The 115,343-nt window shown below is 32.5% G+C and carries 101 protein-coding genes (2 of these 101 running past the window's edge); 57 read left to right on the top strand and 44 right to left on the bottom strand.

The annotated features are described in order from the left end of the window. A protein-coding gene (locus tag Ollyesu_RS08740) for a calcium/sodium antiporter (protein ID WP_279300840.1) crosses the window boundary here: on the top strand, positions 1-342 show its end. It extends 600 nt beyond the left edge of the window; the window shows 342 of its 942 coding nt (coding positions 601-942); its start codon lies beyond the left edge, outside the window; the stop codon is at positions 340-342. 45 nt (positions 343-387) lie between these two features. Further along, entirely contained in the window at positions 388-762 is a 375-nt protein-coding gene (locus Ollyesu_RS08745; protein WP_279300841.1) for a hypothetical protein, read from the top strand. A gap of 99 nt (positions 763-861) precedes the next feature. Here the strand turns inward: Ollyesu_RS08745 and Ollyesu_RS08750 are convergent, their stop codons facing one another. Continuing rightward, positions 862-1,881, bottom strand: a complete 1,020-nt coding sequence (locus tag Ollyesu_RS08750) for a glutamine synthetase beta-grasp domain-containing protein (RefSeq protein WP_279300842.1) — start codon at positions 1,879-1,881, stop codon at positions 862-864. Positions 1,882-2,069: 188 nt separating this feature from the next. On the opposite strand from Ollyesu_RS08750, the gene Ollyesu_RS08755 reads away from it, so the two are divergent. The 10 genes from Ollyesu_RS08755 (at position 2,070) to Ollyesu_RS08800 (ending at position 16,152) form a co-directional block, all read left to right on the top strand. Further along, positions 2,070-4,256: a glutamine synthetase III gene (locus Ollyesu_RS08755; RefSeq protein ID WP_279300843.1), complete on the top strand. Its 2,187-nt coding sequence runs from the start codon at positions 2,070-2,072 to the stop codon at positions 4,254-4,256. 194 nt (positions 4,257-4,450) lie between these two features. Beyond that, the gene (locus tag Ollyesu_RS08760; RefSeq protein ID WP_279300844.1) at positions 4,451-5,386 is read left to right on the top strand and encodes a hypothetical protein; all 936 of its coding nucleotides are present in this window, start codon (positions 4,451-4,453) and stop codon (positions 5,384-5,386) included. Between the two features lie 358 nt (positions 5,387-5,744). Then, positions 5,745-7,244, top strand: coding sequence for a hypothetical protein (locus Ollyesu_RS08765; RefSeq protein ID WP_279300845.1), 1,500 nt, complete (start codon positions 5,745-5,747; stop codon positions 7,242-7,244). 409 nt (positions 7,245-7,653) lie between these two features. Then, positions 7,654-9,585, top strand: coding sequence for a hypothetical protein (locus Ollyesu_RS08770; RefSeq protein ID WP_279300846.1), 1,932 nt, complete (start codon positions 7,654-7,656; stop codon positions 9,583-9,585). Positions 9,586-9,717: 132 nt separating this feature from the next. Beyond that, positions 9,718-10,233, top strand: a complete 516-nt coding sequence (locus tag Ollyesu_RS08775) for a hypothetical protein (protein WP_279300847.1) — start codon at positions 9,718-9,720, stop codon at positions 10,231-10,233. Positions 10,234-10,243: 10 nt separating this feature from the next. Continuing rightward, the gene (locus tag Ollyesu_RS08780; protein WP_279300848.1) at positions 10,244-11,440 is read left to right on the top strand and encodes a CsgE family curli-type amyloid fiber assembly protein; all 1,197 of its coding nucleotides are present in this window, start codon (positions 10,244-10,246) and stop codon (positions 11,438-11,440) included. A gap of 10 nt (positions 11,441-11,450) precedes the next feature. After that, the gene (locus Ollyesu_RS08785; protein ID WP_279300849.1) at positions 11,451-11,849 is read left to right on the top strand and encodes a curli assembly protein CsgF; all 399 of its coding nucleotides are present in this window, start codon (positions 11,451-11,453) and stop codon (positions 11,847-11,849) included. 17 nt (positions 11,850-11,866) lie between these two features. Beyond that, complete coding sequence (locus Ollyesu_RS08790) at positions 11,867-13,354, top strand: CsgG/HfaB family protein (RefSeq protein WP_279300850.1); 1,488 nt, start codon at positions 11,867-11,869, stop codon at positions 13,352-13,354. A 40-nt stretch (positions 13,355-13,394) separates the two neighbouring features. Next, on the top strand, positions 13,395-14,882 hold the full coding sequence (locus Ollyesu_RS08795) for a carboxypeptidase-like regulatory domain-containing protein (RefSeq protein WP_279300851.1): 1,488 nt from the start codon (positions 13,395-13,397) through the stop codon (positions 14,880-14,882). 91 nt (positions 14,883-14,973) lie between these two features. Continuing rightward, entirely contained in the window at positions 14,974-16,152 is a 1,179-nt protein-coding gene (locus Ollyesu_RS08800; protein ID WP_279300852.1) for an AIR synthase related protein, read from the top strand. On the opposite strand, the gene Ollyesu_RS08805 is transcribed toward Ollyesu_RS08800, so the two are convergent. Both Ollyesu_RS08805 and Ollyesu_RS08810 read right to left on the bottom strand, forming a co-directional pair. Beyond that, the gene (locus Ollyesu_RS08805) at positions 16,149-16,811 is read right to left on the bottom strand and encodes an ABC transporter ATP-binding protein (protein WP_279300853.1); all 663 of its coding nucleotides are present in this window, start codon (positions 16,809-16,811) and stop codon (positions 16,149-16,151) included. The genes Ollyesu_RS08800 and Ollyesu_RS08805 overlap by 4 nt on opposite strands. Before the next feature lie 7 nt (positions 16,812-16,818). Further along, positions 16,819-17,112: a hypothetical protein gene (locus Ollyesu_RS08810; protein WP_279300854.1), complete on the bottom strand. Its 294-nt coding sequence runs from the start codon at positions 17,110-17,112 to the stop codon at positions 16,819-16,821. A gap of 208 nt (positions 17,113-17,320) precedes the next feature. Between Ollyesu_RS08810 and prfA the strand changes: the two genes are divergently transcribed. From prfA to Ollyesu_RS08825, 3 genes are read left to right on the top strand one after another with little or no spacing between them, the layout of a single operon-like run. After that, the gene (gene prfA, locus Ollyesu_RS08815) at positions 17,321-18,397 is read left to right on the top strand and encodes a peptide chain release factor 1 (protein WP_279300855.1); all 1,077 of its coding nucleotides are present in this window, start codon (positions 17,321-17,323) and stop codon (positions 18,395-18,397) included. Positions 18,398-18,431: 34 nt separating this feature from the next. Continuing rightward, positions 18,432-19,247, top strand: coding sequence for an orotidine-5'-phosphate decarboxylase (pyrF, locus tag Ollyesu_RS08820; protein ID WP_279300856.1), 816 nt, complete (start codon positions 18,432-18,434; stop codon positions 19,245-19,247). 32 nt (positions 19,248-19,279) lie between these two features. Continuing rightward, positions 19,280-20,071, top strand: coding sequence for a helical backbone metal receptor (locus Ollyesu_RS08825; protein ID WP_279300857.1), 792 nt, complete (start codon positions 19,280-19,282; stop codon positions 20,069-20,071). On the opposite strand, the gene Ollyesu_RS08830 is transcribed toward Ollyesu_RS08825, so the two are convergent. After that, positions 20,054-20,251 (bottom strand): Lacal_2735 family protein, encoded by a 198-nt coding sequence (locus tag Ollyesu_RS08830; protein ID WP_279300858.1) that lies wholly within the window; start codon positions 20,249-20,251, stop codon positions 20,054-20,056. The genes Ollyesu_RS08825 and Ollyesu_RS08830 overlap by 18 nt on opposite strands. 269 nt (positions 20,252-20,520) lie before the next feature. Here Ollyesu_RS08830 and Ollyesu_RS08835 point away from each other — a divergent pair, with 269 nt between their 5' ends. After that, positions 20,521-21,021 carry a hypothetical protein gene (locus tag Ollyesu_RS08835; protein WP_279300859.1) on the top strand — a complete coding sequence of 167 codons (501 nt, stop codon included), beginning with the start codon at positions 20,521-20,523 and terminating at the stop codon, positions 21,019-21,021. Here the strand turns inward: Ollyesu_RS08835 and Ollyesu_RS08840 are convergent, their stop codons facing one another. Both Ollyesu_RS08840 and purU read right to left on the bottom strand, forming a co-directional pair. Then, the gene (locus Ollyesu_RS08840) at positions 21,022-21,723 is read right to left on the bottom strand and encodes a DUF4197 domain-containing protein (RefSeq protein ID WP_279300860.1); all 702 of its coding nucleotides are present in this window, start codon (positions 21,721-21,723) and stop codon (positions 21,022-21,024) included. A 34-nt stretch (positions 21,724-21,757) separates the two neighbouring features. Continuing rightward, the gene (gene purU / locus Ollyesu_RS08845) at positions 21,758-22,612 is read right to left on the bottom strand and encodes a formyltetrahydrofolate deformylase (protein ID WP_279300861.1); all 855 of its coding nucleotides are present in this window, start codon (positions 22,610-22,612) and stop codon (positions 21,758-21,760) included. A 163-nt stretch (positions 22,613-22,775) separates the two neighbouring features. On the opposite strand from purU, the gene Ollyesu_RS08850 reads away from it, so the two are divergent. Both Ollyesu_RS08850 and Ollyesu_RS08855 read left to right on the top strand, forming a co-directional pair. After that, the gene (locus tag Ollyesu_RS08850; protein WP_279300862.1) at positions 22,776-26,213 is read left to right on the top strand and encodes a methylmalonyl-CoA mutase family protein; all 3,438 of its coding nucleotides are present in this window, start codon (positions 22,776-22,778) and stop codon (positions 26,211-26,213) included. A 226-nt stretch (positions 26,214-26,439) separates the two neighbouring features. Then, positions 26,440-27,054, top strand: a complete 615-nt coding sequence (locus Ollyesu_RS08855; RefSeq protein WP_279300863.1) for a DEAD/DEAH box helicase — start codon at positions 26,440-26,442, stop codon at positions 27,052-27,054. A gap of 4 nt (positions 27,055-27,058) precedes the next feature. Here Ollyesu_RS08855 and Ollyesu_RS08860 read toward each other — a convergent pair whose 3' ends face one another. From Ollyesu_RS08860 to Ollyesu_RS08870, 3 genes are read right to left on the bottom strand one after another with little or no spacing between them, the layout of a single operon-like run. Continuing rightward, positions 27,059-27,778 (bottom strand): DJ-1/PfpI family protein, encoded by a 720-nt coding sequence (locus Ollyesu_RS08860; RefSeq protein WP_279300864.1) that lies wholly within the window; start codon positions 27,776-27,778, stop codon positions 27,059-27,061. A 5-nt stretch (positions 27,779-27,783) separates the two neighbouring features. Then, positions 27,784-28,161 carry a VOC family protein gene (locus Ollyesu_RS08865; RefSeq protein WP_279300865.1) on the bottom strand — a complete coding sequence of 126 codons (378 nt, stop codon included), beginning with the start codon at positions 28,159-28,161 and terminating at the stop codon, positions 27,784-27,786. Next, complete coding sequence (locus Ollyesu_RS08870; RefSeq protein WP_279300866.1) at positions 28,158-29,363, bottom strand: MFS transporter; 1,206 nt, start codon at positions 29,361-29,363, stop codon at positions 28,158-28,160. Before Ollyesu_RS08870 ends, Ollyesu_RS08865 begins: the two co-directional genes overlap by 4 nt. 312 nt (positions 29,364-29,675) lie before the next feature. Here Ollyesu_RS08870 and Ollyesu_RS08875 point away from each other — a divergent pair, with 312 nt between their 5' ends. Continuing rightward, complete coding sequence (locus tag Ollyesu_RS08875) at positions 29,676-30,278, top strand: DUF1684 domain-containing protein (protein ID WP_279300867.1); 603 nt, start codon at positions 29,676-29,678, stop codon at positions 30,276-30,278. Here Ollyesu_RS08875 and crcB read toward each other — a convergent pair. Next, positions 30,275-30,646, bottom strand: coding sequence for a fluoride efflux transporter CrcB (gene crcB / locus Ollyesu_RS08880; RefSeq protein ID WP_279300868.1), 372 nt, complete (start codon positions 30,644-30,646; stop codon positions 30,275-30,277). The genes Ollyesu_RS08875 and crcB overlap by 4 nt on opposite strands. 242 nt (positions 30,647-30,888) lie before the next feature. On the opposite strand from crcB, the gene Ollyesu_RS08885 reads away from it, so the two are divergent. Next, positions 30,889-32,967, top strand: a complete 2,079-nt coding sequence (locus tag Ollyesu_RS08885; protein ID WP_279300869.1) for a hypothetical protein — start codon at positions 30,889-30,891, stop codon at positions 32,965-32,967. A gap of 55 nt (positions 32,968-33,022) precedes the next feature. On the opposite strand, the gene Ollyesu_RS08890 is transcribed toward Ollyesu_RS08885, so the two are convergent. Next, positions 33,023-34,042 (bottom strand): GyrI-like domain-containing protein, encoded by a 1,020-nt coding sequence (locus tag Ollyesu_RS08890; protein ID WP_279300870.1) that lies wholly within the window; start codon positions 34,040-34,042, stop codon positions 33,023-33,025. A gap of 93 nt (positions 34,043-34,135) precedes the next feature. On the opposite strand from Ollyesu_RS08890, the gene Ollyesu_RS08895 reads away from it, so the two are divergent. Continuing rightward, on the top strand, positions 34,136-36,175 hold the full coding sequence (locus Ollyesu_RS08895; protein WP_279300871.1) for a dihydrofolate reductase: 2,040 nt from the start codon (positions 34,136-34,138) through the stop codon (positions 36,173-36,175). Positions 36,176-36,509: 334 nt separating this feature from the next. Then, positions 36,510-36,896 carry a nucleoside triphosphate pyrophosphohydrolase family protein gene (locus tag Ollyesu_RS08905; protein WP_279300872.1) on the top strand — a complete coding sequence of 129 codons (387 nt, stop codon included), beginning with the start codon at positions 36,510-36,512 and terminating at the stop codon, positions 36,894-36,896. 109 nt (positions 36,897-37,005) lie between these two features. On the opposite strand, the gene Ollyesu_RS08910 is transcribed toward Ollyesu_RS08905, so the two are convergent. Then, positions 37,006-38,073, bottom strand: coding sequence for a branched-chain amino acid aminotransferase (locus Ollyesu_RS08910; protein WP_279300873.1), 1,068 nt, complete (start codon positions 38,071-38,073; stop codon positions 37,006-37,008). Between the two features lie 107 nt (positions 38,074-38,180). On the opposite strand from Ollyesu_RS08910, the gene Ollyesu_RS08915 reads away from it, so the two are divergent. The 3 genes from Ollyesu_RS08915 to Ollyesu_RS08925 all read left to right on the top strand — a co-directional run bounded on the left by Ollyesu_RS08915 (position 38,181) and on the right by Ollyesu_RS08925 (position 40,404). Next, positions 38,181-38,702 (top strand): DUF4920 domain-containing protein, encoded by a 522-nt coding sequence (locus Ollyesu_RS08915; protein ID WP_279300874.1) that lies wholly within the window; start codon positions 38,181-38,183, stop codon positions 38,700-38,702. Then, the gene (mnmD, locus tag Ollyesu_RS08920) at positions 38,702-39,388 is read left to right on the top strand and encodes a tRNA (5-methylaminomethyl-2-thiouridine)(34)-methyltransferase MnmD (RefSeq protein WP_279300875.1); all 687 of its coding nucleotides are present in this window, start codon (positions 38,702-38,704) and stop codon (positions 39,386-39,388) included. Before Ollyesu_RS08915 ends, mnmD begins: the two co-directional genes overlap by 1 nt. A gap of 113 nt (positions 39,389-39,501) precedes the next feature. Beyond that, on the top strand, positions 39,502-40,404 hold the full coding sequence (locus tag Ollyesu_RS08925) for a TIGR01777 family oxidoreductase (RefSeq protein ID WP_279300876.1): 903 nt from the start codon (positions 39,502-39,504) through the stop codon (positions 40,402-40,404). An 83-nt stretch (positions 40,405-40,487) separates the two neighbouring features. Here the strand turns inward: Ollyesu_RS08925 and Ollyesu_RS08930 are convergent, their stop codons facing one another. Further along, positions 40,488-41,720, bottom strand: coding sequence for a M48 family metallopeptidase (locus Ollyesu_RS08930; RefSeq protein WP_279300877.1), 1,233 nt, complete (start codon positions 41,718-41,720; stop codon positions 40,488-40,490). A 4-nt stretch (positions 41,721-41,724) separates the two neighbouring features. Beyond that, positions 41,725-42,522 carry an RNA methyltransferase gene (locus tag Ollyesu_RS08935; protein WP_279300878.1) on the bottom strand — a complete coding sequence of 266 codons (798 nt, stop codon included), beginning with the start codon at positions 42,520-42,522 and terminating at the stop codon, positions 41,725-41,727. Between the two features lie 156 nt (positions 42,523-42,678). On the opposite strand from Ollyesu_RS08935, the gene Ollyesu_RS08940 reads away from it, so the two are divergent. Both Ollyesu_RS08940 and Ollyesu_RS08945 read left to right on the top strand, forming a co-directional pair. Continuing rightward, on the top strand, positions 42,679-46,728 hold the full coding sequence (locus Ollyesu_RS08940; protein WP_279300879.1) for a T9SS type A sorting domain-containing protein: 4,050 nt from the start codon (positions 42,679-42,681) through the stop codon (positions 46,726-46,728). 132 nt (positions 46,729-46,860) lie between these two features. Further along, positions 46,861-47,664: a DUF6503 family protein gene (locus Ollyesu_RS08945; protein ID WP_279300880.1), complete on the top strand. Its 804-nt coding sequence runs from the start codon at positions 46,861-46,863 to the stop codon at positions 47,662-47,664. A gap of 26 nt (positions 47,665-47,690) precedes the next feature. Here Ollyesu_RS08945 and Ollyesu_RS08950 read toward each other — a convergent pair whose 3' ends face one another. The 4 genes from Ollyesu_RS08950 to Ollyesu_RS08965 all read right to left on the bottom strand — a co-directional run bounded on the left by Ollyesu_RS08950 (position 47,691) and on the right by Ollyesu_RS08965 (position 53,566). Further along, a complete protein-coding gene (locus tag Ollyesu_RS08950) occupies positions 47,691-48,056 on the bottom strand; it encodes a hypothetical protein (protein WP_279300881.1) in 366 nt (121 codons plus the stop codon). Between the two features lie 15 nt (positions 48,057-48,071). Then, positions 48,072-49,364, bottom strand: coding sequence for an amidohydrolase family protein (locus Ollyesu_RS08955; protein WP_279300882.1), 1,293 nt, complete (start codon positions 49,362-49,364; stop codon positions 48,072-48,074). Positions 49,365-49,451: 87 nt separating this feature from the next. After that, positions 49,452-52,442 carry an amidohydrolase family protein gene (locus tag Ollyesu_RS08960; RefSeq protein WP_279300883.1) on the bottom strand — a complete coding sequence of 997 codons (2,991 nt, stop codon included), beginning with the start codon at positions 52,440-52,442 and terminating at the stop codon, positions 49,452-49,454. A gap of 86 nt (positions 52,443-52,528) precedes the next feature. After that, complete coding sequence (locus tag Ollyesu_RS08965) at positions 52,529-53,566, bottom strand: DUF3810 domain-containing protein (protein WP_347567251.1); 1,038 nt, start codon at positions 53,564-53,566, stop codon at positions 52,529-52,531. Positions 53,567-53,838: 272 nt separating this feature from the next. Here Ollyesu_RS08965 and Ollyesu_RS08970 point away from each other — a divergent pair, with 272 nt between their 5' ends. Continuing rightward, the gene (locus tag Ollyesu_RS08970; protein WP_279300885.1) at positions 53,839-55,299 is read left to right on the top strand and encodes an aminoacyl-histidine dipeptidase; all 1,461 of its coding nucleotides are present in this window, start codon (positions 53,839-53,841) and stop codon (positions 55,297-55,299) included. A gap of 214 nt (positions 55,300-55,513) precedes the next feature. Here Ollyesu_RS08970 and Ollyesu_RS08975 read toward each other — a convergent pair whose 3' ends face one another. Both Ollyesu_RS08975 and Ollyesu_RS08980 read right to left on the bottom strand, forming a co-directional pair. Beyond that, the gene (locus Ollyesu_RS08975; RefSeq protein WP_279300886.1) at positions 55,514-56,323 is read right to left on the bottom strand and encodes a hypothetical protein; all 810 of its coding nucleotides are present in this window, start codon (positions 56,321-56,323) and stop codon (positions 55,514-55,516) included. A gap of 165 nt (positions 56,324-56,488) precedes the next feature. Then, entirely contained in the window at positions 56,489-57,139 is a 651-nt protein-coding gene (locus tag Ollyesu_RS08980; protein WP_279300887.1) for a YceI family protein, read from the bottom strand. A gap of 165 nt (positions 57,140-57,304) precedes the next feature. On the opposite strand from Ollyesu_RS08980, the gene Ollyesu_RS08985 reads away from it, so the two are divergent. The 7 genes from Ollyesu_RS08985 to Ollyesu_RS09015 all read left to right on the top strand — a co-directional run bounded on the left by Ollyesu_RS08985 (position 57,305) and on the right by Ollyesu_RS09015 (position 64,657). Continuing rightward, positions 57,305-57,862: a nucleotide exchange factor GrpE gene (locus Ollyesu_RS08985; RefSeq protein WP_279300888.1), complete on the top strand. Its 558-nt coding sequence runs from the start codon at positions 57,305-57,307 to the stop codon at positions 57,860-57,862. 7 nt (positions 57,863-57,869) lie between these two features. Next, the gene (dnaJ, locus tag Ollyesu_RS08990) at positions 57,870-58,985 is read left to right on the top strand and encodes a molecular chaperone DnaJ (protein ID WP_279300889.1); all 1,116 of its coding nucleotides are present in this window, start codon (positions 57,870-57,872) and stop codon (positions 58,983-58,985) included. A gap of 397 nt (positions 58,986-59,382) precedes the next feature. Next, entirely contained in the window at positions 59,383-60,306 is a 924-nt protein-coding gene (locus Ollyesu_RS08995; protein WP_279300890.1) for an ABC transporter ATP-binding protein, read from the top strand. Between the two features lie 2 nt (positions 60,307-60,308). After that, entirely contained in the window at positions 60,309-61,628 is a 1,320-nt protein-coding gene (locus tag Ollyesu_RS09000) for an ABC transporter permease (RefSeq protein ID WP_279300891.1), read from the top strand. Positions 61,629-61,640: 12 nt separating this feature from the next. Then, positions 61,641-62,597 (top strand): mechanosensitive ion channel domain-containing protein, encoded by a 957-nt coding sequence (locus Ollyesu_RS09005; protein WP_279300892.1) that lies wholly within the window; start codon positions 61,641-61,643, stop codon positions 62,595-62,597. Positions 62,598-62,603: 6 nt separating this feature from the next. Further along, complete coding sequence (locus Ollyesu_RS09010) at positions 62,604-63,494, top strand: DUF6268 family outer membrane beta-barrel protein (RefSeq protein ID WP_279300893.1); 891 nt, start codon at positions 62,604-62,606, stop codon at positions 63,492-63,494. Next, positions 63,494-64,657 (top strand): sigma-54 dependent transcriptional regulator, encoded by a 1,164-nt coding sequence (locus Ollyesu_RS09015; protein WP_279300894.1) that lies wholly within the window; start codon positions 63,494-63,496, stop codon positions 64,655-64,657. The genes Ollyesu_RS09010 and Ollyesu_RS09015 overlap by 1 nt, the downstream gene beginning before the upstream one ends. Before the next feature lie 31 nt (positions 64,658-64,688). Here Ollyesu_RS09015 and Ollyesu_RS09020 read toward each other — a convergent pair whose 3' ends face one another. After that, positions 64,689-65,897, bottom strand: a complete 1,209-nt coding sequence (locus Ollyesu_RS09020; RefSeq protein WP_279300895.1) for a hypothetical protein — start codon at positions 65,895-65,897, stop codon at positions 64,689-64,691. Between the two features lie 68 nt (positions 65,898-65,965). Between Ollyesu_RS09020 and Ollyesu_RS09025 the strand changes: the two genes are divergently transcribed. The 4 genes from Ollyesu_RS09025 (at position 65,966) to Ollyesu_RS09040 (ending at position 69,528) form a co-directional block, all read left to right on the top strand. After that, the gene (locus tag Ollyesu_RS09025; protein WP_279300896.1) at positions 65,966-66,844 is read left to right on the top strand and encodes a PPK2 family polyphosphate kinase; all 879 of its coding nucleotides are present in this window, start codon (positions 65,966-65,968) and stop codon (positions 66,842-66,844) included. Between the two features lie 130 nt (positions 66,845-66,974). Continuing rightward, the gene (locus Ollyesu_RS09030; RefSeq protein WP_279300897.1) at positions 66,975-68,372 is read left to right on the top strand and encodes a M20/M25/M40 family metallo-hydrolase; all 1,398 of its coding nucleotides are present in this window, start codon (positions 66,975-66,977) and stop codon (positions 68,370-68,372) included. A gap of 72 nt (positions 68,373-68,444) precedes the next feature. Further along, positions 68,445-68,963 carry a M23 family metallopeptidase gene (locus tag Ollyesu_RS09035; protein ID WP_279300898.1) on the top strand — a complete coding sequence of 173 codons (519 nt, stop codon included), beginning with the start codon at positions 68,445-68,447 and terminating at the stop codon, positions 68,961-68,963. A gap of 1 nt (position 68,964) precedes the next feature. Then, a complete protein-coding gene (locus Ollyesu_RS09040) occupies positions 68,965-69,528 on the top strand; it encodes a hypothetical protein (RefSeq protein ID WP_279300899.1) in 564 nt (187 codons plus the stop codon). On the opposite strand, the gene Ollyesu_RS09045 is transcribed toward Ollyesu_RS09040, so the two are convergent. Next, positions 69,529-69,672 carry a hypothetical protein gene (locus tag Ollyesu_RS09045; RefSeq protein WP_279300900.1) on the bottom strand — a complete coding sequence of 48 codons (144 nt, stop codon included), beginning with the start codon at positions 69,670-69,672 and terminating at the stop codon, positions 69,529-69,531. It lies immediately after the preceding gene. Between the two features lie 104 nt (positions 69,673-69,776). On the opposite strand from Ollyesu_RS09045, the gene Ollyesu_RS09050 reads away from it, so the two are divergent. Continuing rightward, a complete protein-coding gene (locus tag Ollyesu_RS09050) occupies positions 69,777-70,151 on the top strand; it encodes a VOC family protein (protein ID WP_279300901.1) in 375 nt (124 codons plus the stop codon). Between the two features lie 47 nt (positions 70,152-70,198). Here the strand turns inward: Ollyesu_RS09050 and lysA are convergent, their stop codons facing one another. Then, positions 70,199-71,425: a diaminopimelate decarboxylase gene (lysA, locus tag Ollyesu_RS09055; protein ID WP_279300902.1), complete on the bottom strand. Its 1,227-nt coding sequence runs from the start codon at positions 71,423-71,425 to the stop codon at positions 70,199-70,201. 236 nt (positions 71,426-71,661) lie between these two features. Here lysA and sucC point away from each other — a divergent pair, with 236 nt between their 5' ends. Continuing rightward, positions 71,662-72,855 (top strand): ADP-forming succinate--CoA ligase subunit beta, encoded by a 1,194-nt coding sequence (sucC, locus tag Ollyesu_RS09060; protein WP_279300903.1) that lies wholly within the window; start codon positions 71,662-71,664, stop codon positions 72,853-72,855. A 60-nt stretch (positions 72,856-72,915) separates the two neighbouring features. Here the strand turns inward: sucC and Ollyesu_RS09065 are convergent, their stop codons facing one another. Beyond that, a complete protein-coding gene (locus Ollyesu_RS09065) occupies positions 72,916-73,242 on the bottom strand; it encodes a DUF1456 family protein (RefSeq protein ID WP_347567271.1) in 327 nt (108 codons plus the stop codon). A gap of 175 nt (positions 73,243-73,417) precedes the next feature. On the opposite strand from Ollyesu_RS09065, the gene Ollyesu_RS09070 reads away from it, so the two are divergent. Then, on the top strand, positions 73,418-73,819 hold the full coding sequence (locus tag Ollyesu_RS09070) for a TerB family tellurite resistance protein (protein ID WP_279300905.1): 402 nt from the start codon (positions 73,418-73,420) through the stop codon (positions 73,817-73,819). 71 nt (positions 73,820-73,890) lie between these two features. On the opposite strand, the gene Ollyesu_RS09075 is transcribed toward Ollyesu_RS09070, so the two are convergent. The 5 genes from Ollyesu_RS09075 to Ollyesu_RS09095 all read right to left on the bottom strand — a co-directional run bounded on the left by Ollyesu_RS09075 (position 73,891) and on the right by Ollyesu_RS09095 (position 78,422). Next, the gene (locus Ollyesu_RS09075) at positions 73,891-74,178 is read right to left on the bottom strand and encodes a GIY-YIG nuclease family protein (RefSeq protein ID WP_279300906.1); all 288 of its coding nucleotides are present in this window, start codon (positions 74,176-74,178) and stop codon (positions 73,891-73,893) included. 102 nt (positions 74,179-74,280) lie between these two features. Further along, positions 74,281-76,284, bottom strand: a complete 2,004-nt coding sequence (gene uvrB, locus Ollyesu_RS09080) for an excinuclease ABC subunit UvrB (RefSeq protein WP_279300907.1) — start codon at positions 76,282-76,284, stop codon at positions 74,281-74,283. Positions 76,285-76,325: 41 nt separating this feature from the next. Then, the gene (locus Ollyesu_RS09085) at positions 76,326-76,853 is read right to left on the bottom strand and encodes a hypothetical protein (RefSeq protein WP_279300908.1); all 528 of its coding nucleotides are present in this window, start codon (positions 76,851-76,853) and stop codon (positions 76,326-76,328) included. A gap of 201 nt (positions 76,854-77,054) precedes the next feature. After that, positions 77,055-77,894 (bottom strand): DUF4886 domain-containing protein, encoded by an 840-nt coding sequence (locus Ollyesu_RS09090; protein WP_279300909.1) that lies wholly within the window; start codon positions 77,892-77,894, stop codon positions 77,055-77,057. 174 nt (positions 77,895-78,068) lie between these two features. Next, positions 78,069-78,422, bottom strand: a complete 354-nt coding sequence (locus Ollyesu_RS09095) for a hypothetical protein (protein WP_279300910.1) — start codon at positions 78,420-78,422, stop codon at positions 78,069-78,071. Between the two features lie 317 nt (positions 78,423-78,739). On the opposite strand from Ollyesu_RS09095, the gene Ollyesu_RS09100 reads away from it, so the two are divergent. From Ollyesu_RS09100 to Ollyesu_RS09170, 15 genes are all read left to right on the top strand, one after another. Continuing rightward, positions 78,740-79,957 (top strand): site-specific integrase, encoded by a 1,218-nt coding sequence (locus tag Ollyesu_RS09100; protein ID WP_279300911.1) that lies wholly within the window; start codon positions 78,740-78,742, stop codon positions 79,955-79,957. Positions 79,958-79,968: 11 nt separating this feature from the next. Continuing rightward, positions 79,969-80,772, top strand: a complete 804-nt coding sequence (locus tag Ollyesu_RS09105) for a hypothetical protein (RefSeq protein WP_279300912.1) — start codon at positions 79,969-79,971, stop codon at positions 80,770-80,772. A gap of 91 nt (positions 80,773-80,863) precedes the next feature. Beyond that, positions 80,864-81,148: a helix-turn-helix domain-containing protein gene (locus Ollyesu_RS09110; RefSeq protein WP_279300913.1), complete on the top strand. Its 285-nt coding sequence runs from the start codon at positions 80,864-80,866 to the stop codon at positions 81,146-81,148. Positions 81,149-81,153: 5 nt separating this feature from the next. Beyond that, positions 81,154-82,053 (top strand): hypothetical protein, encoded by a 900-nt coding sequence (locus Ollyesu_RS09115; RefSeq protein WP_279300914.1) that lies wholly within the window; start codon positions 81,154-81,156, stop codon positions 82,051-82,053. A gap of 139 nt (positions 82,054-82,192) precedes the next feature. After that, a complete protein-coding gene (locus Ollyesu_RS09120; protein ID WP_279300915.1) occupies positions 82,193-82,762 on the top strand; it encodes a hypothetical protein in 570 nt (189 codons plus the stop codon). Further along, a complete protein-coding gene (locus Ollyesu_RS09125; protein WP_279300916.1) occupies positions 82,763-83,590 on the top strand; it encodes a hypothetical protein in 828 nt (275 codons plus the stop codon). It begins immediately after the preceding gene. A gap of 75 nt (positions 83,591-83,665) precedes the next feature. Continuing rightward, complete coding sequence (locus Ollyesu_RS09130; protein ID WP_279300917.1) at positions 83,666-83,851, top strand: helix-turn-helix transcriptional regulator; 186 nt, start codon at positions 83,666-83,668, stop codon at positions 83,849-83,851. 11 nt (positions 83,852-83,862) lie between these two features. Beyond that, the gene (locus tag Ollyesu_RS09135) at positions 83,863-86,610 is read left to right on the top strand and encodes a DNA methyltransferase (protein ID WP_279300918.1); all 2,748 of its coding nucleotides are present in this window, start codon (positions 83,863-83,865) and stop codon (positions 86,608-86,610) included. Positions 86,611-86,615: 5 nt separating this feature from the next. After that, entirely contained in the window at positions 86,616-88,676 is a 2,061-nt protein-coding gene (locus tag Ollyesu_RS09140; RefSeq protein WP_279300919.1) for a DEAD/DEAH box helicase, read from the top strand. Then, positions 88,669-89,877 carry a GIY-YIG nuclease family protein gene (locus tag Ollyesu_RS09145; protein ID WP_279300920.1) on the top strand — a complete coding sequence of 403 codons (1,209 nt, stop codon included), beginning with the start codon at positions 88,669-88,671 and terminating at the stop codon, positions 89,875-89,877. The genes Ollyesu_RS09140 and Ollyesu_RS09145 overlap by 8 nt, the downstream gene beginning before the upstream one ends. Before the next feature lie 158 nt (positions 89,878-90,035). Then, positions 90,036-90,911 (top strand): serine dehydrogenasease, encoded by an 876-nt coding sequence (locus Ollyesu_RS09150; protein ID WP_279300921.1) that lies wholly within the window; start codon positions 90,036-90,038, stop codon positions 90,909-90,911. A 2-nt stretch (positions 90,912-90,913) separates the two neighbouring features. Next, positions 90,914-91,111: a hypothetical protein gene (locus tag Ollyesu_RS09155; RefSeq protein ID WP_279300922.1), complete on the top strand. Its 198-nt coding sequence runs from the start codon at positions 90,914-90,916 to the stop codon at positions 91,109-91,111. 773 nt (positions 91,112-91,884) lie between these two features. Further along, positions 91,885-92,052 carry a hypothetical protein gene (locus Ollyesu_RS09160; RefSeq protein WP_279300923.1) on the top strand — a complete coding sequence of 56 codons (168 nt, stop codon included), beginning with the start codon at positions 91,885-91,887 and terminating at the stop codon, positions 92,050-92,052. Positions 92,053-92,333: 281 nt separating this feature from the next. Beyond that, positions 92,334-92,774: a hypothetical protein gene (locus Ollyesu_RS09165; protein WP_279300924.1), complete on the top strand. Its 441-nt coding sequence runs from the start codon at positions 92,334-92,336 to the stop codon at positions 92,772-92,774. A gap of 137 nt (positions 92,775-92,911) precedes the next feature. After that, positions 92,912-93,553 (top strand): DUF6266 family protein, encoded by a 642-nt coding sequence (locus Ollyesu_RS09170; RefSeq protein WP_116497031.1) that lies wholly within the window; start codon positions 92,912-92,914, stop codon positions 93,551-93,553. 167 nt (positions 93,554-93,720) lie between these two features. Here the strand turns inward: Ollyesu_RS09170 and Ollyesu_RS09175 are convergent, their stop codons facing one another. The 15 genes from Ollyesu_RS09175 to Ollyesu_RS09245 all read right to left on the bottom strand — a co-directional run. After that, positions 93,721-94,209, bottom strand: a complete 489-nt coding sequence (locus tag Ollyesu_RS09175; protein ID WP_279300925.1) for a hypothetical protein — start codon at positions 94,207-94,209, stop codon at positions 93,721-93,723. Positions 94,210-94,359: 150 nt separating this feature from the next. Then, positions 94,360-95,160, bottom strand: a complete 801-nt coding sequence (locus tag Ollyesu_RS09180; protein WP_279300926.1) for a hypothetical protein — start codon at positions 95,158-95,160, stop codon at positions 94,360-94,362. Positions 95,161-95,298: 138 nt separating this feature from the next. Next, complete coding sequence (locus Ollyesu_RS09185) at positions 95,299-97,629, bottom strand: choice-of-anchor L domain-containing protein (RefSeq protein ID WP_279300927.1); 2,331 nt, start codon at positions 97,627-97,629, stop codon at positions 95,299-95,301. 60 nt (positions 97,630-97,689) lie between these two features. After that, positions 97,690-102,507 (bottom strand): choice-of-anchor L domain-containing protein, encoded by a 4,818-nt coding sequence (locus tag Ollyesu_RS09190; protein ID WP_279300928.1) that lies wholly within the window; start codon positions 102,505-102,507, stop codon positions 97,690-97,692. Between the two features lie 124 nt (positions 102,508-102,631). Then, positions 102,632-104,470, bottom strand: coding sequence for a gliding motility-associated C-terminal domain-containing protein (locus Ollyesu_RS09195; protein WP_279300929.1), 1,839 nt, complete (start codon positions 104,468-104,470; stop codon positions 102,632-102,634). A gap of 32 nt (positions 104,471-104,502) precedes the next feature. Then, positions 104,503-107,838 carry a T9SS type B sorting domain-containing protein gene (locus Ollyesu_RS09200; protein ID WP_279300930.1) on the bottom strand — a complete coding sequence of 1,112 codons (3,336 nt, stop codon included), beginning with the start codon at positions 107,836-107,838 and terminating at the stop codon, positions 104,503-104,505. Positions 107,839-107,917: 79 nt separating this feature from the next. Then, entirely contained in the window at positions 107,918-108,754 is an 837-nt protein-coding gene (locus tag Ollyesu_RS09205) for an ABC transporter permease (protein WP_279300931.1), read from the bottom strand. Between the two features lie 21 nt (positions 108,755-108,775). Beyond that, positions 108,776-109,684 carry an ATP-binding cassette domain-containing protein gene (locus Ollyesu_RS09210; protein ID WP_279300932.1) on the bottom strand — a complete coding sequence of 303 codons (909 nt, stop codon included), beginning with the start codon at positions 109,682-109,684 and terminating at the stop codon, positions 108,776-108,778. 118 nt (positions 109,685-109,802) lie between these two features. Continuing rightward, positions 109,803-110,318 (bottom strand): hypothetical protein, encoded by a 516-nt coding sequence (locus Ollyesu_RS09215; protein ID WP_279300933.1) that lies wholly within the window; start codon positions 110,316-110,318, stop codon positions 109,803-109,805. A 39-nt stretch (positions 110,319-110,357) separates the two neighbouring features. Further along, entirely contained in the window at positions 110,358-111,374 is a 1,017-nt protein-coding gene (locus tag Ollyesu_RS09220) for a COX15/CtaA family protein (RefSeq protein WP_279300934.1), read from the bottom strand. Positions 111,375-111,387: 13 nt separating this feature from the next. Continuing rightward, on the bottom strand, positions 111,388-111,837 hold the full coding sequence (locus Ollyesu_RS09225) for a GNAT family N-acetyltransferase (RefSeq protein WP_279300935.1): 450 nt from the start codon (positions 111,835-111,837) through the stop codon (positions 111,388-111,390). A 5-nt stretch (positions 111,838-111,842) separates the two neighbouring features. Beyond that, positions 111,843-113,258 (bottom strand): HD domain-containing protein, encoded by a 1,416-nt coding sequence (locus Ollyesu_RS09230; protein ID WP_279300936.1) that lies wholly within the window; start codon positions 113,256-113,258, stop codon positions 111,843-111,845. 8 nt (positions 113,259-113,266) lie between these two features. Then, positions 113,267-113,827: an L-threonylcarbamoyladenylate synthase gene (locus Ollyesu_RS09235; protein ID WP_279300937.1), complete on the bottom strand. Its 561-nt coding sequence runs from the start codon at positions 113,825-113,827 to the stop codon at positions 113,267-113,269. Between the two features lie 8 nt (positions 113,828-113,835). After that, a complete protein-coding gene (locus Ollyesu_RS09240; protein WP_279300938.1) occupies positions 113,836-114,597 on the bottom strand; it encodes an FkbM family methyltransferase in 762 nt (253 codons plus the stop codon). A 3-nt stretch (positions 114,598-114,600) separates the two neighbouring features. After that, a protein-coding gene (locus Ollyesu_RS09245) for a glycosyltransferase family 2 protein (RefSeq protein WP_279300939.1) crosses the window boundary here: on the bottom strand, positions 114,601-115,343 show its 3' portion. Its footprint extends 166 nt past the window's final position; only the last 743 of its 909 coding nucleotides appear in the window; its start codon lies off the right edge, out of view; it ends in the stop codon at positions 114,601-114,603.

Raw genomic sequence — 115,343 nt, forward strand, 5'->3', positions numbered from 1 at the left:
GCTGTTATTGGTGTAACCATGATTGCTATTGGTACTAGTGTGCCAGAACTTGCAGCATCTGTGATTGCTGCTGCTAAAAAAGAAAAAGCAATTTCATTGGGTAACTTAATAGGTTCTAATATTTTTAATATTGGGTCTGTTTTAGGATTAACGTCAATGGTAAAAATAATACCTGTGACAGAGCCTTTAATTCTATCTCGTGATATATTTTGGATGCTCATTTTTGCAGTATCAGTTTTAATTTTAGGGCTTTTGCCAAAGCAACACGAAATAGGAAAAGTAAAAGGCTTTGGGTTAGTTTTAATCTATGGTGTATTTATATTTTTAGCTTTTAAAGGGTAAAGGCGTCATGTGTCACAATAACAGTCTAAAAAAAATAGAAAAATAATGAAGAGTATTTTTTCCATAATAATCTTTCTAATAACTTTAATTGGCTATGCGCAGGAAAAAGAATGCATAGATTTTAAAGTTGGAAAATTTACCTATTCAAATCCAGATTATTCAGATTTAATCACAATACGTAAAGACACATTACAAATAGATTATTATCCTAATTTAGGTTGGGAATTAACTAGTAAAGTTAATTGGTTAAATGATTGTAAATATGAAATTATTTATACAGAAGTTAATGACTCAAAACTAGACCTTTTAATAGGAGTAAGGTTTGTTATTGAAATAATTGAAATTAATAGTAATAAGATATTGTGCAGAACAGTTTCAGAAGGTTTAACGGTTGAACAAGAAATGATTAAAATAGAATAGCAATATTTATATTACATATTTATTTAATGAGCTATAAAACAAAAAAACGCTTTCTAATTTTAGAAAGCGTTTTTTATTGGATTTAACTATTAATCAAAATTATGTAATATTTGCTGATTTCACAGTCTTAATAATACGACCTGCAATTTTATAAGGATCTCCATTAGAAGCTGGACGACGGTCTTCTAGCCAGCCTTTCCAACCTTTTTCAACAGTGATTATTGGAATACGTATTGAAGCACCTCTATCTGATACACCATAACTAAAGTCATTGATAGATGCAGTTTCATGGTCTCCAGTTAAACGTTGGTCATTAAACTCTCCATAAACTGCAATATGCTCTTTTACAACTGGTCTAAAAGCTTCACAGATTTTTTCATAAGTTTCTTGAGAACCACAAGTTCTTAATACAGTATTAGAGAAGTTAGCATGCATACCAGAACCATTCCAATCCATATCTTTACCTAAAGGCTTCGGGTGGTATTCTATATAGTAACCATATTGTTCTGTTAATCTATCAAGAAGGTATCTTGCTATCCATATTTCGTCACCAGCCTTTTTTGCACCTTTTGCAAATAATTGAAACTCCCATTGTCCAGAAGCTACTTCTTGGTTGATACCTTCAAAGTTTAAACCAGCATCAATACAAAGATCAGCATGTTCTTCAACTAAATCTCTACCATGTGTATTCTTTCCACCAACAGAGCAATAATACATCCCTTGAGGCGCAGGATAACCACCAATAGGAAACCCTAATGGTAATTGTGTTTTGGTATCCATAATAAAATATTCTTGCTCAAAACCAAACCAGAAATCATTGTCTTCATCTTCAATAGTTGCTCTTCCATTAGAGATGTGAGGAGTTCCATCTGCATTTAAAACTTCAGTCATCACTAAATAACCATCTCTTCTAGCTGGATCTGGATAAATAGCTACTGGTTTTAAAAGACAATCTGAAGATCCACCTGACGCTTGCTTGGTTGAGCTTCCGTCAAAAGACCAAATGGGACAATCTTCTAATTTTCCACTAAAGTCATTTTCAACTTTAGTTTTACTTCTCATGTTTTGTGTTGGAAAGTAACCATCCAGCCAGATGTACTCTAATTTTGATTTACTCATGATAAAAATTCGTTTTTGGTATTAATTTTAGCAAATATAGAATAATTTTAAAATCACCCATTAAAAAATAAGGGTCAAAATATAATTTTTATTAAAAGACTGTTGATAACCCTATTTTTTTTAGGGTATATCATTTTAGGTGTATAAAAATTTGTAATTTCGTAAAATAATTAATTTAAAAAGAAGATATGTCAACACTAAGATTTCATGCCATAAAAGAATCTTTAAAACATAAACCTATAGTTATTAAGGAAAAACAGCGTCGCTCTGAGATTTTCGGTGCTAATGTATTTGGTGAGGCTACTATGCGTCAATATTTAACCAAAGAGGCATTGTCCAGTGTTATGGATGCCATTCAATTTGGAAAAAAAATAGATCGTGTTATAGCGGATCACATTTCTACAGGAATGAAAGAATGGGCAATTTCTAAAGGAGCTACACATTACACACATTGGTTTCAACCTTTAACAGGTGCTACTGCAGAAAAACATGATGCATTTTTTGAAACTATTGGTAATGGGTTAGCAATAGAAAAATTTGGTGGTGGGCAGTTAGTGCAACAAGAACCAGATGCCTCAAGTTTTCCAAATGGTGGTATTAGAAACACCTTTGAAGCAAGAGGATATACTGCTTGGGATCCTACCTCTCCAGCTTTTATTTATGGTACAACTTTGTGTATTCCTACTGTATTTGTGGCTTACACAGGAGAGGCTTTAGACTATAAAACACCTTTATTAAGAGCATTACAAGCTGTAGATAGCGCAGCAGTCGCAGTCTGCAAATATTTTGATAAAAATGTAAAAAAAGTTAATGCGTCTTTAGGTTGGGAACAAGAATATTTTTTGATAGATCGTGATTTGGCAATGTCAAGACCAGACATTGTGCAAACAGGTCGTACTTTGTTAGGACATTCTCCTGCTAAAGGTCAGCAATTAGATGACCATTATTTTGGAACCATACCTAATCGTGCCATGTCTTTTATGCGCGATTTAGAAACCGAATGTATGTTATTAGGTATTCCGGTTAAAACTAGACATAATGAGGTGGCTCCAAATCAATTTGAATTAGCGCCAATTTATGACGAAGCTAATTTAGCAGTAGACCATAATTCCTTATTAATGGATGTTATGGATAAAATTGCAGACCGACATAATTTTAAAGTCTTATTTCATGAAAAACCTTTTGCAGGTGTTAATGGATCAGGAAAGCATAACAATTGGAGTTTAAGTACAGATACAGGTGTTAATTTATTAAGTCCAGGAAAAACACCTATGAGTAATCTTCAGTTTTTAACCTTCTTTATTAATACTATAAAAGCAGTGCATGAAAACGAAGAATTGCTACGTGCTTCAATAGCATCAGCAAGTAATGACCATCGATTAGGTGCTAACGAAGCGCCTCCTGCAATAATATCTGTATTTATAGGAGCGCAATTAACAAAAACGTTAAATGAGTTAGAAAATGTAACCGATGGTAAGTTGTCTCCAGAAGAAAAAACTGACCTTAAATTAAATGTAGTCGGTAAAATACCAGATGTGTTATTAGATAATACAGACAGAAACCGTACGTCTCCTTTTGCCTTTACAGGAAATAAATTTGAGTTTAGAGCAGTAGGTTCTACTGCCAATTGTGCCAATCCAATGACGGTTTTAAATGCTATTGTAGCTAAGCAACTTATAGATTTTAAAAGAGAAGCTGATGCATTGATAGATAAAAAAGGAATGAAAAAAGATGATGCGGTCTTCAATGTATTAAGAGAATACATAAAACAATCTAAAGCTATTTTATTTGAAGGAAATGGATATGGAGAAGCGTGGGAGAAAGAAGCAAAAAAACGAGGATTAAGTAATAATAAAACAACTCCAGACGCTTTAAAAGCCAGAATATCTAAAAAAACGTTGCAATTGTTTGATGAATTAGGTGTCATGAATACTATTGAAGCTGAAGCGCGTTATGAAATAGAAATAGAAGAATACACAATGCGTATACAGATTGAAGGACGTGTTTTAGGTGACATTGCTCGTAACCATATTGTGCCAACAGCTGTAAAATATCAAAACTTACTAATAGACAATGTTAAAGGATTGAAAGAAATTTATGGTAACGACTATAAAAAACTTGCCCAAGAGCAGCTAAATTTAATTGAAGAAATTTCAAGTCATATTGCCAATATTAACTCTAATGTTACAAAGATGACTGAAGCGCGTAGAAAAGCTAATTCTATTACAAACGAAACTAAAAAAGCATTAGAGTATTGTAAAACAGTTAAACCCTTGTTTGATGATATTAGGTACCATTGCGACAAGTTAGAGTTGTTAGTGGATGACGAGTTATGGCCACTTACAAAATATAGAGAGTTATTATTTACAAAATAGAATTTTCAAACTTTACTTTTAAAGCCTTTCTATCTAGAAAGGCTTTTTTTTTGTAACAGGAATTACTAGTAAGTTTTACATTACAACGATTAAATTGTAAGCTTATCGAAAAAAAAGTCTCATTCTTCAAAAGCGCTTTTATGCTGCGAATATTTGACTTAGATTTATGATGCTATTAATCAATATATTTAAACATGAAAAAAATTTTTCTCAGCGCAGCTGCGCTCATGTGTGGGACAATAATGTTCGCACAATCTAACGTCAGTGATGTAGATCAAACAGGTACTTCCAATGATGCTGACGTTTTCCAACAAGGTGCTGGTAACGATTCTGATGTCGATCAGTATGGTGCTGTACCAACAAATCCCAACAGTGGAGAACTTAATGATGCAGATGTGTATCAATTAGGAGACTTAAACGAAGCTACAGTCAAGCAGGCTGGAGACCGTAATCTTGGAGATACTTACCAAGAGGGTAATCGTAACAGAGCTAGAATTGATCAAGGAGTCAATTTTGCAGAAGATAACATAGCTTATGCAAATCAGCTTGGTAATCGAAACAGATCTAATCAAATCCAACGATTTGATAATAATTTTTCAGATACTGATCAAGACGGAAACAGAAACAGAGGGAGACAATACCAAAGTTCTGGTCCTAATCAATCACCTGGTAACACTGCTTATTTGACACAGTTAGGTAATAGAAACTATTCAAATCAAGATCAGGTTGGTAACGATAATTTTAGTGATGTAAACCAAACAGGAAACGATAACGAGTCAAGAGTATTCCAAGTTGGTATCAATAACGCATCAAATGTAGATCAAACAGGAGACTTAAACGAGTCTTATGTGTCGCAAACCGGAGATGATAACATTGATGATACAGATCAAACAGGAGACAGTAATTATGCTTCAACTATTCAAAATGGAAATTTAAATAACTCTACTACCTTACAATTAGGAAATAATAACAATAGTCTAGTAGATCAAAATGGATTTTCACATTTAAGCAATGTCTACCAAGCTGGAGATTTAAATTCAAGTACTGTAAGTCAAAACGGTACTACACATGTAAGTGATGTAGATCAAATAGGTGATTCTAATTCATCTATTGTTACTCAAAACGACTAGTAATAATAGTTTTACTTTAATTTCAATATATAAAAGGACTCTTAATTTAAGAGTCTTTTTTTTGTTTTGTTTTGTTTTGTTTGTTTGAATTATATCTATGCTATACTATAAATATAATAACAAGTAATTTTTATGTGTTATAGTCATTTATAGATGTTTTATACGTATAGGTACGTACTTAATTGTTTGATTTACAATATTTTAATTGAGGGTTTTTCTTACTTGACTCTGTAGCTTATCTTATTAAATTTCCTTTTTAACGAAAAAAAGTACTTTTCACATGAATATATAATGATGAAAGAATTTGGTGCTAATTAATAAGCTATATTTGAAATGCTATTAATCAATATATTTAATTATGAAAAAACTTTTTTTCAGCGCAGCTGCGCTAATGTGTGGGACGTTAATGTTCGCACAATCAAACAACAGTGATGTTGATCAAGTAGGAAGCGGAAATGCTTCTGTAGTATCACAAACTGGAATGACCAATAACTCAGATGTTGACCAAGTAGGAGATACAAATGATTCTGATGTAATGCAGAATGGTGTATCTAACGATTCTGATGTAGATCAATTAGGTAACGATAACGAAGGTGATGTTATCCAATTAGGAGACAATAACGAAGCAGACATCCACCAAGGTTTTGGTTCTGGAGCTTCTGTTAATGACAATAACACAGCATCTGTTACACAAACAGGAAATGGTAACATAGGACACATTGACCAATATGGTGATACAGATGGTTCTGATGATAACAATTCTGCTATCAATCAAACGGGAGATGGTAATTTAGCTTACAACAGTCAAGTTGGTGATTTTAACAACTCAACTCAAGATCAAAATGGAGATAGTAACTCTAGTTTTGTTAATCAAAACGGAGATACCAATTTTTCTGATGAAGATCAAACGGGAGACTCAAATACCAGCTCAACTTCTCAGAACGGAGATAATAACTACTCTCAAATGTGGCAAAATGGTAATTCTAACAGTAGTACAATAAGTCAAAATGGTGATTTTAATACCTCTCAATCTTATCAAGGGTTTACAGGAGATAATAATAGTAGTACAATAGATCAAATAGGAGACAGTAACTATTCGTATTTAGCACAAGTAGGAAACTCTAATACTAATGATACAGACCAGAATGGAATGTCTAATTTCTCTGTAGTACAGTCTTATGGAGATTTAAACATGTCAAGTACAGACCAAATGGGTGATAATAATGATAGCTGGACAGATCAGTTTGGTAATTCAAATACCTCAGATACGGAGCAATATGGTAACTCAAATGATTCTTATGTAGGTCAATTTGGAGATAATAATAGTTCTTTAGTGTGGGAGTACGGAAATGATAATGACAGTGATGTTAATCAAAATGGAAATGGAAATACATCTTTAGTTCGTCAAGGTGCTCCTTTTGATGCTGTAACTGCAGCAAGTGATAATAATACAAGTACAGTAAATCAAACAGGTGATGGTAACTGGCAAAGTACAGATCAATATACTCCTGCTGGAGATGGATCTGACTTTAATATAAGTACAGTAACACAAACAGGAGACAATAACTATAGTTTTACAGCTCAATTTGACGATAATCATAATTCTGATGTAGATCAAATAGGAGATAATAACCATAGTGAAGTCCGTCAACATGGTGACGCTAACTCTTCTGTAGTATTATCGACTGGAGACTTTAATATTAGTGATGTTAATCAATCTGGTTTAATGCACACAAGTACTGTTAATCAATTAGGAGATTTAAATAATTCTGATGTAGATCAAACAGGAACTACTCATAATAGTACTGTAGATCAAATAGGTAACTCTAATACGTCAACAGTTATTCAGAACGACTAATTTAGACACATTATAATAATTAATAAAAGGCTTGATTGTAATCAAGCCTTTTTTGGTTATACAATTATTTTTAACACTAAAGTTGATGTACTGTGTGTTCCAATAACTTTGATTTTTCAATCATTTATTATAATGTATCTAGTAGTTAGACGTATTTCTATATAAATGTTAATTTCAATACCTTTAAATGTACGTAGTTCTACGTAGTTACCAGTAATATAAGGGGTTTAGCAAGTTTTAGTAAAATTATATATTGTAAGAAAATACTTGCTAAATTGTGCGTTTTATCGTATAAATAAGAAATGTTGACGAAAAAAGTGTTAAAAACAGATGTTTTTTTGATTATCAAATTTTATGAGTAGATAAATTCTGTATCTTTGAAAAGCTATTAATCAATATATATTTAAACATGAAAAAATTATTCTTCAGCGCAGCTGCGCTTATGTGTGGAACACTAATGTTCGCACAATCAAACAACAGTGATGTTGATCAAGTAGGAAGCGGAAATGCTTCTGTAGTATCACAAACTGGAATGACCAACAACTCAGATGTCGATCAAGTAGGAGATACAAATGATTCTGATGTAATGCAGGATGGTGTATCTAACGATTCTGATGTAGACCAATTAGGTAACGATAACGAAGGTGATGTTATCCAATTAGGAGACAATAACGAAGCAGACATCCACCAAGGTTTTGGTTCTGGAGCTTCTGTTAATGACAACAACTCAGCATCTGTTACACAAACAGGAAATGGTAACACAGGACACATCGACCAATATGGTGATACTGATGGTTCTGATGGTAACAGTTCTGATATTAATCAAACAGGAGATGGTAACTTAGCTTACAACAGTCAAGTTGGTGACCTTAACATATCTACTCAAGACCAAGATGGTATGTCTAACACATCATTTGTAACACAAAATGGAGACAGTAACGATTCTGATGAAGACCAAACAGGAGACAACAACACATCATTTACTGATCAGACTGGAGACATGAATAGTTCTGATGTTGTACAAACTGGTAACAGTAATAGTTCTGATGTTGACCAATTAGGAGATGGTAACGATTCAACTGTATGGCAAGGTACTGTAGGAGACAATAACACAAGTACGGTATCTCAAACAGGTGATGACAACGATTCATTTGTATGGCAAGATGGAAATGATAACCTTTCTGACGTAGATCAAACTGGAAACAACAATGATTCTTATTTAGATCAATGGGGTGATTTTAATACTTCTGATATAGATCAAGATGGTGACGGAAATGAATCTGATGTTTTCCAAGGATATAATGGTGACAACAATAATAGTGTTGTAGATCAAAATGGAGATAACAATACATCTTATGTTTTTCAAGATAATGACTTAGGTGGAGGAAATGATTCTTCTGTTACTCAAACAGGTAATGACAACGACTCTGATGTAAACCAAGATGGTGAGTCTAATACAAGTGATGTTGACCAAACAGGAGACATGAACGTGTCAGATGTAGACCAAGATGGTGATACAAATGATTCTGATGTTGACCAATTAGGTAACATGAATGATGCTTCTGTTGATCAAGACGGTGATTCTAACTCTGCATGGATTGACCAACAAGGTGACAGTAATATGAGTTCTGAAACTCAAACAGGTGATTCTAATATTGCTGAAAACCAACAAATTGGTAACTCAAACATCTCTGATATTGACCAAACTGGTGACAATAACTATGGTGGAGCAGGACAATATGGAGATATGAACCAAAGTGATATTGACCAAATTGGAGATTTCAATGGTGCATTAACAATCCAGACTGGAGATTCTAACTATTCTACGCAAAATCAAGTTGGTAACGCTAACACAGCAATTACTTATCAAACAGGAGATATGAATAACTCTTATGTTGACCAAATCGGTGACAGTAACTCAGCGAGTGCTAACCAATTAGGTGATGGTAACCAATCTGATGTTGATCAAAATGGTAACTTAAATAACAGTACAACTGCACAAACAGGTAATAATAACGTATCTGTAGTTATGCAAGATGGTACTGGTAACATTAGCCAAGTAACACAAACAGGTATGGATAATAACTCTACTGTTGACCAAGATGGTACAGGTAATAATAGCTCTGTATCTCAATTAGGAGACTTACATTTATCTACTGTTACTCAAAATGGAATGTTAAACAACAGTATTGTTGACCAAGATGGTTTCATGCATGATAGTTCTGTTAACCAACAAGGAAACATGAACTCTAGTATAGTTGATCAAAACGGAACAACTCATACAAGTACTGTAGACCAAATTGGAAACGGTAACTCATCTTCTGTAACTCAAAATGACTAAGCAGAAGCTTTTATAAAATAGATTATTTTATTAAATAATTATAAGGTATAAGAGCATTAATTTGCTCTTATACTTTTTATAACAGATATATTTTTATAACTTACAAGTAGATATATCTTAAAACTTAAGACTATGAAAACTATATATAAATTCTTAATAGTAGTTTCTATACTAATGTCAGGTAACTTTATCACAGCTCAAACTTTTGAAGCTACTGATGATGCTACAGATATTTCTGGTTTTGAAACACAGTCTTCCCAAGAAAACTTTTTATTAAATCAAAGTGCTACTACTGCTAGTGTTACTAGTTCTGACAATGCTATTTTTATAGCTCAAATAGGTGATAGCAACAATTTAATTAGTAATACAACATCTACAGAAAGTAACATTACTGTCATACAAAATGGTGACGAAAACCTGACTGTACTTGATATTAATAGTACAACCTTAAAAGAAACTGTAATACAAAATGGTGATAATAACACATTTTTAGATTATAGTCCATTCAGATCAAATTTAAGAAATGCGACTATTAATCAAACAGGTAATAATCAAAATTTAACTATGTTTGGTTCTAACTCTTTGTCAGAAAAAATCAAAATTTCTATGCAAGGACAAGACCAATCCATTATCATAAGAAATTTTTAACAATAGTATTATGTTTTTGTGTTTAAACCAAAAAACAATAATATTTTTTGTTATCATTCTCTTTGCCTTTAGTGCTAAAGCACAACTATATAATACAGAAGTTGAAGCTAAACTTCAAGTCAATCAAGACAACGATTACATCAATATCAAAGGTATAGCCATTAATAAAACTCAAACTACCAAAAACTTGAGTTATAAATTGTCTGTTTTTAAAACAGATGAACAACAAAACAAATCTAAAAACGAACAAAGCGGTCAGTTTACTTTAGATTCCAATCAACAAAATGACCTATCAACTACATCTATTAACTTTGATCAAAAAACTAAAGTAATTATTCTTCTTTTAGTTTTTGATACTAATAAAAATATTATTGGCAAAGACCGAGTTGTGTTTAATGACGATGGTCAAAATAGTATTAATAAAGTTGAGGTACTCAAAGATATTGCAGCAAAAGTAGAAGACACATCCATAAAAATTAATGCTCAATTAATCAATAACGAGGTTGAAGCCAAAATACAAACTAATCAACAAAACGATTTTACCACTATTAAAGGTACAGCCTTTAATAAAACTGAGATTACTAAAAGCCTTATTTATAAACTAGTAGTTTTTAACAAAGATGAAAGCTTAAACAATATAGAAGAATTAAAGAATGAGCGTTTTATTTTATCTGCAAATCAAAAAATAGACTTATCCTCAATTTCATTTAAGTTAGATGAAAACGAAAAGAAAATAGCAGTATTATTAATTTATGACTTAGATAATAATATTATTGGACAAGACAGAGTTGTTTTTAACGAGAGTTTAAATGAAGAAGAAGAGAAAAAAAAGCGCATATTAGAAAAATTAAAACAGGAGCAAGAACAATCTCAAGATATTAATACAGAAGTAAGGGATGGTCTAGAACTAAAAGGAATTGTAGTTGAGGATACTAAAACCAAACCAGGAAGAGATTTTTACAAACTGTTTTATTCTTTATATACTCAAAATAACATAAACGGTAATCAAGTAGTAACCATAAAAGAAATTTTAGCTATTGGTAGAAACACGAAAATAGAAGTTATAGTTGGAGATGATAAGATTTTTTCGTTTTTTGTAAGACCTAGTACAGAGTATTTAACTAAAATGAATGATTATGCCATAATCAATGTGTATAAGCATTTCAAAAATCTTGAAAAAGAATCAAAAACAGTAAAACGCTATTAATTATTTAGTCATGAAAAAATTATTAACTTTTTTAATATTCTTAGCTGGATATTTTTGTGTAGGTCAACAACTCACTTATAAGCCTATAAATCCTGCTTTTGGAGGAGAGACCTTTAATTACCAATGGTTATTAAGTTCTGCAAATGCTCAAAACTCGTTTACAGATCCTAATGCCGATTTAGATAATGACGAAAGTTCTTTAGAAGCTTTCGCTGAAAATTTAAATAGACAAATTTTAAGTCAATTATCAAGGTCATTATTTCAAACACAATTGGGTGACGGATTACAAGAAGGAAACTTCAGTTTTGGTAGCTTAGCTCTAGAAATTTACGACTCTGCAGAAGGGCTTGTCATTAACATTCTAGATACTGACACAGGAGAACAAACACAAATTATAGTCCCTAACTAATCACTTAACTTCACATCATGATAAATTTTAGACCTGCTTTTGCAGTCATATTATTTTTAATCTTAACCAGTTGTGGCGCTTTTTTTAATCAACCTTATAAGCAAGAAAGAGCTAGAATTGGAGAATCGACTCCAGTTACCAGTAAGTTAACCCAGTTTCCACTACCACAAGAACCAGTTGTAGCAGGTGTTTATAACTTTAAAGACCAAACAGGTCAATATAAAGCTGTAGAAAATGGAAGTACCTTTAGTACAGCTGTATCTCAAGGTGGTACAACCATGTTAATTAAAGCGTTAGAAGATTCTAAATGGTTTACAGTAATAGAAAGAGAAAATTTAGGAAACCTTTTAAACGAAAGAAACATTATTCGATCTACCAGAGATGAGTATAGAAAAAACCAAAATCCAAACGAACCTAATTTACCACCACTACTATATGCTGGCGTATTACTTGAAGGTGGAATAATTTCTTACGACACAAACATCATCACTGGAGGTGCAGGAGCTAGATATTTAGGTATAGGTAGTTCTACACAATATAGACAAGATAGAATAACCGTATATTTAAGAGCAGTCTCTACATCAAGCGGAAAAATTTTGAAAACCGTTTATATTTCTAAAACAATTTTATCTCAAGCAGTATCCGCAAACTTATTCAAATATGTTAAGTACCAACGTTTATTAGAAACCGAAGTAGGTTTTACTAAAAACGAACCTGTACAACTAGCAATGAAAGAAGCAATTGAAAAAGCTGTAGAATCTTTAATTATAGAAGGAATAAAAGATAAATTATGGTTACCTAGATTAAGCGAAGAATCTACTGCACAACTTATTCAAGATTATGATGCAGAAAAAGATGAAGCCATCTCAACAGAATTGTACGAGAGATTTTTAACAGAACGTCGAGGTGATTACGCCATTACTGGTGCTTTAGGAGGTACATTAATTAACGGAGATTTACCAGACCCTCAACCAGAATTTAATAGTAAAATAGGTCTCAAACGTTCTCTTAATCCTTATCTAAGTTTAGGATTTACTTACAACAAATACAACTTAGAAAATAAAGAGATTTTAAACGAAGGCTTTATGTCTTTTGATTTAAATATAGAATACAGGGTGTTACCGTTCGACAATTTTACACCTTATCTTTTTGCAGGTGTTGGTACTAATGCTTCAAACTATTTTAAAGCAATCGACCCAAAATTGCAAGCGGGAATTGGTTTGGAATATTTAATACAAGACAATCTAGGCGTGTATCTTTATGGAGAGCATAATCTTGTGTTTTCAGATGAAATTGATGGTGTAGTAGCTGGTAGTATTGATGATATGTTTTATCGATTTGGTTTAGGAGTCAACTACTATTTGTCTAAACCACAAACTAAATTCAACCAAAGAAAAGAATTAGAAAAGCTTCAAAAAGCAGAATTAAAGGCACAAAAGAAAGAAAATCGTAGGTTAATGCAAGAGAAAAATAGAGCAGAACGCCAAAACAGAAAAAATAATTAATCTGTTAAATTTTAATTTAACATTTAAATAATTGAAACAGATGAAAATACTATCAAAATATATAAGCTTAATCGTCATAATAACTATGTTAGTTAGTTGTAGTGAAGATAAGATTACACTAAGTGGAACAGGAACTATTACCGGAAAAGTGGTATCACAAGGTGATAATATACCATTAGAAAACACCAGAGTATCAACTAACCCAAACTCTAGTATTGTTTTTACAGATGCATCAGGAAATTTTGTAATTAACGACATAGCAGTAGGAACCTACTCTGTGCAAGCACAAAAAGAAGGTTATTTAAGTAAGTTTGAGCCTGCAACAGTTACTGACGATAACACGGTAAATGTAATTTTTGAATTGGATATAGAAACAGCAAATAACGATGCACCTAATGCACCTGTCTTAGTCAGTCCTTCTAATAATGCAGTAAATCAAGCTATAACGTTAGATTTAGTTTGGACAGGATCTGACCCTGAAGATGACGATTTGACTTATGAAGTACAAATTTTAAACGATCAAAACTCTGACGTATTAACATTTACAGATTTAACAGATACTACACTAACTATTTCAGATTTAGATTATAATACCAAATATTTTTGGCAAGTTTCAGCTTCAGATAATATAAATGATCCAATTTTAAGCGAAACCTATAATTTCAAAACCTTAGAATTCCCAGATAACAGACACTTTTTTACTAGAAAAATAAATGGAAATAATGTGATTTTTTCTGTTGATGATGCAGGTAACGAATATCAACTCACTTCTGCAAGCAATAATAGCTGGAGGCCTAGAAAAGCGAGCAATTTAGATAAAATTGCATTTTTAAGATCTAATGGTGGACAAGTACATATTTACACCATGGATTTAAATGGATCTAACGTTATGCAGGTAACTAATACAGTATCTGTAAATGGATTTAATTTAGAAGAACTAGATTTTGAATGGAAAAGTAACAATACCAAACTGGTGTACCCTAATTTTGATTCGTTATACGAAATCAATAGCAATGGGTCTGGCTTAAATTTAATCCATCAAACATTAAATGGTAATTTTATTACAGAAGTAGATTGGTGTCAATTAACACAACGTTTAGCTGTAAAAACAAATAATGCTGTAGGTTATAATGTAGAAATATATACTATGACTAACTCAGGCGGTATTGTAGATTATATCTTGCAAAGTGTAACTGGTGCGGCAGGTGGATTAGACTATACTTTTGATGGTACTAAGTTATTATACACTTACGATGTATCTGGTAATCAAAATGTAGATTATAGACAGTTAGACTCTCATATGTTTATATACGATATAAATACTATGACTACAATAGATATTTCTACTTCTAAACCAGCAGGAACTAATGATTTAGATCCTAAATTTTCACCTAACGAAGCAGAGGTCATTTTTGTAAATACTTCTAATGACGGTATCTCACAACAAGATTTAGTTAAAGTAGAACTTGCTTCTTTAAGTACTAGAACATTATTTTTAGAAAACGGAAAAATGCCAGATTGGAAGTAATTCATACTTTCACATCAATTTAATTATAAAAGCACACATATTATTTGTGTGCTTTTTATTTATAAATATCTTTGTAGCTTAACACTGCACAATGAGTTCCGAAATTTCAAAACGTTATAGCCAAAGAGGGGTTTCTGCCTCTAAAGAAGATGTACACAACGCTATAAAACATATAGATAAAGGTCTATTTCCAAAAGCGTTTTGTAAAATAGTACCAGATTACCTCACTAATAATGATGATTATTGTCTGATTATGCATGCAGATGGTGCTGGAACAAAATCGTCTTTAGCTTATATGTATTGGAAAGAAACTGGTGATGTTTCGGTCTGGAAAGGAATTGCTCAAGATGCTTTAATCATGAATATTGACGATTTACTATGTGTTGGTGCAACAGATAATATTATGTTATCATCTACTATAGGAAGAAATAAAAACTTAATTCCAGGTGAAGTTATCTCTGCAATTATTAACGGAACAGAAGAGCTAATTGAAGATTTAAAATCTTTTGGTGTCACGATTCATTCAACTGGTGGCGAAACTGCAGATGTCGGAGATTTAGTTAGAACCATAATTGTGGATTCTACGGTAACTGCAAGAATAAAACGAAGAGAAGTTATAGATAACGCAAATATTAAGGCAGGAGACGTCATTGTTGGTTTAGAAAGTTTTGGACAAGCCACTTATGAGAAAGCGTATAATGGCGGAATGGGAAGTAACGGATTAACCTCTGCACGACATGATGTGTTTAGTAAGTATCTAGCTAAAAAATATCCAGAAAGTTTTGATGCGTCTGTACCTGAAGATTTGGTGTATTCTGGTCAAGTAAAACTAACAGATATTGTAAAGGATTCACCTATAGATGCTGGAAAGTTAGTACTATCACCAACGCGTACTTATGCGCCAATTATAAAAGCTATATTAGCTAAATATAATAAACAAGACATCCATGGAATGGTACATTGTAGTGGTGGTGCGCAAACAAAAATTCTTCATTTTATAGATAATTTGCATATTGTTAAAGACAACATGTTTTCCATACCACCTTTGTTTAAATTAATACAGGAACAGTCTAAAACAGACTGGAAGGAAATGTATCAAGTCTTTAATTGTGGGCATAGAATGGAATTATATGTCTCTCCAGAAATTGCGGAAGATTTAATTACAATATCTAAATCTTTTAATGTCAATGCCCAAATTATTGGTCGTGTTGAGGCTTCAAAAGAAAAAAAACTAACTATTAAAAGTGAGTTTGGAACCTTTGAATATTAATCTAAACTACCAATGCTTAAATAGTTGTAGTCTTCCAGTTCATTGATATTATCAATTAATTGTGTACAACCGTTTTTAAGCAAATATATAGTGTCAGAAATAGCAATAACTTCTTTGTACCTGTGGTCAGACAATAATATAGCTTTGGCTTGCTTTTCTTCAAGTATTAATTGCTGTATTTGTTCAATATAAAGAGGTGAAACTCCAGTAAACGGTTCATCTAGTATAACAATATTAGCTTGCTTTTTTAATATTAAATATATTTCAATAACGCGTCTTTCTCCATCAGATAGCGTATTAAATTTATGATATTCAAATTTTGAAAAACTTTCGAATTGGATTATAAAATCATCCCATTTGACCTCAAATAAATTAAATAAAGATATGACTTTGGCTTGATTAGGCACAAAATGATATTGGGGTAAAAAAGCAGCTTGTTTTGTTTTAAATAGTTCAGTTTTTAAAACCTGACCATCAAGTCTAATCTGCTTATATTTAGCTTTTAAGGTGCCAAATGCAATATTTAGCAAACAACTTTTACCACTACCATTACTGCCAAATATACTTGTTATTTTACCAGTTTCTGCTTTTAAGTAAATACCGTTTAATATGCGTTTGTCCTTAAAGTAAAGTTCTACATTGTCTATTTCAAATATCAAAATAAGGTTATATAAATTCGTTCATTAAACTTAAAAATCCTGTAGTTATAAAAGCGTCTATAAGGTATAAAATACTAAACAATTTTAAATCAGATACACCTAAGTTTTTATAAAAGGTCAGTTTTTGTTTAGCAGTGGTCTCGCTTACTATATAATATAATAATACAACCAAAAACAATTTAGTGATTAGTGCTATAATTAAGTGAGAACTTCCAGTAATTAAAAACATAATATTAATCACAAAAGACCACATAGCAAATGTGCGATAGTAATATAATATAGCGAATAATTGGTTTAGCATAAGTATTAAAATAACGAATAACACTAGCCTGATAGTATAACATAAGGTGAAAAGAATATATTTTAAATAATAAAATGCCATTTAAATTAAAGTTTAAAAAGAGTATTCGGTATTGGATTAACTTTAATTTCTAATCATATAGTTTATATTTAAAAGCATTGCAAATTCATTAATTATCGTATTTTTGTTTCACAATTTTGAAAGTTAAATGTTAGAAAAATTACAAATAGTAAAACAACGATTTGATGAGGTTAGTGATTTAATAATCCAACCAGATATTATAACTGATCAAAAACGTTATGTGGAACTAAATAAAGAGTATAAAGACTTACGTTTGTTAATGGACAAGCGTGAGCAATATATAGAGTTTACAGAAAATTTAAAGGAAGCTGAAGAGATTATTGCAGATGGTAGTGACCCAGAAATGGTAGAAATGGCTAAAATGCAATATGACGAAGCTAAAGAAGGTATTCCAAAGCTTGAAGAAGAAATCAGACTACTATTAATACCTAAAGACCCTCAAGATACTAAAAATGCTGTTGTCGAGTTACGTGCAGGAACAGGAGGAGATGAAGCTAGTATTTTTGCAGGAGATTTGTTTAGAATGTATACTAAGTATTGCGAAGGTCGAGGATGGAAAGTAGACACAGTAGATTATAGTGAAGGTACTAATGGAGGATTTAAAGAAATTCAGTTTGAAGTCTCTGGAGAAGATGTTTACGGAACATTAAAATTTGAAGCAGGTGTACATCGTGTACAGCGTGTCCCTCAAACCGAAACCCAAGGTCGTGTACATACAAGTGCTGCAACCGTAATGGTATTTCCAGAAGCAGAAGAGTTTGATGTAGAAATCAACCCTAAGGATGTACGTATTGACTTTTTCTGTTCATCTGGACCTGGAGGACAGTCAGTAAACACAACTTACTCAGCAGTACGTTTAACGCACATTCCAACAGGTTTAGTGGCTCAATGTCAGGATCAGAAGTCGCAACATAAAAACAAAGAAAAGGCCTTTAAAGTATTACGTTCTAGACTTTACGATTTAGAACTGGCTAAAAAAATGGAAGAAGATGCAGCGTTGCGTGGTACAATGGTAACCTCTGGTGATAGAAGTGCTAAAATTAGAACGTATAACTATCCACAAGGACGTGTAACTGATCATAGAATTGGATTAACATTATACGATTTATCTAATATTGTTAATGGAGATATCCAAAAAATTATAGACGAGTTACAACTAGCTGAAAATACTGAAAAACTAAAAGCTAGTGACGAACATATTTAATACTAAGCCTCTTTTTTGAGGCTTTTTTTATATCATGACAACAGAACAACTAACTGACCAAATCAAAAAAAAGAAATCCTTTTTATGTATAGGATTGGATGTCGATTTAAATAAAATTCCAAAACATCTTTTAGATACCGAAGATCCTATTTTTGAATTTAATAAAGCCATCATTGATGCGACACATCATTTATGTGTGGCTTATAAACCTAATACTGCGTTTTATGAAGCTTATGGAATTAAAGGTTGGAAAGCGTTAGAAAAAACAATTCAATATCTAAACAAAAACCATCCAGACATTTTTACGATTGCTGACGCTAAACGTGGAGATATTGGTAATACTAGTACCATGTATGCCAAAGCCTTTTTTGAGGATTTAGCGTTTGATAGTGTTACTGTTGCACCTTATATGGGTAAAGATTCTGTCGAGCCTTTTTTAGCGTTTAAAAACAAGCACACCATATTGTTAGCCTTAACATCAAATGCTGGTGCATTTGATTTTCAGACAAAATCTATTGACGGAAAAGAGTTATATAAACAAGTACTAGAAACGTCTAAAACTTACCAGAATTCTGAAAATTTAATGTATGTTGTTGGTGCGACTAAAGCAGAATTTTTTTCTGACATCAGAAAAATTATTCCTAATAGCTTTTTACTCGTGCCAGGAGTAGGTGCTCAAGGCGGAAACCTACAAGAGGTTTGTAAATATGGTATGAATGACAATGTTGGATTACTAATCAATTCTTCTAGAGGGATTATTTACGCTTCAAATCAAGACGATTTTGCTCAAGCTGCAGCTAATAATGCTGAAGCTTTGCAGCAGCAAATGGAGGAGATACTTAATAAGTAATCGTCATTCCGAGCAAAGTGAAGCAATTTCATATGCAATTAAAAGACCAAATAGGGAATATTATTTTACTTAATTCGACTCCAAAACGAATCATCTCATTAGTCCCTTCTCAAACCGAATTGCTCTTTGATTTAGGATTAGAAGATGCTGTAGTTGGTATTACAAAATTCTGTGTACACCCTTTTCATTTTAAAAGTACAAAGATAATTGTTGGTGGTACAAAGCAAATTAATGTCGAAAAAATCAAAGCTTTACAACCTGATATAATTTTGTGTAATAAAGAAGAAAATACAAAAGAAATTGTAGAAGCTTGTCAAGAGATTTGTCATATTCATGTTTCAGATATTATTACTATTAATGACTGCTTAGAATTGATTTCTCAATATGGACAGCTCTTTAATAAACGTATTAATGCACAGAAAATAAAAGACAAAATTGAATTTAATTTAAAAGATTTTCAAAATTATATAAAAGATAAGCCAACATTAAAAACCGCTTATTTTATTTGGCGAAACCCTTGGATGGTAGCTGCTAATAATACGTTTATTAATTATCTTTTAGAATTGAATAAATTTAATAACATCTACAATAATCAAGAACGCTATCCGGAAATAGATATTACAAAGTTAAGAGTAGAAGGTGATCCAGAAATTATCTTATTGTCCAGCGAGCCTTATCCTTTTAAAGAAGAACACGCGTTTGAAGTAGGAAGACATAGCCATCACGCTAAAACTATATTTGTTAATGGAGAATATTTTTCTTGGTATGGGTCTAGATTAACTAAGGCATTTAGCTACTTTAAACAATTAAGAGAGCGGTTGTGATTGTTCTCTAACTAAATATTTTAGTTTGTTTAGCTTATCTAAAAGCTTAATAGCTCTGTATTCTGATACATCACTAGCTTCATGATCAGTTTGGCGTAGGTTATAAGCGTGTTCTACAAGTTGTTTGTAGCGTTTGTTTAATTTATGTTGGTGCTGTTTTAGTTTGTCTCTACGACTCATGGTCTTATGGGTTGATTTTGAGTAAATTAAATTACTTTTTTTATTTAAATAAAAAAAATAATTTTTCAAAAAAAAATCTTAAATACACAAAAGCCTATTCTTAAATTTTAAAAATAGGCTCTAATAAACTAACTCTTAATATAAGAAAAGGACTTAAACCCTTTTACACAGTAAAAATGCTAAAAAGTGAAGTGAACCATATTATTTAATTATTAAGCTTTCATTAAGTTATTTAAATTTAATAGCTTTATAACTAATCTTATAATAGAATGAAACACGCTATCATATTAATTCTTGCATGTATATCCTTTAATGCAATATCACAAAATAATGATTGTGCATGTTGTACAGATCAGCATGAAGCATTTGATTTTTGGATAGGAGAATGGCAAGTTACTAATCCAGATGGGACTTTAGCAGGCCATAATACTATAATAAAAATTCAAGATAATTGTATACTTTTAGAAGATTGGGTGAGTGCTAAAGGTAATTATACTGGTACAAGTCAGAATTTTTACAATGCAAAAACTGGTCAGTGGGAACAAATTTGGATAGACAATCAAGGTGGTACTTTGCATCTAAAAGGAAACAGGACCGGAAACCAAATGATTTTACAATCTGATACAGAACTCAATAAGGATGGCAACCCTTATTTTCATCGTGTGACGTGGACACTAAACCAAGATGGTTCTGTACGTCAACTTTGGGAAACCACAACAAATAACACAGAAGTTGTTGTTGCTTTTGATGGGTTGTATAAAAGAAAATAACTAGTCCTGTAAAGCAAATACTTTTTTGAGCAAATCTGTTGCTCTAGAGCTAACTTTTGTTCTTATATCTTGCTCCTCGACAGCAATCATAGTGTATACACCTTTTAAAGCTTCACTAGTAACATAATCTGTTAAATCTGGATTAACATTATTAGTAAACGGTATGGTATTGTATCTATTAATTAAATTCTCCCAAATTTGGTCAGCACCAACTTTACTAAACGATGCTTTGATGATTGGATTAAACTTGTTATATAAAGCTGTCTCTGTTTTAGATTTTAAATAGTTTGTTGCAGCATCATTATTGCCTAATAGTATATTTTTAGCATCAGTAAATGTAATATCTTTAACTGCATTTACAAAAATAGGTGTAGCTTCTCCAACAGCATCTTCAGCTGCTCTGTTTAATACTTTTAAACCTTCATCAGCCAAATTACCTAATCCTATATCTCTTAACGCTTTGTCTACTTTTTGTAATTCTTCAGGTAGTAAAATCTTAACCAATTCGTTTTTAAAAAAACCGTCTGTCTGGGTTAATTTAGAAACTTGTTTATCGATTCCTAAATCTAGAGCTTCGCGCAATCCGTTAGCAATATCTAATTCGCTTACTCCACCTCCTTGAGGTAATTGATTAACAACGTCTCGTAATTCTGCACAAGCAGTAACATTTAATATAACTAAAAGGGTTAAAATTTTTTTCATGTTGAATGTTTTAAAGTAGTAAATATACCTCTAACTATGAGAAAATAACAGTTTTATTATTATAAACCATTACTTTTCGTTTAATATGAAGTTTAATGGCATTAGCTAATACTATTTTTTCCAAATCTCGTCCTTTGGCTATCAAATCACCAATAGCATGAGTATGAGAGACTCTTGTGACATCTTGTTCTATGATTGGTCCAGCATCTAATTCTTCTGTAACATAGTGGCTAGTAGCACCTATAATTTTAACACCTCGTTTATAAGCAGAATGGTAAGGTTTTGCACCAACAAATGCTGGTAAAAAAGAATGATGAATGTTAATTACCTTATTAGGAAACTGACTAATAATTTTGTTTGATACTATTTGCATGTAACGTGCAAGCACAATAAAATCGACACCAAATGTTTTACACAATTCTAATTGTTGGTCTTCAGCCTCAGCTTTAGTGTCTTTAGTTACAGGAATGTGGTAAAATGGAATATTAAAGCTATTAGCTATAGGTTTTAAATTATTATGATTGCTTACAATAAAAGGGATTTCTACATCTAATTCTCCAGAATTATATCTTCCTAAAATATCGTACAAACAATGATCATATTTAGAGACAAACAAAGCCATTTTCGGGATGTCTTCAGAAGTATATACACGCCATTTCATTTCAAATGTTTTTGCTAAGTCTGTTTTAAAATTAGTTTTAAAAGACTCCATGGTGAAGGTGTCATTCTTAAACTCACTTTCTAAACGCATAAAAAAGATATTTTGTTCTCTATCGACATGTTGATCTATGTAAACAATATTACCATGGTTATTAGCAATAAAATTTGTGACATTAGCAATAATACCAGATTGGTCTTTACAATTAATTAGTAAGGTTATTTTTTTCATATTTGATTCCCTTTCAATAAAATTTTAAGTAATAGCTCTACTAATTTAATCTAAATAGTACCGAAAATGGACTACTCCAAAACTTTTAGATAATTACGTATTATCAAGCATTTTTTTTGAATATTTCGTAAATTGCGACCTCAAAATAGATTATATTTTAAGAATGATACAAGCAACTCCTTATAAGCCAAAACATAAAGTAAGAATTGTTACTGCAGCATCACTGTTTGATGGTCATGATGCGTCTATAAATATTATGAGACGAATTATCCAAGCAACTGGTGTAGAAGTAATTCATTTAGGACATGACAGAAGTGTAGATGAGGTTGTAAATACTGCTATTCAAGAAGATGTAAATGCTATATGTTTAACTTCTTATCAAGGAGGACATAACGAGTATTTTAAATACATGCATGATTTACTTCAAGAGCGTGGTGCAGGACATATCAAGATTTTTGGTGGAGGTGGAGGTGTAATATTACCTTCTGAAATTAAAGAGTTAATGGATTATGGTATTGCTCGTATCTATTCGCCAGATGATGGTCGTGCAATGGGATTACAAGGTATGATTAACGATTTGGTTAAGCAATCTGATTTTGCAGTGGGTGATGTTTTGAATGGCGAAATTGATGAGCTTCCAACAAAAAATCCAAAAGCGATTGCAAGAGTTATTTCTTCTGCCGAAAATTTTCCAGAAGTAGCAAAAGACACTTTAGACAAAATTCATAAAAAAAATGAAACATCTAAAACACCAGTTTTAGGAATTACAGGTACTGGTGGAGCAGGTAAATCTAGTCTAGTAGATGAATTGGTTAGACGTTTTTTAATCGATTTTCCAGAAAAAACAATAGGTTTAGTGTCTGTAGACCCTTCAAAACGTAAAACAGGTGGTGCACTTTTAGGTGATAGAATCCGTATGAATGCAATAAACTCACCAAGAGTGTATATGCGTAGTTTGGCGACAAGACAATCTAACTTGGCGTTATCAAAATATGTACATGAAGCTATTGAAGTTTTAAAAGCTGCAGAATACGATTTAATTATTTTAGAGACTTCTGGAATTGGACAGTCTGATACAGAGATTATAGAGCATAGTGACGTGTCCTTGTACGTTATGACACCAGAATTTGGTGCTGCTACACAATTAGAAAAAATCGACATGCTTGATTTTGCAGATTTAGTGGCCATCAATAAATTTGACAAACGTGGATCTCTAGATGCGTTGCGCGATGTTAAAAAGCAGTACATGCGTAATAATAATCTATGGGATGTTCCACAAGAAAATTTACCTGTTTTTGGGACGATTGCTTCGCAATTTAACGATCCAGGAATGAATACGCTTTATAAAGCGATTATGGATAAGTTGGTAGAGAGAACAGACGCTGATTTAAAATCAACTTTTCATATTTCTGATGAGATGAGCGAGAAGATTTTCGTCATTCCTCCAAGTCGTACACGTTACTTATCTGAAATTGCTGAAAATAATCGTGCATACGATAAAAAAGCAACAGAACAAGTTGAGGTAGCCCAAAAACTATACGGAATATACAAAACATTAGGTTCAGTACTTAATGTCTCGTCGAGCGCAGTCGAGACGTCTCTTTTAGACAAACATGGATTAAATAGTGATGAGATACTGAAACAAGTTCAGGATGACAACACCGATTTTGTTAAACTTCTTATTTCAGAATTTGATCGCGTAAAACTAAACTTAGATCCTTACTATTGGGAAGTGATTACAGGTTGGGATGAGAAAGTAAACAAGTATAAAAATCCAATCTACAGCTTTAAAGTAAGAGATAAAGAAATAAAGATTGAAACCCATACCGAGTCACTTTCTCATTTACAAATACCAAAAGTAGCCTTACCAAAGTATCAAGCCTGGGGAGATTTATTGCAATGGACATTACAAGAAAATGTGCCAGGTGAGTTTCCATACACCTCTGGTTTATATCCATTTAAACGTACAGGAGAAGATCCAGCACGTATGTTTGCAGGAGAAGGTGGACCAGAACGTACCAACAGACGTTTTCATTACGTTAGTGCTGGTTTACCAGCTAAGCGTTTATCCACTGCTTTTGACAGTGTGACGCTTTACGGAAACGATCCAGATTTACGTCCAGACATCTATGGTAAAATTGGTAATGCTGGTGTAAGTATTTGCTGTTTAGATGACGCTAAAAAACTATATTCTGGTTTTGATTTAGCTAATGTTATGACATCGGTAAGTATGACTATTAATGGTCCAGCACCAATGTTGCTAGGCTTTTTTATGAATGCTGCAATCGACCAACAATGTGAGATGTATATCAAAGAAAATGGTCTAGAAAAAGAAGTAGAAGCTAAAATTGCTAAACTATATAAAGACAAAGAACGTCCATCTTATAATGGTGATTTACCAGAAGGGAATAATGGTTTAGGTTTAATGCTTTTAGGTGTGACAGGTGACCAAGTATTACCAGCAGAGGTCTATGCAGACATTAAAAAAAATACAATAGCCCAAGTAAGAGGAACAGTACAAGCCGATATTTTAAAAGAAGACCAAGCACAAAATACCTGTATATTTTCAACTGAATTTGCGCTACGTTTAATGGGAGATGTACAAGAGTATTTTATTGACAATAATGTGCGTAATTTCTATTCGGTGTCTATTTCTGGATACCATATTGCTGAAGCAGGAGCCAATCCAATTACACAATTAGCCTTGACATTATCTAATGGTTTCACTTACGTGGAATATTATTTAAGTCGCGGAATGGATATTAATAAGTTTGGACCAAACTTATCCTTCTTTTTCTCAAACGGAATCGATCCAGAATACGCAGTAATTGGTAGAGTAGCACGTAAAATTTGGGCAAAAGCCATGAAGCACAAATATGGTGCAAATGCAAGAGCGCAAATGTTGAAGTACCATATTCAAACGTCAGGACGAAGCTTACACGCTCAAGAAATTGACTTTAACGACATACGTACTACGCTTCAAGCATTATATGCGATTTACGATAACTGTAACTCATTACACACCAATGCATACGATGAAGCCATTACGACACCAACTGAAGAATCGGTTAGACGTGCTATGGCGATTCAACTTATTATTAATAAAGAATTAGGTTTAAATAAAAACGAAAATCCAATTCAAGGGTCGTTTATTATTGAAGAATTAACCGATTTAGTCGAAGAAGCAGTCTTGTTAGAATTTGATCGTATCACAGAACGAGGAGGTGTACTTGGTGCTATGGAAACCATGTACCAACGTAGTAAAATACAAGAAGAAAGTTTGTATTACGAAACATTAAAACATAATGGAGACTTCCCAATAATTGGCGTAAACACATTTTTAAGTTCTAAAGGCTCACCAACTGTTATTCCTGCGGAAGTTATTAGAGCAACAGAAGAAGAAAAGCAGTTTCAAATTAAAACTTTAGAGAATTTGCATAAAGCGAATGATACAAAAGCTTTATTGAAAGACCTTCAGAAAAAAGCAATCAATAACGAGAATATTTTTGAAGCGTTGATGGATGTTTGTAAAGTATGTAGTTTAGGTGAAATCACTTCAGCATTATTTGAAGTAGGCGGACAGTATAGACGCAACATGTAAGCAGAGAGCCAATTTTTCTTTTTCAGAAAAATTGTGCGAATCACTTATCCCAAACTAGTTTTGGGATCTCATTAACAATTAAAGTATATGAATCACCTATCCTGAGCGTCCCGATAGCTATAGGGATCGAAGGATTTCATAAATAAAATCTCACCAAAAGCATTATGTTTTTGGTGTTTTTTTGTATCAATATTATAATGCGTAATTTCGTGATAAATAATAAGAAATGTCTTTCAAAAAATACCATCCATTATTAAAAGAATCAATTGAAAATGTAGGTTTTGCTACCACTAATGCGTTTCAAAAACAAGTGATGCCTTTAATAAAAGGAGGAAGTGATGTGTATGCAATTGGTCCAAAAGGATGTGGTAAAACTACTGCAATGGTTATTAGCACCATTCAAAAATTAGATGCAGCAGCTTTTGAAGATTCTCCAAGAGCTTTAATTATTGCAAAAGACAGACAAACAACATTGGATTTAAAAGAACGCTTTGAAGTATTTACAAAAAATACAGATTTACGTATTTATTGTGCTTATGAAGAAAGTGATTTAGAAAAACAACGTGAAGAAATTTACTATGGAGTTGATATTTTAATTGCTACACCAAAACGATTAAGCAAACTGTACCATTTAAATAGTGTGCATTCTGGAGAATTAAAATTATTTATTATTCATGATGCCGATTTTGTTACCAGAAACAACTACCATAATTATATTTTAAGATTAAGTGAAAGTGCGCCAAAAGCACAGTTTGTTATTTTCTCCGAAACCTTTAATTCTAAAATAAAAGCTTTTCAAGACTGGTTTATGTTTAATGCAAGAATTGTAGAAGTTAAATAATAAATTATTTTTCAATCACTAGGTGTGGAACTTCTTCCAAGTTCCAGTCAATAACCAATCCACCAGCTAAAGATTGAGTAATTTCTTTTCCGTAAAGGTGTTCACACAAATATAAAGCAGCCTCAAAACTTTTAGCACCACCAGCAGAGGTGATGTATTTACCATCGTGAACAAAGAGAACATCTTTTCTAATATCCAATTCTGGAAACATGGTGCGCATAGCATCTACATCACTTGGAAAAGTAGTAGACACAGAATTGTCCAATACACCTGCTTTTGCTAGTACAAATGCACCATCACAATGTGAAGTTACAAAAACCGCTTCTTTATCCACTTTTTGAACAAATTCTATCATAGCTTTGTCTTCTAAATCGGTATCTAAATGGTGTTCTGCACTTGGTACAACAAGGATATCAATTTTAGGTAAATCATCAGTAACATAATTGTAATCAGGTAAGATGCGCATCCCTTCAAAAGAGGTAATGGCTTCATCCGTATTGGCAACAGTAAAGACATTCATTGCTTTAATTTTCTCTCTAAAAATGGTGTGCTGAAAGATGTCGAAAGGAGCAGTTAACTCGGTATTGTAAGTGCCATCCATAATTAGAAAAGCTACATTGTAACGGTTGGACTCCAGCTTTGGGAACTGTTTTTCTACTCTTTTATTATCAGAATTACAGTTTAATAGTAGAGTAAAGGTTAAAATGTATATTAAGTGTTTCATTGTTTTTAATTTATTCGCCAAGGTGGATTTTTTCTGTTTACGCCAGCTTTATATAGTTTAATGGTATTTCCGTCAGGATCTTCCAAGTTGGCTTCACGCCATAACCACGATTGATCTGTAGGTTCTGAGATAAAAATAAGTCCTTTTTGTTTAAGTTTTAAAACTAAATTATCTAAATCTTCATCTTCAAAATAAATAGTAGTGTTGTTATTGGTTTGCATAGCTTTATTTAAATGAATGGAAAATGTAGCTTCTCCATCAGGACACTCAAATCGAGCATATCGTGGTAAGGCATCAACAATAAGTTTAAGCCCTAAAAGTTTATAAAATGCTACTGATTTATGTACATTTTTTGAGGATATGGTAACTTGATTTAAATTCATTTGTATTCTTTTTTAACGTATGTTTTTAAGAAAAATAACAGTGCAACACAGACCATTCCTAGAATAGTCATAATAAACCATGTATTGTCAAAGCCTAATTTTTCTGCTAATTGTAGACCAACATTATGTCCAAAAATGCTTCCTACCGAAAACGCCATAGCATACATGGCCATATATTCTCCTTGATTTCCTTTTTTTGCTCTATCTAATGCAAATCTATGCGCAAACGGGAAAGCAATCATTTCTCCAACAGTCATTAAAAACATTCCCATAATTAATATGCCTGACCAACCTGTAAAGTTTAGGATTAGTAAACTTATTGTGGTTAAAAATGCACCAAATAGAATAAGACCAACTTTAGTATTTTTTGTTTTTTCTAACCACTTAATTAAAGGCATTTCAAATAGGAATATAAATAATCCGTTTGCACCTAGTAATAGTCCAACTTCAAGTTCACTTAATTGATGTGCCTCTCTGTAATATATTGGCATGGCTGAAAAATATTGAAAAAAGACAATTGCAAATAAAATCATAGCCACAAAAAATATTAAAAACGACTTGTCTTTATAAGCGGACTCAGGATTTTCAACCATAATATCATCCTGTATTTTAGCCTTTTTTGGATTTAAAACGTAAAACATTACTATTGTCGCTAAAATACAAGTTACACCATCTACCCAAAACAAGCCAGAGTAACTTAACTTTGTTATTATTAAACCTCCAATAGCAGGACCAGCTGAGAAACCAAGATTAATAGCTAGTCTTATTAGTGTAACACTTCGTGTTTTGTTTTCTGGCTTACTGTAAGCACTCATAGCTACAAAAGAAGCAGGTCTAAACATGTCTGCAACACACATAGTTAGAAATACACCTATGCATAAAGATTTAAACGTTGTTAAATATTGTAATCCTATAAATAAAAACCCTGTAGATAACAAACTGATGACCATAATTTTGTAATAACCAAATACGTCTGTTAGCTTTCCTCCAAACCAAGTACCTACTAGAGATCCAAGACCAAAGCATGACATAATCCATCCAATATTAGATTTAGTTATACCTAAATCTTCATTAAGGTAGATTGATAAAAAAGGGATTACCATTGTACCTGCTCTATTAATTAGTGTGATTAGTGCTAGCCACCAGATTTCTGATGATAATCCATTAAAAGAATTAAAGTAGTTTTTAAATAGCGTTTTCATTGGTTGGTTTGGTATTAATGTTTTTTTACATAGCCTTAAATTCTATTTGAGTTGGATAATTTTATTATGATTATTAACAAAATAAAAAAGTCCAACGTAGAAGTTGGACTTTTTATATTGTATTAATTGATATTTATATCATCACAAAATATAAGGCGTCCAACCTGTATCTCTACACGTGGTATATTGCTTATTATTTGTAATGACTAAATTCATTTTCTCTTAAATTGTGTAGTCAAAGCTAAACAATTTTTTTAATAAGTTGTATTTTTGATATTAAATTATTGAATTTTTTATAACAAATAATCCAACATGAGAGTCTTAATTTTCTTTTTTTTAATTATCAGTACTTTTAGCTGTGCGCAAGACAAATTACCATTATTAGGTGAGACTGAGCATCAACGTGAAATGAATGCAAAGTTTAAAGATGCAGCAAAATCACCATTAACAGATCAAGACCGCAAAGACTTTAGAGGCTTAGATTTTTTTAAGTTTGATAGTACATATATCGTGACTGCTTTGTTTAAAAGAACACCAAATGAAGCCTCTTTTAAAATGAAAACTACCACAGACCGATTAGTAGATTATGTTAAGTATGGTGAGGTAACATTTACGTTGAAAGGAAAAGAATTAAAACTTAACGTTTATCAAAATCTAGAAGCGGTTAAGCAATTAGGCGAAGAAGAAGCCTTATTTTTACCCTTCATGGATAATACTAATGGAGAAGAAAGCTATAAAGGTGGTCGCTATATCGAGGTCAAATTACCAGAAAACAACAAGATGGTTATAGATTTCAATAATGCTTATAACCCTTATTGTGCTTATAATAAAAAGTATTCTTGCCCAATTGTACCAGATGAAAATAGATTATACGTTGCTATTGAAGCAGGAGTTAAAAAGTATGATGACCACTAAAATTGCTTAGCTAGCCATAATCCTAAAAATACAGCTAGAAACCCTAATACAAAACTTGCAATTGTATAAAACGCAAAGCTGGTAAAATCTCCTGCTTTTAAAAACACATGATTTTCATAAGCAAACGTAGAAAACGTGGTGAATCCACCACAAAATCCTGTTGCTAATAATACTGTTTGGTTATTTGTTAGCGTATTGTTTTTTAGAGCTATACCTAAAATAATTCCTATTAATAAACTTCCTAAAACGTTAGCTAAAAAGGTTCCGTAAGGAATACCATTTTCAGAGCTATTTAAAGACTTACCTAATATATACCTAAGGACGCTTCCAAAGCCTCCACCTATAAAAACTAATACAAGTTGCTTCATATGTACGTCCCTTATGTATGGGACTTTCTTTTAGTTGATAATTCTACAGATTACAATATAATTCAATTTTTTAATAACACTATTCTTTAGCTATCGCTTAGTTGCTAAAATTTAACAATTTAATTGTTAACCTATTCATTTTAAACCTATTAAAGGTTATCAAATACACAATATAATTGATTTGTTTGGCGGAAACTGAAAAGCCAAAAAAGAGTAAGTGCGCTATTATAAATTCTATAATCATGGAAAAACTAAATGAAAAGCAACTTTTGGTTGCAAGAGAAGAGTTTAGACCCTTTTTAACAATGAAAAACAAAGGACTATCTAAACTTAAATTAAAAACATCATTAAACTTTTTTAAACAACAGTTTAATACCACTTATGAGTCTTTAGGCTGTGTAGGTTACAATCCTACCTTTAAGCAGTTAACAGCAACTATAAATATTAAACGAGCAACTGGTTATTCAGGAGGTTTATGTACTAATGGATCTTTTGAATACGTTAGGTTTTATATGGATTACCAAGATGGGAATGGTTGGGAAGACATGGGTTATGTAGGTGTAAATGTACATGATATCCCAACTGAAAAAGATTGTAGTAATACAAATGAAAAACCTATTAACTATACGGTAAGATTGAATATTAATCCAAAGAAAAAATTTTGTAGCACACCAAATTTACCTATAGTTAGAGCGGTTTTATCATGGAATTCTGTACCAGAACCAAATGATCCAGATTTAACAGCTGGAACCTATGTTTGGAGTGATAAAAAAGATGTACAAGTACAAATTGAACCTTTAAAATTTTTCATTCCAGACTTTCCGTTAGTGCAGTTGGATGATTTATTTAATACTGCTATTTTAAATCCATCAGTCTCATTTGATAAATTGGTAAATATCAATCCCAATTTAAAAAATGCATTACAAGATGCTAAACAAGCAGTAGTTCCAAAAGCTTATAATTTTGCCGAATTAAATGCACTTTATAAAAAAGAAAACATAGGACCTGAACGTTTTGGACACAAGTTATTAAAACAAGTACAGTCCTCTAACCAATTAGCTAATCTTACTGATATCAATGATTTATTTGAGCTGAATAGTTTGAATTTACCTGAGATTTTAGTGAATTGGAATAATTTAAATTGTAATACTAATTACGAAGAATTATTGTGCGTTGGTGCAGACTATAATCAAGAGGCATTGGTAGGAACTTTAAAAATTAAAAAACCATCTGGTTATAGTGGAAATCTATGCAGTACAGGTAGTAAAGAGTATGTGTCTTTTTGGATTCAAACCGAGGATAATTGTCAATGGAAGCATGCAGGAACTACATTTGTAAATGCTTATGATATAGCTAGTATACCTAGTGACGGAATACATTATTCTGTTGTGTTGCCTTATAGTTTTGAGGGATTGAAGCAAGATTGCGAGAACCCTCAAGTATTAAAGGTTAGAGCAATTTTATCTTGGAATACACCACCACAAGGTATGAATTGTTCAAATTACGGAAATGTCATCGAATCTTATGTACAGTTAAAACCACAATCTAGTACTGCTAATGGACCTAAATTAGTTTCTGTTGGAGGTGTCTCTACAGATTTTATTAATACTAGTAGCGGATTGACTTTAGGTGGTAGTAAATTTGGATTTAATATGCATGATGTAACTGCAGATAGTGCATTTGCTGGAACGATTGTTATACAAGGTTTAACAAATACTTACAAAGGGCAGAAGTATAAAATAAAAGCGACCAATCTAGATACTGGAGATACAAAGTATATTAATAACGATTTTGTAGTTGAAGGTTACGATGAGGTTGCAGGAATGACAACTTATGATACATCTTCAGCTCCAGGAGATGAGTACACATACATTGGTGACAAGAAAAACACTTATAACGTTATTGCTAGATTTGAATTGTCAGGTAATAATAAATGGCTAATAGAATTAGAGCATTTAGGAGCCATAGTGGATAGTCAGGTTATTCAAATGGATAATCAGTCACCAATTTTAACGCTTGATATTGATAATTATGGCAATTGTTCTCACTTTAAAAAAGGAGTTATAATTACTGGAACTTATAAAGTTGAAGAAGTGCATTTAAGTCATTTTACTTTAAGTACTACTGCAACAGATGTTAATCAAGTTTTAAAAAGTAGTTTAGCAGGTGATTCTACAAACGGAAGTTTCATGTTTACAGCATCGACTTCTAAAAACTGTGGAAATATTAGACTAAGTGCTAAACCAAAAACAGTTGTTAATAGTGTAGAAATGCACAAAGGTGTCGCTATTGCGCCAAACATTTGTTTGTCTGATAATTAATAACAAATAGTTTTAAACTAAAAAGCAGTTCTTTCCAGAACTGCTTTTTTAATGATTACTTAAGTGGTAAATATATTTCTGTTACCCAATTGGATGGGTTCGGGACATTTCCTGGATCATTAGCATATATTTCAAATGGATCTAAATCAGATTGCTCCAGATTATTTTCAGCAATATATTTATTTGCAGCCTCCCAAGCATCAGGTAAATAAGTGTAATTTCCTTTTAAAGTTGTTTTTAAAGCTTTAGTTTTTGGTATGTAACCACAAAGGACTTCACTATCGTTTTCAACAGTAATTTTATTCATCACAGGTATGGCTTGACTCATAATTATATTACCAGTTTCAGGATTCATTTCGTTATAAATAGTAAAAGGCATTCCAGTCTGTACTATACTATTTTTAGCCATATATGCCATGATTTCGCCATATTGTTTTCCAATTAATTCGCTAATATTTGTTCCTGTTGCTGCTGTAGTTTTATACATGTAAAATCCACCACCATATTCTGTTATACCATCTACTTTAATATTAAATTGTTTCATACTTTCAACAACTTTTCTATCTAAAAGTTCTAAACTACGCTCGTAATAAGGTCCTATTTGTTTGTCCATACCTCCAGAAAAGGCTGCAAACGCTTTGAATCCAAAAGGTAAATCTTTACCTGATATGGTCCATTTTACTTCTGTGCTACCATCTTCATTTGGAGTAAACTCCCACATAACGTCAGATTTAGGAAACTCTCCAAATTGCATTTCTTGTGTAATGGATGCATTTGGGTTGGCAGCTATAGTTTTCATTCTACCAGTTTCACCATCATCTGTCCAAGAATAAGACCCATCAATACCACTAGTTTTTTCAGGATACGTTAAGGTCATTTCTGGTTTTTCTTCAACCCAAGCATTCCAATCTTGCCAATTTTTAAAATCAATAACTTCATTATATACAAGACTTGCAGGTGCCTGTATGGTTTTACTTCTTGTCACAGAATAACTATTTGGTTGAACAGCAATATAAATTGCAGCTGCTATAATGACAATAAGGAGAAGAAATAAGATATACTTTAAATATTTCATGTTTTTAGTATTAAATTTTAGTTATTTCAAAGATAATCAAATTATAATATGTTAAATTCTTATATTTATTGACTTTAAAAAAAATAACTAATTATGAGAATAAAACACGTATTAAGTGTTGCTTTAATTGCAACTCTATTTTTGTCTTGCGGTAATGATAAAACCGATAAATCAACAACTGAAGACAATAAAAAAACCGAAACAGACTTTGACTTTAACGTCGAACAGTTTGCAGATATTAAAATTTTACGATATCAAATTCCTGGTTGGGATAATTTAACTTTAAAAGAACAAAAACTAGTCTATTATTTAACTGAAGCAGGATTAGCTGGTCGTGACATAATGTGGGACCAAAATTACAGACACAATCTAAAAATTAGAAAAGCTTTAGAAAATGTATACACTAATTATGAAGGTGATAAAAACACAGATAACTGGAAGGCGTTTACTACTTACTTAAAGCGTGTTTGGTTTAGTAATGGTATTCATCATCATTATTCTAACGATAAGCTAAAACCAGAATTTTCTCAAGACTATTTAAAAGAGATTATGTCTGCTACAAACACAACATTAGCTGGCGAAGCTTTTGATGTTATTTTTAACGATGCAGATAGTAAAAAAGTAAATCAAGCAAAGGGTGTAGATAATGTGGGTTTATCTGCAGTTAATTTTTACGGTCCAAATGTGACTAATGCAGATGTAGAGGCGTTTTATTCTAAAATGAAATCTCCAAACCCAGAAAAGCCATTATCATTTGGCTTAAACTCGCAGTTAGTTAAAGAAAACGGAGTATTAAAAGAACGTGTTTATAAATCTGGAGGTTTATATGGATCTGCTATTGACGAAATTGTAAAATGGTTAGAATTAGCAAAAGGCGTTGCAGAAAATAAAGAACAAGGCGATGCACTAGGATTGTTAATCAAGTATTACAAATCTGGAGATTTACAGACTTGGGACGATTACAATGTGGCATGGACTGCAGCAACTAAAGGTAATGTTGATTATATTAATAGTTTTATAGAAGTGTATAACGACCCATTAGGTTACAGAGGGTCTTACGAGAATATTGTGCAAATCAACGATTTTGATATGTCACAAAAAATGGCTGTATTATCTGAAAACGCACAATGGTTTGAAGATAATTCACCTTTAATGGACGAGCATAAAAAGAAAAACGTTGTTGGTGTTACCTATAAAGTGGTAAACGTTGCAGGAGAAGCTGGAGACGCTTCACCAAGCACACCTATTGGTGTTAATTTACCTAATGCTAACTGGATTCGTGCAGCTGTTGGAAGTAAGTCGGTATCTTTAGGAAACATCATCCATGCCTATAATAATGCTGGAAGCACTGGTCGTTTAAAAGAATTTGTACATGATGACGAAGAGTATGAATTAGAAGAAAAATACGGACAACAAGCAGATAAATTACACACTGCATTACACGAAGTTATTGGTCACGCTTCTGGACAATTAAATCCTGGTGTTGGCGAAACCAAAGAAACGCTTAAAAATTACGCCTCAACTTTAGAAGAAGGTCGTGCAGATTTAGTAGGTCTTTACTATTTATACAATCCAAAATTACAAGAATTAGGATTGGTTGACGATTGGAAAAAAATAGGAATGGCAGCTTATGATGGTTACATACGTAATGGGTTAATGACTCAATTAATTAGATTAAATTTAGGTGATGATGTTGAAGAAGCACACATGCGTAACAGACAATGGGTTAGTGCTTGGGCTTTTGAAAAAGGAAAAGCAGATAATGTTATCGAAAAAGTAACTCGCGATGGAAAAACTTATTTTAATATTAACGATTATGATAGATTACACGAATTGTTTGGCGAGTTGTTACGCGAAACCCAACGTATTAAATCTGAAGGTGATTTTAAAGCAGTAGAGGCTTTAGTAGAAGGCTATGGTGTAAAAGTAAATCAGGATATTCATTCAGAAGTTTTAGAACGTAACAAACAATTTACATCTGCACCTTATAGTGGATTTGTAAATCCAGTTTTAGTTGCAGAAACAAATGATGATGGAGAGATTACAGCAATCAAAGTAACACAGCCAGATACGTTTGATGGACAAATGTTAGACTACAGTAAAAACTATAGCTTTTTACCAGAAGATAATTAAGATTATAACAGCGAGTTTATGCTGAGCGTAGTCGAAGTACGGAATAAAAAAGCCTTAATCTAATTTGGATTGAGGCTTTTTAATTTTATTTAAATAATACTTTAATAGCTACTATCATCCCAATAAAACCGATAAAGGCAAGTAGTATCCAAAGGACACCTTTGTAATGGATTTTGTGTAAGTTTAAATCTTTGCGGTACATTCTAATCAGCACTAAAATAAATGCGATTGCGAATAAAACTCCAAAAACCATTTGTCCTTTACTAAACATAATTTATTTTTAAGCAAAATTAATAAAACTAGTCACTAACATCAAGGAATAAATAACAATTATATGCAAGATAAAATAGACGCAGTTAAAGCTTTTCATACTGCTTTTAAAATAGGTCACAGAGAAACACCAAAAGCCGATTTAGGTTTAGAAAAAAACCTGTTACGCTACGAGCTGATGCGTGAAGAAAATGAAGAATATTTAGAAGCAGCTAAAAATAATGATTTAGTTGAAGTTGCAGATGCTTTAGGCGATATGCTTTATATATTGTGTGGTACCATTATAGAACACGGAATGCAGCATAAAATTGAAGAGGTATTTAATGAAATACAACGCAGTAATATGAGTAAATTAGGAGACGATGGAGAACCTATTTACAGAGAGGATGGAAAAGTGCTAAAAGGACCAAATTACTTTAAACCTAATATTGAGGCTATTTTAAAAAGGTAATTTGTAGAAAAGTTGATTCGTCAATTCGGTTATAATAAAAAAAGCAACTATTAGGTTGCTTTTTTTAAGTTTTGACTATTACTGTTTACTGAAGACTGACTACTGCTAACTATACTTTCATTCGCCATCCAAATGGATCTTCAGTTTTATTAGTTTGTATGTTAATAATACGTGTTTTTAATTGCGATGCAAAAGATGCGGATTGTTGTGGGATTTCAAAATCTTCACCTCTAAATCCAAATCCAGATATTGGCGAGATTACTGCAGCAGTACCTGCTCCAAACATTTCTTTTAAGCTTCCATTTTTTGAAGCTTCAACCAATTCGCTAACCTTTATTTGTCTTACTTCCGTTTTTATTCCTTCAGTTTCTGCTAGTTCTAAAATACTTTTTCTAGTAATTCCATCTAAAATACGGTCACTTACAGGAGATGTTAATAAGGTGTCATTAATACGCACAAAAACATTCATTGCTCCAGCTTCTTCTATATATTCATGTGATGTATCATCGGTCCAAATTACTTGTTGATACCCTTTGTCTTTTGCCAATTGTGTCGGGTAGAATTGTCCAGCGTAATTACCACCAGCTTTAGCAAAACCAACACCACCATTAGCACTACGTGAGTATTTTTCTTCTATGAGTACTTTAACTTGTCCAGAAAAATAAGCGCCTGAAGGTGCAGTTGCAATTATAAATTTATATTCGTCAGCTGGAGAAGCGTGAAATCCTTGTCCAGTTGCAAAAACAAATGGTCTAACGTATAACGAGCTACCTTCAGAAGTCGGAATCCATTCTTTGTCTAAATCTAAAAGAGCTTTTAATCCTTCCATAAAGTAGTCTTCTGGTAATTCTGGAATAGCTAATCGCTGTGCAGAGATATTTAGTCGTCTGACATTGTCCATTGGTCTAAATAAAAAGACGTTATCATCAGTATCTTTATAGGCTTTCATACCTTCAAAAATAGATTGTCCATAATGAAAAATCTTAGCGGAAGGCTCTAAGGTTAATGGTCCGTATGGAACAATTTCTGGCGATTGCCATTTACCATCTTTAAAATCGCAGGTTAACATGTGATCAGAAAAGACCTGACCAAACGCTAGATTACTAAAATCGATAGATTTGATTTTAGAGGTTTCACATGTAGTGATTTTAATATCGTTTTTGGTTAAAGTTGCCATGTATTGTGGTTAATTTTCGGTTACAAAAATACAGAATTATAAATTAGAAAGTAGTGAATTCGCCTTAAAATACTATCTTTGATGTTCATAATATAATAAATAAAAAGATGAAAAATTATCTAATTCTTTTAGCATTATTGGTGTCAGTAATGGCTTGTAAAAATGAAACAAAACAAGAGGATTCTGTAAAAGACGAGATGGTTAAAGAAACCGTTGAGGTAGATTACAAATCCTTTGGAAAAGAGATACAACCTAATGATGCAATAGCATCTGTGTCTATGTCTAAACACTATAATGACATGAATGTTGGCGATAGTATTCCTGCCAAAGTAACTTTAAAAGTTAAAGAAGTTTGTCAAGCTAAAGGATGTTGGATGACAGCAGATTTAGTCGATGGAAACGAGGTTATGGTTAAGTTTAAAGACTACGGTTTTTTTATGCCAAAAGACATTGCAGGTCAAGAAGTGATTGTTAACGGATTGGCTTATGTTAAAGAAGTTCCGGTAGACGAGCAACGTCATTATGCAGAAGATAAAGGAGCTACCAAAGAGGAAGTAGAAAAAATCACAGAACCTAAACGTACCTTTTCATTTGAAGCAGATGGTGTGCTGTTAGTTGAAACTAAATAGTGAAACCTAAAATAGAAATTACAAAAGACGGGTCATCAACCTTACTGCATCCTAGGTATAAAACGCATTATCATTCGGTATTTGGAGCAATAGAAGAGTCAGATTTTGTTTATATAAACACAGGATTGTTATATGTTTTGTCATCACAAATTGGGCAAGAGATAAAACAATCCTGTTCTGTTTTAGAAGTTGGTTTTGGTTCTGGTCTTAATGCCTTTAACACACTTCTTAAAACTGAAAATTTGCCAGTAAATATTGACTACTTAGGTGTAGAAACCGAACCTGTGCCTTTAAGTATTATCAAAAAATTAAACTATCCAGAACAGTTATTGGCTAAACATAAAGCAAAAATTTTCAATCAAATCCATGAAGTATCTTGGCAAGAAAAGCATCAACTAACCAAGCAATTTAGTTTAGAAAAACGTCAACAAGATATTTTTAGTCTTACAGCAACTAATCAATTTGATGTGGTTTACTTTGACGCGTTTGGTCCTGACGCACAACCAGAATTATGGACAGCCAAAATTTTTAAAATCATGTATGCTGCATTAAAACCACAAGGTGTTTTAGTAACCTATTGTGCTCAAGGTAATGCTAGACGTGCTATGCAAAGTGTTGGTTTTAAAGTTAGCAGATTACCTGGTCCACCAAGTAAACGACATATTTTACGCGCAGTCAAGGACTAGTAGTAAAAAGTGAAAAACAATTAAGTATTTAAAGCTTTATAATATTTAGTGTTAAACCTTACTTAAAGCTTCGACTACAATCTCTACTATTGCGTATTTTTAAATAAAAAATAATGCGAATACTAATTACAGGTGCAACAGGATTAATTGGAAGCGAGATTGTTAAGCAATGTCACGCTAAAGGTATTGCAGTACATTATCTAACCACTAGTAAATCCAAGTTATCTAAAGACGAAAATTACACAGGTTTTTACTGGAATCCTTTAAAAAATGAAATAGATACAGATTGCCTCAATGGAGTAGAGGCTATCATTCATTTAGTTGGTGCTAGTATCTCCAAACGTTGGACAGAAAGCTATAAAAAAGAAATTCTACTCAGTCGTACCCAAACGTCTCAGCTATTATTTAATACCCTTCAAAACACATCACATCAAGTCAAACACCTAGTGTCTGCTAGTGCTATAGGTATTTATCCAAGCTCATTAACTAATTATTATGCTGAAGATCACTCAGAAGTAAGTACATCATTTTTAGGACAAGTGGTAGAACAATGGGAACAAACGGTTGATGCTTTTAAAGCGTTAGATATACATGTTGCTAAAGTACGGATTGGGTTAGTACTATCAGCAAAAGGAGGTGCGCTTCCAGAAATGGCAAAGCCAATTAAATTTGGTGCAGGAGCAGCATTTGGTTCTGGTAAGCAGTGGCAATCTTGGATACATCTTACCGATTTAGCCAATCTATTTTTACATGTTTTAGAAGAAAATCTAGAAGGTGTGTATAACGGAGTAGCACCAAATCCAGAAACCAACCAGCAATTAACTAAAGCAATTGCAAAGCAATTAAAACGACCATTATTTTTACCAAACATCCCAAAATTAGCAATGAAGTTAATCTTAGGAGAGATGCATATTTTGTTGTTTGAAAGCCAGCGTGTTAGCTCTAAAAAAATTGAAGACACAGGATTTAACTTTAAGCATTACAATTTGCAAAGTGCTTTAGAGGAGGAGTATTAGGATGGGTCAGCTTAACAAATAGATATAGTAAGATTCCAATTAGTTATCCTGATTATTAAAACTAAGATATAGAAAATGCAATTCTAAGCTTTCAAATTCTTAATACGTTGTAACAACGTTGGATGCGAATAATGCATAAACACATACGCAGGATGTGGTGTTAAGTTACTCAGACTATTTTTAGATAGCTTTTTTAAAGAGGTTATTAAAGGTTCTGCTTTAAAGGTGGTTTTGGCATAGTCATCTGCTTGATATTCAAATCTGCGCGAAAACCAATTCATCATTAATCCAGTAATTTCGGATAATGGCGAGTATAATATCCCAAAAGCAATTAATCCAATATGAAAACTAGGTTGAGGTACACCCAATGCTTGACTCAGTATTGGATTACCAATCAATAACGACAAAATAAATAGGGTTAATCCAGTAAGTATAACAGATGCTATTAAATTAAATATAATGTGCTTTTTCTTGTAATGTCCAACCTCGTGTGCGAGTACTGCTACGATTTCATCGTCGTCTAAATCGTTAATTAGCGTATCGTAAAGCGTGACGCGTTTTTCGCTTCCAAATCCAGAAAAATAGGCGTTAGCTTTAGTACTGCGTTTAGAACCATCTATAACAAAAATTTTGTCCAAATTAAAACCTACGGTTTTAGCATAATCAGAAATTGAAGTCCTTAAATTACCATCTTCTAACGGACTTTGTTTATTAAAAATGGGTACAATTAATCTAGAGTAAAATAAGTTAACAAAAACAGTAAACACAGTAATTAGTAACCAAGCATATAACCAGAATTGCGCTCCTGTTTGTTGATAAAACCAAGCTAATGTAGCTAAAATGGCTCCTCCAACTATAATCATCATGACCCAACCTTTTATTTTGTCCAAAATAAAAGTTGTTGTTGTGGTTTTGTTAAACCCAAATTGCTCTTCAATAACAAAGGTTTTGTAATACGCAAAAGGTGTGGTTAGGATATCACTTCCTAGCATAATGATTGCAAAAAATAGTAGCGTAATCACTATAGAATTGTCGCTAAATTGTCTTGCCAATTGATCCACAAAAGCAAAACCATCTAAAAAGAAAAACATTAAAGTCAACGCTAAAGAAAACCCAGAGGTAATCAAACCAAATGTGTAGTTTGTCGCTTTATAACGTTGTGATTTTTGGTATTCTTCTGTATCATAAACATCTTGTAATTCTGCAGGTAAAGCATCTTTAAAATGCTTCGCGTTAAGCGCATTTAAAATGGTATCAATTATAAAATTAATAACTATAATAGCTATGATGATGTAAAATAGAGTAGTAGGTGTCATATTGTTATTTAAAATTACGCTGACGCTTAGCTTCAAAAATAAGTATGCCTGCTGCAACAGATACATTCATAGAGTCAATTGCGCCTTGCATTGGGATTTTTACGTTTTGTTTGGAGGCGTCTCGCCACTCTTGGCTTAAACCATCTGCTTCTGTACCAACTACAATTGCAGTAGCTTGCGTGTAATCTTGCTCGTGATAATTAACAGCATCTTGCAAAATAGCACTGTAAATAGCAATATTATTTTGGCTTAAAAAGCTAATAATTTCAGCGGTAGTTCCTGTTGCAATTTGGTTGGTAAATACACAGCCAACACTAGAGCGTATGATGTTAGGATTATACAAATCCGTTTTTGGATTTGCAATAATAACAGCATCCACATTGGCTGCATCTGCAGTGCGTAAAATGGCGCCAATATTTCCAGGTTTTTCTGGTGCTTCGGCAATAAGTACTAAAGGAGTTTTGATGTTGAATTTTAAATCTAAAATGTTATGAAGCTTACTTTTAGCGACAGCAATTATTCCTTCAGTAGTTTCTCGATGTGCTATTTTATGATAGACATCTTTAGAGATTTCAATGATGTCTAAGTCATCAGAAAATTGATTTAGCTTTTTTTTATCAAAAATATCAGGATAAAATAACAACGTTTCAATAGTATAGTGTCCTTTAATGGCTAATTGAAGCTCACGTTCGCCTTCAATAATAAACGTATTAGTTTTTTTACGCTCACGCGATTTGTCTTTTAATGAAACTAGATGTTTAATTAACGGATTTTGAGTGCTGCTTATCTGTTTAATACTCATTAGTATTGCTAAAATTCATATATTTAAACTAAAACAAATTTAAGTTAATTCTTTTGAGTCTCTACTTTTAAGTTTGATTATTATATAATTTTCACTGTCCAAGTAGGAATAATTGAGATTGACTTGTTTTAATTATACTAATCTAACCCTCACTTTATGATACGACAAATACTTTTTTTGTTTGCCTCTTTTTTAATTTCGATAACTACATACGGTCAAGTTATAGCTAATCAACCTTCAGATTTAGAAGTTTGTGATGATGATTTAGACGGTATTTACGATTGGGATTTAACCGTTCAAGATGCTACTATTTTAGGTGGTCAAGACCCAAACACGTTTCAGGTGACCTATCATATTTCTCAACAGGAAGCTATTTCGGCAGTTAATGCACTGTCAAGTCCTTTTGCTAATACTGTAAATCCACAAACTATATATGCAGCAGTTATGGATTTAACTACTGGTAATACTGTAACTACCAGTTTTAATCTGATGGTTAATCAGTCTACCGTCGCTAATTTTGGTTATGATAATGCAATTTGTGACGGAGAATCCATCGTGCTTAATCCAAATCTAGACCCTAATTACGTCTATCAATGGAATACAGGTGAAAGTACTGCTACTATAACAACTAATATAGGTGGTGTCTACACGGTTGATATTTATGATCCTATTACTGGATGCCAAAGCACTAATACCATTGAAGTAATTAGTTACGACATTCCGATTTTAACTACACCAAGCGATTTAACAGCTTGTTTAAACGATACGGTGTCTTTGATAAGTCATACATCTAATATTGTACAAAACGCACCTGCAAATTTTGCTTATGAAATATCCTTTTTCCTATCGCAAGCAGATGCAGACAATAATGTAAGCCCTATAACTAATTCCACAGCTTATCAAGCTTTACAAACCGAAACTATTTACGTAAGGGTAAGACCTAACTTAACAGACTGTTACTCTACAACAAGTTTTGATTTAATTGTAGATGATTGTTCTGTAACACCTACGCAGGTAACTTGTGGGACTATTGTAAATACTAATTTTTGTTATGATAATAACGATACCACACAATTTACTTTTGAAAGTAGTGATGGCTCACCGTTACAAGTCGTGTTTAACTCTGGATTAACAGAAAACAGTTATGATGAAGTCATTATTTTAGACTCTGATGGTGTGACAGATTTAAATAGCCAAACTCCTTATGGAAACAATGGAGATTTAACAGGATTAACCTATGTGTCTTCTGGAAGTACTATAACTGTTGGTGTGATATCAGATGGATCCGTTATAGGTTGCACTAATAGCCCATGGGATTTTGATGTGTTTTGTGTCAATACGACTTCAGTACCTAGTTGTACAACATTAAGCTCACCATTAAATGCTGCAGTTAACGTTAATGAAAATGCCTCAATATCTTGGAATAATGCAACAGGTGTTGTAGTTGGTTACAAACTATCTATTGGCACAACTTCTGGTGGTACAGATGTGATTAATGCTTTAGATATTGGAAACGTACTGACTTATACGCCAACAACCTTGACAACTAGTACAACATACTACGTCACTGTAGTGCCATACAATACTAATGGAGATGCAGTTGGATGTACAGAAGAAAGTTTTACAACCAGAACAATTCCTAATCCACCAGTGGGTGTTACTTGTGGTTCTGAACCAGCAACATATATTTTTACTGAAGATTTTGAAACAGATATACCAAGCGGTTGGACAGGAACAGCATTTCCAGGTTCTAATGGTGAATGGGATGTGACTGTCGGTGATGCCAACTCTCAAAATACTGGACCATATGCTTCGTTTAGTGGGAATTCTCATTTAGAGTATGAAGCTAGCGGAAACTCATCTGCTATAGCATCGGCTATTAGTCCAGCAATAGATTTAACTAATGCTTTAACGTCTGCAGAATTGTCCTTTTATATGCACGCTTATGGTGCAGAAATAGGAACTTTAAACGTTGGAATTTCTAATGATGCTACAGGTCCATTTACAACGCTATTTACTTGGTCTGGAGAGTATCAAGTATCCGAAGCAGAAAACTGGTTGCCTATTGGAGTTAATTTAGATGCTTATTTAGGTCAAATTATATATATTGAGATTAGTTATGGTGCAACAGGAAACAGTTTTGAAGGCGATTTAGCAATAGACTTTTTACGCGTACAAACATGCGGAACTTTTTGTGTAGCACCAAGTAATATTACCATAGCTAATATTACAGAATCGACTGCAGATATCTCTTGGACAGCAAATGGAACCGAAACAGCATGGGAATATGTAGTACAACCAGTTGGAACAGGAGAGCCTATTGGTGGTGGAATAGTAACTAATACAATACCAGTTGTTGTTACAGGTTTACTGCCTTCAACAGATTACGAGGTTTGTGTACGTGCAGATTGTGGTGCTAATGGGTTTGGTTTATGGGCATGTTCAAATAGTTTTACAACGTTGCCAGACACCAACTTTATTGTAGATTGTGCTACAAACCAATCAGTAAACACGACCTACTGTTATGACAATAATGACACCACAGTATTTACATACACGAGTAGTGATGGATTACCACTTACAATGATTTTTAATGCTGGACAAGTAGAGCATAATTTTGACGAACTTATTGTGTATGATTCTGACGGAATTACAAACTTAAATCCATCAACACCTTATGGTAATGCTGGAGATTTATCAGGATTAGTCTTTACATCAACAGGAGACTCAATATCGTTCACTATAGACTCAGATATCTCTATAAATTGTAGCAGTAATAATTATACACCTTTAGATGTTGAGGTATTTTGTGCTTCAACAGTCAGTTACATACAGGTCAATGCCTTTTTAGATACTAATAACGATGGTATTTTTAATGGAAATGATACGCCTTTTAACAATGGGTTTTTTACGTATGAAGTTAATGATGATTCGGTTATCAATACCGTAAATTCTACCACAGGAAGTTTTACCATTTTTAATAGTGACGAAACAAATAGTTATGATATCACTTTTGCTGTTAATTCAGGATATGAAAGTTGTTATAATATACCAACAGCATTGTTCGAAAATATTAGCGCAACAACTGGAAATACAACTGTAGTTGATATTCCGATAGTAGAAATAACACAATGCGAGGATATTGCTGTCTATTTAGTACCATCGATTGCACCAGTTCCAGGATTTTTATACTGGAACAATGTGGTTATAGAAAACTTAGGCGCTACAACAGTAACTTCTGGTAGTATCGAGTTTGTGCATGATCCTGCTGTAAATTTTGTGGAAGTTTGGAATCCACCAGCAACAGGAACAATTACGTTAACTGCAACAGGATTTATTTACGATTTTGTAAACTTACAACCAGGACAATCCATTACTATGTATCCAGATATGACAGTACCAGCTTCGGTAGCTTTAGGAACTATGCTAACCAATAGTGTGTCATATATTACCACAACCAATGATATTATATCAGATAATAATTCGGCTTCAGTAACCCAAGAAGTGGTAGGCTCTTATGACCCTAATGATATTACTGAGTCTTATGGTCCAGACGTAGTTTATGATGATTTTATTACAACTAATGAGTATTTGTATTACACCATTCGTTTTCAAAATCTTGGAACTGCAGAAGCGGTAAATATCAGAATAGAAAATACATTAGATGCTTTATTAGACAAAACTACTATTCAAATGATGGAAGCCAGTCATAATGTTGTCATGCATAGATTAGACAACCAATTAACTTGGACATTTGATAATATTTATCTACCAGCAGAAATACAAGACGAACGTGGTAGTCATGGTCATATAGTCTACAAAATTAAACCTCTAGCTGGTTACAATGTTGGTACTATTATCCCAAATACTGCCGAAATCTATTTCGATTTTAATGCAGCAGTAGTTACCAATACCTTTAACACCACTTTTGTAACACCTCAATTATCTGTTGACGAGTTTAACACCAAAGCATTTAATCTATATCCAAATCCTGCAACTGCAGATGTCACGATTCAATTCAATAACGCTTTACGCGGAAGCTACGCCTTGACAGTAATAGATATTCAGGGTAAACAAGTATTGTCTGCTAAAGTTAATATAGATAGCTCAACTACTTTTAATGTTAGTAGTTTAGAAAGTGGAATGTATTTTGTTAAACTGAAAAATAGCAATGCAGAGCATATCCAAAAGCTAATTATAAAGTAATTATTTAGTTAAAATTTTGTCACACTAAGCATAGTCGAAGTGTAAAAGCTTCAGTATAACCACTGAAGCTTTTTTTTGTAAAGAATAATAATTAACTCCGACAGACTATAAAATTATAAAATCAACCTTTAAATGAAACGTATACCATTCGTATTACTAATTGCCTTATTATTTATATCGTGTAAAAATGATACAACTTCTAAAACTGAAATTGATACAGACTATTCCAAAGAAACATTAAACGTAACTACATCTATTTATCCAGAAAATATAACTAAGGTATTTGATGCTCATGGTGGAATAGACGTATGGAATACGATGCAATCTCTAGAGTTTACAATGAAAAAGCCTGATGGAGATGAGGTGACTTTAACTAATTTAAAATCTAGAGAATCACTCATTACCATGCCAGATTATACTATAGGTTATGATGGTAATATGGTTTGGTTAAATTCTACAACGGATCAAGACTATTCAGGAAATCCGAAGTTTTACTACAATTTGATGTTTTACTTTTATGCAATGCCATTTATTTTAGCGGATGATGGTATTAATTATCAAAATGTAGAGCCTCAAACATTTGAAAACACAACCTATCCAGGAATTAAAATTAGTTATGAAAATGAAGTAGGAGAGTCACCAGAAGACGAATATATTTTATATTACAATCCTGACACCTATAAAATGGAATGGTTAGGGTATACTGTTACTTACTTTACAAAGGAGAAGAGTAAAAAATGGTCTTTTATTAAGTATAGTAATTGGCAAACTGTTAAGGGATTATTATTACCAGAAACGTTAACATGGTATAAGGTGGAGAATAATGTACCTGTCGAAGTTCGCAATGATTTAAAATTTACGGATATTAAATTATCAAAAGCCAAAGTAGATAAATTGAAATTTACAAAACCTGAAGATGCTAAAATTATACAATAAAAAAAGCGACCAAATGGTCGCTTTTTTTATTCGTGATTTATAATTAAAGGTGTGCGTTGCTGAGTATTGAAAAAATTACCAGTAAACATAATACGTTGTAACTCGACATCTAAACTAGGTCTAGCATCTATCTGAAGTCCTTCAAAAGAGCGTCCAAGGTTTTCTGTATTAACTATTAACTGACCTTGTCTAATTTCATCAAAGCGTTTAATAATAGTGGTAGTTTCATTAATATGTTCACTTATTGCTCTAAGTTTATTGTATATCTCTTCAAATCCTTGATAATTTATTGTTTGGTCAATAGCATTTGTTTGATTATTATCAACTAGTATCTCTTGAGATAGTCCAAAACAACTCATTAAAGTCATGCAAATAGTGAATACATATTTCATATTAATTCATTTAAATTACTGCTTATATTTAGCAGAATAACGTTTGTATAATTCTGTTTGATGTGTCTCAAGACTAATATCACGACCTTGTATAAACGCTTTACTTAATTTATTGGTTCGCATATCTAAAGCATCACCTTCACTAATAAAAAGAGTAGCGTCTTTTCCAACTTCTAAAGATCCTACAGAGTCATCAATTCCTAAAATTTTTGCTGTATTTAATGTTATTAAACTTAAGGCTTGTGCTTTAGTTAATCCATGTGCAACTGTTGTGCCAGCTAAAAAAGGTAGGTTTCTAGCATTCATACGTTCCATTTGACCAGCATTTTCTAAGCCTACTAAAATTCCTGAGTTCACTAATTGAGTTGCTAATTTATATGGTAAATCATAGTCGTGGTCATCTCCATTTGGTCTAGAATGCGTGCGTTGTAGTAACACAGGAATGTTATTTTGTTTTAATAATTCAGTAACATTGTTAGCTTCATAACCACCTACTATAACAATATGTTTTATGTTTTGAGCTTTTGCAAAATTTACTGCGTCAGTAATTCCTTTTTCGTAATCAACATGGATATACAGTTTTTTAGAACCTTCAATTAACCCTTTTAAAGCTTCAAAAGGCAAGTTTTTAGGTGATGTGCTACTGGCAAGATAGGCTTTACTCTGCGCAAAAAAGTTATTTAATTCTTCTACTTCTTTTGAATAGTTTTTGTTTTCTTTTAAAACATTAGGTTCTCCTAACCACCAACGACCTCTAGAATAAGCTCTTGGCCAATTAAGGTGTGTACCATCATCTTCTTTAACAACTGCATCTTCCCAGTTCCAAGCATCTAGTTGAACGACGCTTGAAGTTCCAGAAATACGTCCACCACGAGGTGTGATTTGTGCCATTAATACTCCGTTTGGTCGCATAGATTCTACAACTTTGGATTCTGTGTTATAAGCAATAATGCTTCTTACATGCGGATTCATAGCTCCAACTTCATCATCATCATTAGTTGCTCTTACAGCACTTATTTCTACTAATCCTAAAGTAGAATTTGGTGCAATAAAACCAGGATATACGTGCTTACCTTTCGCATCAATAATTTGTCCCTTTCTTGCAATTTTTGCATTGGCACTACCAACAAATGTTAGTTTGCCATTTTCAAACATAATTAAGGCGTTTTCAATAACCTCTCCATTACCTAAATGTGCAGTTGCACCTTCTATGGTAATTGCTTGTGATTGTTTATCTGCAGGAGTTTGCTGTGCATAGCTGAAGGCTGCAAAGCAAAGTGTTAGGAGTAAAATATTTAGTTTTTTCATTATTTGTTTTTATTAGTGACACTTCGACTAGGCTCTGTGTGACATTAGGTTTAAGAATACTTTTTACTGAATACTGATTACTAACAACTAAAATTGGTGGTCAATAGAATCGCAGTGTAAAAGTTCTTTTTCTTTTTTCTCGATTGGCTTCGTTTTTAATCCTTTATTTTTAGCTTGAAGCATTAACATGGTTAACTCGTTTTTTTCTTTTTTAATTGCTTCTCTTAATTGCGCATCACGTTCTAAATCAAAATACACTTTTCCTTCAATGATTGTTTTTTCCGCTTTAGCGTAAATAGATAGTGGATGGTCTGACCATAGTACAACATCTGCATCCTTACCAACTTTTATACTACCAACTCTATCATCAATATGTAATAATTTTGCTGGGTTTAAAGTGACAAACTTCCACGCGTCCTCTTCGCTGATATCTCCATATTTTACACTTTTTGCAGCTTCCTGATTTAGTCGTCTAGACATCTCTGCATCATCACTATTAATTGCAACTAAAACACCAGCTCTGTGCATGATTGGTGCGTTATATGGAATGGCATCATTAACTTCATACTTGTAAGCCCACCAGTCTGAGAATGTAGAACCTCCAACACCATGTTGTGCCATTTTATCTGCGACTTTATAACCTTCTAAAATGTGCGTAAAGGTGTTAATGTTGAAATTGAATTTTTCAGCAACCTTCATTAACATATTAATCTCACTTTGAACATACGAGTGACAGGATACAAAACGCTCTTTATTTAAGATTTCAGCAATCACTTCAAGTTCTAAGTCTTTTCGATATGGTTTGCCACTTTTTTGTAATGCATCATATTCTTTAGCACGTTGAAAATAATCTGTAAAGACTTGCTCAACTCCCATTCTGGTTTGCGGAAAGCGAGTTCTGGCATTGTCTCCCCAATTACTTTGCTTTACGTTTTCACCTAAAGCAAACTTGATAAATTTTGGACTGTTTTTATATACTAGATTATCTGCCTTTTCTCCCCATTTTAGTTTGATAATTGCCGATCGTCCTCCAATAGGATTGGCAGATCCATGTAATATTTGAATACTAGTCACTCCACCTGCAAGATTGCGGTAAATGTCTACATCTTCTGCATCTAATACATCTTCAATGGTTACTTCTGCTGTACTATTGTGTCCAGCTTCATTTACACTTTCTGTTGCAATATGTGAATGTTCGTCAATAATTCCAGAGGTTAAGTGTTTTCCTTTTCCATCGATAACTTTTGCATTTCCATCGGACAAATTAGTGCCTATTTTAGCAATTTTACCGTTTTTGATTAGTACGTCTGTATTTTCTAAAATTCCCTCATTTTCATTAGTCCAAACAGTAACGTTTTTAAATAACAAGGTTTCTTGTTGCGGTAAAGTCGTCATCCCATACGCCATATTTGGATAGGTAACAGGATATACTTTTGGTGCAATATTGTCCTTTTTAATCTCTTTTTTCTTGTCGCTTGACGATGTCGAAGCATCTTTAACTTTTTTAGTTGCAAAAAACGTCACTTCTGTTCCATTAGGGTAAATGGCTTTACCATTTAAAGTGTTCGTATCATTTACATTGGATATCACTCTAATAAACTCTTGTTTTGTTGAGTCTGCTGTAGCAAAAGTTAATTGCATCCAATCGTCTTTATAACTTAGTTTTGAACCGTATTCTTTATCTTCAGTTTTAACTTTAGATTTTAGTTTATCTACTTCACCAGAAATCTCTAATTCGTAATTGGTATTATCTAGGTTAAACGTATAATTGCCACGTAAGTCTTTGGTATTCATTGGTTTTAGTTCATCTTTAATACCTGTAATCCAATTTTCGTAGATAGTTGTTTTTTTATCAAAAATATCTCCAGAAGTAATTAAAAAATTAGCATGAGCACCAGATCTTAGATGTCCTAATTCTGACGATTTCCCAATAATACCAGCAGGAATAGTTGTTAAAGCTTCTAGTGCTTTAGTTTTATCCAAACCATATTCGATTGCCTTTAAAAGATTTGGCATCAACTCTTTAGCGTCTTTTAATTTATGTGTAGTCAATGCAAACTTAATATTATTATCCGCTAATACCTTTGGGTTTGATGGGCTTTGGTTCCATGCTCTTAAATCTTCAAGACTTACTGATTTTGCAAGTAGAGGGTTTTCCATATCATAAGCATCAGGAAAATTTAGTGGTAAGATAAATGTTGCGTTGGTAGCTTTTATATCTTTAATTAATTCATATTCATCACCACCACCAACAAATACATATTGGAATCCAAATTGGTCACCAATTTTATCAAATCGTAATGCATTTACTTTTTTACCAGCATCAAAAAACTGAACTTCGTTTTTATTAGCTAGGTAAGCTTCTAGAGCACGATCTTTTTCTTTGATGTTTCCTTTAGCATACCAATCTGCGTCATGGTTAACTTGACGTAATAAAGCCATAGTGCCCATTAGTGAGGTTGGATAAGCTTGTCTTGAGGTTTTACTTTTTGATGTCCCAGAAAACTGCCCAACTTTTTCGTCTAACAAACGTGTTGCATCGCTTCCTTCTGGAGCCAATGTTACCAGTAGTCCTGTACCTTGTATAATACCATCATCTATATGCGAGGTAACCACACCAAATCCAGCTTTACGCATAGCTTCGGCTTTTTTACTATCAAACTCAAAATGGTCTACTGCATTTTGATCTGGTCTAATATGGTCGTTCCAATAGTAGCCTTCACGACTAGCATCGTATTGTGGTGCACGATTATTACCAGAAGGAGTACTAGGTTTTTTAATACCAAAATCGGTATAAATATCTATGAAAGACGGATAGATGGTCTTACCAGAGACATCAATTATAACAGCGTTTTTCGGAATAGAAACCGAACTTCCGCTAGATACTACTTTTCCATCTTTAATTAATAAAGTACCATTATCAATGACTTGATTTGGCGTAATGTGAATTTTTGCGTTGGTAAAAGCAGTGTAATTAGACGTGTTTGTTTTTACACCATCATTTTTAGGAACATACTCTTGTGCAAAAGAAAAATAGCTACACAACAGTAGGCTTAGAATGGCCCATTTTTTAATCATTAGTATTTAGTTTAAGGTTGTTTAAACACTAAAGATAAGCAATAACCAATATGCGAAACAAAAGTAAAATACGCTTTTAACGTTTTTTATAAGGATTTATCTTCTAGATAATTCACCAAAAGCGCAACCACATAGCTGTAGCTAGCCATTCCGTTAGCTTGATTATTAGCTTTTAAATAGGATGAATAGGTGGATCTAAAAATAGGCTCAAAAGGATTTTGATAACTATCCCAAAACTCTCTAACCTCTTGGTAGTTTTTTAAAATTCCTTTGTTAATAGTTGGGATTAATTCCTCATAAAGTTGTGGGTTGCGTCTAAAGACTTCGCCCAAACAATGACGCAATCCAAAGGTGTAACCAGAATATTTAAAGTACACATTGTCATTACTTATAGTAGCCATAAAGCCTATAAAATTAGCTTCATTTTCTTTAGCATAACCCAATTGATGTGCTACTTCGTGTGCAGCAGTCGTCGGAAATTTATATACAGGAATCAAATAATCCACCTGAGCCTCATTAGTTAAAGGGTTTAAATATCCACTAAATCCCATATAAGTTAATGGTACACTAAATAGTGACTTTTTTAGACTTTTTGGACTATATTTCAAATTAGGAAATGTATTATCTAACGCTTGATAACTATTTGGCGTTAACCTTAAAATCTCTTTTTTAGTAAATGGTAACTCCACCTTAACGCTATCATTTTTAGTAATGTCTAAATGTATGGCATTAGACTTCTCAATCAGTTTTTTGGTGACAGATAACAGCTGTTCTGTAGTATACTCATCTTTCAGATTTAAGTTGACATGTAACGGGTTTCGGTAGTAATTTAAACCCCAAAATAAATGAAAAGCAAAGTACACAATACTTAAGGTTGCAAACACATCAATTAGCCAGTTTTTAGTGTCTTTATACATGCGTTTTCGGTTTAGAAACAACCAACGTAACATAAAAATAATACTAAAACCATACAACAAATCGCCAAAACTAAAAGGTAACCAACCCAAGACATATCTAAATAGTTTCGAAATGTATGGGTACAACCCATTGCTGTAAAAACGCTCGATAACGGTTGGGTAATTCGCCAAAATCTTCACCAAAATATACATTGGGATTATAGACAAAGCAAGCAGTAATTTTTTGTTTTTCAGCATGGCTCAAAAATAAATAAAATAAGGACCAATCCTTGTGGTTTTTTTAAAAGGTTTCTACCTGCTGTCCGTTATATCTTTTTTACTTGTTCTCGATACACGCTTCACTACGTTCTGCGCACTCGAACTGACGTAAAAAAGGATGCCACTACCATCAGGAGTAGCGACTACTGTCTTTTTCTATTTAAATGGTTTCTAAATGTCATTGCAATGCGTACTTTTGCAATTCAATTAAAACATTACAAATGAGTCAAGAGGTTAGAGCTTTAGAGCCAAAAGCATTATGGAATAAATTTGCCGATTTAAACGCAGTACCAAGACCTTCAAAAAAAGAAGAACACGTCATTAAATTCATGACAGATTTTGGTGCCAAATTAGGTTTAGAAACTATAGTCGATGAAGTGGGAAATGTCATCATTAAAAAACCTGCAACTCCAGAAATGGAAGACAGAGTAACCATTGTCATGCAATCACATTTAGATATGGTCCATCAAAAAAATGCAGATACTGATTTTGATTTTGATACACAAGGCATAGAAATGTTTGTGGAAGGCGATTGGGTAAAAGCAAAAGGCACAACTTTAGGTGCAGATAACGGTTTAGGTGTGGCAACTATCATGGCTATTTTAGAAAGCACAGACATACCACATCCTGCAATTGAAGCCTTATTTACCATAGACGAAGAAACTGGTATGACAGGCGCAAAGGGATTAAAAGGTGGATTGTTATCAGGAGATATACTATTAAACTTAGATACCGAAGAGGATGACGAAATTGGTGTAGGTTGTGCTGGTGGTATAGACGTAACTGCAACAAGAACCTACGACGAAGAGGAAACACCAGAATTCAAGATAGGTTTCGAAATTAAAGTAAAAGGCTTACAAGGTGGACATTCTGGTATGCAAATCCATGAAGGATTAGGTAATGCTAACAAAATAATGAACCGTTTATTATTCGATGGATTTGAGAATTTTGGTTTACGCATCTCAGAAATTGATGGAGGTAGTTTACGCAACGCCATACCAAGAGAGAGTCGAGCAGTAGTAGCTATTGATGCTATACATGAAGCTGCTTTTTTAAACGACATGGAGACTTTAGCCAACACCATAAAAACAGAATTTAAAACCATGGAGCCTGACTTAGACATTGTGATGTCTAAGACTGAGACTCCAGAAAAAATCATAGATTTAGGTGTGCAAGAAGGGTTAACCAGAGCTATTTATGCAGCATTAAATGGTGTGTATAGGATGAGTGCAGACATCCCAGAATTGGTAGAAACCTCAAATAATATTGCACGTGTTTTAGTAAAAGACGGACATATAAAAATAGGCTGTTTAACACGTAGCTCTGTAGAAAGCAGTAAACTAGATTTAGCCAATATGCTACGAGCTACTTTTGAATTAACCGGTTGCGAAGTCGAGTTTTCTGGAGACTATCCAGGTTGGACACCAAATATGGACAGTGCTATTTTAAAAGTGTTAGATAAATTATACCAAAAACTAAACGGAGAAAAAGCACATATTGCAGCGTGCCACGCAGGATTAGAATGTGGTATTTTAGGACAAAATTATCCAGATATGGACATGATTAGTTTTGGGCCAAATATAAAAGGTGCACACAGTCCAGATGAGCGAGCACAAATTAGTTCTGCTCAAAAATATTGGACTTTTGTATTAGAGATTTTAAAGGAGATTCCTGTAAAGTAATAAATTCCTGCTTAGGCAGGAATCTTTATAATATTAAGAAAAGCACTCTATTTTAGAGTGTTTTTTTTAGTATCGTTTAACGGTTTTGTGTATGGTTAGTTGCGTGTTTAAGCAACTAATTTAGCAAACAAAAACGAACGCGAGGAAATTCCGAACAAATTTTCTAAATAGGCACTTGCCAAAGTAATTAATTATACACGTTGTTGGCTAACGTTTATAAATCTGTTACAACTATTGAATTTTGTATGGCATTATATGTGAAAGTCTTATTCAAGGCAGTAGAAGAAACAATAAATTCTTCCATTCCAAATAAGTCGAATCCATATAGTCGAAATGTGCAAATATCAGTTGCAGAAATGTAAGGTGTCATTTTTAAATGAGAATGTATTGCTGAAACAACAACTTCATTGTTAGGACCCTTAGTTTGAGTAGCAATTAAGGTTTTATGAAATTTTTTCCAATCAACAACATTTCCAATTTCGTCCGTATTAAATAAATAATCATTTCCAAATGGAATGACATTTGAATTAGGTGTCCCAATTATTATATAAAGTTTAAATCCATTAAGTTTGGGAATCAATACTGGATTTGGATTAAAACCTTTTTGGAAGTTAAAACCATATTCTTGTGAATTAGAATTCAGATTTTTGAGAATCGTATTTTTAACTTCAAATAGCTTCGAAACTTTTTTTGGTATTGGTTTAGCCTCAAAATCCTCCAAGTATGGAGTTTTTAAGTTTTTCTTTGTAAAAGAGTATTTTGCTATTTGGTTTTTAAATTCTTTATCTGCAAAAACTGCAAAAAGTGTGTCATTAGAATGATAAACAATATAGGCTCCGATGTTTTCTTTAATTTTTTCATTTGTATAAGCCAAATCTGTAGAATTCCAAGTTACTTTTTCATAGTTGTAAAGTAAATCAGCTTCTTTTATAATTGAATCTAGTATTGTTTTCTCAGACCTTTCTTGGGAAAAAATGGAAATAGGAAAAATTCCTAAAATCAAGATATATATAATTTTTTTCATTATTCTGTTATAAATGTTTGCCAATGTCTATGATAAAAAATCGTTTCAATATTTTTTATCAATCGTTAAACGAAGTTAACCGAAAAAAATGACACAATCAAACCTTATAAAACCAAAAAAGCCACAACAATTGTTGTGGCTTTTTTTAATATTGTAAACTAGTTATTACGCTTTCGTCGCTTTAACCATAATTTTAATTTCAATGTCATCTTTAATCATTTTGTCACCTAAAGATGCTGCGATATCTGGTGTTGTGCCAGCATTGTACATAATATCCCATTCTGTTCTGTCTATAGTAAATGTATCGCTAGTAATAGCAATCTCATCACCAGTTACAGTTACATTTGCAGGAAAGGTAATGTTCTTCTTAATCCCTTTTAATGTTAAGTTTCCACTAACTGTGTTACCATCTACTTTAGTAATTTCAAAAGCAGCAGTTGGGTGATTGGCTACATCAAAAAAGTCGTCGCTTTTTAAGTGTCCAATTAATTTAGCATTAGATTTATCATCAGCTGGTATATCTGTACAAGCTATTGTATTAATGTCAAAGATAAAACTACCACCTACTAGTTTGTTACCTTCTAATTTAGCAACACCATTAGACACGTGTATGGTTCCTTCATGTCCACCAACAACTTTATTGGCTTTCCACATAATCATCGAGTTTTCAGCATCTGCTTTGTATTTAGCAGCTTCTTTATTTTCTATTACAGCTTGTGCTTCACCTGTTTTTGCTTCTTTAGCATCACTTTTACAAGCAACAACGCTTAATCCTACTATTGCTACTGCAAAAAGATTTAATACAATTTTTTTCATGTTTTAAGTTTTTAATTTTAGTGATTTGATATGCAAATATATAAATAATCTTCCATGGAAACTAATTAAAAGTTTGTTAAAAAAAATGTGTGACATTTTGACATTATTAATAGTAATGGCAGTACTTTTGCCATCCTATTACAGTATTTTAAATTAAGTACATCAATGAGCAAGAAGAATAAAAAAGAAGCAAACATAGAAGAGGACGTTAAAACCGCTTCAACACAAGCAGAAACAGCTACAGAACAAGCAGAAACTAAAGAAGAGTTGTCTGTAGAAGAGCAATTAAAAAACGAAGTACAGCAAGAAAAAGACAAATTTTTACGTCTTTTTGCCGAGTTTGAAAATTATAAAAAACGTACCTCTAGAGAGCGTATTGAACTGTTTCAGACTGCTAACAAAGACGTTATGGTGTCATTGTTACCTGTTTTAGACGATTTTGAGCGTGCCTTATTACATATAGAAGATGACAAAGAAGCAGAAGAGCTGCGTAAAGGTGTGTTGTTAATTTACAATAAACTATTGCAAACGCTACAACAAAAAGGCTTAGCAAAAATTGAAGTTGACAAAGGCGATGTGTTTGATGCCGATCATCATGAAGCAGTAACACAAATTCCTGCACCTTCAGATGACCTAAAAGGCAAAATAGTAGACGTTATAGAAAAAGGATACAAATTAGGAGAGACGGTTATTCGTTTTCCTAAAGTAGTCATAGGACAATAAATACAACATGGCAAAAAAAGATTTTTACGACATATTAGGTATCGATAAATCAGCATCTCAAGCTGACATTAAAAAAGCATACCGTAAAAAAGCAATCCAATATCATCCAGACAAAAATCCAGATGATAAAGATGCTGAAGCTAAGTTTAAAGAAGCTGCAGAAGCTTATGAGGTATTAAGTGACGAGAATAAAAAAGCACGTTACGACCAATTCGGACACCAAGCATTTGAAGGTGGAGGAGGCTTCGGTGGAGGCGGAATGAACATGGACGACATCTTTAGTCAGTTTGGAGACATCTTTGGTGGTGGCTTCTCTGGTTTTGGTGGAGGCTTTGGTGGTGGAGGTGGACAACGTCGCGTTAAAGGTAGTAACCTTCGTGTACGCTTAAAACTAACCTTAGAAGAAATTGCTAATGGTGTTGAGAAAAAAATTAAGGTAAAGCGTAAAGTGCAAGCACCAGGTACTACTTACAAAACGTGTAGTACTTGTAATGGTTCTGGTCAAGTCACTAGAGTTACCAATACTATATTAGGACGTATGCAGACCTCTGCACCTTGTAATACTTGTGGTGGAGCAGGTCAAACTATAGACAAAAAACCTAGCGAAGCTGATGCGCAAGGGATGGTTGCAAAAGAAGAAACCATTCCAGTAAACATTCCTGCAGGAGTTGTGGATGGTATGCAACTTAAAGTGTCTGGTAAAGGTAACGAAGCACCAGGAAATGGAATTTCGGGAGATTTATTAGTTGCTATAGAAGAGCAACCACACGACACTTTACAACGTGAAGGTGATAATTTACACTACGATTTATATGTGAGTTTGCCAGATGCTATTTTAGGTACTTCAAAAGAAATTGATACTGTTACAGGAAAAGTACGTATCAAAATTGAAGCTGGTATGCAATCTGGAAAAATATTACGCTTACGCGGAAAAGGGATACCAAGTATTAACGGTTATGGTAAAGGAGATTTATTAGTACATGTAAATGTTTGGACTCCAAAAACGTTAAACAAAAAACAGAAAGAATTTTTCGAAGAGATGCGTGAAGATGAGCACTTTACACCTAAGCCAGAGCGCAGTGATAAATCATTTTTTGAGAAAGTTAAAGACATGTTCTCTTAGCAAAATCTAAATACTAAAAATAAAAAGTCCGTGTAAAACGGACTTTTTTTTGCTTTTTGTTTAACTATTTATATCATTTAACATCTTATTAAATAAAAAATCTTATATTTGGCTTATCGCTAGCTTGTCTAGTGATAATTTTTCTTTTTCATAGCAATTTTTTCCCATCCTTTATTTATTTAAAGGGTGGGTTTTGTTTTTTATGGAATAACTATTTTAATTGATAACTCTCTATCAAAAACTCATAGTAGTCAAGCTTAATCTCTTTGAGAATATAACTACTGGTCATTTATATTTATACGTTAAAAATAGTCAAAACCTTTACGTTACTCATTTAACATTTTCTATATTTACAAAACGTGCAAAATAGTAACACAATAACCAATCTTATAAATATATGAGTAACCTTTTAGAAGTGCATGGTGTCTCTAAAAACTACGGAAATTTTACTGCTTTAAACAATGTGTCTATAACCGTTCCAAAAGGAAGTATTTTTGGGTTATTAGGTCCTAATGGAGCTGGAAAAACAACTTTAATTAGAATTATTAACCAAATTACAATGCCTGACAAAGGTCACGTGTTACTGGATGGCGAACCGTTAAAAAATCACCATATTAAAGATATTGGGTATTTACCTGAAGAACGTGGGTTGTATAAATCCATGAAAGTAGGTGAGCAAGCCTTGTACCTAGCACAACTTAAGGGTATGCAAAAATCTGAAGCCAAAAAACGACTAAAAATGTGGTTTGAGCGCTTAGAAATAGGAGATTGGTGGAATAAAAAAATACAAGAGCTATCTAAGGGAATGGCTCAAAAAATACAATTTGTGGTTACTGTATTACACGAGCCTAAACTATTAATTTTTGACGAACCTTTTTCTGGCTTTGACCCTATAAATGCAAATCTAATTAAAGACGAAATTTTAAGATTACGTGATGAAGGCGCAACGGTTATTTTCTCGACGCATCGTATGGAATCTGTTGAAGAATTGTGCGATCATATTGCATTAATACACAAATCAAACAAAGTATTGGATGGTCATTTAATGGATATAAAACGCGAATACAAAAGCAATACGTTTGAAATTGGTATTAAACCAAATAACAGTAACTTAGAACAAGAACTAACTAATAAATTTAGTGTGACTCCAGCAGAATTTAGAACCTTAGGTAACGATTTGAAGTTAAACATTAAATTGTCAGAACAAGAATCAGCTAACGATTTATTAGCTTATTTATCAAGCCAAGGTCAGATTTCTCATTTTGTAGAAGTTATTCCAAGTGCTAGCGATATTTTTATTCAAACGGTAAAGAATAATTAATTATGAATCATCTTCCACTTATTATAAAACGCGAATATCTAGCTAAAGTTAGGAACAAGGCGTTTATTATCATGACATTTTTAAGTCCATTAATTATAATTGGGCTAATTTCGGTGGTTGCGTACCTCACGCAAATGAATAATAGTAAAGTCCGTCAAATCTCAGTTTTAGACCAATCTGGCTTAGTAAAAGATATATTTAAGGATACAGAGAATACTAAATACACGCTTTTAGAAGATACTATAACACTTGACAATGCGAAAACTACAGTTAAAGAAAAAGGCGATTATGGTTTACTTCATATTCAAAAATTTGACAGTATTGAAGAGGCTTCAACTAGTATTCGATTCTATTCAGAAGACTCACCATCATTATCGTTAATTAATAGTTTAGATGATAAAATTGAAAAAGAGCTCACTTCTATTAATATGAATAGAATGGGAGTTAATCCAGAGATTATTGCATCTTCAAAAGTTTTTATTGATATAGAACAAGAAAGTTTTGCAGGTAAAAAAACGTCAAAATTAGATAGTGGTATAAAAATCATATTCGGTGTGATTGCTGGATATTTGTTATTTATGTTTATTATTATTTATGGTAATATGATTATGCGTAGCGTTATTGAAGAAAAAACCAGTCGTATTATCGAGGTTATTATATCTTCAGTTAAGCCTATACAGCTCATGTTAGGTAAAATTATTGGTACCTCTTTAGTCGGTATTACGCAAGTTGTTATTTGGATTATTTTGGGTAGTGGGTTAATTATCTTGGTATCATTAATTTTTGGAATTGATTTAGGACAAATGGGTATGCCTCAACAAGAGATGATGGAACAAGCTATGCAAGGTTCAGGAAACTCTATGGAGACAGCGCAACGATTTATGAATGCGTTTTTTAATCTACCATTAACCAATTTAATTATAGCTTTTATCTTGTTTTTTATAAGTGGATATTTGCTGTATAGCTCATTGTATGCAGCAATTGGAGCAGCAGTAGATAACGAGACAGACACGCAACAATTTATGATGCCTATTATTGTACCGTTAATCCTTGCTGTTTATGTTGGTGGATTTACGGTTATAGAAGATCCACACGGAACGGTTTCTACAGTGTTTTCTTTTATACCCTTTACATCACCAGTAGTGATGCTAATGCGTATTCCTTTTGGTGTTCCAATATGGCAACAATTATTATCATTATTAATTTTAATAAGCACTTTTATGTTTACTGTCTGGTTTGCTGCTAAGATATATCGTGTCGGTATTTTGATGTATGGTAAAAAACCAAGTTATAAAGAACTAATAAAGTGGATTAAGTATTAATTTAGAACGAAGATGCAAAAAGAAAAAGTTGCAGATAAAATAGAAAAAGAGGTAGAAAAAGTTGGCGAAGCTATAGCTGAAAGCTCTGCTTGGGAAAAGTTTGTAGATTTTTTGAATTATAAAATTTACACCTTTACTGATAGTACTGACCAAGTAACTAGCGTCATAAAGGTTAAGTACGTACTATTAGTAATTGTTATATTATTATTTACAACTTATATCTTACGTTGGGTTAGAAAATTAATGACTCGTAAGCTACCTGATGAGGACAAAGCTAAATTTGTTACTGTATTTTCTTTTGCACGATGGTTAATTTATGCAATAGTATTTTTAGTGTCAATAGATTCTTTAGGTATTGATGTTACTGCGGTATTTGCTGCGTCTGCTGCTTTGTTAATTGGTGTTGGTTTAGCCTTACAAACTTTATTTCAGGACATTATTTCTGGGATTTTTATTTTAATCGATCAATCCGTTCATGTAGGTGATATTATAGAAATTGATGGCAAAGTTGGACGCGTAGAAGAAATTAAATTACGTACCACTAGAGCAGTGACTATAGATAACAAAGTATTAGTCATACCTAATCATTTATATTTGACTAATAGTTTATATAATTGGACACAAAATGGGACAACAACAAGAGAGACGGTAGATGTTGGTGTTGCTTATGGAAGTGATGTCAATTTAGTTAAAGAACTATTATTAAAAGCTGCCAAATCCAGTAAATTTGTTTTTAAACAACCAGAGCCTACAGTAATTTTTACAGATTTTGGAGATAGTTCATTAAATTTTAGAGTGGCTTTTACTATAGAAGATAGTTTTAATGCTAGAATCCCTAAAAGTGAAATACGTTTTGCAATTGATAAATTGTTTAGAGAAAACAATGTAACCATTCCATTTCCACAACGAGACATTAATATTATTAATAATCCTAATAATTCTAAGACGTTATCAAATCTTGGAGACTAAATCTATATGACCAAAATTAACATATCTAAAGCAGGATTATTTTTAATTGTAATACTTTGTTTTGCACACTATTCACAAGCGCAATTAACGGATTTAGCGCGTTTAGAATATTCATTTATACCAAAAAGTAATTCAGAAGATCAATACACAAGATTAAGACTACTTTTAAATTACCCTGTCAAAACTAAAGAAGATTGTTATCTAATTCTAGGAGGAGAATATAACAGAATCATATTAAATCTAGAAGATAATTATCCATTTAATAAGGAGCCTCTTGAAACTATAAATATTATAGATTTTAATATTGGATATACTTTTAAGTTAAACCAACATTGGCGTACAGGAGTGCGTTTGACGCCTAGAATAGCTTCAACATTAACTGAAAAGTTAACCATGGATGACGTCTATTTAAATGGAGGTGTCTTTTTTATAAAGGATAGACGTGATGCTACAGATATTAAACGACCTTACAGAATAATCTTAGGGCTAACATATAATACCACAACTGGTATACCGTTTCCACTACCGTTTGTTAGTTATTTTAGACAAGTCAATGCCAATTGGTCATTTAGTTTAGGTGTACCAAAATCAAACTTAAAGTATACCTTTAACGACAAAAATTCTATGCAAGCTTTTATTGGGTTGGATGGCTATTTTGCCCATTTACAAAGACCAACATCTGTATTAGGTAGACAAGTAGATAATATTTCATTATCTATAGCAGTAGCTGGATTAGGTTATGAATATGATTTTACAAAACACCTCGTTGGTTATAGCTATGTTGGGTATACCTTGCAAATGAACAATGTATTACGAAATAAAGACAGAGAAGATGTGTTTACATTAGATAACGTAAATGCCTTTTATTTAAGAACAGGAATAAAATTTAAAATATAATGCCAAAAATATTAGTAATAGAAGACGAAGCTGCAATTAGAAGAGTATTAATAAAAATACTTTCTGAAGAAAATGATACGTATCAAGTCGATGAAGCCGAAGATGGTTTAGCTGGAATCGATAAAATAAAAAAAGAAGACTATGACCTCATTCTTTGTGATATTAAAATGCCAAAAATGGATGGTGTTGAAGTCTTAGAAGCAGTAAAAAAAATAAAACCAGAAATACCAATGGTTATGATTTCTGGTCATGGCGATTTAGATACAGCTGTTAACACGATGCGTTTAGGTGCTTTTGATTATATATCAAAACCACCAGATTTGAACCGTTTACTAAATACAGTTAGAAATGCGTTGGACAGAAAAGAATTAGTTGTAGAAAATACTATTCTTAAAAAGAAAGTCAGCAAAAAATACGAAATGATTGGTGAGAGTGACGCTATTGCTCAAATCAAAGATATTATAGATAAAGTGGCTCCAACAGATGCACGTGTACTAATTACAGGACCTAACGGAACCGGAAAAGAACTTGTTGCACATTGGTTACATCAAAAAAGTGAACGTGCTAAAGGACCTATGATTGAAGTGAACTGTGCAGCAATCCCTTCAGAGCTAATAGAAAGCGAATTATTTGGACATGTTAAAGGCGCATTCACCAGTGCTGCAAAAGACAGAGCAGGAAAGTTTGAAGCTGCTAATGGTGGAACCATTTTTTTAGATGAAATCGGAGACATGAGCCTGTCTGCACAAGCTAAAGTACTTCGTGCGTTACAAGAAAGTCGTATTCAGCGTGTGGGAAGCGATAAGGACATTAAGGTTAATGTACGTGTGATTGCTGCTACCAATAAAAATTTAAAAAAGGAAATTGAAGACGGTAAATTCCGTGAAGATTTATATCACAGATTAGCAGTTATCTTAGTTAAAGTACCAGCTTTAAATGATAGACGAGAAGATATACCATTATTAATTAATCATTTTGCAGCTAAAATCGCAGAAGAACAAGGGACTGCTCACAAATCGTTTTCAGCAAAAGCAATTAAATTACTTCAAGATTATGATTGGACTGGAAATATTAGAGAGTTAAGAAATGTTGTAGAACGTTTAATAATTCTTGGCGGAAGTGAAGTAAGCGAACAAGATGTCAAATTATTTGCTAGTAAATAAAATCAAAAAGCCTCTAAATTAGAGGCTTTTTTTAAATATTAAATCTAAATCCAAACCCTGTTTGTATATCAGGATTATTATTAACAGTTAAGTCTTGTTGTACATAAAAAAAGGTTGTAGTTTTCTTACCAAAAGAGTAAATAAACGTCCAGTAATTATTGTTTTTATATAAGTTGGTAACACCTTGTCCCCAAGAATTGAATGCCATTTCATTTCGTATAGGTATAATATATTCCAATTCGTCTTTTTTATTTAAACTAGTTTGAAAATAAAAATCTGTACCAAACGTATGAATCGTCCCTTTTTTAGAAATAAAACTATATTCTAATGCAGTCTCTAAAAACCCTATAAAGTTATTAGTTCCAAACATCACATTATCCGATTTAAAATTTACTAACCCTTTTCTTAGACTCCCTAAACTTAATCCTAAATTAAACGTGTTACGGTCATTAATACCAATAGTTTTAATAGCATTGGCAGAAACACCAAAATCTAAAGACGAGTTGCTTTTAGATAGATTTGCACCCAAATGTCCTCCAAAATTAACACCTATGGTTTTATTTTTAATAAAATCTGGGTAGTAGTAGTAACTAGCTTCTATACCTGTTGCAAAAAAATCTCCAGCATCAATAGTTACAGTATTCCCTGCTCTATCATTATAAGTTATATTAGCTTTGTTTAATCCAAATACGCGTCTATCAAAAGGATCATTTCCACCAGCAATATTATCATGAAAATCTTCAATAATTGTATCATTGGTAAAAATAGAAAAAGGTGTTTTTCCTTTAGTTAATAGATAGGTTCTTATACCAATTTGCAATTCATGTTTTTCAGCAAGCCTAATATTTACAGCAGCTTTAAAACCTTTAATTACACCATCATTAGCTAGGTTAAACGAATCTTTGTCTATAGTATTTTCGTCAAAAGCCCTATGCGCTTGGTCCCAATTGTAACCTCTAACAATTGCTCTGTCTGCTTCGTTTTTTGGAATGTAAACATTGACAGGAGGACTCCATATATTACCACTTTCTATACTAAAATTAATATAGTTTTTGTTTGGTGCTTCCCTTTCAAAATGACCTTGAAGTCTATTAAAAAAGACACCAAAACTGTGAGTAGATAAAATGTTAGGCTTTGTAATGTTGTTTTTCGTAAACCTATCTAAATCAACATCTTCTTGAGCAATTGAAAATAAGGATATAAAGCAAAACAGTAATAATAGATAATAGCGATTTATCATAGATTGAAAATATGAGCACGAATCTACAAAATCTTCATTATATTTAAATATTAATAATTTAATCTTTCATGAAACAAATTAATATCAAAGACCATAAAATAACATCAAAAATCAAATTAAATAATTTGCCAAGTCGATTAGATTTAGGAGCAGATAAAGACACTACAGAAGACGCTTTACGTAAGGTAAGACGACAACTAGGTAAGTTGCAAGATACTATGTATGCACATGGTAAATACTCCGTTTTGGTGTGTTTGCAAGGGATGGATACGTCAGGAAAAGACAGTTTAATTCGTGAAGTATTTAAAGATTTTAATGCTAGAGGTGTAGAGGTCATGAGCTTTAAAGTTCCTACAGAATTAGAACTAAAACATGACTACCTATGGAGGCATTATATAAAATTACCTGCACGTGGTAAATTTGGAGTACACAATCGTACGCACTATGAAAACGTTTTGGTGACTCGCGTGCATCCAGAATATATTTTAAACGAGAATATTCCAACTGTAACATCAGTCGATGACGTTAATGAAGCTTTCTGGGACCAGCGTTTTGATCAAATTAATAATTTTGAAAAGCATTTAGTAGACAATGGTACATTAGTTTTTAAATTTTTCCTTAACCTGTCTAAAGACGAGCAACGTAACAGGTTATTACGTCGTCTTAACAAAAAGGAGAAAAATTGGAAGTTCTCAGCAGGCGACCTTAAAGAACGCAAACTTTGGGATAACTATATGGATTGTTACGAAGATGCGATTAATAGAACAAGTAAGGAGTATGCACCATGGTATAACATTCCAGCAGATGATAAGCCTACTGCTAGATTAATTGTCGCATCAATATTATACGATACGCTAAAAACATATACAGATATTAAAGAACCAGAATTGGATGACAAAACAAAAGCCAATTTACATTTATATAAAGAACAATTAAGTAACGAGTAACAATTCCTGCGTCGACAGGAATTTTAAAATAGATGAATATAATTTTTGGCGTTACCACAAGGGTCGCGCTTTCACTACTCGCTCTCTACGAGGAGCTCAGACAAACCGTTCAATCGCTAACGCACTTACTATGAAACAACTATTTATACTACTAACACTATTACTATCAATTAACGTTTCTTCTCAATCAGATCAAGACGTTTTAAAAACCATTTACAGTCAGTCCTTAACCAATGGTAAAGCCTATCAATGGTTAGACCATTTGTCAAACCAAATTGGTGGACGCTTATCAGGATCTACAAATGCAGAAAAAGCAGTGCAATACACTAAATCCGAACTAGAAAAACTAGGTTTAGATAAAGTCTGGTTACAAGAAGTGATGGTGCCTAAGTGGGAACGTGGAGAAAAAGAAGTGGGCTATTTTACAACCAATAACAACAAAATAGATGTTAATATTTGTGCACTTGGTGGTTCTGTTGCGACATCAGACTCAGGTTTACAAGCTAACGTAATAGAAGTAAAAAGCTTTGAAGAATTAGAAGCACTAGGCAACACAGTAAAAGGTAAAATAGTCTTTTTTAATGGTGCCATGAATCCAGAGTTAATTAATACTTTCGAGGCTTATGGTGGATGCTCTAAACAACGATACGCAGGTGCTTACGAAGCAGGAAAATTAGGAGCAGTAGGTGTTATTGTTAGATCGTTAAACTTGCGTCAAGACGATTTACCACATACAGGAAGTATGGGTTATTTGGATTTACCAAATGAGCAACGCATACCATCTGCAGCAATTAGTACCAATGATGCTAACAAACTCTCAGAAGCTTTAAAAAAAGATAACAATTTGACGTTTTACTTTAAACAAAACTGTCAACAATATGAAGATGTCTTGTCGTATAATGTCATTGGCGAAATTACAGGAAGTGAATATCCTAACGAGTTTATGGTAGTTGGAGGACATCTTGATTCTTGGGATTTAGGAGATGGCTCGCATGACGATGGAGCAGGAGTAGTACAATCTATGGATGTACTTAGATTATTAAAAGAAAGCGGAATTAAACCTAAACGTACCATTCGTGTGGTATTATTTATGAACGAAGAAAACGGTTTGCGTGGTGGAAAAAAATACGCAGAAGAAGCCAAACAAAACAACGAAAACCATGTCTTTGCTTTAGAGAGTGACTCAGGTGGATTTACACCTCGTGGTTTTAGTTTTGATTGTAGTGACGCAGTATTAAATAAAGTGTTGGGTTGGGAGTCGTTATTTAAGCCATACTTGATTCATTATTTTGAAAAAGGCTACAGTGGAGCAGATATTGGACCATTAAAAAACGATAATATTGTGTTAGCTGGTTTGCGTCCAGACTCGCAACGCTATTTTGATCATCACCATGCAGCAAACGATACGTTTGATGCAGTTAATAAACGCGAGCTAGAACTTGGTGCAGCAACCATGACCAGTTTAGTGTATTTATTTGATAAATATGGAACCAATACTATTCCTGAAGTTAAACAGTTTAAGGATTAATCATTGAAATTTGGATTTACTATACTAATTATTCTATTTGCTTTCAGTTGTAAAACCGAAAATAAAAAAAATATGCCTGCTACAAATGAGGATAATATAGTTTCAAAAAAAGTATTAGACACTTTTAAATTTACAAATGGTTATGATTTTCCAGTAGGAAAGCCAGATGCAAAACAATATTATAATGCTCAAGGGTTTCAAGTAAACGACCATTTAGGAGATGATTGGAACGGAAAAGGAGGTGGGAATACAGATTTTGGTGATCCCATTTATGCAATAGCTAATGGTTACATATCTTTTGCAGAAGATTATAGAGGAGGTTGGGGAAACGTCATTAGAATCATTCATTACAATCCAGACTCAACACAAGTAGAATCTCTTTACGCACATTGTAAACAGGTTTTTGTGAAGAAAGGAGATTACGTTACAAAAGGCACAAAAATTGGCACAATTGGCACAGCTGATGGTGCATATTTAGCACATTTACATCTAGAAATTAGAGATGAGATTGGATTGCCTATTGGCTCAGGTTATTCAACAGAAACAGAAGGATATTTAGACCCAACAGATTATATTAATAACAATAGGTAAAATGAAAAACACATTACTACTTTTAACATTAATTCTATCTACAATCATTATAACACAAAATAATGATTTACCATATTATGAATTGCCTGAAGCATCAGAAAGCTACACAGCAGGTACAGTTGCAGCACGACAAGTGGATGCGTTAGGTTTCAGATTTTATCATGCAACGGATGGATTAACAGAAAAAGATTTAGAGTATAAACCAACAGATTCTGTGAGGACAACTGCAGAAACAGTAGATCATATTTACGACCTATCAAAAATCATATTAAATTCAACATTAAAAAAAGCCAATTCAAAAGAGAGTGCTAACTTAACTTTTGAGGACAAACGTGCTGCTACTTTAAAAAATCTAAAACAAGCAGCAGATATTTTAAGAGCAAGCGAAGATATCTCGCAATTCAAAATCATTTTTGGAGAAAGACAGATTCCGTTTTGGAATAACATTAATGGACCAATAGCAGATGCTATTTGGCATTGTGGACAAATTGCCTCATTTAGACGTGTAACTGGCAATCCTATAAATCCAAAAGTGAATCACTTTACCGGAACTGTAAAAAAGTAATTATTGATTTTTAGAATCTTGTAATTTTCGATTCATCTCATCAATTTCTTTTTTTCTAGCTAGTAGCTCTTCGTTAAAATAAACACCATCAGAGTGCATGTCTGCAGGAGTACGATAGGACATAAAGTGATTTTTCGATTTCATAACAATTTTTTTTGTTTACAATTTAATAATAAAAGTTAAACAAAATTGTTAATATATTTATAATAGTGACATTTAATTCATCAATCCATTGCTTTACATAACTTATGAAACCAACATTACATCAAATTCATCCTGTATTACCAGTACAAAATGTGTTAGCAGCCTTATTTTTTTATACTCAAAAATTAGGATTTACTATTGCTTTTGCAGACGATCCTAAAAATCCAACGTATGCAGGAATACGTCGTGATCATATTGAAATTCATTTGCAGTGGCACGATGAAAAGGAATGGGATTTTAAAGTTGATAGACCAATGCTGCGTATAGTCACTCAATATGTTGACGCGTTATATGATGAATATAAAGATAAAGACGTGTTTCATCCAGAAACCGTAGTTAAAGATACCGCTTGGCAAACTAGAGAATTTGCGTTTTACGATTTATATAAAAATGGATTAACCTTTTATCAAAATCTGTAAGTTATTGCGAGAAAACGAAACCATCTTATCAAATTAATAACTAGGTACTAGGCTTTCACTTTTTTAGGTTTAAAATCTATTTCTACTTGATTTTTAAGAATATCATCAAAAGTTTCACGTTGTCTAATTAGATGGGCTTCGCCATTATAAACTAAGACTTCAGCTGGTCTGTAACGCGAATTATAGTTGCTAGCCATGCTGTAACAATAGGCACCAGCATTACTAAATGCAAGGATATTGCCTTCATTTATTTCAGAAATGCGTCTATTGTTAGCAAAGGTATCTGTTTCACAGATATAACCCACTACACTGTAAAAACGCTCACGTCCTTCTGGGTTTGAGAGGTTTCTAATATCGTGTTGCGAGCCATACAACATAGGTCTAATTAAATGGTTAAATCCACTGTCTACTTGTGCAAAAACAGTTGAGGTAGTTTGCTTTACAACATTGACCTTAACTAAAAATTGTCCAGCTTCGCTTACTAGAAATTTACCAGGTTCAAAAGCTAAGGTTAATGGTTTACCATATTCTTTACAAAATTCGTTGAATCTTGTGCTTAATTTTTCGCCTAATTCTTCAATATTAGTTTCAATATCTCCTGCTTTATAAGGAACTTTAAATCCAGAACCAAAATCTATAAATTCTAAACTTTTAAAGTGTTTAGCGGTTTCAAACAAAATTTCGCTAGCATATAAAAACACATCAATATCTAAAATATCACTACCAGTATGCATATGGATACCGTTAATGTTCATTTTAGTATTTTCTACAATTCTAAGTATATGTGGTATTTGATGAATGGAAATTCCAAACTTGCTATCAATATGTCCAACAGAAATATTAGTATTTCCACCTGCCATAACATGTGGATTTATTCTAATACAAACTGGAATCTCTGGGTGATTAGTTCCAAATTGTTCTAAAATAGATAGATTATCAATATTGATTTGGCAACCTAATTTAGCAACCGTTTCAATTTCTTCTAAAGACACGCCATTTGGCGTAAAAATGATGCTTTCTGCATTAAAACCTGCAGCCAATCCTAATTGTACTTCTTGTATGGAAACAGTATCTAAACCAGCACCTAATTGTTTCATTAATTTTAAAACCGAGATATTAGACAAGGCTTTAACCGCATAATTAATTTTTAATTGATTAACGCCTTTAAAAGCAGTACTAAGTCTGTTGTATTGTGTGGCGATACGTTCTGCATCATAAACATAAATAGGGCTCCCAAAATCTTGTGCTATTTGTAATAATTGACTGTTTTGCATTTTGTTTTCTTTTTGTCAAAGGTATTTGTTTCCTTCTTTTTAAAAATTAAAGTAACGTAATATTACATATTTAAAACAATTTGTTAATTATTTAACAATCTAAATTGTTCATAATTGTACTACTGTTTTTTCATAATTAATTATTAGGGTAAGTAAATGTGATTATTTACTTTTGTAGCTCTAAAATTTTAAGTTTTTCGCTTTTGCGGAAATAATATATAAATCCATTAATAAAGATGAATTTACACGAATATCAAGGAAAAGAATTATTAAGCAGCTTTGGCGTACGTATTCAGCGTGGTATTGTTGCACAAAATGCTGATGAAGCAGTTGCTGCAGCAAAAAAACTAACCGAAGACACAGGAACAGGATGGCATGTCATTAAAGCACAAGTACATGCTGGTGGACGTGGAAAAGGTGGTGGAGTTAAGTTGGCTAAAAATTTAGACCAAGTTAAAGACATTGCTGGTCAAATTATTGGTATGGACTTAGTAACTCCGCAAACATCTGCAGAAGGTAAACGTGTACATCAAGTATTAGTGGCAGAGGATGTGTATTATCCAGGAGACTCTGAGCCAAACGAATTTTACATGTCTGTGTTATTAAACAGAGGTAATGGTCGTAATATGATTATGTATTCTACCGAAGGAGGAATGGATATAGAAACGGTTGCAGAAGAAACACCACATTTAATTTTTACTGAAGAAATCGATCCTGCAACAGGAATATTACCTTTTCAAGCTCGTCGTGTAGCCTTTAATTTAGGATTAAGCGGAATGGCTTTTAAAGAGATGACAAAATTTGTTACTGCATTATACACTGCTTACGATAAGTCGGATGCGTCTTTATTTGAAATTAATCCAGTGTTAAAAACTAGTGATGATAAGATTTTGGCTGTAGATGCTAAAGTAACTATAGACGATAATGCCCTATACAGACATAAAGATTTAGCAGCATTACGTGATTTACGTGAAGAAAGCCCAATAGAGGTGGAAGCTGGTGAGTTAGGATTAAACTATGTAGACCTTGACGGAAACGTGGGTTGTATGGTAAATGGAGCAGGATTAGCTATGGCTACCATGGATTTAATTAAGCAAGCTGGTGGTGAGCCAGCTAATTTCTTAGATGTTGGTGGTACGGCAGATGCAGCTCGTGTTGAAGCAGCATTTAGAATTATTTTAAAAGATCCTGCTGTAAAAGCGATCTTGATTAATATTTTTGGTGGAATTGTACGTTGTGACCGTGTGGCACAAGGTGTAGTTGATGCTTATAAAAATATGGGAGATGCTATTAACGTACCAATCATCGTGCGTTTACAAGGTACTAATGCTGACATCGCTAAAGAATTGATTGACAATTCTGGATTAGATGTGATGAGTGCTACCGAGTTCCAAGAAGCAGCAGATAAAGTACAAGCTGTTTTAGCATAAAACAATTATAAAGTCACTCTTAGCTAGTTAAAGAGTCTTATATAAATTAAAAGAGCAACGTTAATCGTTGCTCTTTTTTTTTGGTTTATACATTTTGGTGGTGTCAATTTTTTTAGGTTTTGCTGTCGCGGAAAATTTGCCTTGTGGACGTTCACCTTTTTTAGGCATGGGTCCACGTAAATGAATAACCAATCCATTTAAAAAATTACGTAGAATTTGGTCACCACATTCTACATAGTTAGGATGATCCTCACGTCTAAAAAATGCACTAAGCTCAGATTTAGAAATTCTAAAATCTACTAATTTTAAAATCTCAATTATGTCTGTGTCACGCAATTTATGCGCTACCCTTAGTTTTTTAAATATATCGTTATTCGTCATTTTAATCTATTGAAAATTAGTTAATTACAAGCTCGGTTTGTGCTAAAAACCTCTAAAATATTGATTAAAAGCAGTTAAAATCGATGTAAAACTAGTGATTTTTCGATAAGCTACGCGCTTTCAACGATTATTAATTATGTTTTATACTTAACTTTATAATGTATTATTAATCCCTCGAGTTATGCCTAATAGAGTAGAAAAATTAAGTTTATTATCAGAGATGATAGCTTTTGCGAAAAGTGACGATAGTCTAAAAACTGTTGAGTATAACTTTTTGTTAGCAGTTGCTAAACAATTAGAAGTGTCAAGAGAGGATTTTGATTATTTAATCAATCATCCTGTTAGTCGAGTAATACTTAAGTCGCATAGCGAGCGTATTGTACAATTTCACAGAATGGTTTTATTGATGCATGTGGATAAAGAACGTTCTAGAGAAGAATTAGCCAAACTATATAATTATGGATTACGAATGGGACTAAACCACGAATCTATTACTAAGGTATTATACTTAATGGAAGGCTTTCCAGATATGATGGTACCAGCTGAGGTACTGATTGATATTTTTAAGGTACAGTATAATTAAGTAAAACTTACCAATTCGATATATTTCGTCAGTTCGAGTGATTCGACGTAGGAGAATTGTATCGAGAACTTCTAGAATTTTTTCTTGGCTAAATTAGGAAGCTTGTTAAATTCATTATTAATTAATGCTTCTTTTTTAATTCTTGACCATTTTTTAATTTGTTTTTCACTTTCAATTGCCAAATTTATATCTGTAAATTCTGCATAAAAAACTAACTTTATTGGTCTCCTATTATATGTATAACTATCAATATGTTTACCATATTGATGCTCGGTAATTCTTTTATTTAGATTTGATGTAATTCCAGTGTAATATGTTCTATCGGAACATTCTAAAATATAAACATAGGATAGTTTCATAATTTAGTAGGTATTGGCTTCTCGATACAATTTTTTCATGCTTCAAAAATCACTCGAAGTGACGAAAGGTGTTTTTTTTGTTAAGTATTAGTAATAACAAACTTAACTTTTCAATTCTTCCAACTTCCCTTGATATACTTTAATTTCATCACGTAATTTAGCAGCAACTATAAAGTCTAATGCTTTTGCAGCTTCTTCCATAATTTTACGTTTTTCACGAATTTTCTTTTCTAACTCGCCTTTAGATAAATACTCACTTTCTGGTTCTGCAGCACGCGCAGCTTCTAACTCGTAACTATACGTACTTACCGAGTTTTTTGATAATGCACTATCTAAGTTTTTATTTAAAGCTTTAGGTACTAAGTTGTTTTTGGTATTGTAGGCAATTTGTTTTTGACGTCTGTATTCAGTTTCGTCAATAGTTTTTTGCATGCTTTTGGTAATTTTGTCTGCATACATAATGGCCTTACCATTTAAGTTTCTAGCAGCTCTACCAACCGTTTGTGTAAGCGAACGAGCCGAACGCAAAAACCCTTCTTTATCAGTATCTAAAATGGCGACTAAAGATACTTCAGGTAAGTCTAAACCTTCACGTAATAAATTAACACCAACTAAGACATCATAAATTCCTTTACGTAAATCTTGCATGATTTGAACACGTTCTAAAGTATCCACATCGCTATGGATATAATTAACACGGACATTAATTCGGCTAAGATATTTTGTTAATTCTTCAGCCATTCGTTTAGTTAAAGTAGTAACTAAAGTACGTTCGTCTTTTTCAACGCGTAGCTGGATTTCTTCAATTAAATCATCTATCTGATTTAAACTAGGTCTAACTTCAATAATGGGATCTAATAGTCCTGTAGGACGTATCACCTGCTCGACATAAACACCATCTGTTTTTTGTAGCTCGTAATCTGCAGGAGTTGCAGATACGTAAATCACTTGGTTTTGTAAGGCTTCAAACTCTTCAAACTTTAAAGGTCTATTGTCCATTGCTGCTGGCAATCTAAAACCATATTCTACTAAATTTTCTTTTCTGCTTCGGTCACCACCATACATGGCATGAACTTGAGAAATGGTGACATGACTCTCATCCACAACCATTAAGTAATCCTCTGGAAAGTAATCTAGTAAACAGAAAGGTCTAGTTCCTGGTTCACGACCATCCAGGTAACGCGAGTAATTCTCAATACCAGAACAATAGCCTAACTCACGAATCATCTCTAAATCAAATTCGGTGCGTTCTTTTAAGCGTTTGGCTTCCAGATGTTTGCCTATGTCTTTAAAATAGTCGTGTTGTTTTACTAAGTCGTCTTGAATGTTTTTTATAGCACCTTGCAAAATGTCTGGAGAAGTCACAAACATATTGGCTGGATAGATGGTTAGTCGGTCATATTTTTCGACTACTTCATTGGTTTGAATATTAAAGGCTTCAATCTCTTCAATGTCATCACCAAAAAAGTGAATGCGAAAGGCATCATCTGCATAACTAGGGAAAATATCTACCGTATCTCCCTTAATTCTAAAATTACCATGTCTAAAGTCGGCTTCGGTACGCGAATACAGACTTTGTACCAATTGGTGTAATAATTTGGTGCGTGAGATGTGTTGGTCTACTTCAAGGGTAATTACATTTTTTTGAAACTCCACAGGATTACCAATACCATACAAGCAGGAAACGGAAGCGACTACTAGTACATCACGACGTCCAGAGAGTAGAGAAGAGGTTGTGCTTAAACGCATTTTCTCAATCTCCTCATTAATAGATAAATCTTTTTCTATATACACACCAGAGGTTGGTATATAAGCTTCGGGTTGGTAATAATCATAGTAAGACACAAAATACTCTACAGCGTTATCCGGAAAAAACTGTTTAAATTCAGAATATAACTGAGCAGCTAATGTTTTGTTATGTGCTAAGACCAAGGTAGGTTTTTGTACATCTTCTATGACATTAGCAACCGTAAAGGTTTTACCAGAACCAGTCACACCTAAAAGGGTTTGGTATTTTTCTTTAGCATTTAAGCCATCTACCAGTTGCTTAATCGCTTCTGGTTGGTCTCCTGTAGGACTAAAATCTGATTTTATTTTGAATTTCATAAAACAAATTAGGAACGTAAAGTTATTATTTAAAGGCTTATTTAGTCTTCGGATTTAATGTTTAAAGGATTGTCTTTTCTTTCGTTATCAAACATCCAAGAGAGAATCCACCATCGATTACCATCATAATATAATTGAATACTATTAATCCCTCTGTCTACAACTGGACCGTTTTCTTCTTCTCTGGTTTCATAATACGTCCAAACATGTGTTATGTTACCAAAAGTTTGGACTTCTCTTTTTAATTCGTATTCAAAAAAACCAGCTTCAGGAATCCCGAAGCTTTTATGATACTCTTCTAATGTCTGAGTTATGATGTAAGGTGTATTGTCTTTATCTTTTCCTGTTACAGTAATTAACGCATCAGGATGGTGTAGTGACGCATCTCTCTCCCAATTTCTAGCTTGATTAGCAGGACCAGAAATAACATCGTAATAAGCATTAATAATACCATCTAGTGTTTCTACATCTGCTTTTAATGGGTAAACCGCTTTGGTAGATTCTTGAGCGTTTACTACTACACATAAAAAAAGAGATAGCATTACTAATTGTAATTGTTTACTGGTCATAGCTGTTGTGGATTAAATTATTTTATGCTGTGTTTTATATTGTAAAATTACAGAATAATTGCATGTTATAACTTTAACAGGTTGTTAAAGATTTTAATTAGTTTGAAACCTAATGTTATGCATAGATTATAATATTAGAGATTGAGAAGTCGTGCTGTTTATCGATTTCTATTTGTTATATACGGATGTTATCTGTAGTTATTATTCAGCAACTCTTTTTAATAATTCCGCAGTTTTTGGTTCTATTTCCCCAATATATTTTAAATCAATAGCTTTTTTACTCGATAAAATTTGATAGAACTCACAAGCATTTAAAAATGAACCATATTTAGAAGGATGAAATGAATCATCGAAAAGCTCAATTTCTGGATGTTTTACACGAGTTTTAAAAAATAAATTTCCATTATTTGATTTTTCGATGTTGTTCTTATCAGCTAGTTTTTGATACGATAAGTTTACAACATCATTATGCTGTTTCAAATTTTTTATATTCTCTGAACAATATTTTTTGTTTTTTTCTAGTGAATCGTCTATTAAAAATCCTGGATGACAGTATTCTTTAGGATATTCGATTTTCGATGCCCAAGTATTAAATAAGATAAATCGACAGTTAGGATTATTAACGAATTTCTTTATTTTTTTGATTGAAGAATCTACCACTAAATTTCTCAATTCAGGTATCAGTACCCTTATGGTTCCTTCTTGTAAAATAATAATATCCCACTTTTTTTCAGATAATTTTTTTTCAGTCTCAGTAATTTCAGTTTCTGATTTTTCACGAACGCTTATACTTTCTTCATCTTGGGTTACAATTGTTTTGTCCAAATGCCAGCCAAGAAACATTCCGGGAAAAGTACTTTGATGTATTTTAATATTCGGATTTGTTTCATTAAGCATTTTTTGAACCATTTGAGGCATATCGTGGTAAAAAGTCAAACTATTTCCTATAAAAAGGACATTTAGTTCTTCTGTAGATTCTTGACTTTGGGATTTACAATTAACTATTATAAAAGCTAAAATGATAAGTAGTGCGTTTTTCATAAATTACAGGTGACGTGTTCGTGTATGGTTTCGTTGCTGTTAGAGCTAAGTTAGCAAAAAGAAACTGCGTGAAGGAAATTCGGCAGAATTTCCGTGGTAAACTTTAAACACCATTAAGCAATGAACTATACACGTTGTTAGCACTTGTATTATAAATTCAATTTTATTCTATGGTTATTGAATTGATCGAGTTAGAATAAACATCCAAAAAAAAGAGAATACTGATCCTAAAACAAAAAGAAGTGTTCTGAGTCCATTCCCAAAATATTTTGTTTTTAAATAGTAAACAGATAATGCTTCAATTCCCCATCCACAAGTAAAGAATATGTTTGCTCCGAATAGCCAAAATAATATCATATAAAAATCACTGTAACTTGAAATTCCATTCGGCACATCTCCTCTTAGTAAAACAACAAGTAATCCACCAACAAGAGTTATTAGATTATACCATAACCTTTTTCTTTCCCACCATTTGATTGCTGAGTTAAAACCGTCTTCAGGTTTATCTTGAATATTGCTATTATCCATATTGCTGCTAACGGTCTCGTATAACCGTCAGTTACGGGTTAATTAAGTTATTGTTTTCTTTTATTCACTAGCGTTAGCAATTCCGAGTGGATTCGGACTTAGTCGAATCCGCCGTAATTGCGGTTATACATTGTTATATAGTATTATTACTTATTTTCATCAAATTGCCTTTAAACCCTTTATATATAAGGTTTTTGTGTTTTTAGGTAATGCAAAATAAAGCAATAAAATGCTACTAAAAGTTAGGTTTGTTGTACCTATTGTTGTACCTTCGTATTGCGTTGCACCCATTTGCACTGCCTATTAATCAGGGTTTTATGTCTTCAATTAAAGTAGTTTTAAGGAAAAACAAGATAGATAAAGCAGGACTTGCACCGCTTTATTTACGAGTAATCAAAAACAGAAAAACTAAATTCATTTCATTGAGTGTAAAATTGCAACCGAATGAATGGGATGAAGATAAACAAAAAGTCAAGAAGAATCATAAAAGCTCTACAAGATTAAACGCATACATATCCAAAAAGATAGCAGATGCAGAAGGCGAGATTGCAGACCTTGAAAGAAGAAATCAATCTACATCAGCAAGAAGAATAAAAGAAGCTATTAAGGGTAAACCCTTAATTAACTTTTTTGAGTTTGCTTATGATAGATGCGAGAAGCTTAAAGATACTGTCACACTATCTACTTACAGAAGCTATAAAAACAACATAGAAAAGTTTGAAAGGTTTATAGGGCATCGTGAAATAATGTTTGATGATATTACAGCTACAACCTTAAAAGAATACGCATCACATTGCAGTTCTAAATTAGGTAATAATAACACTACTATAAATTATGCGTTTAGAATCCTAAACTTAATGTTTAGAGAAGCCAAGAAAGAAGATTTAATATCCAACGAGCTTGTACCCTTTACCAAGTTTAAAGTAAAGAAAAATAAGACTACAAAACGTTATTTAAACGAAGAACAATTTAAAGCCTTTATCAATTTAGAAGTACCGCAACAGTACAAAGCACAGGTTATTAAAGATATGTTTATTTTTTCTGTTTTTTCTGGAGGGTTGCGTTTTGGAGATGTTATCGAATTACAATGGAAGCATTACGATAGCAAAAATCACAGAATTACAAAGACGATAAGAAAAACGAAAAGACAGCATAGTATTAGAATAGGTCAAAAAGCGGTTGATATTTTAGAGAAATACAGAACCCAAGACCAAAAGCAAAATGATATAATTTTTCCATTTGCTAAAGTTGACGAGTTATATTTTAAAGATAGAGAGCACAGAAGTTTAATAACCAATAGGGCAATTTCATTGAGTAATATGTATTTGAGCAGAATGGGTGAAGAATTAGAACTACCTTTCAATTTATCCTTTCATATTAGCCGACATACATTTGCTACCAGAGCATTAAATAATGGTATGAGAATAGAGCACGTATCTAAATTAATGGATCATTCCGATATTGGTATAACACAAGTGTACGCAAAAATTATTAGTAGTGAGTTGGATAATGCAGTAGATAAATACATCAATTAAAAAAGATGAGTATGTATAATAACTTTCAGAACAATGAACATAAAGACGTTTTTATTGTAGAAGAATTAGAAAAACGTTTAGCAATAGAGGCAGTAGAATACAAACGTAAACTTGATGATGAATGGGAAAAATACACTTTTGACCCAATGTATTTTGATAACTTCATTTCTGGTGACTTATATAATGAGTTTCTAAACTCGCTATTTGAAAGAATCAAGCCATTAAACGACTTTGAAATTAATAAATATCTAACATTATCATTAAATCAATTTAAAACCCATACACCAGAAAAAAGAGCTGAAGCATTTAAACGACTGTATCACGATACGTATTGGTTTCCGAATTATATGGAATACAAAGAAGAAACTTATTTATCAAAATACGCAATGCACGTTTGGAAGCATTATGCAAATCATTTTGAGTTATTTAAAGAAGCTACAACAAATGCTTTAAACGATTTTAAAAGAGGTATTACATCTACCTCTAAAAAAACATCTAAAGAATTAAAGAAAGATTTCAATTCTCTTATTCCTCAAACTAACAAACAAGATTATATTTTGCAGTTACTTGAAGATTTAAGTATAACGCTAAATGGCACTAGTATTTTAACACCAAGAAAAAAAGGTGCATTAAGGGGTGTGATTGAAGCATTAAGAGATAAGATGATAATTCCTAATATTGGTTTGTCAACTTTATGCAATGTTTTTGCCGATAAAATAAATTTAGTATTAAAGTCAGAATTAGATGCATCAACAACTTCTGAAAATTATAAAAAGGAAGCATTACAGTATATAAAAAACAAGCCACTTCACTAAAATACACTTGTTATAAGGGTAATATAAGGGTACTCTTATAGCTACCTATGTTAAAGGCAATATTGCGGTATAATTTTAAAAATATATCGTAATGGAAGCAATAATTTTAAGCACCCAACAGTACAAAGATTTAGTTAGTCGTTTAGACAATTTAAACAAGCAATTAGAGGAAAAACAAAAGAAGCCTCAAGACACATTTTTAGATAATCAGGAGTTTTTGTTATTAATGAATATTAGTAAAAGAACTGCTCAAACTTGGAGAGATGAAGGTGTTATTTCATTTTCACAAATAGGTTCTAAAATCTATTATCGTATGAGTGATGTTCAAAAGCTGTTAGATAATAATTACAGAAAAGCATTTAAAAATAAAAGGTAGTCGCTTTGTATGATACTAGCGTTATAGTACAACAAATAAACAAACTACCAAAAGAAGCTGTTGCCAGAGTCGAAAAACCTTTTTATTGGAATAATTGTTTATGGTCACCAAATTATAATAAGAAGATTGGTGAAATAACTTCTTATGTAGCAAAGCTAAAAAACCTTGATTTAAAATTAAGAGGTTCAGAGCTTACAATAAGTAATAGTTTGCAAAAATTTTATATGAACAATAATTACAAACCATTTAGTTATACAGATGTTGTAAAGGCAGTAGCAGAGTTAGATTCTTACTTTGATTTTGATTTATATGAAGCACAAGTTCAAAGAACGTCGGTAGGGGTTGTAATTAATGATATAGAAGATAATACCTTTAAAAATTGGCTTGAATATAGAGGTAAAAAACCTTTAGTAATGCGTAATAAAACACGTGTTTATGGTGCTCATTTTAAAGCTACAAATTATAATATAAAAGGTTATGATAAAACATATCAAACTAAAAATGAATCTGGTATAACAGTAGATAATAGTTTAATAAGGTTTGAATTAGAAGCGAGTCATAGATATACTAACACAGGTAAAAATGCAATCGGTATTTATATAGTGGCAGATTTGGTAAACAAGATAAAGTTTGATGCATTTGGTGATGAATTATTAAAAGTTTATGACACTATAAAGAAACAGCCAATAATTAACTATCAAGAACTACAACCAAAAGAAATATTATTAATGGGTGCTATGAAGGATAATGCTTGTTTTAATGGTTTGAAAAAACATCATAAAGATTCATTTACCATATACAGAAAAAAGTACGCTAAACTATTAGAAAAGTATGCAGATTTTGAATTAGAAAATAACATAAGAAGTAAAATTTTAGAGCAGATAAATTATTGTAAAAACAACTAATGTTTTAATACTTGTAATATACCTTAAAACAGGGGTAAAATAAATGTAGTTATATAGTATGGATGAAAGTTTAATAAAATTTAGGTTTAGTAATCAAATCTCGATACATTTAACAGTTGAAGTTAACAACGATTTTTTTATGGGTGTTACAAAGAGTTTAAAGGTTAAAGAGGATTATTCATATTATAAGAGACTTTTATCTGAAAGGAAGTCAATTTTTTCAGAAGTAATTGAAATTAATGAAGTTGGTAATAATGCAAACACTTTAGAGTTTCAAGAAGTTATAGAGCAAGAGTTACTAGATTCAAAAATGTTATTCATTGTAAATGTAAAGCTTGATAATTATAAGTTTTTTCAGTTTAAAATAAGGTCTAAAGAATACATTCCTTATCCGTTCTTTAGGTTTGATAGTGATGGTGATACACATAGAAATAGAGTTGATGGTGTTACATTAGTAGAAAATGTAGTAACAACACCTCACTTTCATAAGTTTAATGAAGTAGGTACAGAAATAGCTTATAAAACAGATAAGTTATTAAACGAAAAAGAAGCTAAAGCATTGGAAGATATTAACCTATGTATAGCACATTTTTTTCACGAGGCTAATTTAAGAGTAAAAGAGAATAGTTTCCCTCAAGTTAAAATTTCAAGTAATTCTTTGGGTATTGATTTTTCTAAACCAGATCCCAATGAAAATATAGCATTTTAAATGGAATTAGATAATATAATAAATTCAATAAAAGATAATTTTTCTTCAGTTTGGCAAACAAAACAAAGAGGAGCTTCAATTGAAATAATAACACCCTATGCTACAACTAATGATAGATTTATATCTGTATTTTTAACAAAAAGAGGAGACGAATTTATTATTACAGATGGTGGTTGGGTTAATGGCGGTGTATATGATAATGATATATTTAATGAAGATGGTTGTTTTAATAAAATTCTGTTTCATTATATCAATGCTTTCAATATCAAAGAAACAGTAAATAATAAAGACAGTAATCAGGTATCATTTTATTATGTTAAGACCAATAACTTAATAGATATTCCTTCAAGGGTGTTAGATTTGGCTACTTTTATTCAAAATATTGTTAGTACGTCTTTAATAGAGTTTGTTGATAAGGAAGAGAAGGAAGCGCAAAAAAGATTTGTAACATTAGCTAATGATTATATAAAATCTAACGTACCAATTGAAAAAGTAAAATTCAATACTTTCTTGAATCCAGAGAAAAAAGAATTGAAATTTAATGCGTTGTATTACTATAGTCCTAGTGAAATTACATTACTAAATTACATAACAGGTAGTTCGGTTTCTTATTTTTCAAATAGTATTTTCAAAGCAAATACATTATTTGAAATGGCGGATGAATCCTTGTATAAAAATTATGTACGCAAAAAAATAACAATTTTAGATACTGATGCCAGAGGGTACAAACCTAATAAAATAGGTCATTACCTAATTCATCTTCAGAAACAGACTGGTGCTGTAAATCTTGAGTGGTCTAGCCGAGAGCAATTATTCAATCTTCTATAATTGTAAAAATATAACGCAAAACATTATATTAATATCAAGCAAAACATATATATTTAGTGTTTCAATTTTTCCCTTATGAACCGTATAAAAGAAGTTTTAGAAGAAAAAGGCATAAAACAGGTATGGTTAGCAGATAAGCTAGGTAAAAGCTTTAATACAGTTAATGGTTATGTTCAAAACAGAAACCAACCAAGTTTAGAAGTGTTATATGAAATAGCAAAAATATTAGATGTTAATCCAAAGGAATTATTGATTTCATAAAATAGTATTTAATGAACGCAGTAGAAATAGAAGAAGCAGTATCGGAATTGGCATTAAAGCCTTTTGAAGCAGAGGAATTTCCTTTTTCTTTTTTAGAGGCTTTTGGTAATAAAAGTACGACTATTAAAAAGTTACGTAGTGGTACTTCAAATAAAACAGATGTTAAGGGTGCAATTCTACAGCGTAATAATATCCATATACTTACTAGTAAAAAAGGAAAAGTAACAGAATCTTTAGAGATATTACGTAATAGTCCATCAACACAAAAGAGTAAAGTAGAATTTATCTTAGCTACAGATGGTTTAGATTTTCAAGCCGAAAACATAATAACAGGTGAAACAGTTGTTTGTGAGTACAAAGACTTTCATAATTATTTCGGTTTTTTCCTTTCACTAGCAAATATTACAACAGTAAAACAAATACGTGAAAGCGCATTTGATATTAAAGCTACAAGTCGTTTAAATAAACTTTATGTAGAGTTATTACAACATAATCCAGATTGGGCAACAATAGAACGTCGTCCAGATATGAATCACTTTTTGGCAAGATTAATTTTTTGCTTTTTTGCGGAGGATACGGATATTTTCAAAGACGATAATCTTTTTACAGATACCATTCAAAAAATAAGTGACCCTGATGCTTCAAATACACACGAGGTAATAAGTGAGATTTTTAGAGCAATGGATACAAAGCTCGAAAATCGTGAAAAAGAAAATATCAAAGTTTGGGGTAAAAAGTTTCCTTATGTAAATGGTGAGTTATTTTCTGGTTCTACAGAAGTACCGAAGTTTACTAAAATAGCACGTTCTTATTTATTACACGTAGGTAGTTTAGATTGGAAGCAAATTAACCCAGATATATTTGGGTCAATGATTCAAGCTGTTGCAGACGAAGATGAACGTGGTTCGTTAGGGATGCATTATACTTCTGTACCAAATATTTTAAAAGTATTAAATCCTTTATTTTTAGATGATTTACGAGAGCAATTAGAAAAAGCAGAAGATAACAGTCGTAAACTACTCAATTTACGTAATCGTATGGCACACATACGAGTATTTGACCCTGCTTGTGGTTCAGGTAATTTCCTTGTAATTGCGTATAAAGAAATGCGTAAAATAGAAAATGAGATTAACATTAAACGTGGTGAAATTAATAAAGCAAGTGAAATACCATTAACGAACTTTAGAGGTATTGAATTAAAAGATTTTTCAGCAGAAGTAGCACGTTTGGCATTAATTATTGCAGAATACCAATGTGATGTGTTGTATAGAGGGCAAAGACTTGCTCTTGCGGAATTTCTACCCTTAGATGCTGAAAATTGGATTGTTAAAGGAAATGCATTAACGCTTAATTGGTTATCAGTTTGTCCACCTACAGGAACTGGTGTAAAACTTCAAGGAGACGATTTATTTTCAACACCTTTAAATCAAGCTCAAATTGATTTTGATAATGAAGGTGGGGAAACTTACATCTGTGGTAATCCACCTTATAAAGGTTCAACGTGGCAAACAGCTGAGCAAAAATCAGATGTAAAAGCAATATTTGAAAATAAAACATCTAGTTGGAAATCTTTAGATTATGTTGCTTGTTGGTTTATGAAAGCAGCTGAGTATAGTGAAAAAACTTCTTGCACGACAGCTTTGGTTGCAACTAATTCTATTTGTCAAGGTCAACAAGTTCCTATTCTTTGGCCATTAATTTTTAAAACAGGTCAAAAAATAGTGTTTGCTCACACTTCTTTTAAATGGGCTAATTTAGCAAGTTACAATGCAGGTGTAACGGTTATTATAGTAGGTATTAGTAAGGAAAACCGTATAGAGAAAAAATTATATGATTATAATTCTGATGGACAATTATATGATAAGTCTGTTGCATCAATTAACGCATATTTAGTAGAAGGAGAAAATGTAATCGTAAATAATACAAGAAAACCTTTTGATGAGAATAGTCAAATGGTATGGGGTAATAAACCAACTGATGGAGGACATTTATTACTTTCAAAAGATGAAGTAGAAAAATTAAATCTTAACACAGACCAAAAGGCTCGCTTTATACGAAGATTTTATGGTTCTGCAGAATTTATCAAAGGTATAAGTCGATTTTGTATCTGGATAGAGGATGAGAATCTTGATGAGGCGCAAAGTATTCCTTCAATAGCTAGAAGAATAGAAGGCGTTCGTGAAATGAGGCTTGCTAGTAAGGCTGCTTCTACTAGAAAATATGCAGAGTATTCTTGGAAATTTAGGCAAATACAAGGTTTAGCTAATAAACATTCTATAATTGTTCCTGCTGTAAGTTCAGAGAAACGACCATATTTACCTGTAGGTTTATTGGAGAAAGATGCAATAATATATGCTAAAGCTTTTACCATATATGATGCGCCTTTATGGAATATGGCTTTGATTGCCTCTCGTCTACACTGGGTTTGGATAGGTACGGTTTGTGTCCGTTTAGAAATGAGATTTTCTTATTCAAATACCTTAGGTTGGAATACGTTCCCATTGCCAACCTTAACAAAAAAAAATAAAGAAGACTTAACAGCTTGTGCCGAAGAAATACTAATTGCAAGAGAACGTCATTTCCCAGCAACAATAGCGGACTTATACGACCCAGAAAAAATGCCTAAAGATTTGAGATTAGCGCACGAACGTAATGATGAAGTTTTAGAGCGTATTTATATTGGTCGTAAATTTAAAAATGATACCGAGCGTTTAGAAAAACTATTTGAACTCTACACTAAAATGACTGCCAAAAAATAATAAGAATGAGTAAAGAAAAAAATATACCTACAATTACAGTAAACTATAATAATAACGGTAGTTCCGTTACCTCTAATGAGTTGGGGATGCGTGCTATGCAAGAGTTAGCATATGAAAAACGAGGTGAACAATATCTATTAATTAAATCACCGCCCGCATCTGGTAAAAGTAGAGCGTTAATGTTTATAGCTTTAGATAAACTAAATAATCAAGGTATTAAGCAGGCTATTATTGCAGTACCAGAAAAATCTATTGGTTCAAGTTTTAATAACGAGCCATTATCTAAATATGGATATTATTATGATTGGGTAGTGACACCAAAATGGAATTTATGTAATTCACCAGGAGAAGATGGCGGTAAAGTAAATTCAGTCAAAGCTTTTCTGGAAAGTGAAGATAAAGTTTTAGTTTGTACACACGCTACATTTCGCTTTGCAGTAGAACGTTTTGGTGTTGAAATTTTTGATGATAGATTAATTGCAATAGACGAGTTTCATCACGTTAGTGCTAATGATAATAATGTATTAGGTTCTCAACTTAAAGATTTTATAGAAAGAGATAAAGTACATATTGTAGCTATGACTGGTTCTTATTTTAGAGGCGATGCTAACCCTGTTTTAATGCCTGATGATGAATTGAAATTTGAACCAGTAACCTATACCTATTATGAGCAATTAAGTGGTTATGAGCATTTAAAAACTTTAAATATTGGCTATTATTTTTATAGTGGAGCTTATACAGACGACCTAACAAAAGTTTTAAATCCAGATGAAAAAACAATCATTCATATTCCAAATGTCAATTCTAGGGAAAGTATTGGAGGTACTAGATTTAAACATCAAGAGGTAGATAATATTTTAAATGAATTAGGAGAATGGCAAGGTATTGAAGAAGCTACTGGTTTTCATATTGTAAAAACAAATTCAGGTAAAATCATAAAAATAGCAGACCTTGTAAATGATGATGCTTCTAAACGACCTTTAGTGCAAGCAGCATTGAAAATGCCAGAAATTAAAACGAATCGAGACCACGTAGATATTATTATAGCTTTAGGTATGGCAAAAGAAGGTTTTGATTGGATTTGGTGCGAACACGCTTTAACAATAGGGTATCGTTCTAGTTTAACAGAAATTGTTCAAATTATAGGTAGAGCAACTCGTGACGCCCCAAATAAAACACAAGCAAGATTCACTAATTTAATAGCAGAGGTAGATGCTTCTGAAGATTCTGTGACAGATGCTGTAAATGATACGCTAAAAGCTATTTCAGCGAGTTTATTAATGGAACAAGTTCTAGCACCAAAATTCAATTTCACACCTAAAAATCCTCAAAGTAAAGAACAAGAAGGCTATGATTATGGTGAAGGTGGTTATGACCCTAACAAGGAGAATGTTGGATGGAATGAAGAAAAAGGCGAATTTCAAGTTGAAATTAAAGGTTTAGCAATGCCAGAAAGTGAAGATGCAAAACGTATATGTAAAGAAGATTTAAACGAGGTAATTGCAGCTTTTGCGCAAGATAAAGATTCAATTGGTAGAGGGTTGTTTGATGAAGAATTAGTGCCACAAGAATTAACTCAAGTACGTTTAGGTAAAATTATTAAAGAGAAGTATCCAGAAATTGATGATGAAGATATTGAGGCTATTAGACAGCACGCTATAGCAGCTCTTAATATTACTCAAATGGCGAAGCAATCTATAAATAATGAAGAGAATGATAATATTAAAGCAAATACAGCTTTAATTGATGGTATTAGAAAATTTGCTATGGATGTTAGAGATTTAGATGTAGATTGGATTGATAGTATAAATCCATTTAGTGAAGCATACTCAATCCTTTCAAAAGCAATGACAGAAAAAAGCTTAAAAGCAATGGCTGAAGTTATATCTGGGAAAAAGCCTAATATTAATCTTGAAGAAGCTAGAGAATTGGCTAAACGAGCTTTAAAGTTTAAAAATGAACGAGGGAGATTGCCAGATATTAAATCAGCAGATCCTTGGGAGCAACGTATGGCACAAGGTATTGCATATTTAGCTAGAAAAAAATCAGAAGAACAAAATGGCTAAAAAAGATAAATTTACAGCTGAAGACGATGAGTTATTAGCAGCTTTAGGTGTAGAGGTAGAAGTAAAAAAGAAAACTACTTTTACAGCTTCAGAAGAGCGTGTTATTGCAGGTTTTGAAGAAATTCAAAAATTTGTTGATGAACATAATCGTCTACCACGTCACGGAGAAGAAAATGATATTTTTGAAAGATTATATGCTGTTAGATTAGAAAAAATTAAAGAAAAGCAAGAGTTTGTAGATTTGCTTAAAGAGTTTGATAATCAGAATATTTTATCTGGAGAAATAATAAACACAGTTGATGTTCCAAGTGATATTGATGATGATGAATTATTAAATCTTCTAGGTGTTGAAGAAGAAGAAAATTCAATAACTAATCTTAAGCACGTTAAAACAAGAGCAGAAAAAAGAGCTGTTGAAGAATTTGCAAATAGAACAATTTGTGAAGACTTTGAGAAGTTTAAGCCACTATTTGAAAAGACAAAAAAAGAAATAGAAAACGGCTTTAGAGAAACTGTCCGTTTTAGAAAGGATTCTGGTTTTACAAAAACCTTAATTCAAGAAAAGCTATTTGTAATCATAAGAGGGCAAATGGCTTATATTGCAAATAAAGGTGAAATTTTTCAAGCACCAAACGGCGAAGAAGATGCGCGTTTAAGAGTAATTTACGATAATGGTACAGAAAACGATTTATTACAGCGTTCACTTATAAGAGCAATGTATAAAGATGAAACAAGTCGTTTTGTAACAACACCAGGTTTGGGTCCTTTGTTTTCAGATGAATTAGAAAGTGATGATTTAGAAAGTGGTATTATTTATGTTTTAAGGTCAAATTCTAACAATCCTTTGATTATTGAAAATAGAGACGTGTTTCATAAAATTGGGGTTACAGGAAATGATATTAATAAGCGTATAGTAAATGCAAAGAACGACCCTACTTTTTTAATGGCAGATGTTGAGGTTATTGCAACTTATAAATTAGCAAATATCAAACGACATAAATTAGAAAATCTAATACAATCTTTCTTTAAAAACGCAAAGTTAGATATTGATATTAAAGACCGTTTTGGTAAGCCAGTAAACCCAAAAGAATGGTTTTTAGTACCTATTTTTATAATCGATGAAGTTGTAGAGAAAATAAAAGACGGTACAATTGAAGATTATTATTATGATGTTAAATCAGCTAGTTTAAAAAAGTATTGATTTACAAAAGATTTTAAAAAACACATCAGAAGAAATCGTAAAACATTTTGTCAATTCTTCATTAAAGAAATAGAAGATATAGTACACCATATTTGCGATGATTTTGAGAAAACAGTTTAATTAACAATTTATCTTAAACAAAAAAATAAAAGCATTATATGAAGCCACCAGTTGATGATTCAATAAAGAAAATATTAAGTGATAAATTAAATGATTTATCAAATTTATTAGATGCAGACATCTTTACTTATTATGGTCAAATAATAGATGGTAATGAAAGCATCATATTAAAGATTATAGAGGATTTAGCTTCTTCAGAACATAAGAAAGATAAATTATTTGTTGTATTAACAACTGGTGGTGGGAGTGCAATTGCAGTAGAACGCTATGTAAATATAATGCGACATCATTATAAAGAAGTTAATTTTATAATACCAGATTATGCTTTTAGTGCAGGTACTATTTTTTGTATGAGTGGTGATAATATATATATGGATTATTTTTCTGTACTTGGTCCAATAGATCCTCAAGTACAAAATAAAGAAGGTAACTGGGTTGCAGCACTAGGTTATTTAGATAAAGTAAACGAGTTAATTGAAAAAGCTCAAAATGATAGTTTGACACAAGCTGAATTTATCATATTAAAGGATTTTGATTTAGCAGAACTTAAAGGATATGAACAAGCTAAAGAATTAACAATTTCACTTTTAAAAAAATGGTTAGTTAAATATAAATTTAAAAATTGGGAAAAGCATCAAACTAATCCAGTATTAATTGGTCAAGATGTAACAATAGAAGAAAAAGAAGCTAGAGCAGAGGAAATTGCAGATATTTTAAGTAATAATAACGAATGGAAGTCCCACGGTAGACCTATTAATATTGAAACTTTAGAAGAAAAACTACGGTTGAAAATAGAGGATTATAGTAATAATGAGCCTTTAAGGTCTTTGATTCGTCAATACTATGATTTACTTTCAGATTATGTTAAATCGAATAAATTACCTATTTTTGTTCAAACCAAATTATTTATATAAATATGTTGACTTCTGATAAATTAGATAAAGTTCTTAAGGGTAACAAAATTAATTCTTCAGAGATTTCTAATGTGAAAAAATATATTGAGGCTTCAAGAATTTATGATTCTTTGGTTAGTTCTGGTGTAGCTAAACCGAGAGGTAATAATTTAATGCCTAAAGAAAAAGCATTTAGTTCTAATATTACTTTTAACAGATAATTCCCCACAAAATAAAACCCAGTTTTTTCGTACCTCAAAATCCTCTGTCTTTTATTTTGTTCCGCTCGCCAACGCGCTTGTAGTTTTTGGTTGCCAACCCTCACACAGCACATTACTTGTTTTATTTAAACTATTATATTTTTATAAATAGGCACAATAAAAAAGTAAAGAGCTGTTGCCAACGCTCACACCAAAAACTACCCAAAGCTATGTTTACATAATACAAGTTATAGTAGCAAACGGCACTTTTCAATGGTTTGCTATCGCAGTGTTAATGCATTTTGTAGCTATAACTGGTATTATGTAAAATATCCGCTATTCCAACGCGCAATTCCGAACATTAAACCACATTTTGAACTAACATTAAACATCAGTACATTTTAAGGTTTCCGTTAATTGATAATAATATTCGTTATCTCATTCAAGCTGCACAAAACCATCGTTAAGTCCAAGTATTCCTTACCTCAAGTCTTTGTTTGTTTCATTTCGTTAACAAATACCATAGTCCACTTTTCCCCACCACCCAAGTCAGCGGTTATAAAAAAATAGGTTTATAAAGTGTAGTACTACGCCATAGCACATTACTTTTTATCGTGCCTCAAAAAAGCAATAAGCTATTGTCTAAAAGTCCTGTATAAGTAGCTTGTTTAAATGCTGTTTTATCAAACAACTATTTAAAACGCTACCCATACAAACGCTTAATCCAACGCTCAATACGGTACTAAAACCTATTTTTTTAAGTGTTAATTCCCCAAAAAAGTTAAATTTATACTATGAAAAAAATGATTGAAGATTTATTTGATTTATTCTTTCCACACGATTTAGATGAAAACGGTAATAAAATCGAAATTCCTGAAAGTGATGATTCTTTTGGTACTAAACTTTTCACAATCATTATGCTTGTTATAATAGTTATATTGGCAGGTATAACATTAAATTAATAAAAGATAGCAAATATATGTGGCTTCCTACAGCCCACGCTTTAAGGCTATAAAGCTCAAGCCTACGGTTTTTTAAAAAACTTTTTATTAGTACTGCAAAACAACTTTTGGCTTTAATTAATGCAATTTCCTTTTCAATAAAATTTTTCAAAAACTTTTTTAAAAAAAGCTTGACAGCCTTACCCACGCCACAAAGCGAAAGGCTTTCTTTTTTTAATTTTTTTCTTTTTCATTTTCAAAAAAAATATGTGTGAGCGTAGCGAACTTTTAATTGGATAGCTATGCCTTATTTTGAAATGAAAACACACCAAATCGGAAGAACCTACTCGAACCCTCATTTTTTTATCCTAAACAAAGGACTTAACAGCGGAAAACCGCTTTCAAATCCTTGTCCTAACTGTTTTGTAGTAATCACAAAAACCGAAACAGATAAAAACACACTTTTTCATTTATCTATGATGTTGCAAATAGGCGGTTTTTACGCTTATTATTTAAAAGGTAGTGTTATTCCGTTTATTTCTCTAGATGATTGCAGAAACACGCTTAAAAAAGGTTTAAAATCTACTTCAAATATAAACGACCAGATGCAAAAACATATTAAAGCGGTTGAGGTTATCAGTAAAAAAGAAAAAGAGCTTCAAAATGTCATTGATAAAATGGCAGTTTTAAAAGTTGCATACATTCGTAATTGTTTCAAATTAATGCAAACAAATGAAGCTTGATGCAAAGGCATCGTAACGCCCTAAAACAGTAACACAATGGCATTATTTTCGTTATATTTATAGTGAAATAAAGGTTTTAAAGCAATATAAAGTCCGTACCAAATCCAAAGGAGTTTAATTTTAAATTGTTTTATATTATGGGAAAGATTTCTCAAGGAATTTTAGGCGGATTATCTGGAAAAGTAGGTAACGTAATTGGTGGTAGTTGGAAAGGTATTGACTACATCAGAATTAAGCCATCAAGCGTGGCGAATCCTCGAACAGAGGGGCAAGTAAACCAACGTAATAAATTTACGGTTACATTGGAATATTTACAGCCAAACAAAGAGTTTTTAAAAGTTGGTTACAAGTCTTTTGCGACAAAGAAAACCGAATTTAATGCTGCAATGTCTTATGTATTAAATAATGCAGTAGGAGGGATTGCGCCTAACTTCACAATCGATTATTCTTTAGCTTTATTGAGTAGAGGTTCTTTATCTGGAGTGTTAAACGGTACTACTGACTTAACAACACCAGGACAAGTGGATTTTGGTTGGGGTGATAACTCGGCAGAGGGTAACGCAAATGCAACAGATAAAGCAATGTTGTTAGTTTACAATCCAAGTAAAAAAGAATCTGTTTATATTTTAGATGGTGCAGACAGAACAGCAGGTTCTCAATCGGTAACAATTCCAAACACCTATGCAGGAGACACAGTAGAGCTATTTATGGCGTTTGTTTCTGCTGATGGTAGTCAAGTATCAAATAGTGTGTATTTAGGCTCTGGTACGGCTGCTTAATAACTTTAAGTTTAAATACATTTTATAAACCGTTTCTATTAATTTAGAAGCGGTTTTTTTATGCCTTTAGATTACTTCTAATTATTGGTTAAAATGTTATACCTATGTTGTACCCTTTTTTAATTAATCTTTTAAAACCCTTTATTTATAAGGGTTAATTGAGTTAATTAATATAATACATTGTTGTAAACAGTTATTTTTTCAGCGATATATTTTTCAATCAGTTCTTTGTCTGCTTTATTTTTTAAAATTAATAATTCATTGTTTTTATGTGTCCGATAATTCATTAAGAACTTAGTTTTTCCGCTCCGAGTTAATTCCGAGTATTCAAATCGGTTTGGGTCAAACTTTTCACTTATCAATTCCGTTTTTTGAGTTCGGTCGAGTATTTTTTTCAATCGAATTAATTTTCCGTTTTTCTCGTCTATTTTTAATTCCGAGTAGTAAATCCAAGAAGCAAATCGGTAAATGGTGTATCCGATTAAAGTCAAAATCGCAACAAAAATTCCGATTCCAATTCCGAGAAACCAAATCAGGAATATGAATGAAGTAGAAGTCCAAATCAATAGTTCTTTCCAGTTAAATGGAATTCTATCGCTCAGTGTGTGAACGTGTCCATTTTTGGAAATTCTGAAGTAGTCTTCACGTTCGTTCATAATTGTTTACAACGGTTTCGTGTATGATTGGTTACGGAAAAGGACGCGAGTCATTTTCCGATTAGTGACTAAGTTAATTAATTGGTGTGAATTTCCGATTAGGAAATTCGTAGTAATTAATTATACACGTTGTTGCCAGCAGTTTTCATTTCAGACTGCAATTATATAAATGTCATCTTTGTATATTTCTATTTCAAAGTTTTCTCCAGTTTTTGTGTCAAACCATCTGTCATCACTTATTTTAGTCATTCGTTCATTTAGTGTTTCTTTTACATTTTCCAAAAAATGTTCGGTGTAATGAAGTTTTTGACAATATAAATATCCTTTTCCTTTTTTGTAATCAGGATTTTCTTTTTGAAAATCAATAAAGTCAGTATAAATTCCTAATGAATTTGGTGCACCAATTAAAAGAGTTTTTACTTCGTCAAAATGTTCTTTAATTTCAAGAAAGTCAATTTTTTTCATTCGGTCAATACTTTCCTTTATCGTATCTCCTTTATTGTCAATTTTGTAATAATATCTATAAGTTTCTGAATTTCGGTCAAGCAATGAAATCAGTACTTTCAATGATTTAAAATATCTATTAAATTCCTCTTTTTCTTCGTTGTCAGCTTTTACTTTTTTATGTAATTTGTTGTAACCAGATTTAAACTCTTCTGATAGACTTTTCAAATCGTGACTTTTTTTAAGTAAAATCCAATTCTTAAATTTCGATAGAAGACTTGATTCGTGATATTGTTTGAAAAATTTAATATTCTCTTTGAGTCCTAATTCAATTGCGTGAGATAATGTAAACAGAGTAGGTAATGAAATCTCATCAAATCTTCTTTTTGTCTTTGGATATTCCTCAAAAATAAATTCAAATAATCGTTCGTATTGTCCCCAAATTTGAATATCTCCACTTGAATAACCAACCCAAGCTATATATCTATCTCTTTCTATTCTGTTCATTCTGTGGCTTGGTTCAAATTGCTGCCAACTCGTTATATAGTAAGTTTTATTGTCTATATCCCGTAAATATTTCAGGATATGGACACTTTTATAGTGTTGATATCCCGAATATAATTATTTTAATTTATTTAAATAAATTTATCTAACCAAACTAAAATGTCCACGATAGGTTTGTCCGTTAGGTCGTGTCACGAAGTACCAATAGTCGTTAGTTGGTAACGGGTTACCTTGTAGTGTCCCATTCCAACCTTCAGTTTCTGGGTTAATTTGGTGTAAGAATTTACCAAATCGATCAAATATTTTAATGTCTAAATTGGCATTGAATTGGGCAGTCATTCCTTTTGGTTTCCAATATTGGTTATAGGTATCTCCATTTGGTGTAAAGAATTGAGGAAATCCTAAAATAGCAATGGTCTGTTCCGTTTGTCCGCAACCCTCCAAATCTCTGACATAAACAGTATGTAATCCTGGTGCTACATTGGTAAATATATTTGAAGGCTGAAAACTAGCGTTGTCCAATGCATATTCTACCTCTAGCGTGTTAGAGACGTTAACGGTTACCGTATTGTTAGTGGTTAGTTCTGTAAAGTCTATGCTGTCTATTATTGGTGCTTCTATTGAGATGATAGTTATATCTCTTGTATTAGAGCAACCGTTTGGGTCTGTAATAATAACCGTGTAGGTTCCAATTTGGTTTACTTCGATAAAGGAGGTGTTAACACCTGTATCTGTTCCGTTAAGTAACCATTGGTAGTAATAATTACTTGGTGAATCGTTTAAAACGCCACCTACTAACGTTAGGGTTTCTGGATAATTATTTAGGCAATACTCAATGGTTTCGTTGTCTAAAATGTCTGGTGTATATAATACGCTTAAATTAACTTCGGTAATGGCGTAACAGTCAGAACTATTGGTGGTGACTTGCGCAATAATAGTTTGTAGGTTTGCTATTGTAGACTCAAAATTTGTTGGCAACGGATTGCTTTCCGAAAAAGCGTCGTCTGCATTTAGATAATAATAAATGTTGGCATCTGCTGGAACTAAAGGTATGATTTGCACAGTGACTTGGTCCAAATTAAAACTTGTAATACCATCAATTGGATTGTTGTCACAGGCTTCTAAGTTATAGACTGGTAAGCTATTATTAGAGATTTGTAAAGTAATTTCTGAAATAGTTGTACAACCAGTTTGACCATTTTCTATTAATGCAAACACCGTTTGATTAGTAGAGGTGTTTTGAAAATATTCTGGTGTTGCTATCGCGTTTTGTTGCTGCTGCGCATCTGTTTGTGACTGAAAAAATCCAACAATGGATAGATTTGGGTCTCCTGAGGTGATGTCTAAATCGGCATCAAAAAGATTAAATTGTGTGATTCCGTCTTGCTCTAAATCGCAAGCAGTTAACGTGGTGTTTGGTGTTGTAAAAGGTGCAAACGCTTCGATAATAATGTCTCCATAACTAATACAACCATTAGCTAAAGTGACTTCTACATTATACGTTCCAGGATTATCTACGTCTAGGATTGGATTGGTTTCTGTAGGCAATAATACTCCGTTTTCAAACCAAGCATAACTGTTGTTTTCTGCTTGTGTGGCATCTAGTTGAATGGTCTGGTTTGGACACAACGCGTTGTTGGTACTTTCTAATAAATTAGGTCCCAAATCTGTAGTAAACTCAAAACTTCCAGCTTCTAAAAAGACCGCAGAATCATAACGATAGTTAAACTCGTCTGCAATTACTAATTTAACTTCGTAAGTTGTATTAGGTGTTGTGTTTGCTACAGCCGACAAGACTTTTGTTTGTCCATTAAAGTTAATTGGAGCTGTATTGTTGTTCCAACTTTCAAAATAAAACTCGTTTTCTGCTTGGCAACCTCCAAGAATTTCTGGATGCACAGTAGTGACTTTTACAGGAGTTTGTGTGTTAGGTACTAATGCAATATTTTCATATTGTTGTTGCCCACTTTCGCGAATTAAAAAACCAAATAAATCTGAAAATTGACACGTGTTTGGATTGCCTTCTTGATATTCTTCTGAAGCAAATATATAGTTGAAACTAATTTGTGTAGCAGTAGAGGTAAACTGAAACTCGATTATAGTAGCATTAAACGTATCACTTTCATTTAAAATGGTTTCTAAATCTTGGTCTCCAGACCAATTTGGCGCATCATCGTCACTTAAAGACGTGTTGGGACCATTAACATTAGTTAATCGACCTGTACTTAAAACCACACCACTTTGAAACGGAAAGGTAGTTCCTGTCGCATCAAAATAACCATAACTTTGGTCTGCACCACCAAAATTTCCGCCAACGACATTGGTGACTTGTACATTGGTTATACAATTGCTATCTATTAAAATATCCTCTATAAGTTGTTGTGGAGTATAGGTTTGTGAGTCGGTAACTACATTTTGTGCAGTTACCATACTTGTCCATAAAAAAAGAAAAATAATAATTGCTTTTTGCATACCAATTTTACTGGTTTGCAAAGGTAAGTAACAATTATTTTTTTAATGAATAAATAAATGTTAAAGCTTAAGTGTAAAATGCCCTTTTATCTGAAATTCTACAGTCCCTTTTTTAACATCTGCAACATACCAATAATCGTTTGATGGCATTAGGTTTCCATTATATCGACCATCCCAACCTTGAGAAGTGTGTGTTAATGTTTTAAGTAATTTACCATAACGATCATAGATGTTTACAATGGTACCAGTTAATTGATCAACTCCTGTAATGTGCCATGTATCAAAATAACCGTCTCCATTAGGTGTTACAAATTTTGGAACATCAATAATGACCACCTCTTTAGACGTAGAATTACAACCGTTTAAATCTATAACCGTAATGATGTGTGGACCAATAGGTACGTTATAAAAGACGTTAGATTCTTGTGGTTCTTCATCGTCAAATTGATATAAGTAATCACCAATTCCTGAGACTTCAATGGTAATGTTATTTGGGTCTGAAAAATCGATAGTTTCAGTAAATTCAATTGTTGCTGCTTCAGATTCTGAAACCGTAAACGTCGTAGAGTTTGTACAACCAAATTGAGTAGTAACAGTTACAGAGTAGGTACCCACTTCTGTAATTTCTATATAACTATTAGTACTATTAGTTGACCACGAATAACTGTCTGTAGATACGTTAGTCTCTGCAGAGACTAATAGTGGTAAGTTATCTAAACATAACACTTGATTAGGAATATCTAATTCTGGTTTTCTGTTAACAATGGTAGCAAAGCTTGTTGTGTTATAACAACCTGTGTTATTATTTTCTATTCTTGCGTAATAGATGGTATTATTCTCAGAATTGACACTTAAATTAGTTAATGCATTGGTATTGTTTTCTGCATCATTTTGTGATGTAAAATAATTAACCGTATGGATAGAGGCATTTTGTCCACCAATAATTGAAGCAGTTTGTTGTCCTAAATTAAAACTAGCAATCTCATCAAAATCGTCGTCACAAGTTTGTAAGTCTTGGATAGTCCCAATAGTTGGTGTTGGATTGGCTGCTAAAACAAAAGACTCGATATTAAAACACATACTACCAGGATATTGTGCTCTTATAAAAATAGTGTGAGTACCAATAGTATAGGTGTAATTTGGGTCTAACGGATTTTGTTGTGCGTCTGCATCTGCTTGAGAGGCATAAAAAGCGCTTTCAATTGTCTGAGAAGTATCTATGAGATCCTCTAAAGCATCATTTAAATTGTAAATAAAACTTTCGTCTTCACAGGTGTTAATAGTTACATTGTCATTGATAATTGGTGGTACTTCTACGATTAATTCTAAAGGAATTTCAGCATAACAATTAGACACAGTATTTAGGACTTTAATATAAACAGTCTGAGGATTAGAGGTGTTTGTAAAGCTAAACGGATTTGTAATCTGGTTTGTACCTTGTTCTAAATCTGTGGTAGAGGTATAATATTGCACTTCGGTATTGTCTTGTCTTACAGACAATACTTCAAATTCTGAAACCGTTAAATCAAAGGTTGCAAAACCATCTGTATCATCATCGCAAGTTTGTAAGGCACTAGCTATATTGGTTTCTGGAACAGCAATAACATTAAACTCAAAAGCTGCAATTGCTTTACAAAAGGTTCCGTTATCTATAGTTGCAAAAACTTCCTGCGGATTGACTGTGGTTGTAAAATTATCTGGTAATGCATTGGTTTGTGCTTCTGCATCTTCAATAGTTAAATGGTAAGTAATACTTAATGTTTCTGGTGACCCTTGACTGATTTCTGCAGAAATCTGTGTTAAGTCGAAGGTTTCAAATCCATCATTGCTAACATCGTCACACACAAATACATCTGTTGGTGCGTTGTAAATTGGGTTAGATCCTACTTCTATTTGAAACGATGCTGTGCCAAAACAATTAGCATCTGTGACGTTTTGTACACGAACGTATATAGTCTGCGGATGGCTAGTGTTTTCAAAAACAGCATTTTTATCTATTGGGTTATTCCCTGAGTCTGCATCTGCTTGAGAAGTAAAATATAATACTTCTTTTCCAGTTTGACCATTTAATATTTCGGTGTCTTTTTCTGAAAAAATAAATTCGCCTATTTGGTTACCATCTGTTTCACAACTTATTAACGTACTAATTGTGTCAAAAACAGGTAATGTATTTACGTAAATGGTTATTGCTTCTACTGAATAACATCCTGTAGTTGAATTTTCTATTCTGCAAAATACCATCTGTGTATCTGCATTGTAATTGGTCTCGTTGGTGATTGCTGCAGTATTACTTTCTGCATCTACTTGTGAGGTGTGAAATGTGAATGTTCTGTTGGTGGTATCTGTTACCATCTCTGAAATAGTAGCAGTTAAATTAATGATAGAAAATCCATCTTGATCATCATCACAAATTACTATATCATTAGGAGTGGTAGTTGTTGGAGCAGGTAAAACTTCTATAGTTAACGCTGAGGTTGCACTACAACCAGCACTGTTTTGTACACGTACGTAAACCGTTAGAGGATTATTGGTATTGTCATAAAAAGGAGGTAATGCGTTTGTATTATTATCTGCATCTGCTTGAGTTTCAAAATAGGTTACAGTCGCATCAGCGATACCAGTAGAGACATAATCGTCAAAGGTTGTTAAATCGATACTAGTAAAACCATCTTCATCTGTATCACAATAATTTTGAGTGGTTAAAGCTTGAATTTCAAATCCGTCATTAATAATTAATTGTATCGACGAATTATAGGTACACGTCACGCTATTTAAAACAATATATAGTGTTTGTGGCGCATTGTTAACGGTATATAATACGTTTTGATCTATTGGATTAGTGTTTGCTAATTGGTCTGCTTCAGTTTCATAAAAATCTATCGTAACGTCCTCCAAACCATTTATAATCTCTATAGCTATTTGTAACAAATCAAAATCTAAAACACCATCATTTGAAGGGTCATCACATCGGTAAAAATCCATGATTTCTGTTGCCGATTCTAATAGCATCGTATGTAGCTCTAAAGGAACTATAGACGCACAACCAGTTGTATTATCTTCCACTCTAATAAATACAACTTGTACAAAGTCGTCTGTATTAGGAAAGTTTGTTGGATTTGTAATCGCATTTAAACCGTTGTTTGCATCGTCTTGAGTGACATGATAGGTAACAGTTACGTTAGTTAGACCTTGTAGAACATCATCATTATTTTCGGTTAAATCAAAGCTGTCAAAACCATCTCCATCTTGATCACAAGCATCTAATTGTTGAGTTTCAGGATTGAGTGGTGGATTGGTATTTGCCTCTATATCTAAAGTAGTTGTCGTACTACAACCAGTAGTTATATCTACAATACTAACAAATAAAGTCTCGGTACTATTAGCTGGAGTGTAAGGTGAATCTATAGGATTTGCACCACTCTCTGCATCTGTAAGATTGAAGTGATAATTTATATTATAGTTAGGGTTGCTGTTTGAAATTTCATCGTCTTTATCTGTTAAGTTTACCGAAGCTCCACCAGAAGAGCAAACACTTAAAGGTGTAGGGTTTGTAATGGTTGGAAACGGGTTTATTATTAAGTTGAAAGTTCCGATATAAATACAACCTGAAGCTGTGTCTTGTGCATTATAATATATTGGTTGTACAGGTGAATTACTGGTTATGGTTACAAAAGAGTTTTGATCATTTTCTGCAGCAGATTGAGAACCATGATAAGTAATAGAATAGGTTGCTGGAGGCAATACTGATACTATTTCATTAGATTTTGTACTTAAATCGAAGGTTTCTTGACCATCATTAGATGCATCATCACATACTTCAATGTCTGATATTGTTGGACCTGTTTGTAAAGTGTTTAAGGCTACATTAACTGTGTCTTCAAAAGTACAGGTGTCATTATTTAAAGGGACTGTGATTTCTACAGTGTAATTACCATCAGTATTTACTACTAGTGAGCTACTAGTTTCTCCGTTGATGATGGTACTATTAACATACCAAGCATAGGTTGCTTGTGGATTATTTGTATTAGCATTTAAAGTTACTGAAGCATCACAAGTAGTAATGTCATCACCTAAATTGACACTATCTGTAAAACTATTACCTTCAATAAACACAGCAGTATCAAAATTTCTATCAGTTTGATCTGCTACAATTAATTTTATATTGTATTGTACGTTTGGTGTGATGCTAGCAGATGCAGTTAATACTGTTGTACGACCGTTAAAATTAGTATCTCCAAGGTTGTAACCCTCGAAATATTGATTGTTTTCTGCTGGACAAAACCCAACAATTTCGTCATGAATGGTATTGGTATTTACAGGAATACTAGTTCCAGGAACCATAGCAATATTTTGATATGGATTACCGCTACCAGCTTCGCGTATTAAAAATGCAAATCCATCTGAGTATAGACAAGGGTATTCTGCAAAGTATTCTTCTGATGCTAATATGTAATTAAATTGTACAGTGCTTGATGTTGAAATAAAATCAAATTCTATAGAAGTCGCATTTAACGTATTAGTAATTCCTAAAGCAGCTTCTAAGTCTGGATCTGTCGTCCAAGTTGGAGTCCCTTCGTTTAATGGATTGGTGTTTTGTACGTTTCCAGCAGAATTGGCATTTCCAGTAGATAGCATAATTCCGTTTTCAAATGGAAAGTTAGATCCAGCTCTTTCAAAATAACCAAAACTTGAAAATCCATTAACGTTTCCGTTAACTATTGAATTAATATTGGTGACTTCTACACAACCTTGAACTAAATTATTTTCAACTAGTTGTTGGGCAGTAAAAGAATCATCTACAGTAATTTGTTGTGCATAACTAATAGTAGATAGTAATGCTACTACAAAATAAATTGAGGGTTTTAGGTTAAGTCTCATCAGGTTTTTAAACTTTAAAATCACGATAAAAAACATATTTTATCGTTTAAAGTACAATAGTAAACAAATAATCGATTAAATGCAAATTATACCGATTAAAAGATTATAATTAAATAATTGTCTCTTAATAGTTTACGTAAACCCAACCCGTTTGGATTTTAAAATTGGAGTCTTTTAAATTTAAGACATAAAAATAAGTACCTACAGGAACTGTTTTTCCTTGATTAGTTAATCCTTCATTAATCTGACCATACCATTTGGTGTTATCATCACCTTTAAACACCAATGTACCATAACGGTTGTATATAAGCAATTCGTGATTTTCAAAGACTGAATATAAACCTTGAATATTGAAAAAATCATTAATGCTGTCCTCGTTTGGAGAAAATCCGTCTGGAACATAAGGTGGACAGTTTTCTGTGAGTAAGTCAAACACGAAAATGTCAAAACAGACATTAGTTTCTGCTGTTATATAAAGGGTTTGAGGTGTTGTATTTGAAAAATAATCCGTAGGATTAAGGATGCTATTATCAGTTACAATAGCATCTAAAGATTCAAAAAATGTGAAGCTTATATATTCGTTTTGGTTAATTTGGTCTAACGCTTCGGTTAAGTTAAAAGTTGCTTTATTAAACCCTTCATCACATGCTGTAATAGGCTGTAATTGAATGGTTTCTGGAAGTGGAATGAGTTCTATCAACTCAAAAGTCTCATTATTTACCTCATTAGTTTCAGTAACAATTCCCATATTTGAACCATCATTATCGACTTCAATTTCAATAATAAATACATCAGGAATAGTGTTTGGAATGGTTATATCAATTTGATTATTTTCTGAGCCACCAATAGGGATATCATTATTGGTAATGGTTTGAGCTATCAAAACATCATCAATAAAAAAAGCAATAGGCGTGTTGGCTGGTAAAGTAGCTGTGCTATTAGTATTAAAAACAGTATAATCTAAAGAGACCACTCTGTTAGCACAAGCCACATCGTAAGCGTTTAACACAATTGTAGCATCAGGTAATTGACTGTTTAAAACAGTTATAATATTATTAATGATTATTAAATCTGCTCTAAATACTCCGTTACTATCAGTTGCTCCTGTGGTTAGATTAATAACGACTTCTGTATCACCAATTTGAATGTTGTTTTCAATGTCGTAGACATCTAAGTCGGCATTATAAAAATCGGTTGCATTGGTAAAACTATTAGTTCCGTTAAAGGCATTATCTGGTAAATTTAAAGGTGGATTGGATAATATATTTCCGTTAATAGATAAGGATTCTCCAAAGTTTAATGCGTTATCACCTTCCCATGCTAAAAAGCCAATTTTAGCATTATCGTTATCTAATACATTAACATTTTCTAGAATAATGGTTTTGTCTTGAATATTAGCGTTGATGATTTCCAATCCTAAAAATAAATTGACTTGGTTAAGAGGTAAGGTGTCGTCCTCATAAATAACATACAAACTCCAACCTGCATAATTGGTCCTGTTATTACAATATCCAGGTGTATTGGCTAAAACGTTAGATATATCTAAGTCTTCAAAAGTATACACACCATCACCTTCTGTAATGATTTGATTAGTGACCTCTGCATAACTCGCAAAATAGGTGAGTAGTCCGTTAATTCCAGCATTATATTCTACAGTAAACGTGTCTTCTGCAGTAATAGGAGTAGAGTTAAAAGTTACTTCTGTATCACCAGATCCAGAACCTGACCAGAATAAATAGGCAGACAAAATGGTAGTATTTGCTGGTAATGTTAGTGTCGCTTGAGACGATGGTAATATCTCGCAAAAGGCTTGAGACAAATTATTTTCTGCTTGATTTAGTGTGTTTCCAATCGCTAGATAATCGTATCGACCATTAAATTGTTGAAACAACGTAATGTCTTGTGCATTGACTTTTAAAAAGCTGACTGCTACAATCAATAAAGCAAAACATTGACGTTTCATTTGATAATGGTTTTGCTTAAAAATACAAATTACTAACGTTTTAAAGTGAAATGGCTTTTGTAAATCCTACCATCTTGAAGCTTTACAGAAAACCAGTAGTCATTAGTTGGCATTGGCAATCCATTAAACGTACCATCCCATCCTAGGCTTGAAGGCGTAAACTCTTTTAATAATTTTCCATACCTATCAAATATCTGAATGACTGAATTTGGCTGGAACTGTGTAGACACACCATACACTTGCCAGTAGTCATTTTGACCATCGTTATTTGGTGTGAAATATAAAGGAAAACCAATAACTGAAAATAATTGATCTACAGTACCACAATTATTTTTTATATCTCTAACGTTTACCGAATAAATACCAGGTTTTACAAAGGTAAATACATTGCTAGTTTGAAATCCTGAAGACACGCCTTCAGCATCAACAAGTTCAAATTGATACTCGCCTTCACCAGAAACAATTACTGTAACCAGATTGTTGGTTAAACTTCCATCAATAACTTGTATATCTTCAATAGTTGCAATATTTGAAGGTTCAATTACTATAGTCTTTGTTTTAGAGCAACCCTCTACTGTGGTTGCAGTAACAGTATAAGAACCTATAGAATTCACTTCAATGGTTGCAGTGGTTTCACCAGTAGACCAATTGTAAAAATAGTTATTGTTTATTGGGTTGGATGCGGTTAACTCGATTGTTGTAGGAAACTCATTTAAACAATAAATAATAGTTTCATCATTTGATAATTCTGGTAATGGATTAATGGTTAATAACACTTCGTTAATTCCGTAACAGGCATTATCATTTTCTGCTCTAGCATAAATAATTTGACTGTAAGGTGTAGTATTATCATATAATGTTGGTAATGCATTAGTTTCCAAAAGTGCATCATTATACGTTTCGTAATAACTAATGGTGATGTCTGCTGGTAAACCTGCTAACATATCTGTAGAGAAATCGTTAAGATTAAAGGTGTTAATCCCATCTTCAGAACCCAATTCGTCACAAACGGGAGGTGCAACATAGTCGTTAGTTTGTGTTGAACTGACTTCTAATGTTAACTCAGATATAGAAGTACACCCAGTTATAGAATTAGCGACTACAGCATATAATACTTGTGGATTGCTAGCGTTGCTGTATGCATTTCCATTTATAGGATTAGTTTCTGTTTGGGCTTCAGCCAAAGTATCGTAAAATTCTACCGTTCTGTCTGCTGCATTATTAGTTAAGTCTGGAATAGCTTCGGTTAAATTAAAGGTGGTAAAACCATCAGAAATTCCATCTTCATCACATTGAAATAATAACGCATCAAATGCTTCTGGAACTGGATTAATAGTTATTGTAAAACTGCCAGTGTCAAAACAAGTTGCATTATTTACGTTTTCTAATCGTACAAAAATAGTTTCGTTTATTGGAGTTGTGTTGTAATAATTATTAGGTAGAGGATTATTACCTGTATCAGCATCAATTTGCGAATTATGATAAGAAATATCATATAGCATGGTATTTTGACCATTGTAAACTTCTGTATTATAGCTTGACAAGTCAATAGTCGTTTGACCGTTAGTATCATCTCCATCTGAAGTGTCATCACAATCCACAAAATCTGTTAACGTTCCTATTGTTGGTGTATTATACACTTCAATATTAAAACTAGTTGTGTCATAGCAATTAGGATTTTGACTATTAAATATTCTAGCAAAAATAGGTTCTTGAGCGTTGGTATTAGTGTATGGATTTGGTAATTGATTTTGATCTAAATCTGCATCTGCTTGAGAGCTGTAATATTGTATACTAAACACAGAAGCATCTTGACCGTCCAATATCATCATATCCTGAGTAGAGAAGTCAAATGATGAAGTGGCATCATTATCATCATCACAAATAACTATATTATTAGGTTGTGTGGCAACTGGAACCTCATAATAAGTCACAATTGCTTGTCCTTCTTTAGTATCACAATCACCATTGTTTAGGTCTATTAAAACCTCGTAATTTCCATCTGCATTTATGAGTAGTTCATTAGGTACAGCAGGAGTTGGAATTGGCATCTCATCTTGTGTCCAAGTGTAAGTTGCACCAGGGATATCTTCAGCAATTAACGTGTAATCTTCACCAATACACAAAGGTAAGTTTACTGTATTGGTTGTGTCTGTAGGAATAATATCAATTTTTTCTGAGAAAAATGAGGAGATAAAAGGTGGCAGACCTTGTCTAGCATTTCTGTTTAATAAATCTATAACAGCATGTTGGTAACCTGCACCTTGGCCAATGTTGTTTGGGTTGTTTATGACGCTTAAAAATGGGGTTCCTTGGGTATAAGTAGCACTTAAAGTTCTGTAAATTTTACCATCAGGACCTAATTGTAAGGCGCTTCTGTACATGATACGTTCGTCAATAACTTGTTCAGAAGCACTAATAGCGTTAATGTCACCTGCAGTTAAATCGTATTGTAATAACGCACCATATTGAGAGCTAGCATCATTAAATTCGTTTTGAGGCGTTTGATAATAAGTTGTCACATATAACAAATTGTTATTTGGTGAAAATTCTATCCCATAAGACGATTGTGGTTTTCCTTGTGGAGAAATATTAATGTTTAATTCTTCAGGATTAGATACTAAACCCGTTGCAGTATCAAAATCGAAAAGATATAATCCTTCCCCAATATTAGCACACGCTATTTTAGTTCCATCAGGAGATAGTTTTAAATATCCTCTTCGTTCTGTAATAAACAAGTTAGGAAATGCTGAAACTACTGGTGTAGTATTGACACCTGTAGCTGTAACCTCGTAAGCATAAAAGGTGTTATTGTTTTCTCCACCAGATTGGTCTGCTAAAGTAATAACCCAAATGTTTTCAGATTGACAATCTTTTAGTACAGCACTTAATTTTTCAGACGTATTAGCTAAAAGATTAATATTTTTATTAGAAGTAACATCACCTAAACCACCATCTAAAGTCATATCAACTTCAGAGAAATGAAACCCTTCATCTGTAGTATTTTGAAATTCGGTATCTACTGTAAAAATATAATAAATATCAGAGTCTGCAGGTTTAGGAATAATGATAGCAGATTGGGTACTAGAAGGATTTCCTTTTAAACTATTACCATTTGGCATAATGGCATGGTTTTGATTGTAAACCGTTATTCCATCTGTATAAAATAGCAGGTCTCCATTGCCATCAGAAATGCTTGTACAGCCTTCATCTGTTGCTAATTGTCCGTCTAAAACTGCTGTAACTGCATTGGTATTAGTGTCAAAATTTATACCAGCATTATTACCAAAATACCAATTGGCAGCTTCGTTTTGAGCCACAAAACTGTAGCTACATAGAAGTGTAACGATTAATAATATCTTTTTCATGTTTGTTTAGCAATAGCTAGTAAAGATATTATAAAAATTTTTTAAATATTAGTCCAGGATGTTAAAAAGTTAATACGATTTATAAATCTCTTTTTTTCAATAAGATATAAGACCAATAAATAAATAAGGCGGTCCATACTAATACTATAGCTATTTCATACCAATGTACAGCATAATCAAAGCTAAATTCTTCACCAACTTGTTTTGCTAGTTCTTTAGCAGCTCCCAATCTAGTAGCTGGTTCTTTAATTAAATTAGACATAGATTCTAATGGGAAGAAGCGTGTGATATTTTCCCAACTATGTTCTGTTGCGGTTATTTCCCATCGTAATAAGCCATATGCAATTTTTTCAATAATGTACCACACAAATAAAAACCCTAATGCAAAAGCGGATCGTTTAACTAAAATTCCTAAAAATAAACAGATTGAGAAAAAGCCTACTAATTTTACAAAAAAGGCTAGTAAATACTCAGTATCTGAAAACACATGGTAGGCTTCAGTATTATCAGAAAATGACAACCCTAAAATTAATGTGATGATAAATACAAAAAGGGTTGATATTAATGCAAAAGCTGAAACTGTTACAAACTTTGAAGCGATAAACTCTTTTTTACTTAATCCATCTATTAAATTTTGTTTGATGGTTTTATTACTATATTCATTAGCCATCATAGATACAATGACTATGGCGAGGAAAAATTTTAATGTACCAGCAACATACGTATTAAAATGCCAGATGTATGGAAAATCAAAAATACCTTGATCTGCTAGATGAAATTTAACAGGTCCAATATCAAATTTTATAGCAGCAATTAGTGCTATTGAAGTTAATAAAATAAAATAGGCTAGTATTAATATTTTGCTAGATCTATTATTCCAAAGTTTTATAAATTCTATATTTAAAAGTCGTAACATGATTGAAGTTTTTTTGGTGGATTAGTTGGCGTCGTTTAGGTTGTCTGTAAGCTGAAGAAATTGCTCTTCTAAACTTTCTTTTCTTAGTACTAAGTGGGATAAAATAATCCCATTATTTAGTAACTCTTTATTAAATGCAGATGCAGACATTGGAGCATCCAAAAAGGCTGTTACTAATCCGTCTAAAACTTTGGTGTCTTTAATGTTTGGATGTGATGCTAGGTAGTTTATGAGTGCTTGATTGTCGTCACTTTTTAATTCAAAAAAACCATTACTGGAAATCATTTGGTCCACTGGACCTTCATATAGTTTGTGACCTTTTCTTAACACTACAACGTGGGAGCATACTTTTTCTACTTCATCCAATAAATGTGAGGCTAGTAAAATAGTTGTGCCTTGACTAGCTATGTCTTTAATTAACGCTCTAATTTGATGAATCCCTTGAGGATCTAAACCATTTGTGGGTTCGTCTAATATTAAAATCTCTGGATCGTTTAGTAATGCAGATGCAATTGCCAAACGTTGTTTCATACCTAAAGAGAAGGTTTTAAACTTGCTGTTTTTTCTATCTAAAAGTCCAACTAGTTCTAGTTTTTCGTCAATTTTATCTTCACTTATGTCCTTAATTTTACAAACTAGTTTTAAGTTTTTGTAAGCAGACATGTATGGATAAAAATTTGGGCGCTCTATAATAGCACCAACTTTTTTTAACGCATTGTGTGTAGAGGTTTGTCCATCAAACCAGTTAAAACTTCCACTAGTTTCGTTGACAACGTTTAATGTAATACCTAATGTGGTTGATTTACCGCTTCCGTTAGGTCCTAAGATACCATAAACATTGCCCTTTTGAATGGTGAAAGATAAATTGTTAACAGCAGTCAGGCTGCCATATTTTTTAGTAAGATTACTAATGCTAAGAATAGTTTCCAAGATGATTGGTTTTTTGATTGGTTTAAAAGTAAGACGATTATTATTGTTTTTTGTTACAATTAGAAATAAAAAAGCATCCTAATTACAGGATGCTTTAATATAATTTTAGATGGATTGATTAATTCCAATTTTCTTCAAAGTCTAGGTTATCATAATCGTCAATATCAAAATCGTCATCAAATTCATCAAAGCTATCATCACTATCTACTTCAAAAATTTTATCAGGTGCTTCAGTAGGTACTTGACCTTGCACATACATAAGATTTGGATAGTCTACGCCTTCAGCAGTGTCTACGATTTCTGCAAGCTCTACAAAAAAGGTCCACATGCTCATAAAGTCATAGACATAAATTAGTTTAGTTTGTGCTTCATGTACAGTGTCAGAGATTGTTGTTTCATTCATCAATCTAACTTGATTTAAACCATCACTCATATCAAACAAACTAATCTCTTCGCCTTGATTCCATTCGTCATCACTTAAATAAAACGATGCCATTTCTGTACCGTCAAATCCAAAACATTGTGTAATAACGTTATGTAAATCTTCCATGGTATCGCTTTCGCGAATTTCAAAATCCCTGAAGATATCTTCTTCTGTATCGTTGTCTAGAATAACTCTAAATCTGTATATCATAACTTAAATATAAGGGTGTAAAGATACATTTTTTAAGGTTTATTTACTAAAACGATGTAAGGTAAATGTCATAGCTGTTAGCAATAAAAAGGCACCAACTTGATGAACTACACCAAGCCATACAGGAACTTGTAATAGTAACGTAAAAACACCTAAAATAAATTGTAAAAACACCAGACCTAACATTAGGTTTAAGGCTTTTCTTTGATAATTGGTTTCGATATATTTTTTGCCTTTAAAATAAATTAAAAGGATAAAAGCAACCACAACATAAGCTAGTATTCTATGAACAAACTGAACACCACTTTTACCTTCTGTTAAATTAGCAAAAAGAGTTTCTCTTTCTAAATATACACTTTCGTGAATAAATTTGCCTTCACTCATCATTGGCCAATGGTTATGTACCCAACCTGCATCTAAACCAGCAACAAAAGCACCGTAGATAATCTGAATGAGTAGTACTAGCATACCTAATCTGACTAAACGTTTAAATCTAGTATTAACGATTTTGTTAAACGGAAACATCAAATCTAAAGCTACCCAAAATGTCGCTGCAAACGTTATAAATGCTGTTGTTAAGTGCATAGCTAGTCTGTAATGACTAACATCTGGTCTATCTACCAATCCGCTTTTAACCATATACCAACCTAAAAACCCTTGCAAAGCACCTAAGCACATTAATATAATTGATTTTTTAATGGTGGGTTTAGTGAGTTGTTTTGTGAATAGAAAGAACAAGAAAGGTATGAAAAATACCAAACCAATCACACGACCAATCACACGATGGATCCACTCCCAGAAATAAATACCTTTAAAGTCTTCTAAAGTAAAGTTGGTATTTAGTTTTTGGTATTCTGGATACTGTTTATATAAATCAAAAGCTTCCTGCCATTCTACTTCGTTCATAGGCGGAATGGTTCCAGAAATTAATTTGTAATTAGATATTGATAAACCAGAATGGGTTAATCTTGTAATTCCGCCAACAATAACCATTATAAAAATTAGTACGCAACCCGTTAATAGCCAATAAATGACTTTTTTGTTATCCTTTTTCATTTTCTTTTTTCTTTTACAATTCTTTTTTAAAACAAAGACTATTTTTTACACCTTTATATTGACCGTAATTGTCGATAATTAGATAATTACATTTTTTATAAAAATTTACAGCCTCAACTTGTCTTATGCCAGTTTCTAATATGCAATTTTTATAACCTAAAGATTTTGCCCAATCTTCTAATGTTTTTAATATAGCCGAAGCAATACCTTGACTTCTAGTAGCTTCTGTAGTAAACATACGTTTGATTTCTACAGTATCCTCTTCATATGGTTTAAAAGCACCACAACCCACAGGAGTAGTATCTAAATAGGCTACAACAGTATATTTTATATTGTCTATACTATTAAATTGGTTATAAAAATCATGCTCGTCACCATCGGTTACCTTTAAATAACTATCCAATTGCTTGACCAGATTAACAAAGTCTGGATTATTAGAATCTGTTTTAACTAGCTCTAACATTATTTTTAACTTTTAGTTAAACCTAAAGCTTCACCTTTTTTTAGCATTAAATTATAAGCAGCTTCATGCTCGTTAGGTATAATACCGTCTAAAATAGCTTCTTTAATAGCTTCTTTAATAATTCCAATTTCTTTTGAAGGTTTAAGATTAAAGGTTTTCATGATTTCTTCTCCAGAAACTGGTGGTTGAAAATTACGTACATGATCTTTTTCTTCAACTTCAATTATTTTATCTCTAACAATTTTAAAATTGTTATGGTATTTTTCGAAACGTTTTGGATTTTTGGTAGTGATATCTGCTTCACAAAGCGTCATTAAATCATCTACATAATCTCCAGCATCAAAAACCAATCTGCGCACAGCAGAGTCTGTAACTATATCTTGTGCTAAAACGATAGGTCTAGAGCTCATAAACACGAGTTTTTGGACAAATTTCATTTTATCATTTAAAGGCATTTTTAAACGCTTAAATAAATGATATACCATTTTAGAGCCTTCAAATTCATGTCCATGAAACGTCCAACCTACTTTTTTACTAAATCGTTTGGTTGGTGCTTTGCCAATATCGTGTAATAATGCTGCCCAACGTAGCCAAAGATTGTCTGTGTTTTTAGCGATATTATCTACCACTTCCAAGGTGTGGTAAAAGTTGTCCTTATGGGTTTGACCTTCGACTTCATCTATCCCTTTAAGATTGGTCAATTCTGGTAAAAAATGTTTTAGTAATCCAGTTTTTTCTAATAATAATAATCCTTTGGATGGTATTGGACTCTCTAAGATTTTGTTTAGCTCAACAACAATACGCTCTTTAGTAATAATCTTAATACGTTCGTTATTTCTAGATATAGCATTAAGCGATTCTTCTTCAATCACAAAATCCAGTTGTGTAGCAAACCGTATTGCTCTCATCATACGTAATGGATCGTCACTGTAAGTAATATCTGGATTTAGAGGAGTTCTAATAATCTTATTGTCTAAATCCTGTATACCATTAAAAGGGTCTAATAAATATCCAAAATCAGTTTCGGATAAACTTAACGCTAATGCGTTGATGGTAAAGTCACGACGATTTTGATCGTCTTCTAAGGTTCCATTTTCTACTATTGGGTTTCGGCTATCTTCGTTGTAAGATTCTTTTCGTGCACCAACAAATTCAACTTCAATATCATTGTAACGCAACATAGCAGTACCATACGTTTTAAACACCTGTACTTTAGGTTGATTGGGTAATAGTTTTGCAACTGCTTTGGCAAGGTCAATTCCGCTTCCTACTGCAACAATATCTATATCTTTAGCATCACCTCTATTTAATATGAAATCACGAACAAAACCACCAATAACATAGCTGTCTAAATTTAAGTTTTTAGAGGCTTGTGATATGGTTTTGAATATTGGATGTTGTAAGGCTTGTTTGTAATTCATTTTTAAATTTACTCACGAATAATTTTGACTTCACCACTATTAGATAATTTAATGATAGTTGATGGTTTTGCATTTTTATTTTCGCTTTGCAAATTTACGACATAATCCACACCTTTTAAAATAGCATCGTCTATTTCTTTAAAGGATTTTGGAGTAGGTTGACCAGCAATATTAGCTGAGGTAGATACAATGGGTTTACCAAAATATTTAATCAATTTTTGACAGAATTGGTGATCTGGAATACGAATAGCTAATGTGTTATCTTCTGCAACTAAATTTTCTGCAATTCCTGCTGGTGCATCATATATTACTGTAGTAGGTTGGACAGCAATATCTAATATGGTGTAGGCGATTTTTGGGACATTGTCTACATAACGTTCTAACATGCTGTAATTATTTACTAAGCAAATTAGCGCTTTAGAATCGTCTCTTTGTTTTAGTTGATACACTTTTCTGACCGCATTGGCATTAGTCGCATCGCAACCAATACCCCAAACAGTATCTGTTGGATATAAGATTAGTCCACCTTGTTTTAAAACATCAAGTGCTTTTTCTATTTGAGATTGCATAGCAGTTTTTATGGTATTCTCATTAGTGCTTTGTTGAAAAAAATAAGTGTGCCCTCTGTTGTTGTGTATAAAATGAAATCATCAAATTGATTGATTGCATTAATAACAGTATAAGCACATTTAGTAATCATCCTATCGTGTGTCTCTATATAAATCACTTTTACTTTAGGAAGCCATGACTGGTAGTTAGATTCAAATAATTCTTTTTCTGAACCCTCAATATCTATTTTTAAAATGTCAACAGTATCCCATTGTTTTTGTTCCATAATTTGATCTATGGTAATGGATTCTATGTCATAGTCTTGATCTTTATTAACCTTTTTCATAACAAAGCTATTTGTAGCATTGTATGGATCTTCTACTTTAAAAAAGGAATGCTCGCTAAAAAGCCCTCTTTCCATAATATCTACACCTTCAAAACCTTTAAGGTTTTTAGCAATCATATTTATGTTTTCTTTATCAATTTCTAAAGCTACAATATTGGCTTCTGGATATTGAAACTTAAAAAACAAAGATGAAAACCCTGTGTTGGCACCAGCATCAATGATAGTTTTTGGTTCAAAAGTTAATATAACGTCATATATTTTTGAGACAAAAACTTCTTCAAACGTTTCAAAATCTTTAGTGTTTTTTCTAAAATAAAGGGTTCGTTTTCTTTTAGGTAAATACACTTCTTCTGTTTCGTTTTTTAAAGCTTTAAATAATTTAATCGCTTCCCAGAAAGAAAAATTTCCTTTTATAGTTTTTATAAGTTTTAATTGAGTTAGCATATGTTATTTTATGAAAGTGATTTTTTGAGATTGTTTTAAGGAGTCACTTAATGGTGCGCCTCTAAGTATAGTGTTTAACATAAACCATTTTTTTGGTTTTATAATAAATGTCAAACAGTAATAATATTTTATAAATAAATATTTTAAATATGAATAATTTTTTTTAATCACATACATATGAGATATCAACCCTTCTTTACTAATTACTTTAGAAGTACCAGTACTAGCACCTTGATGATGCGTTATTTTTGCTTCAGGTACTAGATAGCTTTTATATCCAAGCTTTTGTAGTCTGTAACAAATATCCATTTCTTCAAAATATAAAAAGATATTAGTGTCAAATCCACCAGCATTTGCGAAAACTTCCGTTTTAAAAAACATAAAGGCTCCGTTTACAAAGTTAACACTAACAGGATTGGTGTATTCTTGTTTACGTTTTGGATGTTGCTTCGGGAAATTTTTCTCTAAAAAACTACGTCCTAATATTAATTTTCGAATCCCTTTATTATGATCAAAAGACACCACATGATTGCCCTTACCATCATAGTTTTGTGCAGTTGCAACACCAGCTTTTGGGAGTGCATCCATAAATTTTAGCAAAATAGATAAACAGTCATTTTTTAAAAATGCATCGTTATTTAAAAACAGTAGATACTTGCCATTTGCCAACTGTGCACCATGCATATTTCCACCTCCAAACCCAGTGTTTATGATGCTTCTGGTTAAGGACACGTTAGGCTTGTTTG

The sequence above is a fragment of the Olleya sp. YS genome (genome assembly GCF_029760915.1).
In the GTDB taxonomy this organism is placed as follows: domain Bacteria; phylum Bacteroidota; class Bacteroidia; order Flavobacteriales; family Flavobacteriaceae; genus Olleya.

Bases quoted from the DNA above. Each gene is read 5' to 3' on its own strand.
- Ollyesu_RS08905 (WP_279300872.1), top strand. From the start codon at position 36,510: ATGCAAGATAAAATAGACGCAGTTAAAGCTTTTCATACTGCTTTTAAA.
- Ollyesu_RS08775 (WP_279300847.1), top strand. From the start codon at position 9,718: ATGAAAACTATATATAAATTCTTAATAGTAGTTTCTATACTAATGTCA.
- Ollyesu_RS08765 (WP_279300845.1), top strand. From the start codon at position 5,745: ATGAAAAAACTTTTTTTCAGCGCAGCTGCGCTAATGTGTGGGACGTTA.
- purU (WP_279300861.1), bottom strand. From the start codon at position 22,612: ATGAAAAAAATAACCTTACTAATTAATTGTAAAGACCAATCTGGTATT.
- Ollyesu_RS08985 (WP_279300888.1), top strand. From the start codon at position 57,305: ATGAGCAAGAAGAATAAAAAAGAAGCAAACATAGAAGAGGACGTTAAA.
- Ollyesu_RS09215 (WP_279300933.1), bottom strand. From the start codon at position 110,318: ATGATATACAGATTTAGAGTTATTCTAGACAACGATACAGAAGAAGAT.
- Ollyesu_RS08935 (WP_279300878.1), bottom strand. From the start codon at position 42,522: ATGAGTATTAAACAGATAAGCAGCACTCAAAATCCGTTAATTAAACAT.
- Ollyesu_RS08970 (WP_279300885.1), top strand. From the start codon at position 53,839: ATGAGTCAAGAGGTTAGAGCTTTAGAGCCAAAAGCATTATGGAATAAA.
- Ollyesu_RS09125 (WP_279300916.1), top strand. From the start codon at position 82,763: ATGGAATTAGATAATATAATAAATTCAATAAAAGATAATTTTTCTTCA.
- Ollyesu_RS09075 (WP_279300906.1), bottom strand. From the start codon at position 74,178: ATGAAACTATCCTATGTTTATATTTTAGAATGTTCCGATAGAACATAT.
- Ollyesu_RS08950 (WP_279300881.1), bottom strand. From the start codon at position 48,056: ATGAAATATGTATTCACTATTTGCATGACTTTAATGAGTTGTTTTGGA.
- Ollyesu_RS09025 (WP_279300896.1), top strand. From the start codon at position 65,966: ATGAAACAAATTAATATCAAAGACCATAAAATAACATCAAAAATCAAA.
- Ollyesu_RS09185 (WP_279300927.1), bottom strand. From the start codon at position 97,629: ATGCAAAAAGCAATTATTATTTTTCTTTTTTTATGGACAAGTATGGTA.
- Ollyesu_RS09135 (WP_279300918.1), top strand. From the start codon at position 83,863: ATGAACGCAGTAGAAATAGAAGAAGCAGTATCGGAATTGGCATTAAAG.
- Ollyesu_RS08755 (WP_279300843.1), top strand. From the start codon at position 2,070: ATGTCAACACTAAGATTTCATGCCATAAAAGAATCTTTAAAACATAAA.
- Ollyesu_RS08830 (WP_279300858.1), bottom strand. From the start codon at position 20,251: ATGAGTCGTAGAGACAAACTAAAACAGCACCAACATAAATTAAACAAA.
- Ollyesu_RS08895 (WP_279300871.1), top strand. From the start codon at position 34,136: ATGAGAATAAAACACGTATTAAGTGTTGCTTTAATTGCAACTCTATTT.
- Ollyesu_RS08915 (WP_279300874.1), top strand. From the start codon at position 38,181: ATGAAAAATTATCTAATTCTTTTAGCATTATTGGTGTCAGTAATGGCT.
- Ollyesu_RS08870 (WP_279300866.1), bottom strand. From the start codon at position 29,363: ATGAAAACGCTATTTAAAAACTACTTTAATTCTTTTAATGGATTATCA.
- crcB (WP_279300868.1), bottom strand. From the start codon at position 30,646: ATGAAGCAACTTGTATTAGTTTTTATAGGTGGAGGCTTTGGAAGCGTC.
- Ollyesu_RS08975 (WP_279300886.1), bottom strand. From the start codon at position 56,323: ATGAAAAAAATTATATATATCTTGATTTTAGGAATTTTTCCTATTTCC.
- Ollyesu_RS09205 (WP_279300931.1), bottom strand. From the start codon at position 108,754: ATGTTACGACTTTTAAATATAGAATTTATAAAACTTTGGAATAATAGA.
- Ollyesu_RS08925 (WP_279300876.1), top strand. From the start codon at position 39,502: ATGCGAATACTAATTACAGGTGCAACAGGATTAATTGGAAGCGAGATT.
- Ollyesu_RS08745 (WP_279300841.1), top strand. From the start codon at position 388: ATGAAGAGTATTTTTTCCATAATAATCTTTCTAATAACTTTAATTGGC.
- Ollyesu_RS09170 (WP_116497031.1), top strand. From the start codon at position 92,912: ATGGGAAAGATTTCTCAAGGAATTTTAGGCGGATTATCTGGAAAAGTA.
- Ollyesu_RS08995 (WP_279300890.1), top strand. From the start codon at position 59,383: ATGAGTAACCTTTTAGAAGTGCATGGTGTCTCTAAAAACTACGGAAAT.
- Ollyesu_RS09045 (WP_279300900.1), bottom strand. From the start codon at position 69,672: ATGAAATCGAAAAATCACTTTATGTCCTATCGTACTCCTGCAGACATG.
- Ollyesu_RS09020 (WP_279300895.1), bottom strand. From the start codon at position 65,897: ATGATAAATCGCTATTATCTATTATTACTGTTTTGCTTTATATCCTTA.
- Ollyesu_RS08835 (WP_279300859.1), top strand. From the start codon at position 20,521: ATGAAACACGCTATCATATTAATTCTTGCATGTATATCCTTTAATGCA.
- Ollyesu_RS09050 (WP_279300901.1), top strand. From the start codon at position 69,777: ATGAAACCAACATTACATCAAATTCATCCTGTATTACCAGTACAAAAT.
- uvrB (WP_279300907.1), bottom strand. From the start codon at position 76,284: ATGAAATTCAAAATAAAATCAGATTTTAGTCCTACAGGAGACCAACCA.
- Ollyesu_RS09190 (WP_279300928.1), bottom strand. From the start codon at position 102,507: ATGAGACTTAACCTAAAACCCTCAATTTATTTTGTAGTAGCATTACTA.
- Ollyesu_RS08945 (WP_279300880.1), top strand. From the start codon at position 46,861: ATGAAACGTATACCATTCGTATTACTAATTGCCTTATTATTTATATCG.
- pyrF (WP_279300856.1), top strand. From the start codon at position 18,432: ATGACAACAGAACAACTAACTGACCAAATCAAAAAAAAGAAATCCTTT.
- Ollyesu_RS09220 (WP_279300934.1), bottom strand. From the start codon at position 111,374: ATGAAAAAGGATAACAAAAAAGTCATTTATTGGCTATTAACGGGTTGC.
- Ollyesu_RS08910 (WP_279300873.1), bottom strand. From the start codon at position 38,073: ATGGCAACTTTAACCAAAAACGATATTAAAATCACTACATGTGAAACC.
- lysA (WP_279300902.1), bottom strand. From the start codon at position 71,425: ATGCAAAACAGTCAATTATTACAAATAGCACAAGATTTTGGGAGCCCT.
- Ollyesu_RS08865 (WP_279300865.1), bottom strand. From the start codon at position 28,161: ATGAATTTAAATCAAGTTACCATATCCTCAAAAAATGTACATAAATCA.
- prfA (WP_279300855.1), top strand. From the start codon at position 17,321: ATGTTAGAAAAATTACAAATAGTAAAACAACGATTTGATGAGGTTAGT.
- Ollyesu_RS08800 (WP_279300852.1), top strand. From the start codon at position 14,974: ATGAGTTCCGAAATTTCAAAACGTTATAGCCAAAGAGGGGTTTCTGCC.
- Ollyesu_RS08875 (WP_279300867.1), top strand. From the start codon at position 29,676: ATGAGAGTCTTAATTTTCTTTTTTTTAATTATCAGTACTTTTAGCTGT.
- Ollyesu_RS09035 (WP_279300898.1), top strand. From the start codon at position 68,445: ATGCCTGCTACAAATGAGGATAATATAGTTTCAAAAAAAGTATTAGAC.
- Ollyesu_RS08940 (WP_279300879.1), top strand. From the start codon at position 42,679: ATGATACGACAAATACTTTTTTTGTTTGCCTCTTTTTTAATTTCGATA.
- Ollyesu_RS08795 (WP_279300851.1), top strand. From the start codon at position 13,395: ATGAAAATACTATCAAAATATATAAGCTTAATCGTCATAATAACTATG.
- Ollyesu_RS09195 (WP_279300929.1), bottom strand. From the start codon at position 104,470: ATGAAACGTCAATGTTTTGCTTTATTGATTGTAGCAGTCAGCTTTTTA.
- Ollyesu_RS09150 (WP_279300921.1), top strand. From the start codon at position 90,036: ATGAAGCCACCAGTTGATGATTCAATAAAGAAAATATTAAGTGATAAA.
- Ollyesu_RS09145 (WP_279300920.1), top strand. From the start codon at position 88,669: ATGGCTAAAAAAGATAAATTTACAGCTGAAGACGATGAGTTATTAGCA.
- Ollyesu_RS08770 (WP_279300846.1), top strand. From the start codon at position 7,654: ATGAAAAAATTATTCTTCAGCGCAGCTGCGCTTATGTGTGGAACACTA.
- Ollyesu_RS08780 (WP_279300848.1), top strand. From the start codon at position 10,244: ATGTTTTTGTGTTTAAACCAAAAAACAATAATATTTTTTGTTATCATT.
- Ollyesu_RS08825 (WP_279300857.1), top strand. From the start codon at position 19,280: ATGCAATTAAAAGACCAAATAGGGAATATTATTTTACTTAATTCGACT.
- Ollyesu_RS08855 (WP_279300863.1), top strand. From the start codon at position 26,440: ATGTCTTTCAAAAAATACCATCCATTATTAAAAGAATCAATTGAAAAT.
- Ollyesu_RS09040 (WP_279300899.1), top strand. From the start codon at position 68,965: ATGAAAAACACATTACTACTTTTAACATTAATTCTATCTACAATCATT.
- Ollyesu_RS09200 (WP_279300930.1), bottom strand. From the start codon at position 107,838: ATGAAAAAGATATTATTAATCGTTACACTTCTATGTAGCTACAGTTTT.
- Ollyesu_RS08850 (WP_279300862.1), top strand. From the start codon at position 22,776: ATGATACAAGCAACTCCTTATAAGCCAAAACATAAAGTAAGAATTGTT.
- dnaJ (WP_279300889.1), top strand. From the start codon at position 57,870: ATGGCAAAAAAAGATTTTTACGACATATTAGGTATCGATAAATCAGCA.
- Ollyesu_RS08840 (WP_279300860.1), bottom strand. From the start codon at position 21,723: ATGAAAAAAATTTTAACCCTTTTAGTTATATTAAATGTTACTGCTTGT.
- Ollyesu_RS09240 (WP_279300938.1), bottom strand. From the start codon at position 114,597: ATGCTAACTCAATTAAAACTTATAAAAACTATAAAAGGAAATTTTTCT.
- Ollyesu_RS09120 (WP_279300915.1), top strand. From the start codon at position 82,193: ATGGGTGTTACAAAGAGTTTAAAGGTTAAAGAGGATTATTCATATTAT.
- Ollyesu_RS09225 (WP_279300935.1), bottom strand. From the start codon at position 111,837: ATGTTAGAGCTAGTTAAAACAGATTCTAATAATCCAGACTTTGTTAAT.
- Ollyesu_RS08930 (WP_279300877.1), bottom strand. From the start codon at position 41,720: ATGACACCTACTACTCTATTTTACATCATCATAGCTATTATAGTTATT.
- Ollyesu_RS08890 (WP_279300870.1), bottom strand. From the start codon at position 34,042: ATGAAATATTTAAAGTATATCTTATTTCTTCTCCTTATTGTCATTATA.
- Ollyesu_RS08955 (WP_279300882.1), bottom strand. From the start codon at position 49,364: ATGAAAAAACTAAATATTTTACTCCTAACACTTTGCTTTGCAGCCTTC.
- Ollyesu_RS08960 (WP_279300883.1), bottom strand. From the start codon at position 52,442: ATGATTAAAAAATGGGCCATTCTAAGCCTACTGTTGTGTAGCTATTTT.
- Ollyesu_RS09235 (WP_279300937.1), bottom strand. From the start codon at position 113,827: ATGCAATCTCAAATAGAAAAAGCACTTGATGTTTTAAAACAAGGTGGA.
- sucC (WP_279300903.1), top strand. From the start codon at position 71,662: ATGAATTTACACGAATATCAAGGAAAAGAATTATTAAGCAGCTTTGGC.
- Ollyesu_RS08885 (WP_279300869.1), top strand. From the start codon at position 30,889: ATGGAAAAACTAAATGAAAAGCAACTTTTGGTTGCAAGAGAAGAGTTT.
- Ollyesu_RS09160 (WP_279300923.1), top strand. From the start codon at position 91,885: ATGAAAAAAATGATTGAAGATTTATTTGATTTATTCTTTCCACACGAT.
- Ollyesu_RS08760 (WP_279300844.1), top strand. From the start codon at position 4,451: ATGAAAAAAATTTTTCTCAGCGCAGCTGCGCTCATGTGTGGGACAATA.
- Ollyesu_RS09130 (WP_279300917.1), top strand. From the start codon at position 83,666: ATGAACCGTATAAAAGAAGTTTTAGAAGAAAAAGGCATAAAACAGGTA.
- Ollyesu_RS08785 (WP_279300849.1), top strand. From the start codon at position 11,451: ATGAAAAAATTATTAACTTTTTTAATATTCTTAGCTGGATATTTTTGT.
- Ollyesu_RS08810 (WP_279300854.1), bottom strand. From the start codon at position 17,112: ATGCTAAACCAATTATTCGCTATATTATATTACTATCGCACATTTGCT.
- Ollyesu_RS09110 (WP_279300913.1), top strand. From the start codon at position 80,864: ATGGAAGCAATAATTTTAAGCACCCAACAGTACAAAGATTTAGTTAGT.
- Ollyesu_RS09070 (WP_279300905.1), top strand. From the start codon at position 73,418: ATGCCTAATAGAGTAGAAAAATTAAGTTTATTATCAGAGATGATAGCT.
- Ollyesu_RS08860 (WP_279300864.1), bottom strand. From the start codon at position 27,778: ATGAAACACTTAATATACATTTTAACCTTTACTCTACTATTAAACTGT.
- Ollyesu_RS09180 (WP_279300926.1), bottom strand. From the start codon at position 95,160: ATGAACAGAATAGAAAGAGATAGATATATAGCTTGGGTTGGTTATTCA.
- Ollyesu_RS09230 (WP_279300936.1), bottom strand. From the start codon at position 113,258: ATGAATTACAAACAAGCCTTACAACATCCAATATTCAAAACCATATCA.
- Ollyesu_RS09100 (WP_279300911.1), top strand. From the start codon at position 78,740: ATGTCTTCAATTAAAGTAGTTTTAAGGAAAAACAAGATAGATAAAGCA.
- Ollyesu_RS09105 (WP_279300912.1), top strand. From the start codon at position 79,969: ATGTATAATAACTTTCAGAACAATGAACATAAAGACGTTTTTATTGTA.
- Ollyesu_RS09030 (WP_279300897.1), top strand. From the start codon at position 66,975: ATGAAACAACTATTTATACTACTAACACTATTACTATCAATTAACGTT.
- Ollyesu_RS09015 (WP_279300894.1), top strand. From the start codon at position 63,494: ATGCCAAAAATATTAGTAATAGAAGACGAAGCTGCAATTAGAAGAGTA.
- Ollyesu_RS09095 (WP_279300910.1), bottom strand. From the start codon at position 78,422: ATGGATAATAGCAATATTCAAGATAAACCTGAAGACGGTTTTAACTCA.
- Ollyesu_RS09000 (WP_279300891.1), top strand. From the start codon at position 60,309: ATGAATCATCTTCCACTTATTATAAAACGCGAATATCTAGCTAAAGTT.
- Ollyesu_RS09140 (WP_279300919.1), top strand. From the start codon at position 86,616: ATGAGTAAAGAAAAAAATATACCTACAATTACAGTAAACTATAATAAT.
- Ollyesu_RS08980 (WP_279300887.1), bottom strand. From the start codon at position 57,139: ATGAAAAAAATTGTATTAAATCTTTTTGCAGTAGCAATAGTAGGATTA.
- Ollyesu_RS09010 (WP_279300893.1), top strand. From the start codon at position 62,604: ATGACCAAAATTAACATATCTAAAGCAGGATTATTTTTAATTGTAATA.
- Ollyesu_RS08750 (WP_279300842.1), bottom strand. From the start codon at position 1,881: ATGAGTAAATCAAAATTAGAGTACATCTGGCTGGATGGTTACTTTCCA.
- Ollyesu_RS09165 (WP_279300924.1), top strand. From the start codon at position 92,334: ATGCCTTATTTTGAAATGAAAACACACCAAATCGGAAGAACCTACTCG.
- Ollyesu_RS09005 (WP_279300892.1), top strand. From the start codon at position 61,641: ATGCAAAAAGAAAAAGTTGCAGATAAAATAGAAAAAGAGGTAGAAAAA.
- Ollyesu_RS09090 (WP_279300909.1), bottom strand. From the start codon at position 77,894: ATGAAAAACGCACTACTTATCATTTTAGCTTTTATAATAGTTAATTGT.
- Ollyesu_RS08790 (WP_279300850.1), top strand. From the start codon at position 11,867: ATGATAAATTTTAGACCTGCTTTTGCAGTCATATTATTTTTAATCTTA.
- Ollyesu_RS09085 (WP_279300908.1), bottom strand. From the start codon at position 76,853: ATGACCAGTAAACAATTACAATTAGTAATGCTATCTCTTTTTTTATGT.
- Ollyesu_RS09155 (WP_279300922.1), top strand. From the start codon at position 90,914: ATGTTGACTTCTGATAAATTAGATAAAGTTCTTAAGGGTAACAAAATT.
- Ollyesu_RS09175 (WP_279300925.1), bottom strand. From the start codon at position 94,209: ATGAACGAACGTGAAGACTACTTCAGAATTTCCAAAAATGGACACGTT.